82 protein-coding genes, 2 tRNA genes and 1 pseudogene are annotated in these 96,607 nt (G+C 71.1%); 20 read left to right on the top strand and 65 right to left on the bottom strand.

Going from position 1 to position 96,607, the window contains the following annotated elements; genetic code table 11:
- Window positions 1–168: 168 nt before the first annotated feature.
- Both ACFC0D_RS12010 and ACFC0D_RS12005 read right to left on the bottom strand, forming a co-directional pair.
- Window positions 169–1,146, bottom strand: coding sequence for a cytochrome d ubiquinol oxidase subunit II (locus ACFC0D_RS12010; protein WP_376433786.1), 978 nt, complete (start codon window positions 1,144–1,146; stop codon window positions 169–171).
- 12 nt (window positions 1,147–1,158) lie between these two features.
- On the bottom strand, window positions 1,159–2,502 hold the full coding sequence (locus ACFC0D_RS12005) for a cytochrome ubiquinol oxidase subunit I (protein ID WP_376433784.1): 1,344 nt from the start codon (window positions 2,500–2,502) through the stop codon (window positions 1,159–1,161).
- 989 nt (window positions 2,503–3,491) lie between these two features.
- Here ACFC0D_RS12005 and ACFC0D_RS12000 point away from each other — a divergent pair.
- Entirely contained in the window at window positions 3,492–4,865 is a 1,374-nt protein-coding gene (locus ACFC0D_RS12000) for an FAD-dependent oxidoreductase (RefSeq protein WP_376433782.1), read from the top strand.
- 128 nt (window positions 4,866–4,993) lie between these two features.
- Here the strand turns inward: ACFC0D_RS12000 and ACFC0D_RS11995 are convergent, their stop codons facing one another.
- The 3 genes from ACFC0D_RS11995 to ACFC0D_RS11985 all read right to left on the bottom strand — a co-directional run bounded on the left by ACFC0D_RS11995 (window position 4,994) and on the right by ACFC0D_RS11985 (window position 8,998).
- Window positions 4,994–5,650, bottom strand: coding sequence for a response regulator (locus ACFC0D_RS11995; protein ID WP_376433780.1), 657 nt, complete (start codon window positions 5,648–5,650; stop codon window positions 4,994–4,996).
- Window positions 5,647–6,837, bottom strand: a complete 1,191-nt coding sequence (locus ACFC0D_RS11990; protein WP_376433778.1) for a sensor histidine kinase — start codon at window positions 6,835–6,837, stop codon at window positions 5,647–5,649. The genes ACFC0D_RS11995 and ACFC0D_RS11990 overlap by 4 nt, the downstream gene beginning before the upstream one ends.
- Before the next feature lie 64 nt (window positions 6,838–6,901).
- Window positions 6,902–8,998 carry an MMPL family transporter gene (locus tag ACFC0D_RS11985; protein ID WP_376433776.1) on the bottom strand — a complete coding sequence of 699 codons (2,097 nt, stop codon included), beginning with the start codon at window positions 8,996–8,998 and terminating at the stop codon, window positions 6,902–6,904.
- Window positions 8,999–9,247: 249 nt separating this feature from the next.
- Here ACFC0D_RS11985 and ACFC0D_RS11980 point away from each other — a divergent pair, with 249 nt between their 5' ends.
- Together ACFC0D_RS11980 and ACFC0D_RS11975 are read left to right on the top strand one after the other, a co-directional pair.
- Window positions 9,248–10,981, top strand: coding sequence for a LuxR C-terminal-related transcriptional regulator (locus tag ACFC0D_RS11980; protein WP_376433774.1), 1,734 nt, complete (start codon window positions 9,248–9,250; stop codon window positions 10,979–10,981).
- Between the two features lie 133 nt (window positions 10,982–11,114).
- On the top strand, window positions 11,115–12,497 hold the full coding sequence (locus ACFC0D_RS11975; RefSeq protein WP_376433772.1) for an FAD-binding oxidoreductase: 1,383 nt from the start codon (window positions 11,115–11,117) through the stop codon (window positions 12,495–12,497).
- A gap of 46 nt (window positions 12,498–12,543) precedes the next feature.
- On the opposite strand, the gene ACFC0D_RS11970 is transcribed toward ACFC0D_RS11975, so the two are convergent.
- Together ACFC0D_RS11970 and leuA are read right to left on the bottom strand one after the other, a co-directional pair.
- The gene (locus ACFC0D_RS11970) at window positions 12,544–13,236 is read right to left on the bottom strand and encodes a TerB family tellurite resistance protein (protein WP_329120750.1); all 693 of its coding nucleotides are present in this window, start codon (window positions 13,234–13,236) and stop codon (window positions 12,544–12,546) included.
- A gap of 222 nt (window positions 13,237–13,458) precedes the next feature.
- A complete protein-coding gene (gene leuA / locus ACFC0D_RS11965) occupies window positions 13,459–15,216 on the bottom strand; it encodes a 2-isopropylmalate synthase (RefSeq protein ID WP_376433769.1) in 1,758 nt (585 codons plus the stop codon).
- A 330-nt stretch (window positions 15,217–15,546) separates the two neighbouring features.
- Here leuA and ACFC0D_RS11960 point away from each other — a divergent pair, with 330 nt between their 5' ends.
- On the top strand, window positions 15,547–16,614 hold the full coding sequence (locus ACFC0D_RS11960; protein ID WP_376433767.1) for a M4 family metallopeptidase: 1,068 nt from the start codon (window positions 15,547–15,549) through the stop codon (window positions 16,612–16,614).
- 12 nt (window positions 16,615–16,626) lie between these two features.
- The gene (locus tag ACFC0D_RS11955; protein WP_376433765.1) at window positions 16,627–16,890 is read left to right on the top strand and encodes a protealysin inhibitor emfourin; all 264 of its coding nucleotides are present in this window, start codon (window positions 16,627–16,629) and stop codon (window positions 16,888–16,890) included.
- Between the two features lie 79 nt (window positions 16,891–16,969).
- Here ACFC0D_RS11955 and ACFC0D_RS11950 read toward each other — a convergent pair whose 3' ends face one another.
- From ACFC0D_RS11950 to ACFC0D_RS11915, 8 genes are all read right to left on the bottom strand, one after another.
- The gene (locus ACFC0D_RS11950; protein ID WP_376433763.1) at window positions 16,970–18,073 is read right to left on the bottom strand and encodes an endonuclease/exonuclease/phosphatase family protein; all 1,104 of its coding nucleotides are present in this window, start codon (window positions 18,071–18,073) and stop codon (window positions 16,970–16,972) included.
- A gap of 229 nt (window positions 18,074–18,302) precedes the next feature.
- Entirely contained in the window at window positions 18,303–19,253 is a 951-nt protein-coding gene (era, locus tag ACFC0D_RS11945) for a GTPase Era (RefSeq protein WP_376433761.1), read from the bottom strand.
- A gap of 29 nt (window positions 19,254–19,282) precedes the next feature.
- Window positions 19,283–20,230: a WxL protein peptidoglycan domain-containing protein gene (locus ACFC0D_RS11940; protein WP_376433759.1), complete on the bottom strand. Its 948-nt coding sequence runs from the start codon at window positions 20,228–20,230 to the stop codon at window positions 19,283–19,285.
- A gap of 72 nt (window positions 20,231–20,302) precedes the next feature.
- Window positions 20,303–21,634 (bottom strand): beta-xylosidase, encoded by a 1,332-nt coding sequence (locus ACFC0D_RS11935; RefSeq protein WP_376433757.1) that lies wholly within the window; start codon window positions 21,632–21,634, stop codon window positions 20,303–20,305.
- Window positions 21,635–21,827: 193 nt separating this feature from the next.
- Window positions 21,828–22,301: a hypothetical protein gene (locus ACFC0D_RS11930; protein WP_376433755.1), complete on the bottom strand. Its 474-nt coding sequence runs from the start codon at window positions 22,299–22,301 to the stop codon at window positions 21,828–21,830.
- Window positions 22,302–22,500: 199 nt separating this feature from the next.
- Window positions 22,501–22,863: a cytidine deaminase gene (locus tag ACFC0D_RS11925; RefSeq protein ID WP_329120733.1), complete on the bottom strand. Its 363-nt coding sequence runs from the start codon at window positions 22,861–22,863 to the stop codon at window positions 22,501–22,503.
- Window positions 22,864–22,890: 27 nt separating this feature from the next.
- Complete coding sequence (locus ACFC0D_RS11920) at window positions 22,891–23,616, bottom strand: hypothetical protein (RefSeq protein ID WP_376433753.1); 726 nt, start codon at window positions 23,614–23,616, stop codon at window positions 22,891–22,893.
- A 119-nt stretch (window positions 23,617–23,735) separates the two neighbouring features.
- Window positions 23,736–24,623 carry a helix-turn-helix transcriptional regulator gene (locus tag ACFC0D_RS11915; protein WP_376433751.1) on the bottom strand — a complete coding sequence of 296 codons (888 nt, stop codon included), beginning with the start codon at window positions 24,621–24,623 and terminating at the stop codon, window positions 23,736–23,738.
- 92 nt (window positions 24,624–24,715) lie between these two features.
- Between ACFC0D_RS11915 and ACFC0D_RS11910 the strand changes: the two genes are divergently transcribed.
- Window positions 24,716–26,104, top strand: coding sequence for an MFS transporter (locus ACFC0D_RS11910; protein WP_376433749.1), 1,389 nt, complete (start codon window positions 24,716–24,718; stop codon window positions 26,102–26,104).
- A gap of 9 nt (window positions 26,105–26,113) precedes the next feature.
- On the opposite strand, the gene ACFC0D_RS11905 is transcribed toward ACFC0D_RS11910, so the two are convergent.
- The 5 genes from ACFC0D_RS11905 to ACFC0D_RS11885 all read right to left on the bottom strand — a co-directional run bounded on the left by ACFC0D_RS11905 (window position 26,114) and on the right by ACFC0D_RS11885 (window position 30,512).
- Complete coding sequence (locus ACFC0D_RS11905; protein WP_376433747.1) at window positions 26,114–26,467, bottom strand: MmcQ/YjbR family DNA-binding protein; 354 nt, start codon at window positions 26,465–26,467, stop codon at window positions 26,114–26,116.
- On the bottom strand, window positions 26,464–27,750 hold the full coding sequence (locus tag ACFC0D_RS11900) for a hemolysin family protein (protein WP_376433745.1): 1,287 nt from the start codon (window positions 27,748–27,750) through the stop codon (window positions 26,464–26,466). The genes ACFC0D_RS11905 and ACFC0D_RS11900 overlap by 4 nt, the downstream gene beginning before the upstream one ends.
- Before the next feature lie 7 nt (window positions 27,751–27,757).
- Window positions 27,758–28,255 carry an rRNA maturation RNase YbeY gene (gene ybeY, locus ACFC0D_RS11895; protein WP_329120722.1) on the bottom strand — a complete coding sequence of 166 codons (498 nt, stop codon included), beginning with the start codon at window positions 28,253–28,255 and terminating at the stop codon, window positions 27,758–27,760.
- A 12-nt stretch (window positions 28,256–28,267) separates the two neighbouring features.
- Entirely contained in the window at window positions 28,268–29,290 is a 1,023-nt protein-coding gene (locus ACFC0D_RS11890) for a PhoH family protein (RefSeq protein ID WP_376433743.1), read from the bottom strand.
- Between the two features lie 106 nt (window positions 29,291–29,396).
- Window positions 29,397–30,512, bottom strand: coding sequence for a PfkB family carbohydrate kinase (locus ACFC0D_RS11885; RefSeq protein ID WP_376433741.1), 1,116 nt, complete (start codon window positions 30,510–30,512; stop codon window positions 29,397–29,399).
- A gap of 261 nt (window positions 30,513–30,773) precedes the next feature.
- Here ACFC0D_RS11885 and ACFC0D_RS11880 point away from each other — a divergent pair, with 261 nt between their 5' ends.
- Window positions 30,774–32,108, top strand: a complete 1,335-nt coding sequence (locus tag ACFC0D_RS11880; protein WP_376433739.1) for a sugar MFS transporter — start codon at window positions 30,774–30,776, stop codon at window positions 32,106–32,108.
- 220 nt (window positions 32,109–32,328) lie between these two features.
- Here ACFC0D_RS11880 and ACFC0D_RS11875 read toward each other — a convergent pair whose 3' ends face one another.
- Genes ACFC0D_RS11875 through ACFC0D_RS11850 form a run of 6 tightly spaced genes read right to left on the bottom strand, consistent with a single transcriptional unit; the run spans window position 32,329 to window position 38,146 of the window.
- Entirely contained in the window at window positions 32,329–33,327 is a 999-nt protein-coding gene (locus tag ACFC0D_RS11875; protein WP_376433737.1) for an adenosine deaminase, read from the bottom strand.
- 4 nt (window positions 33,328–33,331) lie between these two features.
- On the bottom strand, window positions 33,332–34,234 hold the full coding sequence (locus ACFC0D_RS11870; protein ID WP_376433735.1) for a ribonuclease Z: 903 nt from the start codon (window positions 34,232–34,234) through the stop codon (window positions 33,332–33,334).
- A gap of 3 nt (window positions 34,235–34,237) precedes the next feature.
- Window positions 34,238–34,597 (bottom strand): histidine triad nucleotide-binding protein, encoded by a 360-nt coding sequence (locus ACFC0D_RS11865; RefSeq protein ID WP_376433733.1) that lies wholly within the window; start codon window positions 34,595–34,597, stop codon window positions 34,238–34,240.
- A gap of 53 nt (window positions 34,598–34,650) precedes the next feature.
- Complete coding sequence (locus ACFC0D_RS11860) at window positions 34,651–35,739, bottom strand: tetratricopeptide repeat protein (RefSeq protein WP_376433731.1); 1,089 nt, start codon at window positions 35,737–35,739, stop codon at window positions 34,651–34,653.
- The gene (locus tag ACFC0D_RS11855) at window positions 35,739–36,800 is read right to left on the bottom strand and encodes a tetratricopeptide repeat protein (protein ID WP_376433729.1); all 1,062 of its coding nucleotides are present in this window, start codon (window positions 36,798–36,800) and stop codon (window positions 35,739–35,741) included. The genes ACFC0D_RS11860 and ACFC0D_RS11855 overlap by 1 nt, the downstream gene beginning before the upstream one ends.
- Entirely contained in the window at window positions 36,797–38,146 is a 1,350-nt protein-coding gene (locus ACFC0D_RS11850) for an AAA family ATPase (protein ID WP_376433727.1), read from the bottom strand. Before ACFC0D_RS11850 ends, ACFC0D_RS11855 begins: the two co-directional genes overlap by 4 nt.
- Window positions 38,147–38,241: 95 nt before the next feature.
- Here ACFC0D_RS11850 and ACFC0D_RS11845 point away from each other — a divergent pair, with 95 nt between their 5' ends.
- Complete coding sequence (locus ACFC0D_RS11845; protein ID WP_376433725.1) at window positions 38,242–38,607, top strand: hypothetical protein; 366 nt, start codon at window positions 38,242–38,244, stop codon at window positions 38,605–38,607.
- Here ACFC0D_RS11845 and ACFC0D_RS11840 read toward each other — a convergent pair.
- From ACFC0D_RS11840 to hrcA, 4 genes are all read right to left on the bottom strand, one after another.
- Entirely contained in the window at window positions 38,604–39,347 is a 744-nt protein-coding gene (locus tag ACFC0D_RS11840) for a 16S rRNA (uracil(1498)-N(3))-methyltransferase (protein WP_376433723.1), read from the bottom strand. The genes ACFC0D_RS11845 and ACFC0D_RS11840 overlap by 4 nt on opposite strands.
- Entirely contained in the window at window positions 39,344–40,420 is a 1,077-nt protein-coding gene (locus ACFC0D_RS11835) for a nitronate monooxygenase (RefSeq protein WP_376433721.1), read from the bottom strand. The genes ACFC0D_RS11840 and ACFC0D_RS11835 overlap by 4 nt, the downstream gene beginning before the upstream one ends.
- Window positions 40,421–40,598: 178 nt before the next feature.
- On the bottom strand, window positions 40,599–41,738 hold the full coding sequence (dnaJ, locus tag ACFC0D_RS11830; RefSeq protein WP_376433719.1) for a molecular chaperone DnaJ: 1,140 nt from the start codon (window positions 41,736–41,738) through the stop codon (window positions 40,599–40,601).
- Window positions 41,739–42,758 (bottom strand): heat-inducible transcriptional repressor HrcA, encoded by a 1,020-nt coding sequence (gene hrcA / locus ACFC0D_RS11825; protein WP_376433717.1) that lies wholly within the window; start codon window positions 42,756–42,758, stop codon window positions 41,739–41,741. It lies immediately after the preceding gene.
- Between the two features lie 150 nt (window positions 42,759–42,908).
- Here hrcA and ACFC0D_RS11820 point away from each other — a divergent pair, with 150 nt between their 5' ends.
- Complete coding sequence (locus ACFC0D_RS11820; protein WP_376433715.1) at window positions 42,909–43,637, top strand: MBL fold metallo-hydrolase; 729 nt, start codon at window positions 42,909–42,911, stop codon at window positions 43,635–43,637.
- Between the two features lie 10 nt (window positions 43,638–43,647).
- Window positions 43,648–44,448: a DUF3097 domain-containing protein gene (locus ACFC0D_RS11815; protein WP_376433713.1), complete on the top strand. Its 801-nt coding sequence runs from the start codon at window positions 43,648–43,650 to the stop codon at window positions 44,446–44,448.
- Between the two features lie 288 nt (window positions 44,449–44,736).
- On the opposite strand, the gene hemW is transcribed toward ACFC0D_RS11815, so the two are convergent.
- From hemW to lepA, 3 genes are all read right to left on the bottom strand, one after another.
- Window positions 44,737–45,969 carry a radical SAM family heme chaperone HemW gene (hemW, locus tag ACFC0D_RS11810; protein ID WP_376433711.1) on the bottom strand — a complete coding sequence of 411 codons (1,233 nt, stop codon included), beginning with the start codon at window positions 45,967–45,969 and terminating at the stop codon, window positions 44,737–44,739.
- Window positions 45,970–46,118: 149 nt separating this feature from the next.
- Window positions 46,119–47,993: an AMP-dependent synthetase/ligase gene (locus tag ACFC0D_RS11805; RefSeq protein ID WP_376433709.1), complete on the bottom strand. Its 1,875-nt coding sequence runs from the start codon at window positions 47,991–47,993 to the stop codon at window positions 46,119–46,121.
- 218 nt (window positions 47,994–48,211) lie between these two features.
- A complete protein-coding gene (gene lepA / locus ACFC0D_RS11800) occupies window positions 48,212–50,083 on the bottom strand; it encodes a translation elongation factor 4 (RefSeq protein ID WP_376433707.1) in 1,872 nt (623 codons plus the stop codon).
- Between the two features lie 185 nt (window positions 50,084–50,268).
- Here lepA and rpsT point away from each other — a divergent pair, with 185 nt between their 5' ends.
- Window positions 50,269–50,535 (top strand): 30S ribosomal protein S20, encoded by a 267-nt coding sequence (gene rpsT / locus ACFC0D_RS11795; RefSeq protein WP_137989361.1) that lies wholly within the window; start codon window positions 50,269–50,271, stop codon window positions 50,533–50,535.
- A 731-nt stretch (window positions 50,536–51,266) separates the two neighbouring features.
- On the opposite strand, the gene holA is transcribed toward rpsT, so the two are convergent.
- On the bottom strand, window positions 51,267–52,253 hold the full coding sequence (gene holA, locus ACFC0D_RS11790; RefSeq protein WP_376433704.1) for a DNA polymerase III subunit delta: 987 nt from the start codon (window positions 52,251–52,253) through the stop codon (window positions 51,267–51,269).
- A 33-nt stretch (window positions 52,254–52,286) separates the two neighbouring features.
- Here holA and ACFC0D_RS11785 point away from each other — a divergent pair, with 33 nt between their 5' ends.
- The gene (locus ACFC0D_RS11785; RefSeq protein WP_376433702.1) at window positions 52,287–52,547 is read left to right on the top strand and encodes a hypothetical protein; all 261 of its coding nucleotides are present in this window, start codon (window positions 52,287–52,289) and stop codon (window positions 52,545–52,547) included.
- Between the two features lie 6 nt (window positions 52,548–52,553).
- On the opposite strand, the gene ACFC0D_RS11780 is transcribed toward ACFC0D_RS11785, so the two are convergent.
- A complete protein-coding gene (locus tag ACFC0D_RS11780; protein ID WP_376433700.1) occupies window positions 52,554–53,390 on the bottom strand; it encodes an arylamine N-acetyltransferase in 837 nt (278 codons plus the stop codon).
- A gap of 101 nt (window positions 53,391–53,491) precedes the next feature.
- Between ACFC0D_RS11780 and ACFC0D_RS11775 the strand changes: the two genes are divergently transcribed.
- On the top strand, window positions 53,492–53,968 hold the full coding sequence (locus ACFC0D_RS11775) for a pyridoxamine 5'-phosphate oxidase family protein (RefSeq protein ID WP_376433698.1): 477 nt from the start codon (window positions 53,492–53,494) through the stop codon (window positions 53,966–53,968).
- 23 nt (window positions 53,969–53,991) lie between these two features.
- On the opposite strand, the gene ACFC0D_RS11770 is transcribed toward ACFC0D_RS11775, so the two are convergent.
- From ACFC0D_RS11770 to leuS, 7 genes are all read right to left on the bottom strand, one after another.
- Entirely contained in the window at window positions 53,992–55,254 is a 1,263-nt protein-coding gene (locus tag ACFC0D_RS11770; RefSeq protein ID WP_376433696.1) for an MFS transporter, read from the bottom strand.
- 3 nt (window positions 55,255–55,257) lie between these two features.
- Window positions 55,258–55,884, bottom strand: a complete 627-nt coding sequence (locus tag ACFC0D_RS11765) for a winged helix-turn-helix domain-containing protein (RefSeq protein WP_376433694.1) — start codon at window positions 55,882–55,884, stop codon at window positions 55,258–55,260.
- Between the two features lie 64 nt (window positions 55,885–55,948).
- Window positions 55,949–58,405 carry a ComEC/Rec2 family competence protein gene (locus ACFC0D_RS11760; protein ID WP_376433692.1) on the bottom strand — a complete coding sequence of 819 codons (2,457 nt, stop codon included), beginning with the start codon at window positions 58,403–58,405 and terminating at the stop codon, window positions 55,949–55,951.
- Window positions 58,402–58,995 (bottom strand): helix-hairpin-helix domain-containing protein, encoded by a 594-nt coding sequence (locus tag ACFC0D_RS11755; RefSeq protein ID WP_376433790.1) that lies wholly within the window; start codon window positions 58,993–58,995, stop codon window positions 58,402–58,404. The genes ACFC0D_RS11760 and ACFC0D_RS11755 overlap by 4 nt, the downstream gene beginning before the upstream one ends.
- Before the next feature lie 591 nt (window positions 58,996–59,586).
- Entirely contained in the window at window positions 59,587–60,432 is an 846-nt protein-coding gene (locus ACFC0D_RS11750; RefSeq protein WP_376433690.1) for a DegV family protein, read from the bottom strand.
- Window positions 60,433–60,633: 201 nt separating this feature from the next.
- Window positions 60,634–61,419 (bottom strand): hypothetical protein, encoded by a 786-nt coding sequence (locus ACFC0D_RS11745; RefSeq protein WP_376433688.1) that lies wholly within the window; start codon window positions 61,417–61,419, stop codon window positions 60,634–60,636.
- A 160-nt stretch (window positions 61,420–61,579) separates the two neighbouring features.
- Window positions 61,580–64,447, bottom strand: a complete 2,868-nt coding sequence (gene leuS, locus ACFC0D_RS11740) for a leucine--tRNA ligase (protein WP_376433686.1) — start codon at window positions 64,445–64,447, stop codon at window positions 61,580–61,582.
- Between the two features lie 491 nt (window positions 64,448–64,938).
- Between leuS and ACFC0D_RS11735 the strand changes: the two genes are divergently transcribed.
- Window positions 64,939–66,195: a hypothetical protein gene (locus ACFC0D_RS11735; RefSeq protein ID WP_376433684.1), complete on the top strand. Its 1,257-nt coding sequence runs from the start codon at window positions 64,939–64,941 to the stop codon at window positions 66,193–66,195.
- The gene (locus tag ACFC0D_RS11730; RefSeq protein ID WP_376433682.1) at window positions 66,192–67,769 is read left to right on the top strand and encodes an NADH-ubiquinone oxidoreductase-F iron-sulfur binding region domain-containing protein; all 1,578 of its coding nucleotides are present in this window, start codon (window positions 66,192–66,194) and stop codon (window positions 67,767–67,769) included. The genes ACFC0D_RS11735 and ACFC0D_RS11730 overlap by 4 nt, the downstream gene beginning before the upstream one ends.
- Before the next feature lie 64 nt (window positions 67,770–67,833).
- Here ACFC0D_RS11730 and ACFC0D_RS11725 read toward each other — a convergent pair.
- A tRNA-Ala gene (locus tag ACFC0D_RS11725) sits at window positions 67,834–67,906 on the bottom strand.
- Between the two features lie 121 nt (window positions 67,907–68,027).
- Between ACFC0D_RS11725 and ACFC0D_RS11720 the strand changes: the two genes are divergently transcribed.
- A complete protein-coding gene (locus tag ACFC0D_RS11720; RefSeq protein WP_376433680.1) occupies window positions 68,028–69,254 on the top strand; it encodes a glycosyltransferase 87 family protein in 1,227 nt (408 codons plus the stop codon).
- On the opposite strand, the gene ACFC0D_RS11715 is transcribed toward ACFC0D_RS11720, so the two are convergent.
- The 3 genes from ACFC0D_RS11715 to ACFC0D_RS11705 all read right to left on the bottom strand — a co-directional run bounded on the left by ACFC0D_RS11715 (window position 69,233) and on the right by ACFC0D_RS11705 (window position 71,166).
- Window positions 69,233–69,466, bottom strand: coding sequence for a hypothetical protein (locus ACFC0D_RS11715; protein ID WP_137989347.1), 234 nt, complete (start codon window positions 69,464–69,466; stop codon window positions 69,233–69,235). The two genes, ACFC0D_RS11720 and ACFC0D_RS11715, sit on opposite strands and share 22 nt — an antisense overlap.
- A 3-nt stretch (window positions 69,467–69,469) precedes the next feature.
- A complete protein-coding gene (locus ACFC0D_RS11710; RefSeq protein ID WP_376433677.1) occupies window positions 69,470–69,661 on the bottom strand; it encodes a hypothetical protein in 192 nt (63 codons plus the stop codon).
- A gap of 71 nt (window positions 69,662–69,732) precedes the next feature.
- Window positions 69,733–71,166, bottom strand: a complete 1,434-nt coding sequence (locus tag ACFC0D_RS11705; protein ID WP_376433675.1) for an MFS transporter — start codon at window positions 71,164–71,166, stop codon at window positions 69,733–69,735.
- A 102-nt stretch (window positions 71,167–71,268) separates the two neighbouring features.
- Between ACFC0D_RS11705 and ACFC0D_RS11700 the strand changes: the two genes are divergently transcribed.
- Window positions 71,269–72,135 (top strand): helix-turn-helix transcriptional regulator, encoded by an 867-nt coding sequence (locus tag ACFC0D_RS11700; RefSeq protein ID WP_376433673.1) that lies wholly within the window; start codon window positions 71,269–71,271, stop codon window positions 72,133–72,135.
- Between the two features lie 48 nt (window positions 72,136–72,183).
- Here the strand turns inward: ACFC0D_RS11700 and ACFC0D_RS11695 are convergent.
- From ACFC0D_RS11695 to ACFC0D_RS11670, 6 genes are all read right to left on the bottom strand, one after another.
- A tRNA-Ala gene (locus tag ACFC0D_RS11695) sits at window positions 72,184–72,256 on the bottom strand.
- Between the two features lie 85 nt (window positions 72,257–72,341).
- Window positions 72,342–72,995 carry a histidine phosphatase family protein gene (locus tag ACFC0D_RS11690; protein ID WP_376433788.1) on the bottom strand — a complete coding sequence of 218 codons (654 nt, stop codon included), beginning with the start codon at window positions 72,993–72,995 and terminating at the stop codon, window positions 72,342–72,344.
- Window positions 72,992–73,432 (bottom strand): ribosome silencing factor, encoded by a 441-nt coding sequence (gene rsfS, locus ACFC0D_RS11685; RefSeq protein ID WP_376433671.1) that lies wholly within the window; start codon window positions 73,430–73,432, stop codon window positions 72,992–72,994. The genes ACFC0D_RS11690 and rsfS overlap by 4 nt, the downstream gene beginning before the upstream one ends.
- Before the next feature lie 80 nt (window positions 73,433–73,512).
- Window positions 73,513–75,222 carry an LCP family protein gene (locus ACFC0D_RS11680; RefSeq protein ID WP_376433669.1) on the bottom strand — a complete coding sequence of 570 codons (1,710 nt, stop codon included), beginning with the start codon at window positions 75,220–75,222 and terminating at the stop codon, window positions 73,513–73,515.
- Between the two features lie 19 nt (window positions 75,223–75,241).
- Window positions 75,242–75,862: a nicotinate-nucleotide adenylyltransferase gene (gene nadD / locus ACFC0D_RS11675; protein ID WP_376433667.1), complete on the bottom strand. Its 621-nt coding sequence runs from the start codon at window positions 75,860–75,862 to the stop codon at window positions 75,242–75,244.
- 52 nt (window positions 75,863–75,914) lie between these two features.
- Window positions 75,915–76,079 (bottom strand): hypothetical protein, encoded by a 165-nt coding sequence (locus tag ACFC0D_RS11670; protein ID WP_329120641.1) that lies wholly within the window; start codon window positions 76,077–76,079, stop codon window positions 75,915–75,917.
- A gap of 227 nt (window positions 76,080–76,306) precedes the next feature.
- Between ACFC0D_RS11670 and ACFC0D_RS11665 the strand changes: the two genes are divergently transcribed.
- A complete protein-coding gene (locus ACFC0D_RS11665) occupies window positions 76,307–77,407 on the top strand; it encodes a M48 family metallopeptidase (protein ID WP_376433665.1) in 1,101 nt (366 codons plus the stop codon).
- On the opposite strand, the gene ACFC0D_RS11660 is transcribed toward ACFC0D_RS11665, so the two are convergent.
- The 8 genes and pseudogenes from ACFC0D_RS11660 to ACFC0D_RS11625 form a co-directional block, all read right to left on the bottom strand.
- Window positions 77,392–78,471, bottom strand: coding sequence for a hypothetical protein (locus ACFC0D_RS11660; protein WP_376433663.1), 1,080 nt, complete (start codon window positions 78,469–78,471; stop codon window positions 77,392–77,394). The genes ACFC0D_RS11665 and ACFC0D_RS11660 overlap by 16 nt on opposite strands.
- A gap of 99 nt (window positions 78,472–78,570) precedes the next feature.
- Window positions 78,571–79,176 (bottom strand): hypothetical protein, encoded by a 606-nt coding sequence (locus ACFC0D_RS11655; protein ID WP_376433661.1) that lies wholly within the window; start codon window positions 79,174–79,176, stop codon window positions 78,571–78,573.
- 113 nt (window positions 79,177–79,289) lie between these two features.
- Window positions 79,290–80,573 (bottom strand): glutamate-5-semialdehyde dehydrogenase, encoded by a 1,284-nt coding sequence (locus ACFC0D_RS11650; protein ID WP_329120634.1) that lies wholly within the window; start codon window positions 80,571–80,573, stop codon window positions 79,290–79,292.
- Window positions 80,574–80,768: 195 nt separating this feature from the next.
- The gene (locus ACFC0D_RS11645; RefSeq protein ID WP_376433658.1) at window positions 80,769–81,248 is read right to left on the bottom strand and encodes a hypothetical protein; all 480 of its coding nucleotides are present in this window, start codon (window positions 81,246–81,248) and stop codon (window positions 80,769–80,771) included.
- A gap of 246 nt (window positions 81,249–81,494) precedes the next feature.
- On the bottom strand, window positions 81,495–82,622 hold the full coding sequence (proB, locus tag ACFC0D_RS11640; protein ID WP_376433656.1) for a glutamate 5-kinase: 1,128 nt from the start codon (window positions 82,620–82,622) through the stop codon (window positions 81,495–81,497).
- Between the two features lie 404 nt (window positions 82,623–83,026).
- A pseudogene (locus ACFC0D_RS11635) lies at window positions 83,027–83,389 on the bottom strand (GtrA family protein); the annotation flags it as partial.
- Window positions 83,389–84,390 carry a glycosyltransferase family 2 protein gene (locus ACFC0D_RS11630; protein WP_376433654.1) on the bottom strand — a complete coding sequence of 334 codons (1,002 nt, stop codon included), beginning with the start codon at window positions 84,388–84,390 and terminating at the stop codon, window positions 83,389–83,391. The gene ACFC0D_RS11630 and the pseudogene ACFC0D_RS11635, both read right to left, overlap by 1 nt.
- Entirely contained in the window at window positions 84,387–86,867 is a 2,481-nt protein-coding gene (locus ACFC0D_RS11625) for a YfhO family protein (RefSeq protein ID WP_376433652.1), read from the bottom strand. The genes ACFC0D_RS11630 and ACFC0D_RS11625 overlap by 4 nt, the downstream gene beginning before the upstream one ends.
- Before the next feature lie 461 nt (window positions 86,868–87,328).
- On the opposite strand from ACFC0D_RS11625, the gene ACFC0D_RS11620 reads away from it, so the two are divergent.
- Together ACFC0D_RS11620 and ACFC0D_RS11615 are read left to right on the top strand one after the other, a co-directional pair.
- The gene (locus tag ACFC0D_RS11620; protein ID WP_376433650.1) at window positions 87,329–90,175 is read left to right on the top strand and encodes a CDP-glycerol glycerophosphotransferase family protein; all 2,847 of its coding nucleotides are present in this window, start codon (window positions 87,329–87,331) and stop codon (window positions 90,173–90,175) included.
- Window positions 90,175–91,368 carry a glycosyltransferase family 4 protein gene (locus ACFC0D_RS11615; RefSeq protein ID WP_376433648.1) on the top strand — a complete coding sequence of 398 codons (1,194 nt, stop codon included), beginning with the start codon at window positions 90,175–90,177 and terminating at the stop codon, window positions 91,366–91,368. Before ACFC0D_RS11620 ends, ACFC0D_RS11615 begins: the two co-directional genes overlap by 1 nt.
- Window positions 91,369–91,453: 85 nt before the next feature.
- Here the strand turns inward: ACFC0D_RS11615 and galE are convergent, their stop codons facing one another.
- The 5 genes from galE to rplU form a co-directional block, all read right to left on the bottom strand.
- Complete coding sequence (gene galE / locus ACFC0D_RS11610) at window positions 91,454–92,440, bottom strand: UDP-glucose 4-epimerase GalE (RefSeq protein ID WP_376433646.1); 987 nt, start codon at window positions 92,438–92,440, stop codon at window positions 91,454–91,456.
- A gap of 20 nt (window positions 92,441–92,460) precedes the next feature.
- Window positions 92,461–94,086, bottom strand: coding sequence for a glycosyltransferase family 2 protein (locus tag ACFC0D_RS11605; protein ID WP_376433644.1), 1,626 nt, complete (start codon window positions 94,084–94,086; stop codon window positions 92,461–92,463).
- A 64-nt stretch (window positions 94,087–94,150) separates the two neighbouring features.
- The gene (gene obgE, locus ACFC0D_RS11600; RefSeq protein WP_376433642.1) at window positions 94,151–95,590 is read right to left on the bottom strand and encodes a GTPase ObgE; all 1,440 of its coding nucleotides are present in this window, start codon (window positions 95,588–95,590) and stop codon (window positions 94,151–94,153) included.
- A 115-nt stretch (window positions 95,591–95,705) separates the two neighbouring features.
- On the bottom strand, window positions 95,706–95,960 hold the full coding sequence (gene rpmA / locus ACFC0D_RS11595; RefSeq protein WP_260226291.1) for a 50S ribosomal protein L27: 255 nt from the start codon (window positions 95,958–95,960) through the stop codon (window positions 95,706–95,708).
- A gap of 14 nt (window positions 95,961–95,974) precedes the next feature.
- Complete coding sequence (rplU, locus tag ACFC0D_RS11590; RefSeq protein WP_015033583.1) at window positions 95,975–96,295, bottom strand: 50S ribosomal protein L21; 321 nt, start codon at window positions 96,293–96,295, stop codon at window positions 95,975–95,977.
- Window positions 96,296–96,607: the final 312 nt, after the last annotated feature.

Below are 96,607 nucleotides of genomic sequence, written 5' to 3'. Positions count from 1 at the left end.
CACCTGCCCACCCAGCTCCCCCAATCCCCCACCACGCGCGGTCTGGTGGGGTGGTTTTGTTTTATACGACCCCCCCGGTGGGGCGGGCGGGGGGGCGGGCCCGCCTCCGCGGTGGGCCCGCCCTCCGGCCGTAGGGCACGATCCCCTACGGCATCCGCGCGTACCGCATCAGCGGGCGCGGGCGCCCTGGCGGGCGAACACACGCCACATCCACACCTGGCCGTACGCGACAGCCGCCAGCGCCGGCAGGACCAGCACCGCCAGCAACCCGAGGGAGGCGGAGTCCGCGACGGCCTCGGACAGAGTGAGCGCGCCCTCGCCGGATCGGGTGGCCAGCACCGTCGTACCGTTCACCACGCCGACCGCGGCGGGCAGGGCGACCAGCGGGGCGCTGCCCAGCAGCAGCGCCGCACCGGGGCGGCCCGCCGTACGGAGGCGCTCGGACGCGTACGTGGCGAGCGCGGCGACGACGGCGACCAGCGCCACCGCCACCGAGGCGCCCGACACCCCGACCGCCGCGGCGAGGAGGACCAGCCCCACCAGGGGCCAGAGGAGCCGGCCGGCAAGCCGCGCCAGCCGTACCTGGTCGGGATCGTCCTCGGGCAGCCGACGGGCGGCGAAGAGCACGCCCTGGCGGAGGCTGGCCACGACGACCACGGCCGCGCAGGCGAGTGAGAAGGGATGAGCCAGGTCGGAGAACGCGGCCACCGCGTGCCCGTTGCCGTCTGTCGACAGCCCCCGGATCAGGGCCGCCAGCAACGTCCCCCACGCGACCGCGAGCACCAGGCTCGCAACCGGCAGGACGACATCCCACGTGCGTCGCCAGCCGCCGGACGGAAGCGCCGTGCGGAACCACAGGGCGGCGTCGCGCAGCATCCAGGCGCACAGCACGATCACCACGGGAATCCGCAGGACGGTCAGCAACTCGCCCTCCAGCAGCGGCAGGGCGCCGAGCAGCAGGCCGACCACGGCGACCAGCCACACCTCGTTGGCGAGGAAGAGGGGGACGACGGCACCGCGCGCCCGCTCGCGGTCCCGCTCCGTCCGGGCGAATGAGAAGAGCATGCCCATGCCGAAGTCGATGCTCCCCAGAGCCAGGTATCCGGCGAGGAGCAAACCCGTCAGGGCGTACCAGAAGACATCCACAGCGGCGTCCCGTCAGTAGGTGAAGTGAGCATCGGCACCGTCGGAGCCGCGGCCGGCCTCCGCACCCTTCCGGCCCTCGGGGTCGGCGGGGTCCATCGGCGATCTCGGCCCGGGGAACGGATCGGGCCCGCCGATGAACGCGTGGGCGGGGCCCAGCCGGGCGTAGTGGGAGATCAGTGCCCAGTCGACGAAGGCGAGGAGCGCGAGAACGGTCGTCAGGGCGACGAACGTGGCCAGCATGGCGCCGAAGGAGACGTCCGAGACGGCCTCCTCCACGGTGAGTTCGCCGGTCACCACCCACGGCAGGCGGCCGACCTCGCGCGTGAGCCATCCGCAGATCAGGGCGATGAACCCGAAGGGGAGCAGTGCCACGGCGAGCCACATCCGGACCCGTTTGCGGGACGGTGGCACGTCCGTCCTTCGGGCGGCGGTCGCCGGGATCCACGCGATGAGCAGCAGGACCAATCCAATGGCGATCATGACCAGGGAGGAGGTGGCCACCCAGTCCGGCGGCATCCAGTCGCCGGGGCCGTACTTTTCCACCTCGGCGGCACTCACCTCTTCCAGGGAGGGACCCTCCCCGGTCACCACGGCGTGCTTGGCGGGCTGGTAGCCCACCAACGCCTCCAGATGGACGATGCCCGACACGACGGTGACGAGCGCGCCGACGCCCGCGAGGATGCCGCCCTGCGCCAGAGTGGGCCGGAAGAACTCGACCTCCTGGTCACGGCGCAGGTGGAAGGCGCTGACGGCGGCGATGAACAGCCCGGCGAGCAGTGCGACGGCACCGACGATGTGGCCGATCGCGTACCAGGTCGCCTCGTTGGTGAGGATCGCTCCCCAGTCGGTGACGCGGGTGACGCCGTCGCTCGTCTCGTGGCCGACGGGCTTCTGCATGAAGCCGTTGACCACCATGATCCAGAACGTGGAGGCGTACGCGGTGAGCGCGACCAGCCAGATCAGCACCAGATGGGCGCGGGCGGGCAGGCGCTGAAAGCCGAAGGCCCACATGCCGAGGAAGGTGGACTCCAGGAAGAACGCGACGATGGTCTCGATGGCCATCGGGGCGCCGATGATGTTGCCCATCGTGTGGGAGAGGCCGGACCAGTTCAGCCCGAACTGGAACTCCTGCACGATGCCGCTGATGATGCCGAGCGCGTAGTTGATGACGTACAGGCCGCCCCAGAAGCGCACCCGACGCATGCCCGTTGCCCGCGCCTCGGGGTCGCGGCCCCAGGTGGCGCGGGTCTGCGTCACGGCGACGACGGTGACGAGACCCAGGGTCAGGGCTACGAAGAGGAAGTGCAGCCCGGCAGTGATCGCGAACTGGAGGCGGGCGAGTTCAGCTGCGTTCACGGTAGCGGTCCTCGCTGAGGTGGGCGGGGTGTCGAACCGTGGGGGCCGACCCGGCGCCGGTCATTCGCACCGTACGCCCGCCGCGACCGGGTGGTTGCTCCCCGACTCCCCATTCACCTGGGCTTGCCCGGACGCTCGCCCAGGGCGGGTCGACGGATAAGCGTGTATCGACTCGGGAAGACCTCGACGCCTCGGCGGCGCGGTGCTGTAACTGACATTCCATGAGCACACCGTATCCGTAGACATCTCAACTCGACATGTAAATAGGCCAGTTGCTTCCGCATAATTCACCTGCATCACCTCGGCCACCGGAGAAGCCCGCACGGCGACCGGCGCGCGCCCGTGCGTCCCGGATCGCGGCCCACTCGGAAACCCCCAGCTCACGGCGGTGACGGTAGTGGCGGCGGCCCGCCCCGGGCTCGACCGGACAAGCAGGCCGCAAGGGTCGAACCGACGGCACGCTCGACCCCGGCATCAGGCAAGGTCGCCGGTCGGAGCCATTCCCCGCGCCGCGGCATTCACGAACACCCGGCAATCGAATTGATGAGCCTCGGATCGGCGGGCCGGTGAGCCGCCTCCGGCAATGGCGTATGCGTTTCTCACGAACCGGGATTTATTTCACCATGAAGAATTGCCGCGACGACGCTCGCGCAGCACCTCGAACGGGCAGCCGTTCACCATCCGGCCGGGAGCGGTGCGCCACCGAGGTCGAACCGGTCGAGATCGTGGGCGAGGCCGCTGCTTGGTGAACCCGGCCACCCCCTCACCAAGGCCATCGCCCGGCGCTCCGCGACCACCTTGGGGCCCCTGCGCTTCCGGGCCCGTACCCTCACGGGGCGACCCATCCCCAGCCCTCCCTTTGGGAAGTCATAAGTTCAGCTTATGGGGCCATAGACGGGGGGCGGGTACCGCTCCGCGCAAGGCGTTATTTAGGGTGACCTAAGTGGCGACGGATATCGTCGCCACGTCGCTTGCGAAGGGAACCTGACATGCCCCGCCCTCTCCGGGTCGCGATCGTCGGCGCCGGCCCCGCCGGGATCTATGCCGCTGACGCGCTGCTGAAGTCCGAGGCCGCCGCCGAGCCGGGCGTGTCGATCGACATCTTCGAGCGGATGCCGGCTCCCTTCGGTCTCATCCGCTACGGCGTCGCCCCTGACCACCCGCGCATCAAGGGCATCATCACCGCGCTCCACCAGGTTCTCGACAAGCCGCAGGTCCGCCTCTTCGGCAATGTCGACTACGGCACCGACCTGCACCTCGACGACCTGCGCGCCTTCTACGACGCCGTGGTCTTCTCCACCGGCGCCATGGCCGACCGTGAGCTGAAGATCCCCGGCGTCGAGCTCGACGGCTCGTTCGGCGCCGCCGACTTCGCCTCCTGGTACGACGGCCACCCGGACGTCCCGCGCACCTGGGAGCTGAAGGCCGAGAAGGTCGCCGTCCTCGGCGTGGGCAACGTGGCCCTCGACATCGCCCGCATCCTCGCCAAGACGGCGGACGAGCTGCTGCCGACCGAGATCCCGGCGAACGTCTACGACGGTCTCAAGGCCAACAAGGCCGTGGAGATCCACGTCTTCGGCCGCCGTGGCCCGGCCCAGGCGAAGTTCAGCCCGATGGAGCTGCGCGAGCTGGACCACTCCCCCAACATCGAGGTCATCGTCAACCCCGAGGACATCGACTACGACGAGGGCTCGATCGCCGAGCGGCGCAAGAACAAGCAGACCGACATGGTCGCGAAGACCCTGGAGAACTGGGCGATACGCGACATCGGCGACCGCCCGCACAAGCTCTTCCTCCACTTCTTCGAGTCCCCGGTCGAGATCCTCGGCGAGGACGGCTCGGTCGTCGGCCTGCGTACCGAGCGCACCGAGCTGGACGGCACCGGCAATGTGAAGGGCACCGGCCGGACCACGGACTGGGACGTCCAGGCCGTCTACCGCGCCGTCGGCTACCTCTCCGACGAGCTGCCCAAGCTCCCCTGGGACACCGCCTCCGGCACCGTCCCGGACCAGGGCGGTCGCGTGATCGAGGAGGGCGGCGAGCACCTCGCCTCCACGTACGTCACCGGCTGGATCCGCCGCGGCCCGGTCGGCCTCATCGGCCACACCAAGGGCGACGCCAACGAGACGGTCGCGAACCTGCTCGACGACTTCGCCAACGGCCGGCTGCTCACCCCCGAGACCCCCGAGACGGACGCGGTCGTGTCCTTCCTGGAGGGCAAGGGCATCACGTACACGACGTGGGAGGGCTGGTACGCCCTCGACGCCGCCGAGAAGGCGCTGGGCGAGCCGCAGGGCCGCGAGCGCGTGAAGATCGTCGAGCGCGAGGACATGCTCCGCGCGAGCGGCGTCGACCTGGGCTGACCCCGGTCCTGTTCCTCCCGGGCCCCCACCGGTCATGTGCCGGTAGGGGCCCGGCCCGTTTCGGCAACCAGGCCGTTTCGGCAACCGGGCCCGTCCGGGAGCCCGCTCGTCTCGGCGCCCGCCTCGTCTCAGCGCCCCGGCGCGACCAGGCCCGACTCGTACGCGGCGATGACCAGCTGGGCCCGGTCCCGCGCCCCGAGCTTGCCCATGATCCTGCTGACATGGGTCTTCGCGGTGAGGGGCGAGAGCCCCAGCGTCTCCGCGATCTCCGTGTTGTTCATGCCCCGGGCCACCAGCGCCAGCACCTGGCGTTCACGGTCCGACAGCCCCTCCGGCCCGCCCGTCACCGGCGCGTCCGGGGTCGCGAGGACCCTGGCTATCAACCGGGCCGTCGGGCCCGGGGACAGCAGGGACTCCCCCGCCGCGACCGTGCGGATCGCCGCCAGGAGCTCGGCGGGGCGGATGTCCTTGACCACGAAGCCCGAGGCCCCCGCCCTCAGCGCCTCCACGATGTGCTCGTCCGTGTCGTACGTTGTCAGGACCAGCACCTTCACCCCGGCCAGGTCCTCGTCGGCGGCGATCAGCCGGGTCGCACCGATCCCGTCGAGCTCGGGCATCCTGACGTCCATCACCACCAGGTCCGCCCGCGCCGAACGGGCCAGCTCCACCGCCTCCTTGCCGTTGGCCGCCTGGCCCACGACCTCCATGTCGGGCGCCGAGTCGACGAGCATCGCGAACGATGCCCGGACGAGAGTCTGGTCGTCCGCCAGCAGCACCCGGATCACGCCGATACCCCCTCCCTCGCCGCGAGCGGCAGCGCCGCCGCGACCTCGAAGCCCCCGCCGGCGCGTGGACCCGCGCTCAGTGTGCCTCCCACGCTCTTCGCCCGCTCACGCATCCCGACGATCCCGTACCCCGAACCGCCCGGGCCCCGGGATCCGCCCGAACCGCCCGGAGCACCCAAGCCCCTCGAACCCCCCGCCACAGCCCCGCCGTTGGTAACCCGCACCGTCAACACCTCGTCCGCCAGGCCCACATCGACCCGCACCTCGGCGTCCGCACCCCCGTGCCGTACGGCATTGGTCAGGGACTCCTGCACAATCCGGTACGCCGCCGCCCCCACCGCCGCCGGGACCTTCGCCTCGCCCGTCCGTATCGTCAGGTCCGCGCCCGAGGACCGTACGAGATCGGGCAGCGAGGCGAGATCCGGCAGCGGGCCCTCCGGGGCCGCCCGCAGCACGTCCAGGGTCGTCCGCACCTCGGAGCGGGCCTCCCGGCACGTCTCGGCTATCCCGTCGAGCGCCCGGACGAGCGCCTCCCGGTCGAGCCGGTCCGGGTCGGCGACCAGGACATGCGCGGCGACCGACGTCTGCACGCCGATGAGGGTGATCGAGTGCGCGAGGAGGTCGTGCAGGTCCCGGGCTATCCGCAAACGCTCCTCGGCGACCTTCCGCTCCGCCTCGCGCTCCGCCCGCTCGACCACTCCCGCCACCAGTTGCCGGTAGAGCCGGATGCTCGTGCCGAAGACCAGCATGGCGATCACCCAGCCGGAGACCCTCAGCACCTCCACCATCTCGTGCGGGTTGACGAAGCGCTGCATGGTGAGCGTGAGGGACGTGACCGAGAGACCCACGATCACCGTGCGCTTCGGCGGGCCGGTGACCGCGACCGTGTACAGCGCGGTCATCGTGGCGGGCAGCGGCGCCAGATGCATGTAGTCCAGCCCGTGGTACGGGGCGACGCAGGCCGCCACGGCCAGCAGCACCGGCAGGGGCGCCTTGCGCCGCCAGGCCAGCGGGACGTACGTGGCGAGCAGCAGCGCCCAGCCGAGAGCGTCCGGCCGGCGGCCGTCCTCGACGGTGACCGCGATCACCGCCGCGATCACCGCGAAGACCGCGGCGGCCGCCGCGTCGCGCCGCACCGGGTGCCGCGCCGCCTGCGGGTCACGGGTGAAGGCCGCTGCGAAGTCCATGACGTTCATCCTCCCTGCGGGCGGGGGCTCCTGACAGTCCGGGGAGCCCCCCACCCGTCCCTGATCACACCCGTACGGGCTGCCGCTCGGATCCTGAGCCGCCCGTTGACGAATCACCCGTCGACGAACCGTCCGTCGCCGAACCACCCTTCGAGGCGGGCTTCTTGGACAGCGGTCCCGGCCACCACACCCTCCGGCCGAGCAGCACGCTCGCGCTGGTGACGAGGTACGTGCGGACCAGGAAGGTGTCGAGCAGGACGCCGACCGCGATCACGAAGCCCAGCTCGGCCAGTTGCACCATCGGCATGTTGACGAGGACCGCGAAGGTCGCGGCGAGGACGAGCCCCGCCGACGCGATCACCCCGCCGGTCGTGCGCAGCGCCGTCAGGGCCGCGGCGGCGGGCTCCGTACCGTTCAGGCACTCCTCGCGCATCCGGTGCATCAGGAAGATGCCGTAGTCGACGCCGAGGGCGACGAGGAAGACGAAGGAGAGCAGCGCCAGGCCCGGGTCGGTCCCCTCGAAGCCGAAGAGGGTCTCGAAGACGAGTCCGCCGATGCCGAGGGCAGCGCCCCAGACGGCGACGACGGCGGCGACCAGGATCAGCGGTGCGACAAGGCTGCGCAGCAGCACGATCAGGATGAGCAGGACGACGACGATGACGAGCGGGACGACGATGTTCCGGTCGCCGGCGTTGGTGTCGGTCATGTCGAGCTGCTCGGCGCTGGGCCCGCCGACGTACACACCGTCGCCGAGCGCGGTCCGCAACTCCTCGATGGTCGCGGTCTCCGCCGCCGACTGCGGCGGGTCGGAGGCGACGACGGAGATCTCCGTCCAGCCGTTGCCGCTGCGGCCGCTTTCGGCCTTCGCGACGCCGTCGGTCGCGAGGGCGGTCCGGAGCGCCCCTGGGGCCGAGGCGGTCGGGGCGACGACGGTGATGGGCTGGGTTCCCATCTCCGGGTACGCGACGGCGAGCGTCTTCATCGCGGCGACGGCCTCCGGGGTGGAGGTGAAGGAGTCCTCCTGCTTGAGGGCCCCTGGCAGGTTCAGCGCACCCAGCGCGAGCGCGGCCAGGGCGGCGCCGCCCGTGACGAGGACGGCGAGCGGACGGCGGCCCGCCGAGGAGCCCATGGCCGCGAAGAGGGAACGGCGTGCGGCCTTCGGCTCGCTCCCGTACGCCGGGATCAGCGGCCAGAACACCCGCCGGCCGAGGACCACGAGCAGAGCGGGGAGCAGCGTCATCATCGCGACGAGGGCGCACAGCACTCCGACGGCTGCCGTGGGGCCCATGCCCCGGCTGCTGTTCATGTCCGCGGCCAGCAGGCAGAGCATCCCGAGGGCGACGGTGCCGGAGGAGGCGAGGACGGCGGGGCCGCAGCCGCGCAGGGCGGTGACCATGGCGTCGTACGGGCGCGGGGTGCGACGGAGTTCCTCGCGGTAGCGGGAGACGAGGAGGAGGGCGTAGTCGGTGCCCGCGCCGAAGACCAGGATCGTCATGACGCCGGTGCTCTGACCGGAGACGCTGATGTCGAAGCCCTGGTGGAGGAGGTAGGTGACGGCCATGGAGAGGTAGTCGGCGACGCCGGCGACGACCAGGGGGACGAGCCAGAGGAAGGGGCTGCGGTAGATCACGATCAGGAGGACGGCGACGACGGCGACGGTCGTGTAGAGCAGCGGGCCGTCGAGGGAGTTGTAGACCTCGCTCGCGTCGGTGGCGAGGGCGCCGGGTCCGCCGACCTCGCCGCTGACCGTCTCGCGGATGTCGAGGACGAAGGCGTCCCTGGCCGTTTCGTCCGTACCGGGCTCGGTACTGGACACGGCGTACAAAAGGGTGGTGCCGTCCTCGGAGGGGACGGGCTGCGGGGGCGAGGTGAGCGGGTGCTCGGTGGCGACCTGCGCCACTTCCCGGGCGGCGGTGGCCTTGTCGGCGGGGGTCAGTCCGCCGTCACGGTGGTAGACGAGGACGAGGTCGGTGGAGTCTCCGCCGGGCATCTGCTCGGTGATCTTCGCGACCTGGGTCGAGTCGGCGCTCGCGGGCAGGTAGTCGACGGCGCGGTCGCGCTGTACGTCGCCGAGCTTTCCGGCGAGGGGTGCGGCGAGGGCGATCAGGATCACCCACAGGGCCAGCACCCCCCAGCCGATGGTCCTCTTACGGCCCTCCATGGCGGGGCTCCCTCCGGTCGGTGCGGTCATCTGGGTCGGTCGTTCGGGTCGATCCCAGATTCCCGCCGCCCGAACGCGGATTCGTCGCGCCGAAGGCCGAGTTGGGAGCTACTGCCGGGGGCGGTACGGCGGCCCGGTTACTCCCGCGGGAGTACGGGAGGCCGTACGCGCCACGCGCTCATATGCCGTACGCGCCACGCGCTCATACCCTGGAAGGACCGGCAGGGCCGGGAAGGGAAGTGAGCGGCGATGGCCGTCCCCGTCGAAGAGGCCCCGGTCGTCGAGCGGGCGCGGGACGCGGCGGCCCGGGAGTCGTGGGCCGAGGCGTACGTCCTGCTGCGCGAGGCCGACCGGCACCCCTCCGTCGCGCTGGGCCCCGACGACCTGGACCTCCTCGCGGACGCCGCCTGGTGGGCGGGGCACGTGGACGAGTCGGTCGCGGCGCGGCTGCGGGCCCATGCGGGGTACGTGGCCGCGGGCGACCACCGCGGGGCGGGGCAGGTGGCGTGGTGGCTGCACTTCGAGTACCGCTCCCTGGGCCGGCCGGCCACCGCCGCGGGCTGGCTGCACCGGTCCCGGCACCATCTGGAGGACGTACCGGACTGTCCCGAGCAGTGCTTCCTCGCCTGGACGGACGCGGAGGAGGCCCAGGAGCACCGCGACCCGGCCGCGGCGCTCGCCGCGGCTCGGCGCATGGAACTCCTCGCCCGCGACTCCGGCAGCCCGGACCTGATCGCCCTGAGCCGCCAGGCCCACGCGGCGGTTCTCCTGGCGAACGGCCGGCGGGCGGAGGGTCTGGCCCTCCTCGACGACGCGATGTGTTCGGTCACGGCGGGCGAGCTGAGCGGCATGTTCACGGGCTTCCTCTTCTGTCTGGCGCTGACGCAGTGCATGGAGGCGGCGGACTTCGGCCGCGCCGTGGAGTGGACGGACGCGGCGATGGACTGGTGCGAGGTCCCCTGGTCCCAGCACGTCCGCCCGGCGGGCCCGGGCGCGGGCGCCGTCGAGCCCGCCGCGCCCGAGCCGGCCACCGGCCCCCGGACGGCCCCCGACAACCCGTTCCGCGGACTGTGCCGAATCCACCACGTCGAGGTGCTCGATCTGCTCGGTGCCTGGACGCTCGCCGAGGCCGAGGCCGAGCGGGTGTGTTCCGAGGTCGCGGTGGACTCTCTCGACGTCGCCGCCGGGGCGTACTACGAGGCCGGGGAGATCCGGCGCCGGCAGGGGCGGCTCGACGCCGCAGCCGCCGCGTACGGGCACGCCCATGAGCTCGGCCGGATCCCGCAGCCGGGTCTCGCTCTGCTGCGGCTCGCCCAGGGCAAGGCCGATGCCGCCGTGACGGGCCTGAAACTGGCCCTGGCCTGTCAGAGCGACCCGAGTCACGACCTCCTCGGCCGCGCCCGGCTGCTCGCGGCGCAGACGGAGGTCGCACTGGCCGTCGGGGACCCGGACAGCGCCGCGGAGGCCGTAGGGGAACTGGAGGCGCTCGCCGCCGAGGCGCCGCTCCTCGGTGCCATGGCCGACACCGCCCGCGGCGCTCTCGCGCTGGCCCGGAACGAGCCGGCGCTGCGTCCGCTGCGCCGGGCGCTGGCCGGCTGGCTGGAGCTGCGCGTCCCGTACGAGGCCGGGCAGGTACGGATGCTGCTCGCGGCCGCAGACCGGGCCGCGGGAGACGAGGAGGCGGCCCGGCTGGAGCTGACGGCCGCCCGGGCGGCGTTCGAACGGCTCGGAGCCGTGCCCGACGCGCGGCGCGCCGCTGCCCTGCTGTCGGGGCGGCACCGCCCGCTGCCCGGCGGTCTGACGGGCCGGGAGGCGGAGGTGCTGCGGCTGGTCGCTGAGGGCGGCACCAACCGGGACATCGCGCAGGCCCTGGTGATCAGCGAGCACACGGTGGCCCGCCACCTGAACAACATCTTCGCCAAGCTGGGCGTGACCTCCCGTACCGCCGCCACGGCCTACGCGTACTCCCACCGCCTGGCATAGGCGGTCCCCCACCGCCTGGCGCGGGCGCTCTCCCACCGCCTGGCATAGGCCGTTCGACCCATGCCGGGCCGACGCCCCGATGTGGGTGGTTCGGGCGATGCCCGTGCGTGCGCCCGCGGCCTAGAACGGGTTCATGAACACCACGACACTCAGCACAGAGGCTTCCCTGGACATCCTGCGCGGCGCCGTCCGCGGCGATGTCGTCGTCCCCGGCGACCCGTCGTACGACGAGGCCCGCCGTGTCTACAACGCCATCCACGACCGCCACCCGGCCGTCGTGGTCCGCGCCGTGGACACCGGCGACGTGATCGCCGGCGTCCTGTTCGCCCGCGACAACGGGCTGCCGCTCGCGGTGCGCGGCGGCAGCCACGCCGTCGCCGGGTACGGCACCGTCGACGACGGTCTCGTCGTCGACCTGTCCCGGATGCGTTCGGTACGCGTGGACCCCGTGACGCGTACCGCCCGCGCCGAGGGCGGCTGCACCTGGGGCGACTTCGACCACGCCACGCACGCCTTCGGCCTGGCCACGACCGGCGGGGTCGTCTCCACCACCGGCATCGCCGGTCTCACCCTCGGCGGCGGGATGGGCAACCTGGCCCGGCGCTACGGTCTGAGCTGCGACAACCTCGTGCAGGCCGATGTCGTCACCGCCGAGGGCACCCTCGTCACCTGCGACGCCGAGCGCCATCCCGACCTGTTCTGGGCGCTGCGCGGCGGCGGAGGCAACTTCGGCGTGGTCACCTCGCTCGTCCACCGCCTGCACCCGGTCTCCGACGTCCTGGGGGGTGTGGTCTGCTTCCCGCTCGACGCGGAGGTGGCCCGGCGCTGGCGCGACATGATCACCGACGCGCCCGAGGAGCTCAACACGATCTTCGTCATGATGCTGGGCCCGGACATGCCGTTCCTGCCGGAGCGCTGGCACGGCCGTCCGATCTGCGGCCTGGTGACCTGCTTCAGCGGCCCCACGAGCGAGGACGAGAAGGTGCTCGGCCTCCTCGCCGAGCTGGGCCCTGTCCTTGGCAGGTTCGTGGAGCGGATGCCGTACCCGGTGGTCAACACGCTCTTCGACGAGGAGCTGCCGCCGGGGCTGTACCACTACTGGAAGGGGAACTTCAGCCGCGATCTCAGCGACGGCGCCATCGACGTCCACATGCGCTACGGAACGACGCTTCCCTCGATGGAGAGCGACACGGCCATCTTCCCGATCGACGGCGCGTGCCACCGCGTCGGCCCGGAGGACACCGCGTTCGCCTACCGCGACGCCTCCTTCTCGGCCGCGTTCGGCACGTCGCACACGGACCCCGCCGACAACGAGGCGAACATCGCCTGGACGCGGGAGTACGACCGCGACCTGCGCCCGCACACGGAGGAGGCCGGCTACATCAACTTCATGGACACGGACGACCAGGATCGGGTGCGCGCCAATTACCGGCAGAACTACGACCGCCTGCGGGCGGTGAAGCGCCGCTACGACCCCGACAATCTGTTCCGCCTGAACCACAACATCGCGCCGTGAGCGCCGCGAGGGGCGCGAGGGGCGCTGTACGAGGCCCTGCGAGCCCTTACAGCAGCGTCCTCGCGGTGGCAAGCAACCGGGCGGTGTCGTCGGCGCAGAGCGCCAGCGCGTTGCCGACCGTGTTGAGCACGTCCCGCTCCGCCGGGCTGTACGCCCCGTCCGCGAGGGCGATCCTTGCTCCCTGGAGCAGGATCGACTCGCGGCCGGATGCGGCGAGGTGCGGGGCGAGCGGCTCCAGGGCTTCATGGAGCTCGATGGCCAGGGCCGCGCCCCCGCTGCCCTCGTCGGGCAGGAAGCGGCCGGTGTCGGCCGCCAGTGCCTCGACGAGGTCGGTGAGCTGGATGGCGGTGCACTCGTCGAATCCGGCGGCGCGGACCGCCCCGACCGCGGTGTCCACGGCCGTACGCGAGGAGGTCCCGCCGGCCGCGAGGACGGCGAGGGCGACGGTGTGGACGGCGTCCCGCAGCATCGCGGAGAAACGGCTCGTCGTCGGGTGGTCGAGGACGTCGGTGCCGAAGTGGGTGTGGCAGGCGGCGCATTCGACGACCGGTCCCGCATGGCCGCGGGGCAGCACCGGGACACCTAGGACGGCGAAGCGCCGACGGCCGGTCCGGCGGCGGTAGTTACGGTCGCCGCCGCACTCCTCGCAGAAGAACTCGCCATCCCCTACGGTGTTCCAAGAAGTGCGAATGCCGCAGATGCCCACTTTTCGACTACGTGACTCCCGGGCAGACCGCATCCCGCACCTCCCTTAACGAACCGGCAACATTGCCGACGTGGGCGTGATGTTAACCACATCCGTGATGCGGCGTCAGCACCTCGTCCACAGAACGCCACGGACATGGCCGAGACGCGACACCCACCAGGAGCGGCGGAAGGGGGCTCGCCCGAACGGACGAGCCCCCTTCCGGCACCACCCCTCAAGTCGACCTGAAAGGGTGACGGGGACGAACGCGGCCGGTCAGCGCGCGGCGCGGTTGACCGCCGAGATGACGGCCTTCAGCGAGGCGCGAGTGGTGTTGGCGTCGATGCCGATACCCCACAGGACCTTGCCGTCGATCGCGCACTCGATGTACGAGGCGGCCTGCGCGGAGGCGCCCTCGCTCATCGTGTGCTCCTGGTAGTCCAGCAGGCGGGCGTCCACGCCGATCGCCTGCAGGGCGGCGAAGAAGGCCGAGATCGGACCGTTTCCGGAGCCGCTCAGGACGGTGTCGACGCCGTCCACGACCGCCTCGACGGTCAGGGTGTCCGTGCCGTCCGTGTCGGAGGTGGTCTGGCCGGAACGCAGCTGGATACGGCCCCAGGCGTTGTCCGGGTTCGGCAGGTACTCGTCCTGGAAGACGGACCAGATCGCGGCCGGGGTGACCTCGCCGCCCTCGGTGTCCGTCTTCTGCTGGATGATCTTCGAGAACTCGATCTGCATCCGGCGCGGCAGGTCCAGCTTGTGGTCGTTCTTCAGGACGTACGCGATACCGCCCTTGCCGGACTGCGAGTTGACCCGGATCACGGCCTCGTAGGAGCGGCCGACGTCCTTCGGGTCGATGGGCAGGTACGGCACCGCCCACTCGATGTCGTCCACGGTCTTGCCGGCGGCGGCCGCGTCGGCCTCCATGGCGTCGAAGCCCTTCTTGATGGCGTCCTGGTGGGAGCCGGAGAAGGCGGTGTAGACCAGGTCGCCCGCGTAGGGGTGGCGCGGGTGGACCTCCATCTGGTTGCAGTACTCGGAGGTGCGACGGATCTCGTCGATCTGCGAGAAGTCGATCTGCGGGTCGACGCCCTGCGAGAACAGGTTCATGCCCAGCGTCACCAGGTCGACGTTGCCGGTGCGCTCGCCCTGGCCGAACAGACAGCCCTCGATACGGTCGGCGCCGGCCATGATGGCCAGCTCGGCCGCCGCCACCGCAGTACCGCGGTCGTTGTGCGGGTGGACGGACAGGCAGACGTACGCGCGGCGGCTCAGGTTCCGGGACATCCACTCGAACCGGTCGGCGTGCGTGGACGGCGTCGAACGCTCCACGGTGGCGGGCAGGTTGAGGATGATCTCGCGACCCTCCTCGGGCTGCCAGACGTCGCAGACCGCCTCGCAGACCTCCAGGGCGAAGTCCAGCTCCGTGTCGGTGAAGATCTCCGGGCTGTACTGGTAGCCGAAGATCGTGTCGTCGCCCAGCAGCTTGTCCGCGTACTCCATGACCAGCCGCGTGCCGTCGACGGCGATCTGCTTGATGTCCTCCTTCGAGCCGCGGAAGACGACCCGGCGGAAGGTGGGCGCGGTGGCGTTGTACAGGTGGACGGTGGCGCGCTTGGCGCCGACCAGGGACTCCACGGTCCGCTCGATCAGGTCCTCGCGGGCCTGGGTCAGTACGGAGATGGTGACGTCGTCCGGAATCGCGCCCTCTTCGATGATGGAGCGCACGAAGTTGAAGTCGGTGTCACCGGAGGACGGGAAGCCGACCTCGATCTCCTTGTAGCCCATGCGCACCAGCAGGTCGAACATCTCGCGCTTGCGGGCGGGGCTCATCGGGTCGATCAGGGCCTGGTTGCCGTCGCGCAGGTCGGTCGACAGCCAGCGGGGAGCCTTGGTGATGCGTTGCTCGGGCCAGGTGCGATCGGGGATCTGCACGGCCTCGTACCGGCCGTACTTGTGGATCGGCATCCCGGACGGCTTCTGCATCTGGGTGGCGTTGGTGATGGGCGTCGGACGGCCAACGGGCTGAGACATTGCGTAGGGCTCCTCGGGTCCAGCGGGAGTGGGGGTCCCCCTGCTCGAGCGAAGTCGAGAGCTTGGGGGAGGCCGACTGGTCGAACGCAACACCAGGTCCCGCGGGGAGGGGGTCGGCCTACGACTACAGGCCCTCGCCGCGGCAGCTAAGGAGAAGCAGCCCGAAACGCATGATGTGCCGCAGCCTAGCTCAGGTCCGCCGAGGGCGGACGTCCGTTTCAGTATGCGGGACGACTGGTGCGTCAATACGAAAGGGTGACGAATCACTCCATTTCGCGGATCATGGTCGCCTCTAGTGACAGTGGCGTGACCCAGTGCCACATTGCTGGCATGACCTCCCACGCGTACGTACCCACCCACCCGGTCTTCTGCACGATCGTGCCGCCCCACCTTCTGGAGCACCTCGCCACCTCCACGAACCCGGCCGTGGCGGAAGTCGCCCGGCGCACGCTGGTCGCCGACGCCATGAACCGGACCAGCCGTGTCCACGCGCTGCCCGGCGCGGCCACGGCCGTGGCGCCCACGGAGCCGGCCCGCCCGCGGCGCACGGTGTACGACGCCCGGGGCGGCACGGAGCTGCCGGGTGTCGAGGTCCGCGGCGAGGGCCAGGAGGCCACCGGGGACGCCACGGTCAACCGCGCGTACGCCGGCCTCGGCGCCACCTTCGACCTCTTCCTCAAGGCCTTCGAGCGGGACTCGATCGACGGCGCGGGGCTGCCGCTCCTGGCGACCGTCCACTACGACCGGAACTACGGCAACGCGTTCTGGAACGGCGAGCAGATGGTGTTCGGCGACGGCGACGACGAGATCTTCCTCGACTTCACCCTTCCCGTGGACGTGATCGGCCACGAGCTCGCCCACGGCTTCACGCAGTACACGGCGAACCTGGAGTACTTCAGCCAGTCGGGCGCGCTCAACGAGTCGGTCTCGGACGTCTTCGGCTCCCTGGTGAAGCAGTACACGCTGGGCCAGAGCGCGCAGGAAGCCGACTGGCTGATCGGCGAGGGCCTCTTCCACCCGAACGTGGAGGGGACGGCGCTGCGCTCGATGAAGGCGCCGGGCACGGCGTACGACGACGACGTACTCGGCAAGGACCCGCAGCCGGGTCACATGGACGACTACGTCCGCACGAGCCGGGACAACGGCGGGGTGCACATCAACTCGGGCATTCCGAACCACGCGTTCTACCTGGCGGCGACCGAGCTGGGCGGCAAGGCGTGGGAGCGGGCCGGCCAGGTCTGGTACGACGTGATGACGGGTGGGGTGCTCACGCCCGAGACCCGGTTCTCCGAGTTCGCGGCGGCCACGGTGGCGGCGGCGAAGGCGCGGTACGGGGACGGGGCGGAGATCCAGGCCGTGCTGAAGGCGTGGGCGGCCGTCGGCGTACCGACGGACTGATAGACCTGCGGCATGCGTATTCGAGTGCGGCGCACCGGCGGTTTCGCCGGCATCGAGCGGTCGGCCGAGGTGGACACCTCCGGCCGGCCGGACGCCGGGGACTGGCACACGCTGGCCGTCGCCGTCCTCCGGGAGGGCGACGGCGACGTCCGGGGCGTGCCGGACGGCTTCTCGTACGAGATCACGGTCGACGGCGAGACGATCCGCTGCGGCGACCCCCGCCTGACGGAGTCGCAGCGCGCCCTGATCGCGAAGGTCCTGAAGGAAGGGGCCTAGGGGGCGTCCTGCCCGTGTCGCCTCGGCATCGCGGGCGGGAACGCCGTACGTTCCCGCCCGCGCGCCGGCGCCCGTTGGATCAGCTCCGGCGGCCGGTGGCCACCCGGAAGGTGCTGAGCACCGCCTTGTGGTCGGTCGGCCACGTCCAGGTCGGCTCCCAGAACGGGTCCCGCCCGCGCTCCTCGATCCGCTCGTTGCGCACGATGGTGGTCGACGGTCCGACGATCACGCTGTCGAGCAGGCGCAGACGCCGGTCCGGGTGGTAGAAGACGAAGTCGATGCGGTCCCGTTCGTCCGCCTTCGGTGCCCACGTCAGCTCGCCGGTCTCGGCACCGGGGTTGTCGCTGGGCCAGGTGAAGCCCGGCGTGCGCACCGGGTCGGGGTGGATCTCGCGATAGCTGTCCCGGAAGCCGGCGTCCTCGATCGCCTTGGTCGTCGACCACTCGACGACCGTTCCGTTGTGATCGAACAGGTTGCGCGTCCGGCGGGTCCAGTCCCGGTGCGACGGCTCGTTGAAGTCGCCGGCCAGCATGACGAGGCGCCCGCGGCGGCGCTCCTGCTCGGCGTCCTCCAGCATCGTCCGTGTCACGGCGGTACGGCCGGAGGCCTCGTTGAGTCGCGTGATCAGGTCGACGTCGGTGATCGGGCCGGTCGGGATCTCGTCCCAGCCGTACTCCGAGGTCTCCAGGGGTGCCGGCGTGCCGCCGCCGTAGCCGCGCGGGAGGTAGTTGACGTAGTAGCGGTACTCCAGATGCCCGGAGTAGGCGGCGACCTCGGTTCCGTCGACGTCGACGACCGCCTTCGACCAGGAGCGGAAGGACTTGTGCTCGACGATCGGGTAGCGCGATATCACCGCGGGATCGGTGGGGTTCCGGTTGTCGTGGAAGGTCAGGCCGCGGTCGGCGAGGTCGGAGAGCAGGTTGGCCACGCGCTCCGGATTCGACTCGCTGAGCATGACCACGTCCGGCTCGACCGCGGCGATGGTGTCGGCTATGCCCGCGCGGCCGCCCTCGACCCTGCTGCCACCGAGCCAGATGTTGAACTGCAGGACCCTGAGCGTGCGGTGCGAGGGCCGGTGGCGATGCTCGCCGCCCTGGGACGCGGCATGCGCGGTCCCCGCCCCCAGCACTCCCGCCCCGACCGTTGCGCCGACCATCCCGAGCAGTTCACGACGCCTGACCATGCACGACCTCCACGAATCAACGAACGAACGCGCCCGCGCACCGCCGTGACACGGACGGCACGAAGCCTGGACGCCCACTCCGAACGACGGGTGAATGTGGGGGAAAGTCTGCGCATTGATCGCGTAGCCGCACAAGAGGAAACAACAAACAACAACATGCGACCGCCTGCGGGGTGCCGGAAGTCAACGCCGTTCCCGAGGAACGGCGTTGCCGGCAGCGGCGCTGCCGCTAGAAGCCGAGCTTGCGGAGCTGCTTCGGGTCCCGCTGCCAGTCCTTCGCGACCTTGACGTGGAGGTCCAGGAAGACCGGCGTCCCCAGCAGCGCCTCGATGTGCTTGCGGGACTTCATCCCGACCTCCTTCAGGCGGCTGCCCTTCGGGCCGATGATGATCCCCTTCTGGCTGGGGCGCTCGATGTAGACGTTCGCGTGGATGTCGAGCAGCGGCTTGTCCGCCGGACGGTCCTCGCGCGGGATCATCTCCTCGACCACGACGGCGATCGAGTGCGGCAGCTCGTCCCGTACGCCTTCCAGCGCGGCCTCGCGGATCAGCTCCGCGACCATCACCTGCTCCGGCTCGTCCGTGAGGTCACCCTCCGGGTAGAGCGGCGGGGACTCCGGCAGGAGCGGGATCAGCAGGTCGGCGACCAGCTGGACCTGCTTGTCGCCCACCGCGGAGACGGGGACGATCTGCTGCCACTCGAAGCCCAGCTCCTTGCCGAGCTGGTCGATGGCGATGAGCTGCTCGGCGAGCGTCTTGGAGTCGACCAGGTCGGTCTTGGTGACGATCGCGACCTTCGGGGTCTTCTTGATCCCCGCGAGCTCCTTGGCGATGAAGCGGTCGCCGGGGCCGAGCTTCTGGTCGGCGGGCAGGCAGAAGCCGATCACGTCGACCTCGGCCCACGTCGTCCGCACGACGTCGTTGAGGCGCTCGCCCAGGAGGGTGCGCGGCTTGTGAAGGCCTGGCGTGTCCACCAGGATCAGCTGCGCTTCGGGGCGGTGCACGATGCCGCGGACGGTGTGCCGGGTGGTCTGCGGCCGGTTGGAGGTGATCGCCACCTTCTGGCCGACCAGAGCGTTCGTGAGGGTGGACTTGCCCGCGTTGGGGCGGCCGACGAAGCAGGCGAAGCCGGCCCGGTGGACGGCTTCGGATTCTTGATTACGAGCGCTCATGGGGGCCATTCTCCCCGATGCGGGACGTCGTCACGTACTCAGTGCCCGCCGGGGGCCCTGCGACGCCGGACCCGCAGCACGATCAGCGCCGCCGCTCCCCCTGCGAGGACGGCCGCGGCGGCGAGCCAGGGCAGCGCGAGGAAGGACGCGCGCCCGGACTCCCGTACGTCCTTCGCGGTGGCCGTGAGAGTCACCTCGCCCCAGTCGAACTGCGGCGATCCCGTCCAGCGCTCGGTGAGCCGGATCTTCTGGCGAGGCAGCAGCTCGGAGGGGATCTTCGCCAGATCCCGGGCGAGCAGGGTGCGACCGAAGACGCCCTCGGCGCGCAGGGCCACCTTGGGGTTGAGGGTCACGTTGCCGCGGTTGTGCAGGGTGTAGGAGATGAGGGCGGTGCTCGCGCCCGCACCGGGGACGAGCGGCCGGTCCTGGTCGAGGGTGACGTCCTCGACGGCGAGGGCCGGGACGGTGGGGCCGTTGACCCGGAGGTAGACCCTCGCCCCGACGGCGCGCTGCACGCCGACCGCGACGGAGCCCTTGCCGCCGGTCTCCACGCGCTCGTCGAGAGCCACGACGGCGCCGGGGTGGTCACCGGGCTCGGCGTCCTCGGGGACGGCGAGGGTGTAGGGCACGGTGACGGAGGAGCGGGGCGGGACCGTGACACGGGTCCGTTCGGGCGTGATCCAGGCGCCGGCGCCGGTCTGCTTCTCCTGGCTTGTGCGGACGGCGAAGCCGCCGTCGCGCTCGGTGTTGTAGGCGTCGGCCCCGTAGATGCGGAAGGTGAGCGGCGCGCCCGTCTTGTTGGTGACGGTGACCCGGTCGGTCAGGGTCGTGCCGGGGTCGGCCGCGAGATAGAAGTACGGCCGGCTGCCCAGCTGGGAGGCGGCCGGGTAGACCGCCCACTCGCCGTTCTCGGCGGCCGGAGCGGCGGGCGCGCCGAGCAGCACGAGCGCCGCCGCGACGAGGAGGACGTACAGCTTGGTGCGCACGGTGCGGAACCCCCCGGGGTCGGAGCGGGCCGACCGGGTGCGCGCCCGGCCCGCTGTGAGCGTTTCTGCGGATCAGCTGAGCGTGAGCGTCAGGACGCCCGCGTACGAGCCGGGCGCGGTGAACGCCGGGACGTCGAGGGAGACCTTGGCGTCGACGGTGAACTCACCGCCGGTGACCGTGCCGTTCGGGGTCGAGGCGAGGGTCGCCCCGCCACTCCCGACCGTGCCCGCGGAGCCGGGGACGCAGGTGCTGGGGCTGCCGGCCTTGGTGGTGCAGGCAGGGGTCCAGCTGAGCTTTCCGGCGCCGATGGAGCCGCCGGGTCCGGTGAAGTCGGTGACCTTGCCGGTCAGGGACCAGCCCGCGGGGCCGCCGCGGAAGTCCTTGACCGTCACCGTCTTCAGATCGCCGGTCGCCGCGCCGCCCTGACCGAAGTCGACGGACGACAGCTGGACCGTGTCACCGGCCTGGGTCATCGACAGTTCGCCCGCCGTGACGGCCGCCGTGAGCTTCTGGCTGTTGGGCGGTTGCGGGGTGTCGTCGATGACGGTGTACGCGGCCGGTCCGGCGCCCTTCTCCGGGTCCCACGCCGCCCCCTCGTACGCCACGACCCCGGTGGTCGCCTTGTCGTTGACCATCAGTCGGGCGGTGAACCCGCCCTGGCTGTCGGTCGTGACGGTCATCCGGTCGGCGGTCTCCGCCGCTCCGGAGCGGCCGACGACGGTGACCTCGGCGAGCGGGGTGAACTTGGCGCCGGTCACGGTGACCCGGACGCCCGGTGCGCCGGAGGGCGTGCCGAGCGAGATGTTGCGCTCGTTGGCACCCGGCTGCGCGCTCGCCGTGATCGTCTCGGAGACGGGGGCGGGCGGGTTGGTGACCGTACAGGGGGTGTCCAGCTCCATGATGTAGCTGGTGTGGATGTTGTAGTCGCCGGGCGAGAGGGTGATCGAGCCGGGCGCGGTGACCGTGAAGGTGCCGGTCATCGAGAACGGCGGGAACGCTCCCTTGCCGGGGACGGGGTCGTTCTTCTTGGGTCCGGTGACGGTGACCGCGCCGGACTGGGCGCCACCGAGGACGACCTTGCCGCTCGGGGTCATGATGTCGGCCGGAAGGGCCAGGTCGACCGGGTTGGACGCGGCCGGCTTGGTGACCTTGTAGGTGACCGTGACCGTGTCGCCGACCTTGGGCGTGGGCTTGTCCACGGTGATCTCGGCGGTCGTGGTGCCGTCGATGGGCGGGATGCCGGCGATCGGCGGCGGGACGCAGTGCGTGGGGAAGTCCACCGCTTGGGACGCGGCCGCCAGGGCGCCGGCCGGAGCGGCCAGCGCGCCGCTTGCGACCGCGAGTGCGGCGACGCCGAGGGCGGCGGTCCAACGCCGTCTTCGGGTCGGTGTTCTCAGAGCCATGTGTGCCCCCTCCTGAGGGATGAGAGGGCGCCATTGACGGCCGCGCGCGAGGAGAAGTCAATGGAATCGAAATGCACCGACTGATGGCCCATCAGATAATGTCAAGATCGATGTTTTACCTGGTCAGGCGGGTACGCAACACAGGTACCGGCGCCGCTTGAGGCGACGCCGGTGAGGGTGGAACAGGGGCCCGTCAGAAGACGAACGGCCCCGGCGACTGCGACGTGACCGCGTCGCAGTTCACGGTCACCCCGAAGATCGTCATGGTGAGGGCGGTGCCCGCGAAGTACGAGTCGAGACTGTCGCCGACGGCCACGGTCCCACTGAGCGGACCGATGGTGACGGACTGGTTCGCGGCGAGCGCGGGGTTCTTCTGACCACTGAACACGCGAGTGCCGCCACCGCCCTTGGCCATCGTCAGCCGGGCGTTGATGGTGTCGGCGCCGACGGCGACGGGCGTCTTGACGGCCGAGGTGAGGGTGATCGTCGCGGCCGTGCCGCTCTGCGTGGCCTGGAGGGTGGCGAGACCGCCGCCCCAGATCCCGCAGTCGTACGTGGCCGTGGCGGTCCCCGGAGCGACGGCGGCGGCCGCCGGGGCGAAGGCGAGTCCGGTCACGGCGAGCGCGCCCGCGAGGACCGCACCGATTCCTAAGTTGCTGCCTCTCATGAGGTCGTACCCCTTCCCGATGAAGCACGCAGGGGTGCGGACGCTGCGTGAAGGCATAGATCTGACGGTCCGTCGGGCGGACCGCTGTCATTGACGCGCAACGGATCGGGGAAGACAAGAGAAGGTTCGTTGATTCTTCACAAATGCGCAAAGGGGGCCCGGCGCATCGCCGGACCCCCTCGAAATCTCCCGTCGGACCTCAGCCCGCCGTGACCGCCGCACGCAGCTGCCCATCGGGGCCGGCGAGCAGCACCGGGGTCTCGGGGCCACCGAGGTCGCGCACCGCCGCGCGGTCCTCGTCGGAGGCGGCGTCGGCGGTCGAGACGACGGCCGCGGCCTCCAGGGACTGGGCTCCGCTGGCCACGGCCATCGCGACCGCGGTCCGGAGCGCGCTCAGCTTGAGCGACTCCAGGGCCACGGTCCCTGCCACGTACGTGCGGCCGGTCTCGTCCCGTACCGCCGCGCCCTCGGGCACACCGTTGCGGGCGCGGGCGCTGCGCGCCAGCGTGATGATCTTGAGGTCCTCGGCGCCGAGATCGCCGTGGTCGGGGTTGAGTGTCATGCCCCGAGCATAGGTCGGGGCACGGACTCAGCTCTGCGCGCCCTTGACGAACTTGTCGGTGGCGAGCTTGGCGAAGGTGTCGAAGTCCTTCTTGGCGGTGGCGGCGTCGGCGAGGTGCAGGAAACGCATCACACCGGTGCCCTGGCGGACGACGATGAGGTTCGGCTCGATCTTCATGCCGGGCGCGACCTCCAGCGACAGCTGGAAGGCGAGCGCCTCGTCGGCACCCTGCGGGGCGGTGATCTTCTTCACCGAGATCTTCATCTTGTTGCCGTCGGCCACGGTCGTGAAGTCGGGGCAGGCGTCCAGCGCGCTGCCGAGCTTCTTGATGTAGTCCGCGGCGCCGGTGCCGTCGAAGGTCACGACCTCCTGGGTGATCTCGGAGTCGTTGTTGCCCACGGCGAAGTCGCCGGTCGCACCCTTGGTGGCACCGGCGATGTCGCCGCCCAGCATCGGGGCGAGCGGCTCGCACGCGGGCTTGTCGACCTTGTAGACCGTCGAGCTCTCCTCGTGCTTGGTGGTCTTCCAGCCCTTCGGCAGGTCCTTCACCTCGAGGACGGCGGCCTTCATCTGAGCGGCCGTAAGCGGCGTGGCCGGCGCCTCGGAGGTGGGCGCCGCGGACGTGGTGGCCGCCGGCTTGTCGGCGTCCTTCTTCGCGTCGTCCTTGGCCTCGCCGCCGCCGCACGCGGCGGTGAGGGAGAGCGCGGAGACGGTGAGGGCCGCGGCCAGGCCGTGACGTATGCGAGTGCGCATGAGGAAGTGCCCCTTGAGGGTACGAGGGTGAGCGGAATGTCCCGTACCACCGCATCGCGATGATCGGATTGCGTGGAGGATATAGGGAAGGTGTGACATCCCTGTGTGCAGGCCCCGGCTCAGCCCGCGATCGGGAACATCGCCCCCCGCCGCCCCTCCGGGGAGACCAGCCACTCCAGCTTCGCCGCCGTGTCGCCCTGCGGCAGCGGGGTGTGCATGATGATCGTCAGGTCGGGCCGTGCGGGCACCCGCAACTGCGTGGATTCCACGTGCAGGACGCCGACGAGCGGGTGCTCGATCTCCTTGCGGATCTGGCCGCCCGGGGAGATGTCCTGCCGCTCCCACAGCTCGGCGAACTCCTCGCTCGCCGCCTTCGCCTCCTCCACCACCGCGCGGAAACCCTCGTCGTCGGGGCACTCCGAGCACGCGGCCCTGAACTGGGCGACGACCTGCGGGGCGAGCCGCCGCCAGTCGGTCGAACGGGAGCGGTAGATCGGATCGGTGAAGAACGACACGAGGCAGTTCTGCGAGATCTCGGGGCGCATCCCGAGGACCACGGACGCCGACTCGTTGTACATGATCGTGTTCCAGTACGCGTCCATGATGTGCGCCGGGAACGGCATCCAGGCGTCGATCAGCCGACGCAGCCCCGCGCACATGTCCCGCGCCTCCGGATCGACCTCCGGCGCGGGCGGATTGAGCCCTGCGAGGACGTACAGATGGCGCCGCTCCGCCCCGGTGAGCCGCAGCACGCGCGCCACCGAGTCGAGCACCTGAGGCGAGACCGTGATGTCCCTGCCCTGCTCCAGCCACTGGTACCAGGAGACCCCGACGCCCGCGAGAACGGCGACCTCCTCGCGGCGCAGGCCGGGCGTACGGCGACGGGCGCCGCCCTCCGGCAGACCGGCCTCGGCCGGCGTGACCCGGGCCCGACGGCTCATCAGGAACTCGCGCAGTTCGGCCAGTCGGTGCCCCTTGGCGTCCGTGCTCTCGACCGCTGTGGCCACGTGTGCTTCCTCCCCCGGGATGCCTGGTGGTGCGACCAACAGGATAAGTTCCCGCTCCCCACGCTTGTTCCCGTGCGCCGAGGGTGGATGCCATGGCAACCACCCTCACTCCCCCGACCCCGACCCAGCCGGCCCTGACCGGCCGCTCCCGGCTCATCCTCTTCGTGCTGTGCGCGGCCCAGTTCATGGTGGCCCTGGACTTCTCCGTACTGAACGTGGCGCTGCCCGTCCTCGGCGCCGATCTCGGTCTCGACGCGTCCGCGCTGCAGTGGGCGGTGACCGCGTTCGCCCTGCCGTCCGGCGGGTTCCTGCTCCTCTTCGGCCGCATCGGCGACCTGTACGGACGCAAGAAGCTGTTCCTCGCGGGACTCGCGCTCTTCGGCGCGGCCTCGCTCCTCGCCACCTTCGCCTGGGACCCGGCCTCGTTCCTCGCCGGGCGCGCCCTGCAGGGCCTGGGCGCGGCCGCGATCGTGCCGACCGGCATGTCCCTGCTGACCACGACCTTCCCGGAGGGCCCGCAGCGCGACCGGGCGCTCGGCATCTCGGGCACCCTGCTGTCGCTCGGCTTCACGATCGGCATGGTCCTCGGCGGTGTCATGACCGACACCCTCGGCTGGCGCTCGACGATGGGCCTGCTCGCCCTGTTCACGCTGATCGTGCTGCCGCTGGCACCGGGCCTGCTGCCCGAGTCGCGGACCCCCGACCGGCCCCGGCTCGACGTGCCGGGCGCGGTGACCGTGACGGGTGGGCTGCTCGCCGTGATCTACGCCCTGTCGACCGCGGCCGAGCGCGGCTTCGGCGGCGCGGACGTCCTGGTGACGCTGGTGGCCGGGGTGGCGCTGCTCGCCGCGTTCGTGGTCGTCGAGTCGCGGCACGCGGCCCCGCTGGTCTCGCTGCCGATGCTGCGCCGACGGACCGTGGCGTTCGGCAATCTGGGCGGTCTGATCACCTTCTCGATGATGTCCGTCGTCATCTTCGTGCTGACCCTGTACCTGCAGGAGACGCTGGGGCTCTCGGCCTTCGCCACGGGCCTGGTCTTCGGTGTGCAGGGCGCCGTGTCCGTGTTCGCCGGGACGATCGTCCCGAAGTTCATCGGCCGGTTCGGCGCCCGTCGCGTCCTGGTCCTCTCCCTCATGGGGCAGGGGCTGTTCGTGTCGACGCTGCTCGCGATCGGGACGGATTCGGGCGCGATCCTCGCGGGGGTCGGCGTCTCGCTGGCGTCCATGTGCCACCTGGGCGCGATCATCTCGTACGGGGTGACCGTCACCTCCGGCGTCCCGGACGAGGAGCAGGGCCTGGCGACCGGCCTGGTCACCACCACCCAGCAGGTCGGCCTCACCGTCGGGATCCCGCTGCTCGGGGTGCTCGCCACCACGGGCGGGGACCTGTACGGAGGGGTCCGCACGGTCCTCGCCCTGGACGCGGCGATCGTGCTCGGAACGGCGGTGCTGATCGCCCTGGGTCTGCGGCGGAAGGCCTGAACCGGATCTCTACGGCCGGTCGAGGCGGAGCCGTACCGCCTTCGGAAGACCGGCGACCACCAGGTCGTAGGAGTCCTCGATGAGCTCCCGGACCATCCGGTCCGGGAGCCCGCCGACCACCACGGTGTTCCAGTGGCGCTTGTTCATGTGATAGCCGGGTGCGACGGCCGGGTACTCCTCGCGGAGCCGTACGGCGTCCTCCGGCTCGCACTTGAGGTTGATGCTCAGGGGCCGGCCGTCCAGCGAGGACAGCGCGAACATCTTCCCGGCGACCTTGAAGACGGAGGTGTCGGGTCCGAAGGGGAACTCCTCCGTCGCGTCGTTGAAGTCCAGGCAGAAGGCGCGCAGCTGGGCGGGGGTCATTCCGGCTTCTCCTCCGGTTCCACGAGGACGGTGACGATCTTGTTCCGCCGGCCTGCCGGGGACTCGGCCGTCAGCCGCAGCGTGCGGCCGTCCGGCAGTTGCACCTTCGCCTTCGCACCCGCGATCGGCACCCGGCCCAGCGCCTTGGCCAGGAGTCCGCCGACGGTCTCCACGTCCTCGTCGTCGTACTCGTCCGGGCCGAAGCCGTACAGCTCGCCGAGGTCCCCGATGTCGAGGCGGGCGGTGACGCGGTAGCGGTCGTCGCCCAGTTCCTGGACCGGCGGGAGCTCGCGGTCGTACTCGTCGGTGATCTCGCCGACGATCTCCTCCAGGATGTCCTCGATCGTGACGATCCCGGCCGTGCCGCCGTACTCGTCGATGACGACGGCGACATGGTTGCGCTCCTGCTGCATCTCACGCAGCAGGTCGCCGGCGTTCTTGGTGTCCGGCACGAAGGCGGCGGCGCGCATCGCCGTGGACACGAGGTCGGCCTCGGCGTCGCGGTTGATGTGCGTCTTGCGGACCAGGTCCTTCAGATACACGATGCCGACTATGTCGTCCTCGTTCTCACCCGTGACGGGGATCCGCGAGAAGCCGGAGCGCAGCGCGAGCGTGAGCGCCTGACGGACGGTCTTGAACCGCTCGATGCAGATCAGGTCGGTGCGGGGCACCATGACCTCCCGTACGAGCGTGTCGCCGAGCTCGAAGACGGAGTGCACCATCCGACGCTCGTCGTCCTCGATCAGCGACTCCTGCTCGGCCAGGTCGACCATCGCCCGCAACTCGGCCTCGGAGGCGAAGGGGCCCTTGCGGAAGCCCTTCCCGGGGGTGAGCGCGTTGCCGATGAGGATCAGCAGCTGCGGGATCGGGCCCATGATCCGGGCGAGTGGCAGGAGGACGTACGCGGAGGCCGTCGCCGTGTTCAGCGGGTGCTGCCGGCCGATGGTGCGCGGCGAGACGCCGACGGCCACGTACGAGACCAGCACCATGACCGCGATGGCGACGAGCAGCGCCTCCCAGGTCTCGGCGAACTCCTCCAGGCAGGCGTACGTGACGAGGACGCCGGCCGCCATCTCGCAGGAGACACGCACCAGCAGCGCCACGTTGAGGTAGCGGGTGGGGTCGGCGGCGACCTGGGCGAGCTTCTCGGCGCCGCGCCGCCCGGACCGTACGGCCTCGGCGGCACGGAAGCTGGAGACGCGGGCGATTCCGGCCTCGGCACAGGCGGCCAGCCAGGCGACGATGACCAGGCCGACCGCGCCGAGGATGAGCGATGCGTTCATCGGAGGCTCAGGAGACGGTCGGCGCCGGGGACGGGCCGGTCAGGCCCTTCTCCGCGCGCCAGCCGTCGACGATGGCCGCCTGGAGGCCGAACATCTCGGCCTTCTCGTCGGGCTCCTCATGGTCGTAGCCGAGCAGGTGCAGCACTCCGTGGACGGTGAGGAGCTGGAGCTCCTCGTCCATGGAGTGCTGCGTCGGCGCGTCCTTGCCCTGCTGGGTGGCTACCTCAGGGCAGAGCACGATGTCGCCGAGGAGCCCCTGCGGGGGCTCCTCGTCGTCCTTCGCCGGCGGGCGCAGTTCGTCCATCGGGAAGGACATGACGTCCGTCGGGCCCGGCAGGTCCATCCACTGGATGTGGAGCTGCTCCATCGCCTCCGCGTCCACGACGATCACCGAGAGCTCGGAGAGCGGGTGGATGCGCATCCGCGCGAGGGCGTAGCGGGCGATGTCGAGGATCGACTGCTCGTCGACCTCGGTTCCGGACTCGTTGTTGACGTCGATCGACATGGTGCTTCTGCGCTACTTCCCGTTGCGGCTGTCGTACTGCTCGTACGCGTCGACGATACGGCCGACGAGCTTGTGCCGGACGACATCCTGCGACGTGAGCATCGAGAAGTGGACGTCCTGGACTCCGTCGAGGATGTCCCGGACCTGGCGCAGACCGCTCTTCGTACCGCCGGGGAGGTCCACCTGCGTGATGTCTCCGGTGATGACGATCTTGGATTCGAAGCCGAGGCGGGTGAGGAACATCTTCATCTGCTCGGGGTTCGTGTTCTGCGCCTCGTCGAGAATGATGAACGCGTCGTTGAGCGTCCGTCCTCGCATGTAGGCCAGCGGCGCGACCTCGATCGTGCCCGAGGCCATCAGCTTCGGGATCGAGTCGGGGTCGAGCATGTCGTGCAGCGCGTCGTACAGCGGCCGCAGATACGGGTCGATCTTCTCGTAGAGCGTGCCGGGCAGGAAGCCGAGCCGCTCGCCCGCCTCGACGGCCGGCCGGGTCAGGATGATCCGGGTGACCTGCTTGGACTGCAGGGCCTGGACCGCCTTGGCCATGGCCAGATACGTCTTGCCGGTGCCCGCGGGGCCGATGCCGAAGACGATCGTGTGCTTGTCGATCGCGTCGACGTACCGCTTCTGGTTGAGGGTCTTGGGGCGGATGGTGCGGCCACGGCTGGAGAGGATGTTCTGCGTGAGCACCTCGGCCGGAGTCTCCTGGCCTGCCTCCGCCTTGCCGTTCTCGCTCGCCCTGAGCATGGCGATCGAGCGTTCCACTGCGTCCTCCGTCATCGGCTGTCCGGTGCGGAGCACCAGCATCATCTCGTCGAACAGGCGCTGGATCAGAGCGACTTCCGCCGCCTCGCCCACCGCGCTGACCTGGTTGCCCCGGACATGGATGTCGGCCTTCGGGAACGCCTTCTCGATCACGCGCAACAGGGCGTCACCGGAGCCGAGAACGGTCACCATCGGATGCTTGGCGGGGACGGTGAAGTGGGCGCGGGTCTCGCCCGGCGCACCATTGGGGGCTGTGGGTGTCTGAGTCATGGGCCGGCACTGTGGCCTGCACATACCTCCCGTTGCAGGGTTCTCGCTGCTCGACAACCTCTGGGCTACCAAGCCTACGACTTGTCACTGACAAGGCCGAAGGCTTTTACGAGTGCGCTGCCCTGAACCCGATGGTCGGGACCGCACGGCGCAGGGGCCAGGGGCGGGAGCCCGCGGGGAGGAGGTGTTCCAGGAAGGCGTAGCGGCCGCGCAGGGCCTCCGGGTCCTGGCAGACGTGGTCCTGGACGTGCTCCCACCAGGCGGCGACCTCGCCCCAGCCGGGCGCGGAGAGCGAGCCGCCGAACTCCTGCACCGACAGCGCCGCGATGAGTCCGGCGAAGGCCAGCCGGTCGGCGAGCGGCCAGTCCGCGAGCGTCCCGGTCACGAACCCGGCCACGAAGACGTCCCCGGCGCCGGTCGGATCGAGGGCGGAGACCTCGATGGCCGGCACCTCGGCGGTCTCCCCCGTGGCCCCGTCGACGGCGTAGGCGCCCTCGGAACCCAGAGTGACCACGGCGTAACGGACCTTGTCCGCGAGCGCGCGGGCGGCGGCCCGCGGGCAGTCGGTGCGGGTGTACCGCATCGCCTCCTGCGCGTTGGGCAGGAACGCCTCGCAGTGCTCCAGGTCGCGCAGGCCGTTCAGGTCCCAGCGGCCGGTGTCGTCCCAGCCGACGTCGGCGAAGACCTTCGCGCCGCCGCGGGCGGCCTGCGCGACCCACTCCTCGGCGCGCCCCGGCACGAGCGAGGCGACCGCGGCGCGGGCGTGCGGCGGGTACGCGGGCAGGGCGCCGTCCAGCGGCGGGGCCTCGTGGCCGTGGGAGACCATCGTGCGCTCGCCCTCGTACGCCATGGAGACGGTGACCGGGGAGTGCCAGCCGGGCACGGTCCGGGAGAGCGAGAGGTCGATGCCCTCGCCCTGCTCCAGGGCGTCCCAGCAGTACTCGCCGTAGTGGTCGTCGCCGAAGGCGGCGGCGAGCGAGGTGCGCAGGCCGAGGCGGGCGAGCGCGGTGGCCATGTTGGCGACACCGCCGGGGCTGGAGCCCATGCCCCGGGCCCAGGACTCGGTGCCGCGCACGGGGGCGCTGTCGAGGCCGGTGAAGATGATGTCGAGGAAGACCGTGCCGGTGAGGAAGACGTCGCAGTCGGGGTCGGTGGGCTCGCGCAGGCTGACCAACGGGTCGACCCCTGCGTCGTGTTGCTGGTCTCCCCTTGCTGTGGTCACGGCGACCTCCCCGAACGTGGTGCGGATCAGGTCAGTGTGCCTGATGGGGGTCCGGCGACGGGGGTGACGCAGTCAGAAATGCGGCCGCATCTACCCGGAGAATCCGATCCCAAACCCATAGTGACCCAGATCACAGGAAGAAGGGGTTAAATTCGCCCTGTCCGGGCTTCTCCGGACCGTCGGTTGCTTGATACATATGTCCCGCGATCCCGTGCAACACCGGGCGCTCCTCCCCCCTCTCCTTTGTTCCCTGGAACGCCCATGTTGTCGCGCCCGCGTGCCCTGGGGCCCCTTGTCGCCCTGTTCACGGCCGGTTATCTCGCCCCGTACCTGCTGCCGACCGTCGTCGGCCGGCTCTCCGCCGGACTCGGTCTCACCCCGGCCCAGGCGGGCCTCGTCGGATCGGTCCTCCTCCTCTCCTCCGCCTCCGCGGGCTTCACCCTCGCCTCGCGCGTGGAGCGGTTCGGGCCGCGCCGGACGGCGCGGGCCGGGCTGCTCGCCATGTGCGTCGGCTACGGCGCGGCGGCGCTCACCGCGAGTGTTCCGCTGGTGATCGGCGGCGCGGTCGTCGGCGGCTTCGGCTCGGGTACGACGCTGGCGGTGGCCGCGGCGGGCATCGCGGCCCAGCAGGACCCGCACCGGGCCTCGACGCTCGGCCTGCTCTCGGTCTCGGCGACGGCCGGCGCGCTCTACCTCACGCTGCCGCACCTCGGCGGCGGCCACGCGCTGCCGTTCGCGTCGATCGCGCTGACGGCCGCGCTGGTGTGGCCACTGACGGGCGGCCTGGCGGAAGGGACGAGGCGGGCGGAAGCCGACCGCCTCGTCGAAACGCCGGGCAGGGGCTCGCCGCTCCCCCACCGGCGTTCCGGCCTCGTGCTCGCCGCCGCGATCCTGCTCTGGTCCATGGCGCAGAACGCCCTGTGGGGCGTGAGCGGCCGGATCGGCCTCACCCAGGCCGGGCTCGGCGAGGTCACCGTCGGCGCGGTCTTCGCCGTGGCGCTGGGGGCCGGGCTCGCGGGTGTCACGGCGGCCGGGGCACTCGGCTCACGGCTGGGCCGCGCGGTACCGATCGGCGCCGGTACGGCGATCATCGCCGCCTGTGTCCTGGTCAGTTCGAGCGCCGGGAGCCTGCCCGCCTTCGCGACCGGCGAGATCCTCTGGAACCTCTTCTACCCGGTCGTCCTGTCCTACCTGCTGGGCCTCGCCGCCTCCCTGGACCCGCGCGGCCGCTGGGCGGTGCTCGTCGGCTCGGCGTCCTCCCTGGGCGTGGCCTGCGGCCCGGTCGTCGGCAGCGTCCTGTCCGCGCGGGCGGGGTACCCGGGCATGGGCGTGGTCCTGTGCGTCCTGCTCCTGCTGGTCGCGGGCCCGATGACCGCGGTCGCCCTGCACACTTCGGGCCGCCCGCTGGTCCCGGGCTCCGTCCGGCGCCGCGGCGGCGCCCCGGCCGCCGTGCTCGCGGGCACGACGACCGCCGCCACGGGCCTCGTCCCGCAGATGGGCGCGCCGGAGCAGGAGGTCACCGAGATCCCGGTCCCGTCCCGCCGCCGCGCCGACCGCCGCGCCTTCCGCCTGGCGCGCCCGAGCGACCGCGGGTAGCTCTTCCTTCCCCACCCCGCCCCTTCCCGAACCGGGGGGCACGTCCCCGGAGCCCCGTACGGCCCGCGGCCGTGTCCGCGAACGCCGGACGGGCCGGTTCTTCGCCGGCGTGGGGGAGTTCGAGGCGCGGGGTCCTGGGCGGAGCCCCGGTTCGGGAAGGGGGAGGTGGGGGAAGGGCGGGGTGGGGAAAGCGCCCGTCGCAGGCGCCCTCGCCCGCCCTCTACTCCGCGTCGAAGTCGTACGCCTCGACCTCGGCGAGATACCGCGCCCTGCGCTCCTCCTCGTCGTCGAGGAACGACGCCTCGAAGGAGTTGCGGGCCAGCGTCCTCAGCTGCTCCCGGTCAAGACCCAGCGCACCCCGCACCGCGTCGAAGGTGTCGCCCACGTATCCGCCGAAGTACGCAGGGTCGTCGGAGTTGACCGTCGCCATCAGACCGGCGGCCAGCATCGACGCCAGCGGGTGGTCCTCCAGGATGTCGATCGCCCGCAGGCGCACGTTCGACAGCGGGCAGAGGGTGAGCGGCACCCGCTCGCGCACCAGGCGTGACACCAGCTCAGGGTCCTCCATGCAGCGCAGCCCGTGGTCGACCCGCTCCACGCCGAGGACGTCCAGGGCCTCGCGGATGTACGCCGGCGGACCCTCCTCGCCCGCGTGGGCGACCTTCCGCAGCCCGAGCGCCTCGGCCGCCGCGTACACCTCACGGAACTTCGACGGCGGGTGGCCGACCTCCGCCGAGTCCAGACCGACACCGGTGATCCGGTGCAGATACGGCTTCGCGGCCTCGAGCGTCGCCATCGCCGACTCTGCGGACTCGTCGCGCAGGAAGCACATGATCAGCCGCGTCGAGACGCCGTGCTTCTCCTCGGCCCCGTCGAGCGCGCGGCCCAGGCCCTCGATCACCGTCCCGATCGGCACGCCACGGGCCGTGTGCGCCTGCGGGTCGAAGAAGATCTCCGCGTGCCGCACGCCCTGCGCCGCCGCCCGCGCCAGGTACGCGTCAGCGAGTTCGGTGAAGTCCTCGGCCGTGTGCAGGACGGCCATCAGCCCGTAGTACAGGTCCAGGAAGGACTGCAGATCGCTGAAGAGGTACGCCTTGCGCAGCTCCTCGGTGTCCGCGTACGGCAGGGTGACGCCGTTGCGCGCGGCCAGCGCGAACGCCAGCTCGGGCTCGAGGGTGCCTTCGATGTGGAGGTGGAGTTCGGCCTTGGGGAGGGGCATCGATCTATCTTTTCGGTAGGGGGACCCGCATGAGGTCCTGGGCAATGCTCAGTTCGCCGTCGAACCCGGCCGCCCGCGCCTGCCGTTCGAACTCGGCGGGATCGCTGTATCGCTGCGAGAAGTGGGTCAGGACCAGGTGCCGCACTCCCGCGTCGCGGGCGACGGCGGCGGCCTGTCCGGCCGTCAGATGGCCGTGGTCGGCGGCGAGCCGGACGTCCTCGTCGAGGAAGGTCGACTCGATGACGAGCATGTCGGCACCCTCGGCGAGCGCGTGCACACCGTCGCAGAGCCGGGTGTCCATGACGAACGCGAACCGCTGCCCGCGCCGGACCTCGCTGACCTCCTCCAGCGTCACGCCGTTCAGGACGCCCTCGCGTTGGATCAGGCCGACGTCCGGGCCCTTGATGCCGTGCGCGGCGAGCCGTTCGGGCAGGATGCGGCGCCCGTCGGGCTCGGTGAGCCGGTAGCCGTACGACTCCACCGGGTGCGACAGCTTGTACGCGTCGAGGGTGTACGGCTCGGTGACGGCGAGGGGCCCGTCGGCGGCCACCGGGGCCTCCGTCAGCTTCACCGTCTCGCGGTAGGCCGTCGCGTACCTCAGCCGCTCGAAGAAGCGCTGCCCGCTCGCCGGGTAGTGCGCGGTCACCGGGTGCGGGACCTGGTCGAGGTTGATCCGCTGGATCACGCCCGCCAGACCCAGGGAGTGGTCGCCGTGGAAGTGCGTGACGCAGATCCGGTCGATGTCGTGGGCGGCCACCCCTGCGCGCAGCATCTGGCGCTGGGTGCCCTCGCCCGGGTCGAAGAGGATGCCCTGCCCGTCCCAGCGCAGCAGATAGCCGTTGTGGTTGCGGTGCCGGGTCGGGACCTGGCTGGCGGTCCCGAGCACGACGAGTTCACGTACGGACACGTCTTATCCGGGGGGCCAGTTGAGGCCACGGCCGCCGAGGACGTGCGCGTGGGCGTGGAAGACGGTCTGGCCCGCGCCGGCCCCGGTGTTGAAGACGATCCGGAAGCCGCTGCCGTCGACCTTCTCCTGGGCGGCGATCTCGCCGGCCTCGCGCAGCACGTCCGCGGCGATGGTCGGCGCGGCCGTGGCGAGCGTCGCGGCGTCGGGGTAGTGGACGCGCGGAATGACGAGCACGTGCGTGGGCGCCTGCGGGTTGATGTCCCGGAAGGCGACGGTCGTCTCGGTCTCGCGCACGATCGTCGCCGGGACCTCCCCGTCCGCGATCTTGCAGAACAGGCAGTCGCTCTGCGGCTCTCCGGCCATGGCCCGGGCCTCCTCGCCTTGGTGATCAGTACCCGGGCATCGTATCGGCCGTGTCACCGGCCGCGCTCGGCCGTGGGGGCGCGGCGCTGCAGGGCGGAGCGGCTCACCCAGTAGGTGATGATCACGATCCAGAAGAGCGGATAGCCGAGCGCCCCGACGACGGAGGCGTCCAGCGTCCACAGCGCCATCGAGACCATCGAGTGCAGACCCAGCAGTCCGACGGCGATCGCCATGGCGAGCACGGGGCGGCAGTTGCGTGCCACGAGGAGCATGGGGCGGCGCAGCCGCCGCGGTACGCGCCGGGTGATCCACACCGCCCAGCCGGCCCAGCCGCCGACGAGGACGAGCGCGCCGATCGCGTACGGGACGAGGGCCTCGGCGCCCGACGAGCCGGTCCGCAGCGACGCCGAGCCGATGGCGGCGGCGACGAAGCCGAGCAGGGCCACCCAGCGGGCTCCGGCGGCGGTGCCCCAGGCCATGGTCTCCAGGTTGTAGCGGGCCTGCCGGTCGTTCATGTCGAGGGCGGCGGACTCGACGAAGCCCTCGGCGGCCTTCGTCCACGCCCCGGGCCGGAGCCAGCGGCGGCGCAGGTGCAGCAGGGAGAGGTTGTTGTGTGCCTCGCTGCTCTGCGGGTCGAGCCGCAGAGCCGTCTCGTAGGCCTGCTTGGCGACGGCGTGGTTTCCGGTGCGCTGGGCGGTGAGTCCGACGAGGAAGTGCGCGTCGCTCTGCTCCGGTGCGAGAGCGACGGCGGTCCGGGCCGCCTCGTACGCCTCACGTCGGCGCTCCGTGCGGACGGACCGGTCGAGGACGGTGCCGAGGGCGTAGTGGCTGCCCCAGTACTGCGGGGCGAGTTGGACGGAGTGGCGGGCGGCCTGCTCCGCCTCCTCGTACCTCGTCAGCGCGAGCAGGATGTGCGTGCGCATCAGCCAGGCCGGCAGCGAGTCGGGTTCGGCGCGCAGGGCCGCTTCGATCGACTCGAACGCCTCCTCCTCGCGACCCAGACGGTGCCGGCAGCGGGCCAGCAGGACCAGTGCGGTGGCGTCCTGCGGGTCGGTGGCCAGATGCTGGGCGGCGAGGGCGGCGGCCTGCTCGTACCGCCCGACGTCGAAGAGCGCGTCGGCCTTGTCCAGGGTGTGGCTCATCAGACCTTGTTCCGGTCGTGGGTGATGCTGAGCAGGTTCGGTACGAGTCCGAGCCAGAACAGGACCTGGGGGATCGTCCGGTCGGTCCACGGCACGAGGACGATCAACAGGGCGCAGAGCGTGGCGAGGACGGCCTGGCCGAGAACCACACGGGGCCAGAACAGCCGCCGTACGAGGTCGCGTACGGTCATCTTCGCGCCGGTGCGCATCCGCAGATAGCGGCGCAGGGCGCCGAAGCCCCACACGGCCGCCATCAGGGCGAGCGCCCAGAGCCGGGTGCCGAGGTGGATGGGGAGTTCCTTCGGCTCCTCGCCGTCGGTCGGGAAGACGTCGAGGGTGACGCCCGCCATGACAAGGCAGAGCAGGGCGAGCCAGCGCGTGCCGCGCAGCAATCGGTAGACGGCCTTGTCGAGGTCCGTGCGCAGCGCGTCGGAATAGGGGGCGGCCGCGAGGCCGCTCGCGTACACCTCGGCGGCCCGGGCGGCGGACGTGCCCGGTCGGGTGGCCTCCCGCTCGGCGATCACGGTGACTGCGAGGGTGTGCGTGGGGTCGATGCGGATGATCTGCTCGACGGCCTCCTCGGCCAGCTCGGCCCGCTGATGGAACGTGGCGACCTTGTACATGGACTGCCATGTGTAGGTCACGTCCGGCCCGATCCGCACGGCCGCGTGGGCCTGCTCGAGCGCCTCCTCCGGGCGGTCCGGGGCCAGCTGGAGCAGCAGTTCGGCGAGCTGCCGGCGCGGGCCCCAGGCGTACGGATCGATACGGATCGCCTCGCGCTGCGCCGCCTCGGCCTCCTCCAGCCGGCCGAGGGAACGCAGGGCCACGCCGCGCACGAAGTGGGCTTCGAGGTACTCGGGTTCGAGCCGGAGCGACTCCAAGGCGGCGGCGAAGGCCTCGGAGGGCCGCCCGAGGCTGATGAGGCACTGGCCGAGCACGGACCACGCCCGGTGGTCCTCAGGGTCCTCGGCGAGGCGGCGGCCGATCAGCTCATGGGCCTCCTTGTCGCGCGCCATCTCGTACAGCAGGCTGGCCCGTTGGACCTGCGGGTGCACACTCACAGCTTCCGCTTCTTCTTCAGATAGGCGACGAGGTCGTCGTACATACCGCCGTCGTTGGCGAACATCGCCACGTTGCGGGCAGAGGCGAACCAGGACTCGCTCGACGGCTTGATCTGCTTCGCCGCGCCCAGCAGGTCCTTCATGTTGATCATGCGTACGGTGCCGGTGCGGGCGGAGTCGAGGAGCGCTGACTCGGCGGCCGTCTCGCAGAGATGGGCGAGGTCGGCGCCGGAGAAGTCCTCGGTGGCCTTGACGAGCTTGCCGAGGTCGACGGACTCGATGGGCCGCTCGCGCAGGTGGTAGCGGAGGATCGCCTCGCGGGCCGGGGCGTCGGGCGGCAGCACGAGCAGGGTGCGGTCGAGGCGGCCGGGGCGGCGCAGCGCGAGGTCCACGTCCCAGGGGACGTTGGTGGCGGCGAGCACGAAGACGCCTTCGTTCTCGGCACCGTCGACGCCGTCGAGCTCGGTGAGGAGCTGGTTGACGACGTTGCGCAGTCCGCTGTGGTGGGTACGGGAGCGCTTCGCGCCGAGGGCGTCGAGCTCGTCGAGGAAGACGACGCAGGGGGCCTGGGCGCGGGCGGTCTCGAAGATGTCGTGGACGTTCTTCTCGGACGAGCCGATGTACATGTCCAGGATGTCCGAGAGCGAGATCGACATGAAGCTCGCTCCGAGCTCGCCGGCGACGGCGCGGGCGATGAACGTCTTGCCGCAGCCGGGCGGGCCGTAGAGCAGCAGGCCGCCGCGGAGCGACTTGCCGTACAGCTTGCGGAGTTCGGGGTTGCGCATGGGGGCGAGGAAAGCGGCCTCCAGGCGGTCCTTCACCTCCTGCATCCCGCCGACGTCGGCGAGGCGTACGGAGCCGGGGGCGTCGATGTCCCAGGCTGAGGCGTCCCCGGGGTCGCCGCTGCCGTCGGCGGTCAGCGGCTGCTCCAGGTCGCCACCGGTGCCGCTGCCGCTCTCGACGAAACGGGGCCCGACGAGGTCTCCGACCTCCTGCTCGGCCTTGTCCCAGTCGAAGGTCGAGGACCGGGCGGGGGTCTCGGGGGCTGCCGGGGCTTGCGGGGCCGCGGGCACCTCGGGGGCCGGGGCTGCGGGAGCCTGCGGAGCTTCGGGAGCCTGTGGGGCTGCCGGGGCGACGGCGGGCAGCCCCATCGCGCGGACCATCAGCGCACGTGCCGCCTCGTCACCCGGCGCGTGCTGGAGCGCGACGGCAGCCTCGGTGACGGCCTCGTCGCCTCGGCCCTCGGCGAGGAGCAGTTCGGCGAAGTGGAGCCGCAGGGGCACGTCTTCGGGCGCGGCGGCGACCGCGGCGCGCAGACTACGGATCAGGGGAGACTCGTCGGACATGCGGCCAGCCTATGAAGGAACCCGGCGCCCACGTCCACCGGGTTCCCGAACAATCGGCTTCCCGAACCACCGGGCTCCCGAACTACTGTGGGTCGATGCGACGAAAACGCGCACCGCGTCGGCTGGTGGTGGACGACACGGTCTGGATCTGGACGGTCGGGCATCTGCATCCACCCTGTCGGGAACTGCTGACGCTGCGCAGCGCCGACACCCCGCACGACCTCCTGCGCCTGGTGTTCCAGGAGGGCCCGGGCCGTGTGACACAGGGCGGGACCATGGGCGCGGGCCAGGTCGCGGACACCGGAGACGGTTACCTCAACCTCAACAAGCCGGGGGTGGTGCGCCGTTTCGTGGACGAGGCGACGGCACGTGGCCTCCTCCCCACCGCCCCCGGCGTGCGTGAGATCGACGGCTGGCCGCTGTTCGACGCGCTGGTGGCGAAGGAGAAGCCGACGGACTAGCTCCAGCGGCCCGTACGGCCGAGGAGGAGCGCGGTGGCCGCCGTACCGGCCGTGGAGGTACGGAGCACGCTGCGGCCCAGCCGGTACGGCTTCGCGCCCGCCGCCTCGAAAACCGTCAACTCCTCCGGCGACACACCCCCTTCGGGCCCGACGATCAGCACGATCTCGCCCTCGGCGGGGAGTTGGGCGTCCGCGAGCGCGCCGCTGGGGTGGTCCCGGTCCTCGTGCAGAACGGCGGCGAAGTCGGCACCGGCGAGGAGCGCCGCCACCTGCTTGGTGGTCATCGCGTCGGCGACCTCGGGGAAACGGGTACGGCGCGACTGCTTGCCGGCCTCGCGCGCGGTCGCCCGCCACTTGGCGAGCGACTTCAGCCCGCGCTCGCCCTTCCACTGGGTGATGCAGCGGGACGCGGCCCACGGCACGATCGCGTCGACGCCCGTCTCCGTCATGATCTCGACGGCCAGTTCGCCCCGGTCGCCCTTGGGCAGCGCCTGGACGACGGTGATCCGGGGCACGGGCTCCGGCTCGACCACCGTCGCCGAGACCTGGACGGTCAGCTGGTCCTTGCCCTCCGCTGCGAGTACGACACAGTCGGCCGACGCGCCCCGCCCGTCAGTCAGGACGAGCTCCTCCCCCGCGCGCATCCGCTTCACGGAGACGGCGTGCCGGCCCTCGGGGCCGTCGAGGAGGAAGGAGCCGGGGCCGGGAACGGCCTCGACGACGAAGACGGGTGCGGTCATGAAGCGCTCCTGTGGGCCTGCGCGGTCAGTGCGGTGTCGAGTTCGGCGGCCAGCACCTCGACCAGTTGCCCCGCCGGGAGTTCACGGGCCAACCGGTGCCCCTGGCCGGCCCACAGGGCCATGCCCTGGGCGTCGCCCGCGGTGGCCGCGGCCTTGCGCAGGGGGGCGGTGAGGTGGTGGATCTCGGGGTAGGCGGCGGGGGCGTACGGCCCGTGCTCACGCATGAAGCGGTTGACGAGCCCGCGCGCCGGCCGCCCGGAGAAGGCGCGGGTGAGCTCGGTGCGCACGAAGAGGGGGTTCGTCATGGCCTGCTTGTGCAGGGCGTGCGCGCCGGATTCGGGGCACACGAGGAACGCGGTGCCGAGCTGGGCGGCGTCGGCCCCCGCGGCGAGGACGGCGGCGATCTGCGCCCCGCGCATGATCCCGCCGGTCGCGACGATCGGCAGCTGGACGGTCTCCCGGACCTGCGTGACGAGGGTGAGGAGCCCGGTGCCCGCGACGGCGGCGTCCGGGTCGTCGCGGTGCGTGCCCTGGTGCCCGCCGGCCTCGACGCCCTGCACGCAGACCGCGTCCGCCCCGGCCCACTGAGCGGCCTGGGCCTCCTCGGGCGAGGTGACGGTGACGATCGTGTACGTACCGGCGCGGGCGAAGGCGTCGATCGTGTCCCGCCCGGGGCAGCCGAAGGTGAACGAGACGACGGGGACCGGGTCCTCCAGGAGGATCGCGAGCTTCGCGTCGTACGCGTCGTCCCGGCCGCTGTCCGGGTCGCCGAGCTGGGTCTCGTACCAGGTGGCCTCGCCCGAGAGCTGGTGCCGGTACACCTCGACGGCGGCGGTGTCCCCGGGCTGTCCGCTCTGCGGCATGAAGAGGTTGACGCCGAAGGGCTGCCCGGTCAGCCCGCGCACCTGCTTGATCTCCTGGTACAGCCCGCCGGCGGTCTTGTACCCCCCGGCGAGGAACCCGAGCCCGCCGGCCTCGCACACGGCCCCGACGAGCTGCGGACCGGAGGCGCCACCCGCCATGGGGGCCTGCACGATCGGGTAACGGGAAAGATCGTTCAGTGCGGTGGACATGCAGGCATCGTGCCATACGGAAGGGCGGCACCCGCTCCCTGCGGATGCCGCCCTTCCAGGCACGATGTCCGGCCCACCGGCCGTTGATCGTGGCCTTCAGACGCGAGAACGGACCTTGCTGCCCCGGCCGACCGCGCCGGCCCGGGGGCAACCCCCGGACCCTCGGCGATCACGCCACCTACCGACCGTTGAACGCGTCCTTCAGCCGCGAGAACAGCCCCTGCTGCCCGGGCTGGAACTGACCCGTGGGCCGCTCCTCGCCACGCAGCTTCGCCAGTTCGCGCAGCAGCCGCTCCTGCTCGGGGTCGAGCTTCGACGGCGTCAGCACCTCGACGTGCACGATCAGGTCGCCGCGACCGCCACCGCGCAGGTGCGTGATGCCGCGCCCGTGCAGCGGGATCGACTGGCCGGACTGCGTGCCCGGGCGGATGTCGACCTCCTCGAGGCCGTCGAGCGTCTGCAGCGGCACCTTCGTACCGAGCGCGCCCGCCGTCATCGGGATGGTGACCGTGCAGTGCAGGTCGTCGCCCCGACGCTGGAAGACCTCGTGCGGGATCTCGTGGATCTCGACGTACAGGTCACCGGCCGGACCGCCGCCCGGACCGACCTCGCCCTCGCCCGCGAGCTGGATGCGCGTGCCGTTGTCGACACCGGCCGGGATCTTCACGGTCAGCGTCCGGCGCGAGCGGACCCGCCCGTCGCCCGCGCACTCGGGGCACGGGGTCGGGACGACGGTGCCGAAGCCCTGGCACTGGGGGCAGGGACGCGAGGTCATGACCTGGCCCAGGAAGGACCGCGTCACCTGCGAGACCTCGCCGCGACCGCGACACATGTCACAGGTCTGGGCGGAGGTGCCGGGCGCGGCGCCCTCACCGGAACACGTCGTACAGACGACCGCCGTGTCGACCTGGATGTCCTTGGTCGTGCCGAAGGCGGCCTCGTTGAGGTCGATCTCCAGCCGGATCATGGCGTCCTGGCCACGGCGCGTGCGCGAGCGTGGCCCGCGCTGCGACGCCGTCCCGAAGAACGCGTCCATGATGTCCGAGAAGTTCCCGAAGCCGCCCTGGCCGAAGCCACCGGCCCCACCGCCACCGCCGGACGCGGACAGCGGGTCACCGCCGAGGTCGTAGACCTGCTTCTTCTGCGGGTCCGACAACACCTCGTAGGCGGCGTTGATCTCCTTGAAGCGCTCCTGCGTCTTCGGATCGGGATTCACATCCGGGTGCAGCTCGCGCGCGAGCCGCCGGAATGCCTTCTTGATCTCGTCCTGGGACGCGTCGCGGCGTACGCCGAGTACGGCGTAGTAGTCCGTGGCCACTTACGACTCCGCCAGGATCTGTCCGACGTAACGTGCCACTGCGCGTACCGCTCCCATCGTTCCGGGGTAGTCCATGCGGGTCGGTCCGACCACGCCGAGTTTGGCGACTGCCTCGTCGCCCGAACCGTAGCCGACCGCGACGACGGACGTGGAGGTGAGCCCCTGATGGGCGTTCTCGTGCCCGATCCGTACGGTCATGCCCGAGTCCTTGGCCTCGCCGAGCAGCTTGAGGAGCACGACCTGCTCCTCCAGCGCCTCGAGCACAGGCCTGATCGTGAGGGGGAAGTCATGGCCGAAGCGGGTGAGATTGGCGGTGCCGCCGATCATCAGCCGCTCCTCGTGCTCCTCCACCAGGGTTTCGAGGAGGGTCGCGAGCACCGCCGACACCGTGCCGCGGTCCTCCATCTCCTCGAACGACTCCGGAAGATCCTGCACCAGCTGCGGCACGTCCGCGAAACGGCGGCCGACGACCCGGCTGTTGAGCCGGGCCCGCAGGTCCGCGAGCGAGGTCTCGCCGAACGGCGCGGGGCAGTCGATCATCCGCTGCTCGACCCGGCCGGTGTCCGTGATCAGCACGAGCATCAGACGGGCGGGGGCGAGCGAGAGCAGCTCCACGTGCCGGACCGTCGAACGGGTCAGCGACGGGTACTGCACGACGGCGACCTGGCGGGTCAGCTGCGCGAGCAGCCGGACCGTGCGCCCGACGACGTCGTCGAGGTCGACCGCGCCGTCGAGGAAGTTGTGGATGGCGCGCCGCTCGGGCGTCGACAGCGGCTTCACGCCGGCGAGCCTGTCGACGAAGAGGCGGTAGCCCTTGTCGGTCGGGATGCGTCCGGCACTGGTGTGAGGCTGGGCGATGTAGCCCTCGTCCTCCAGGACGGCCATGTCGTTGCGCACGGTGGCGGGCGAGACGCCGAGCTTGTGGCGCTCCGTGAGCGCCTTGGAGCCGACCGGCTCCTCCGTCCCGACGTAGTCCTGGACGATGGCGCGCAGCACCTCGAGTCTGCGTTCGCTGAGCATCGCGCACACCTCCAGCTGTCGTATCGGTTTGCTCCGCTTTTGGCACTCGCCCTGCTCGAGTGCCAGGAATCCCCTGGCCAGTGTACGGCGGCGGGCATCGCTCCTGGCAAGGAGGCCGGGTCGCCGGGTCGTAGCGGATAGCGTCGCCGTATGGATGTCGATTGGGAAGAGTACGGCTGGGAACGGCTCGGGGACGGGGTGGGCAGGCGGCGGCTGCCCGTCTGGGACGCCACGGTGGGCCTGGTGCTCGGCGAGAAGGCCGTGCTGCTGTACGACACGGGCTCGACGCTCCGGGAGGGGGCCGAGCTCCGGGCTCAGGTGGAGGCCCTCACGGGCGGCAGAAGAGTGACGCACATCGCACTGAGTCACCCCCACTTCGATCATGTGCTGGGCACGGCGGTCTTCGCGGGGGCGGAGGTGTACGGGGCGGTCGGCCTGGACGAGCTGCTGCTGCGGGAGCGGGAGTCGCTGCGGGTGTCCGCGGTGCGTCACGGGGTCGAGGAGCCGGCGGCGACGGAGGCCGTGGACGTCCTCGTCCTCCCGCGCCACACGGTGTCGGGCGAGTGGACGCTGGACCTGGGCGGCCGACAGGTGCTGCTGGCCAATGCCGGGCCCGGTCACTCGGGCCACGACCTGGCGCTCCTGGTCCCCGGCGCCGACGGGACGGAGGTCGTCTTCTGCGGCGACCTGGTCGAGGAGTCGGGCGAGCCGCAGGCGGGCCGGGACGCGATCGGCTCGCGCTGGCCGGCGGCCCTGGACCGGCTGCTCGCGCTGGGCGGGGAGGCCGCGGTGTACGTGCCGGGGCACGGGGCGGTGGTGGACGCGGCGTTCGTGCGGCGCCAGCGGGATGAGCTGGCACGACGCTTCTCCGTCGCATAACGTCGCCCAAATGCGCAGCTACAACCCGGACCTGACGCCCCCTTGGAAGCGCTCCGCGCCCGTGCCGGAGGTACCGGCGGAACCGGACCTCGTCGTCGAGGAGGTCTCGACGGGCTTCTGTGGGGCGGTGATCCGCTGCGAGGCGGGCACGGTGACCCTGGAGGACCGGTTCGGCAAGCACCGGGTCTTCCCGATGGAGCCTCGGGGCTTCCTCCTGGAGGGGAGGGTGGTGACCCTGACCCGCCCTTCAGCCGCTCCGACGCGCCCGAGTCGCACGGCCTCGGGCTCGATCGCGGTCCCGGGCGCACGGGCCCGGGTCGCGCGTGCGGGCCGGATCTACGTGGAGGGCCGCCACGACGCCGAGCTGGTGGAACGGGTCTGGGGCGACGACCTGCGCATCGAGGGCGTGGTGGTGGAGTACCTGGAGGGCATCGACGACCTCCCGGCCATCGTCGCGGACTTCGCCCCGGCGGCGGACGCGCGCCTGGGGATCCTGGTCGACCACCTGGTGCCGGGCTCGAAGGAGTCCCGCATCGCGGCGCAGGTCTCGTCCCCGGACGTCCTGATCGTCGGCCACCCGTACATCGACGTCTGGGAGGCGGTGAAGCCGTCGTCGGTGGGCATCCCGGCGTGGCCGACGATCCCCCGGGGCCAGGACTGGAAGACGGGCGTCTGCCAAGCCCTGGGCTGGCCGGCCAACACGGGCGCGGCCTGGCAGCACATCTTGTCGAAGGTCCACTCGTACAAGGACCTGGAACCGTCGCTGCTGGGCCGAGTGGAAGAACTGATCGACTTCGTGACGGCACCGTAGAGCGAGCCATCCGTTGTGGGCAACGGCTCAACCGGCCCCCACCCACCCGAACCCGTCGTTGGGCAACTGATCCACCGCCCCCCACCCACCCGAACCCGTTGTGGGCAACTGTTCCGCTGGGGCGGAACGGGTGGGCACAACCCACGGGGGCGGCGCCCTTGCAGGCCCCTCGCAGGAGGGCGGCACGCCCTCACGCCCCCTCGCCCGGGGGCGGCGCCCTTGCAGGCCCCTCGTCGGGGGCGGCGCCCAAGAAAAGACCCGGCCGCCCGCCCCCACGGACGCGGACGCCTAATCCACCAGGTCCCGAACGACCGCGTCGGCCAGCAGCCGCCCCCGCAGAGTCAGGACGGCCCGCCCGGCCGCGTACGGCTCCTCCGCCAGCAGCCCGTCCGCCAGCGCCTTGCGAGCCGCGGCCAGTCCGGCCGGACGCAGGAGCTCCAGCTCCACGCCCTCCCGCAGCCGAAGCTCGAGCAGCACACGCTCGACGCGCCGGTCCTCCTCGGAGAGGACCTCTCGGCCCGCACCAGGCGACCTTCCGGAGGTCAGCGCCGCCGCATACGCACCCGGGTGCTTCACGTTCCACCACCGCACACCCCCGACGTGCGAGTGCGCCCCCGGCCCCGCGCCCCACCAGTCGGCGCCGCGCCAGTACAGCTCGTTGTGCAGACACCGGCCGGCCTCCGAGGTCGCCCAGTTCGACACCTCGTACCACTCGAAGCCGGCCTCCGCGAAGACGGAGTCCGCGATCAGATACCGGTCCGCGTGCACGTCGTCGTCGGTCATCGGCACCTCGCCGCGCCGGATCCTCCGCGCCAGCTGCGTCCCCTCCTCCACGATCAGCGCGTACGCGCTGACGTGGTCGGGCCCGGCGCCGATCGCCGCGTCCAGCGACGCACGCCAGTCGTCGTCGGACTCCCCGGGCGTGCCATAGATCAGATCCAGGTTGACGTGGTCGAACCCCGCCGCGCGCGCCTCCGCGACACACGCCTCGGGCCGCCCGGGCGTGTGCGTACGGTCCAGGACCTTCAGGACGTGCTGGCGGGCGCTCTGCATACCGAACGAGATCCGGTTGAAGCCCCCGGCCCTCAGCTCGGCCAGATACGCCGGATCCACCGACTCCGGGTTCGCCTCGGTCGTCACCTCGGCGTCGTCCGCGAGCCCGAACTCGTCCCGGATGGCCCCCAGCATCCGTACGAGATCGCCGGCCGCGAGCAGCGTGGGCGTACCGCCGCCCACGAAGACCGTCCGCACCGGTCGTGGGTCGTCGCCGAGCACCTTCCGGGCGAGGCGTATCTCCTCGACGACCTGCCCGGCGTAGTTGTCCCGGGAGGCGAGCACGCCACCGGCACCGCGCAGCTCGCTCGCGGTGTACGTGTTGAAGTCGCAGTAGCCGCACCGCGTGGCGCAGTACGGCACGTGCAGATAGAACCCGAGCGGCCGGTCCCCGGCCCCTTCCAGGGCGTGGGCGGGCAGCGCCCCGTCCTCGGGCATGGGCTCACCATCGGGCAGTACGGAAGGCATGAGCCCATTGTCCCGTACTGCCCGAGGTAACCCTTCCGGCCTGTGGACAACCCGGTCGCACGGGGCGACGCAGGTCACCCCGACGACTCGGCCGGCAGGGGGCCGAAGGCCTTGTCAGGCCGTGTCAGGCCTTGTCGGCGCAGGCCGTATCAGGCCTCCCGCGACCCCGCGTACATCTCCTCGATCAGCTCCTTGTACGTCCGCTCCACGACCGGACGCTTGAGCTTCAGCGACGGCGTCAGCTCGCCGTGCTCGATGTCGAGGTCGCGCGGCAGCAGACGGAACTTCTTGATCGTCTGCCAGCGCTGGAGACCCTCGTTGAGGCGGTCGACGTAGCCCTGGACCATCGCCTCGGTCTGCGGGGCGGCGACGATCTCGGCGTAGGACTTGCCGCCGAGGCCGTTCTCGGCGGCCCAGCCGATGATCGTGGGCTCGTCGAGGGCGATCAGCGCCGTGCAGTAGTTCCGGTCGGCGCCGTGGACCAGGATGTTGGAGACGAACGGGCAGACGGCCTTGAACTGGCCCTCGACCTCGGCCGGGGCGATGTACTTGCCGCCGGACGTCTTGATCAGGTCCTTCTTGCGGTCGGTGATGCGGAGGTAGCCGTCGGCGGACAGCTCGCCGATGTCGCCGGTGTGGAACCAGCCGTCGGACTCCAGGACTTCCGCCGTCTTCTCGGGCAGGCCGTGGTAGCCCTCCATGACACCGGGGCCGCGCAGCAGGATCTCGCCGTCGTCGGCGATACGGACCTCGCAGCCGGGGAGCGGCTTGCCGACGGTGCCCGTGCGGTAGGCCTCGCCCGGGTTGACGAAGGAGGCCGCGCTGGTCTCCGTCAGGCCGTAGCCCTCCAGGATGTGGATGCCGGCGCCGGCGAAGAAGTAGCCGATCTCGGGCGAGAGGGCGGCCGAGCCGGAGACGGCGGCGCGCAGCCGGCCGCCGAAGGCCTCGCGGAGCTTGGAGTAGACGAGCACGTCGGCGACCTTGTGCTTGGCCGTGAGCCCGAAGGGGGCGGAGGCGGTGCCGGTGCGCCGGAAGTTGTCCTGGCTGACCTTGGCGTACTCGCGGGCCACGCCGGCCGCCCACTGGAAGATCTTGTACTTGGCGCCGCCACCGGCCCGGGCCTTGGCGGCGACTCCGTTGTAGACCTTCTCGAAGATGCGCGGAACGGCGGCCATGTAGGTCGGCTGCACGACCGGCAGGTTCTCGATGATCTTGTCGACGCGGCCGTCGACGGCCGTGACGTGCCCGACCTCGATCTGGCCGGAGGTCAGCACCTTGCCGAAGACGTGCGCGAGCGGCAGCCAGAGGTACTGGACGTCGTCCTTGGTGACCAGGCCGGTCGCCGCGATGGCCTTTGCCATGTACGACCAGTTGTCGTGCGGGAGGCGGACGCCCTTGGGGCGACCGGTGGTGCCCGAGGTGTAGATGACGGTGGCGAGCTGGTCCGCGGTGATCGCGGCGACCCGCTCCTTGACGGCCTCGGCGTGCTTCTCCAGGTACGCCTTGCCGCGCGTCTCGAGGTCGGCGAGGGTCAGGACCCAGTCGTCGGTCTCGACGCCGGTGGGGTCGACGACCACGACGTGGTGGAGGTTCGGCAGGTCGGCGCGGCGCTCGACGGCCTTGGCGACCTGGGCCGCGTCCTCCGCGATCAGCACCACGGACTCGGAGTCCGAGAGGATGAACGCCGACTCCTCGGCGTTCGTCTGCGGGTAGACGGTGGTGACGGCGGCACCCGCGCACATCACACCGAGGTCGGAGAGGATCCACTCCACCCGGGTGGAGGAGGCCAGCGCGACCCGCTCCTCGGCCTGGACGCCCAGGTCGATCAGACCGGCCGCGATGGCGTAGACGCGCTCGGCGGCCTGCTCCCAGCTCAGCGACTTCCAGTCGTCCGGGCCCTGGCCGGAAGCGGACGGGACCGGATAGCGATATGCCTCCGCGTCCGGAGTCCGCGCGACGCGCTCAAGGAAGAGGGTCGCCACGGAGGGCGGCCGGTTCTCGATCAGGGTCTGTGTGTCGCTCACGACGTCCTCCGGGCGGCGGCGGTGCGTTCTGGCGGTGCGTTCCTGCGTACTAACTGGCGAGTAACCTACGAGCCGCGATCAGAGTAAGGCGCCGAGGTCCGGCGCGTAAGAGGCTGCGGGCCGCCTCTTCATACCCGGTTCATAACGAACGGGCCCCGCGCTGAGCGCACGTGGGCCCGTTCGATGTATCTGTCAGCTGATTGGCTGATTACTGCCGATCACTTCTTGGACTTGCCGCCCGCGGAGTCGTCGCTCGACAGTACGGCGATGAAGGCCTCCTGCGGGACCTCCACGGAGCCGACCATCTTCATCCGCTTCTTGCCTTCCTTCTGCTTCTCCAGCAGCTTCCGCTTACGGGAGATGTCACCGCCGTAGCACTTGGCGAGGACGTCCTTGCGGATGGCGCGGATGGTCTCACGGGCGATCACCCGGGAGCCGATCGCGGCCTGGATCGGCACCTCGAAGGCCTGCCGCGGGATGAGCTCGCGCAGCTTGGCGACGAGCCGCACGCCGTACGCGTACGCGGCGTCCTTGTGGGTGACGGCGGAGAAGGCGTCGACCTTGTCGCCGTGCAGCAGGATGTCGACCTTGACCAGGCTGGACGCCTGCTCGCCGGTGGGCTCGTAGTCGAGGGAGGCGTAACCGCGCGTCTTGGACTTCAGCTGGTCGAAGAAGTCGAAGACGATCTCGGCGAGGGGCAGGGTGTAACGGATCTCGACGCGGTCCTCGGAGAGGTAGTCCATGCCGAGGAGCGTGCCGCGACGGGTCTGGCAGAGCTCCATGATCGCGCCGATGAACTCGCTCGGGGCGAGGATCGTGGCGCGCACGACGGGCTCGTACACGTCGTTGATCTTGCCCTCGGGGAACTCGCTCGGGTTCGTGACCGTGTGCTCGCTGCCGTCCTCCATCACCACGCGGTAGACCACGTTGGGGGCGGTGGCGATCAGGTCGAGACCGAACTCGCGCTCGAGCCGCTCCCGGATCACGTCCAGGTGCAGCAGGCCGAGGAAGCCGACGCGGAAGCCGAAGCCGAGGGCGGCGGAGGTCTCCGGCTCGTAGACCAGCGCGGCGTCGTTGAGCTGCAGCTTGTCGAGGGCCTCACGAAGGTCCGGGTACTCCGAGCCGTCCAGCGGGTAGAGGCCCGAGAACACCATCGGCTTGGGGTCCTTGTAGCCGCCGAGCGCCTCGGTGGCGCCCTTGCTCAGCGAGGTGATCGTGTCACCGACCTTGGACTGGCGGACGTCCTTCACACCGGTGATGAGGTAGCCGACCTCGCCGACGCCGAGACCGTCGGACGCCGTCATCTCCGGGGACGAGACGCCGATCTCCAGCAGCTCGTGGGTGGCGCCGGTCGACATCATCTTGATGCGCTCGCGCTTGTTGAGCTGGCCGTCGACGACTCGGACGTACGTCACGACACCGCGGTAGGAGTCGTAGACGGAGTCGAAGATCATCGCGCGGGCGGGGGCGTCGGCGACACCGACGGGGGCCGGCACGTTCTCGACGACCCGGTCCAGCAGCGCCTCGACACCGAGACCCGTCTTGGCGGAGACCTTGAGCACGTCCTCGGGCTGGCAGCCGATGAGGTTGGCGAGCTCCTCGGAGAACTTCTCCGGCTGCGCGGCGGGCAGGTCGATCTTGTTCAGTACGGGAACGATCGTGAGGTCGTTCTCCATCGCGAGGTACAGGTTCGCGAGGGTCTGCGCCTCGATGCCCTGGGCCGCGTCGACGAGCAGGATCGTGCCCTCGCAGGCCGCCAGGGAGCGCGAGACCTCGTAGGTGAAGTCGACGTGCCCGGGGGTGTCGATCATGTTGAGGATGTGGGTCTTCCCCTGGCCCGTACCCTCGGTGGGCGCCCAGGGAAGACGGACCGCCTGGGACTTGATCGTGATGCCGCGCTCGCGCTCGATGTCCATCCGGTCGAGGTACTGGGCGCGCATCTGCCGCTGGTCGACCACCCCGGTCAGCTGGAGCATCCGGTCGGCAAGCGTGGACTTGCCGTGGTCGATGTGCGCGATGATGCAGAAATTGCGGATCAACGCCGGGTCGGTACGGCTCGGCTCAGGCACGTGGGTAGGAGTCGCGGGCACGCAAGGTCTCGTCTCGGGGCGATGGTCGGATCGATACGTAGGCTCCATCGTCCCATGACTGGGGAGGTCCGCTCGGTTTGGGCGGAGGTTATGCCCCCTGATATCGTGGACAGCTGTGTCTCGTACGCCCTCTCAGCGATGAGGCACTCCTCAGAAACAACACCGAACCTGAAAAGGCTCTTTTCGTGGCGAACATCAAGTCCCAGATCAAGCGGAACAAGACGAACGAGAAGGCGCGCCTGCGCAACAAGGCCGTCAAGTCCTCGCTCAAGACCGCGATCCGCAAGGCCCGCGAGGCCGTCGCCGCGGGTGACGTCGAGAAGGCCGTCGTGGCTTCTCGCGCCGCCTCCCGCGCGCTCGACAAGGCTGTCTCGAAGGGCGTCATCCACAAGAACGCCGCCGCCAACAAGAAGTCGGCGCTGGCCACCAAGGTTGCCGCTCTGCAGGGCTGAGCTTCTCTGATGTAACGCCGGACGGGACCCAGCGGGCCCTCTCTCCCGCTCCCAACCGGCCCCCCGGACTCGTACGCGACACGCGTTCGCCACGCGTGTACGAGCCCACCAGCCGTACGACAAGGCCCCGCGCCCTCCTTCCCCAGGAGAACGCGGGGCCTTCGTCGTACGCGGGCCAGCGGCCGGGCCCCAGTTCCGGGCCGGGAGGTGCCGAAAGCTGTGCTCCAGACGGGTGTGGTGCCGCGCCGGACGGGGGAGGCTGGGGCGCTGCCGGCGGCGCGAAGCCGCCACGACTCCCACGGGAGCGGGACGCGCCAGACGGCGGGAGTACCGCAAGCCCACGGCCCGGGGCTGCCGGCGGCGCGAAGCCGCCACGACTCCGACGGGAGCGGGACGCGCCGCACGGCGCGAAGCTGCCGCGAACGCACGGGCCCGGGCACCCCCAGCGGCGCGAAGCCGCCGCGTCCCCGACGGGTAGCCCCTGTCCGACAGAGCGGGCACACCGCGGGCGGGAGGCCACCGCAACCCTCGGGGAGACGGCCCCGCCAACGCGGCAGCGAAGCCGCCGGGACTCCGGCGGGGCCGGGCGCTACCGGCGCAGCGCGAAGCCGCTGCTTCCCGGCCAGGGCCGGGGCGAAGCCCCGGGAAGGGGGTTGATTCCCACCAGCCCCGGCAGGGTTTCGGGAAGGGGTGGGGTGGGGGAATCAACCGCCCCCGGCACCACCCCGCCGCTACCGCCGCATCCGCGCCGCCCGCGCCACCGCCACAACCGCCTTCTCCAGCGCGTACTCCGGGTCGTCCCCCCCGCCCTTCACACCCGCGTCCGCCTCCGCCACAGCCCGCAGCGCCAGCGAGACCCCGTCCGGCGTCCAGCCCCGCATCTGCTGCCGTACACGGTCGATCTTCCACGGCGGCATCCCGAGCTCCCGAGCCAGATCGGCAGGCCGCCCGCCCCGCGCCGCCGACAGCTTGCCGATCGCCCGGACGCCCTGCGCCAGCGCGCTGGTGATCAGGACCGGCGGGACGCCGGTCGAGAGCGACCAGCGCAGCGCCTCCAGGGCCTCCGCCGCCCGCCCCTCCACCGCGCGGTCCGCGACGTTGAACGACGACGCCTCGGCCCGCCCCGTGTAGTACCGCCCGACGATCGCCTCGTCGATCGTCCCCTCGACGTCCGCCGTCAGCTGCGACACCGCCGACGCCAGCTCCCGCAGGTCGCTGCCGATCGAGTCGACCAGCGCCTGGCACGCCTCGGGCGTGGCCGAACGCCCCAGCGTCCGGAACTCCTGCCGTACGAACGTCAGCCGCTCCGCCGGCTTCGTCGTCTTCGGGCAGGCCACCTCCCGCGCGCCCGCCTTCCGCGCCGCGTCCAGGAGCCCCTTGCCCTTGGCGCCGCCCGCGTGGAGCAGCACGAGGGTGATCTCCTCGAAGGGCGCGTCGAGGTACGCCTTGACGTCCTTGATCGTGTCCGCGGACAGATCCTGCGCGTTCCGCACGACCAGGACCTTGCGCTCGGCGAAGAGCGAGGGGCTCGTCAGCTCCGCCAGCGTCCCGGGCTGGAGCTGGTCGGACGTGAGGTCCCGGACGTCCGTGTCAGCATCGACGGCCCGGGCGGCCGCCACCACCTCCTGGACGGCGCGGTCGAGGAGCAGGTCCTCCTGGCCCACGGCGAGCGTGACGGGGGCGAGGAGGTCGTCGGTCGAATTCTTCCTGGTGGCCATCGCTTCACAGCATCCCACGGGCCACTGACAGCCATGCCCGAGAATGGCGGGGTGAGCGAACGACACGTACTGGTACTGCCCGACCGCGACGCCGCCGAAGAGGTCGCCGAAGAACTGCCCGCCCGCTTCGGCGTCGCCGAGGAGCCTCAGCTCGTACGGGACGCGCTGGCGGGCGAGGACGACGCCGAGGACGCGCAGTGGCTGGTGGTCGTCGAGGACCCGCAGGGCCGGCTGGACTCGGCGGCGCTGGACGCGCTGGCCGCCGAGTACGAAGGCTGGCTGGAGGCCCCGTGACCGGGGTTACGCCTGCGAGGCGCCCTCGGCTTCAGCGCTCCGCGCGGACCGTGCCGGAGGCACGGGCAGCTCGCTGAGCTCGATGCCGAACCGGTCGCGGTACACCGCCCGCACCTCCTCCTCTCGCTCGAGCATCCTCTCGGTCCGCTCGCCGTTCACGTGCGTGACCAGCTTCAGGCCGCTGAGGGTGATCCGGCCCTCCTCGGTGAGCCGGGAGCAGATGAGGGAGCGGGTGAAGTGCGAGTCCGGGGAGGTGCGGTGGTACCAGGCGCCCGTCGTGAAGTCGCCGAGCACGCGCGGCCGCGTCTCCAACCGGAGGTGCGTTTCGCCGTTCCGCAGCACGTCCAGATCGCCGTCCTCGGTCTCGACGATGCGGAACGTACCGCCCGGATCCGTCTGATCGCCACGCTCGTCCAGCGCCAGCGGGAAGTGGCTGTGGTCACCGAACCCGACGTCCGCGAGCCACCGCTCTCCGTCCACCTCCACCACCACTGCCATGTGGTCGTACGGGATGCCCAGTCGGCCGCCCGGGCCGAAGCCGCGCCCCTGGAGAAGCGTGACGGTGAAGCCGAGTTCGCGCAGGAGGACGGCGAAGGTCGCGTTGATCTCGTAGCAGAACCCTCCTCTGCGGGCGCCGACCACCTTGTCGAGCAGCGCCTTCTCCTCCAGGACGATGTCCTCGCCGAGGTGGATCGACAGGTTCTCGAAGGGGACCGTTCTCAAGTGCCGCAGATGCAGATCGCGCAGGGCCGCCACGTCGGGGCGTTCGGGGCGCGCGGCTCCGATGCGGTGCAGATAGGCGTCGACGATCGTGCCCGGGACCGGCTGGGTGTCAGTACTCATGCCGAGAGTGTGCCGCGCCGCCGCCCGATACCCCATGAGGCTCTGGTCCTAGGCCCGTTGCCCGAGGTGCTCGTCCGGTCCGCGCCGCTACCGTGCGGGCCATGAGCGATCTTGAACCGCCCCGCCCCCGCGCCGAACGCAAGCAGGACGTCCTCACCCGACTCCGGCAGGACGTGGACCTCTGGGTCGCGACCGCGTCCGCCCATGACGAACCGTGTCTGGTGCCGCTGTCCTTCGTCTGGGACGTCCAGGACGGGCGGATCGACGAGGGAACGCTGCTGCTCTGCACGAAGCGCAACAACCCCACGGCCCGCAACCTCACCCCGAACGGTGAGGTCCGGATCAGCCTCGGCCACACCCGTGACGTGGTGCTGATCGAGGGAACGGCCGAGATGGTGGAGGGCTCCGACCTGCCGAAGGCCTCCGCCGACGCCTTCGCGACCAAGCTGGCCTGGGATCCCCGCGACCGATCCGCCTGGATCTACCTCCGGATCACCCTCAGGTCGGTGAAGGCCTGGCGCGAGGTGAACGAACTGCCCGAACGGGAGCTGATGCGCGACGGCGAGTGGCTGGTCTGACCTGCCCTCCTCCCACCTCGCCCTCAGGCAACGGGCACCGGATCCTCGGCCGGCGCGGGCAGTTCACGCGTCCGCGGCAACGGCGAGGGCAGCAGCCACAGCACGGCGAGTACGGCTCCGGCGGTGGCGATCCACAGCGTCGGCCGCAGCCCGACGGCCGTGCCGAGGAGGCCCCCGACGAGCGCACCGACGGGACGGAACCCGTGGTTGAGGGTGCGGTAAGCACCCATCACCCGCGCCCGGACGGCGTCGGGTATCAGCGCCATCTGGAACGACCCCGCCGCGATGTCGACGACCATGACGGCCGCGCACGAGAGGAACTCCGCCGCGAACAGCAGGCCCACGACCAGGGGTGTCGGACCCTCCGCGAGCGGTATCAGCAGCAGGGGCACGGTGAAGCCGAGGAAGCCGACGACGATGGACGGGCCGATCCCGAAGCGGCGCACGACCGCCCCGCTGCCCGCGGCCCCGATCAGCCCGCCGACGGCTCCCGCGCCGAGGACGGCACCGAGCACGCCCGCGCTCAGGCCGAGTTCGGTCGTGGCGTACAGCACGAACAGGGTGTGGAACATGTAGTTGAAGAACTGGATCGTCCCGGAGGCGGCGAACAGCGCCCGCATGGACGCGTTGCGGACGACCCAGCGCAGGCCCTCGGTGAAGTGGCCCTTGCCCACCGGTGAGGGTGGCGGTTCCACGGGCTTGATCCGGGCCAGGTAGCCGGCCGAGACCAGGTACGTGAGGGCGTCGGCGAGCAGGGCGAAGGGCGCGGTGAGGAACTGCACGAGCAGACCGCCCGCCCCTGGTCCCGCCAGCCACGACATCGAACGGCTGCCGTTGACCAGTGAGTTCGCCTGCACATAGCGCTCGGTCGGGACCAGCGCCACGAACAGCGTGACGTTGCACGCCTCGAAGAGCACCGTCAGCGCGCCCACCCCGAAGGCGACGATGTAGAGCTGGCCCAGGGTGAGCATGTCGAGCAGGTACGCGACCGGGAGGGTCAGCAGCAGGGCCGCCCGCCCGAGGTCGGCCGCGATCATGGCGCGCCGCCGGCGGGCCTGCCGGTCGGCCCAGGCTCCCAGCGGCAGGTTGAGCAGCAGCGCGGGCAGCAGCTCGGCCGTCTTGAGCCAGCCCATCTCCGCGGCGCCGGCTCCGAGCACGAGCACCGCGGCGAGCGGGATCGCGATCAGGGAGATCTGGTCCCCGACGAGTGAGATGGTCTGGCCGGCCCAGTAGCGCCGAAAGGACCGCTCACGCAGGAGCGCGGGTATGCGTTCCGCCACTCGCATCCTTCACTCCCCGCTCTCGTCGTCAAGGAGCTCAGGAATCTCGTCGGGGATCTCGCGGTCCAGGTACGCGATCCGCAGCACGCTGACCGGCCTGGCCGTCTCGGGGCGCAGCGACGGGTCGGACTCGCGGCCCTCGTACGGCAGCAGCAACTCGTCGATCCGTCGACCGAAGGCGGCCAGCTCGTCCGGCGTGAGGTAGAGCAGGGAGTCGCCGAACATCTCGGCCTCCCGCCACTCCTTCGGCAGCCGATGCCGGTCCTCCATGGCACGCAGGACCCGCTCGAAGTACCGCTCGGCCACCGCGCTGCTCAGCGCGTCCGCCGCCTCCGCGACCGTGGCGTCCTCACTGTCCCCCGGCCAGTCGGTGTACCGGGCCGTGGCCCTCCAGGGCTTCTCCCGCCCCCGCCCGCCGGGCGCCACCTCCACCAGCCCGTACTTCGCGAGTATCCGCAGGTGGTACGAGCAGCTGGCTACCGATTCCCCGGTGAGCTCGGCGGCCCGGGTGGCGGTGAAGGGACCGCTGCGCCGCAGCAGACCGACCAGCGTGATCCGTGTCGGGTGGGCGTAGGCCCGCAGCGCGCGGGGATCCGTGAGGCGAATGCTCCGGGGCTGCTCTTCGTCGTGATTCATCGGATTCGGTTCCTCCCGCATGTTGTAAAGGTAGCTTTAGAAAGGTTCCTTTACAAGGATCTCTTTACAAGCGTTTCCCTGTCGGCACGGCCACGAGATCCCGGCCCGTCCCCGTCACCGCGATCGCTCCGTCCCGGTCCGTCCGAAGCACCTCCGCTCCCCCGCCCCTTAGCGCCTCCACCGTCCGGGGCGACGGGTGCCCGTACGGGTTACCGCTCCCTGTCGACACCAGCGCCAGCCGCGGCCGGACGGCACGTATCAGCCCGGGATCCTGGTGGGCCGAGCCGTGGTGGGCGACCTTGAGCACGTCCACCGGCGCCAGTCCGGGGTACGCCCGCAACAGGCCTTGCTGGGCGGGCGGTTCGAGGTCACCGAGAAGAAGCAGGCTGAGCCCACCCGAGGTCCGCACGAGCAGGGTGACGCTCGCGTCGTTCGGCTCGGACGCCTCCGCCTCGACCGCCCCGGGAGCCCCGCGCGGCCACAGCACCTGCCACTCCAGCGCGCCCAGGCGCCGCCGCTCCCCCGGCCCGGCCAGAACCATCGGAACCCCGGCCGCCGCCGCGGTCCGCCGCACGAACGCCGCCTGCCCCTGCGGCTCTTCGAGCCCCGTCGTCTGGATCGCCCCCACCGACCGCCCGCGCAACACCCCTGGCAGCCCCGCGACATGGTCCGCGTGGAAGTGCGTGAGCACCACCAGCGGGATCCGGCGGACACCGAGATCACGGAGACAGCGGTCCACCAGAGCCGGATCCGGCCCGGCATCCACGACGACGGCCGCGTCCCCGCCCGCTGCGAGCACGGTCGCGTCGCCCTGCCCCACTTGGCACATCGCGAACGCCCAGCCCGGTGGTGGCCATCCGGTGACCACCCGGGTCAGCGGCGGCGGCCTGACCACAGCGAGGAGCAGCAGTGCCGCGCAGCCCACGGCGATTCTGCGTCGGTACGGCAGCCTCCACGCCCCCAGCACCACCAGCCCGAAGAGAGCGGCCAGCATCAGCCCGCCCCACCAGCCGCCCGGCCACTCCGTCTCCGCACCCGGCAGCGCCGCACCGGTGCGGGCCACGCCCGCGATCCACCCCGCGGGCCAGGCCGCGACCTGCGCGACCAGCTCCGCCGCCGGCAGCCAGACAGGGGCGAGGGCGAGCGCGACGAACCCCAGCACCGTCGCCGGGGCGACCGCCGGCTCCGCCAACAGATTGCTGGGGATCGCTACCAGGCTGACCCGCGCGGCGAAGACCGCCACGACGGGCACGCACACCACGTGCGCCGCCAGGGCGGCGGCCAGCGCCTCGGCGAACCTGCCCGGCACCCCGCGCCGCTGAAGCGCCTCGCTCCACCCCGGCGCGATGGTGAGCAGCGCCCCGGTGGCCAGGACCGAGAGCAGGAAGCCATAGCTCCGCGCCAGCCACGGGTCGTAGAGCACGAGCATCAGCACCGCCGCCGCCAGAGCGGGGATCAGCGATCTGCGGCGCCCCGTACCGATGGCGAGCAGGGCGACCAGCCCGCAGGCCGCGGCCCGCAGCACGCTCGGGTCCGGCCGGCAGACGATGACGAAGGCGAGTGTGAGGCCTCCTCCGATCAGGGCGGTGGACCGCAGCGGAATGCCGAGCCGTGGCGCGATCCCGCCACGCTCGACCCGCATCGCGGCACCCGGCCGACCGACCAGAAGCAGCAACACGACCGTGAGATTGGAACCGGACACTGCCAGAAGGTGCGTGAGGTCGGTCGCCTCGAAGGCGTCGCTCAGCTCCGGATCGATCCGGGACGTGTCTCCGACGACCAGTCCGGGCAGCAGCGCCCGGGCGTCCGGATCGAGGTCCTCCGTGGCGCGCCGCAGCCCCGCCCGCAGTTCCCCGGCCTTGCGCTGCACGGCGCTCGGCGTCCCCGTGATCCGGGGCGGCCCGGCCCCGTCGACCCGCAGCACCGCCGCGAACCGGTCTCCCGGCCGCGCCGGCGGCGCGAGCCGCCCCGTCAGCCGCAGCCCGGTCGACGGCAGCAGCCGCAGCCACTCCCGCTGGGCGTCGCCGGCGGGCACGATCACCAGGAGCGGTGTCCGGGTCCGGTGGACCGCTCCGCCGGGCGCCTCGACCCGGTTCACCTCGCCGTTCACAACGACGGAGACCGGCGCCGCCCGATCTCCGCGGACGCGGGGCCCGGTCAGTCTCGGATCGGAGGTGACCGTCACCTCCACGCCCACCCGGGCGTACTCCCCCGCGAGGCCCGGCAGTGGCCCGCGTCTCAGGTCCGCCGCATGAAGCCCGCCCGACGCGGCCCCGGCCGCCGCACAGAGCAGCACCGCCGCGACCGCGGTGGCACTCAGCCGCCCACCGTCCCGTCCTCGAACCGCCGCCGGCAGCATCGCCGCCCCCGCCAGGCAGGCGAGCACTCCCGTGACCACCCACCACCCCGTGGCGCCCACCGCCAGCGCAGCCGCTCCCCAGGCCGCCAACGCCGGTGGCACGAGCCGAAGATCCGCAGGGCCCTCCCCACCCGCACCGCGCGGTGCGGGGTCCTCGCTCATGGCCGAACCAGGGGAGCGAGTTCGGCGAACCGCCGCTCACCGATCCCGGTGACCTCTCGCAGCTCGGCGACCGACCGGAACCCGCCGTGCTCCAGACGGTGGTCGACGATGTGCTGCGCGAGTACGGGCCCGACCCCGGGCAGGGTGTCCAACTGCTCCACGGTCGCGGCGTTCAGGCTCAGCGGCCCCGCCCGGACACCAGTCGTGCCCACGCCACCGGCACCTACGCCCGCGGCGTTCGGCATCACGGGCAGGCCGACCACGACCTGCTCACCGTCCATGAGAACCCGTGCCCGGTTGAGTCCTGTGACGTCCGTGCCCGGCTTGACACCTCCGGCCGCGCGCAGCGCGTCGGCGACCCTCGACCCGCCGGGCAGGGTCAGCACCCCGGGCCGTCGTACCTTGCCGCTCACATCGACCACGACCGCCGGTGGTGACGGGGCTCCGGCCGTCGGCTCCGCCGACACCACCGGAGACGCCCCGCTCTCGGACAGCGGCGCCGCGCGCACGATCTCCGGCGCCCGAACGGCCTCCGGCCGCCCGGCCCAGAAGTAGCGTCCGGCAAAGCCCGCCGCCACGACCAGGACCACGGCCAACGCGGCCAGCGTCCTCGGTTCGAGGCCACATCTGGACCGCACCCATACCGGCAGCCGATCGCTCAGCGCGAGCCGCAGCCGTTCCCACCTCCCGGGCGGGGCATCCTCCTCCCGCACCCCGGGTACGGCATCCTCCTCCCCCGCCCCGGGCGGGGCCACGACCTCCGGCGCGCCCCACCCCACGGTCGGTGCGGACTTGACGGGCGTCGCCGCGGAGGGGAAGAGTGCTTCTCCTCGTCGTCGTACGGCGGCACGGCTCGCCGCGACCGCATGTCTCCCGCGCGCCCGCCCTCGTACCCGCCCGGGAGGCGAACCCCGTCCGCCGACACGGGTCCGCCCGTCCGAACCGGGCCCACGGCCGGGACCGCTGGACGCACCCGCCCTCCTCACCGAGGACGTGGCCGCCGTCGTCGCGCTCCGTGCCGCCTCATCCGTACCTGTGGTGTCGCTTGCTGCGGTGTCTGTGTGAAGAGCCATGGACAGGACGGTAGGCACATCTGTCCGAACCCGCTGAGATGGATCAATTTCCGTGGATGAGCGCCCAGTTGTGGAAAAACCCGTCACTCACACGAGGGATCGCGCGGGTCAGCGGGGCGAGACCACGACGGCCAGCAGCCCGGGGCCCGTGTGCGCTCCAATCACCGCACCCACCTCGCTGACCTGCAACTCCGCAATGCCGGGCACCCGTTCCCGCAGCCGGTCGGCCAGGACGGCGGCCCGCTCGGGCGCGGAGAGATGGTGCACCGCGATGTCCACGTCGCCGGAACCCGCCCGCTCCACGGCGATCTCCTCGAGGCGGGCGATCGCCTTCGACGCCGTCCGCACCTTCTCGCGCAGCTCGATCCGACCCCCGTCGAGCTGGAGCAGCGGCTTCACCGCGAGCGCGGAGCCGAGCAGCGCCTGCGCGGCCCCGATCCGCCCGCCCCTGCGGAGGTAGTCCAGGGTGTCGACGTAGAAGAACGCGGAGGTTCCGGCCGCCCTCTTCTCCGCGGCGGCGACCGCCTCGTCGAGGGAGCCGCCCGCGTCCACGGCCTCGGCGGCCGCGAGCGCGCAGAAGCCGAGCGCCATCCCCACCATCCGGGTGTCGACCACCCGGACCGGTACGGGGGCGTCCTTGGCCGCCAGCACGGCGGCATCGTACGTACCGGAGAACTCGGCGGAGAGATGGAGCGAGACGACGCCCCGCGCGCCGGCCTCGGCGGCCGCGCGATAGGTCTCCGCGAAGACTTCGGGGCTCGGCCGTGAGGTGGTCACCGGCCGCCGTTTCTGGAGCGCCTGGGCCAGTGAGCGGGCCGAGATCTCGGTCCCCTCCTCAAGGGCCTGGTCGCCGATGACGACGGTGAGCGGGACCGCGGTGATGCTGTGCCGCTCCATCGCCTGGGGTGGCAGGTAGGCCGTGGAATCGGTGACGATCGCGACATGCCGGGACATGAGCGGGAGGTTACCTGCCGAGGCCGTCGCATGGCAGCCCGGCCCTCGTTCGGCGATCGTCCGCGCCGCCATCATCGGTGCCACGTCCGCCACGTCCGCCCCGCCCGCCCCACAGACACCCCAGACCATCCTCGGCCGCCCGGCCAGGCCGACCGGAGCCGCCAGGGCGGCCAACCGGGCCGCCGGGGCGGATCGGCGGTGTCAGTTGGTGGTCTCGGGCCGTGCCGACTTCTCCCACGGATAGGCGGCCTGGCGCGGATCGCGCGCCGTGATCGCCGGCGGCGGTTCCTGCTGCCCCTGCGCCTGGGCACCGGCGGCCTTCGTATCCGGGCGCGGGCCGGCCTCCGCCTCGGCGGGCCACACCTGCTCCCGCTCGGCTCCCGCGGCGGCGGCGCCGGCGGCGGGCCATGAGAAGTCGCCCGACGCGGGGCCCTGTGCGGCAGGCTCCGACCAGTGCCGCAGCGCGCCCGCCTCCATGTCGATCTGCTGGCTCAACGAGGACAGGTCGTCCTCCGCGAACTTCCGCGCCCGGTCCCTGGCCGCCCAGCGGAGCGAGTCCGCGGACTGCGTGATCTGCTCGGTCCGTGCCCGCAGGTCGGAGAGCTGTCCGGCCACGCGCGAGCGGTCCGGCTCCCGCTCCAGGCGCTTGAGGTCCTCGTCCAGCTCCTGGCCGTGGGCGCTCAGCCGGCGGAAGAGGTCGAGGGACTCCTTCAGCGAGGCGTCCTCGGCGACGCCCGCCTGCAGGGCGTCCTGGGTCGCGCGCATCGACGTGCGCAGCGAGAGCCGCAGCTGGGCCAGCTCACCGGCGACCCCGCCCTGGCCGTAGCTCTTGGCGCGCAGCGTCGTGTCCTCGACCGTGCGCCGGGCCTGGTTGATGGTGCGGTCGACCCCACGCTTGGCGGCCTTGACCACCTTCACGGTCGCGTAGACCCCCAGCGCCACGAAGGCGAAGAAGAGCAGCGCCATGATCACAATCGCGGCTTCCATGTCCGCCCCTCCGGCGTGGGTCGAGTTTCTTCGGTTGTCGTTCTTCCACGGTAAACGGAACGGGCAGGCCGAGGGTTCCATCGGAACCCTCAACCTGCCCGTAGGGGATGCCCCCTATACCTCCGTGGCCGCCGAGACCGGCGGCGACGTCAGGCAACCGTCAGGCAACGATGTTGACCAGCTTCGGGGCGCGCACGATCACCTTGCGGATCTCCGCGCCGCCCAGCGCCGCGACCACGTTCGCGTCGCCGAGCGCCAGCGCCTCCAGCTCCGCGTCCGTGATGGACGGGGAGACCTCCAGACGCGCCTTGACCTTGCCCTTGATCTGCACGACGCACGTCACGGTCTCGTCCACGACGTACGCGGGGTCGGCGACCGGGAAGTCCTGGTGGACGACCGAGTCGGTGCGGCCCAGCTTGCGCCACAGCTCCTCCGCGATGTGCGGGGCCAGCGGGGCGACCAGCAGCACCAGCCGCTCGGCGACCGAGCGGGAGACCGGGCCGCCCACCTTGGTCAGGTGGTTGTTCAGCTCGGTCACCTTGGCGATGGCGGTGTTGAAGCGCATGGCCGCCATGTCCTGCGACACTCCGTCGATCGCCTTGTGCAGGGCGCGCAGGGCGTCCTCGTCGGGCTCGGTGTCCACGACGGTGACCTCGCCCGTCGACTCGTCGACGATGTTGCGCCACAGGCGCTGCAGCAGCCGGTACTGGCCGACGACCGCGCGCGTGTCCCACGGGCGGGAGACGTCCAGCGGGCCCATCGCCATCTCGTACAGGCGCAGGGTGTCGGCACCGAACTCGGCGCAGATCTCGTCCGGGGTGACCGCGTTCTTCAGGGACTTGCCCATCTTGCCCAGGACGCGGCCGACCTTCTCGCCCTGGTACCAGTAGCCGCCGTCCCGCTCCTCGACCTCGGTCGCCGGCACGGCGATGCCGCGCGCGTCGCGGTAGACGAAGGCCTGGATCATGCCCTGGTTGTACAGCTTGTGGAACGGCTCGGCCGAGGAGACGTGGCCCAGGTCGAACAGCACCTTGGACCAGAACCGCGCGTACAGCAGGTGCAGTACGGCGTGCTCGGCACCGCCCACGTACAGGTCGACGCCGCCGGTGGGCATGCCTTCGCGCGGACCCATCCAGTACTGCTCGATCGCCGGGTCGACCAGCTTCTCGGAGTTGGTCGGGTCCAGGTAGCGCAGCTCGTACCAGCAGGAACCGGCCCAGTTGGGCATGGTGTTGGTCTCGCGGCGGTACTTCTTCGGGCCGTCGCCCAGGTCCAGGGTGACGTCGACCCAGTCCTCGTTGCGGGACAGCGGCGTCTCGGGCTGGGTGTCGGCGTCGTCCGGGTCGAAGGTGCGCGGCGAGTAGTCGTCGACCTCCGGCAGTTCCAGCGGCAGCATCGACTCGGGCAGCGCGTGTGCGACGCCGTCCTCGTCGTAGACGATCGGGAAGGGCTCGCCCCAGTAGCGCTGACGGCTGAACAGCCAGTCGCGCAGCCGGAAGTTGACGGTGCCCTCGCCGATGCCGCGGTCGGCCATCCAGGCGGTGATCTTCGCCTTGGCGTCGACGACGCCCAGGCCGTCCAGGGAGATCTCGTCGTTGGCGGAGTTGACCAGCTTCGCCTCGTACGAGGCGAAGGCGTCGTCCCACGTGGACGTGTCGGTGCCGCGGTCGTCGCTCGGCTCGACGACGCAGCGCATCGGCAGCTCGAAGGCGCGCGCGAAGGCGAAGTCGCGGGTGTCGTGGGCGGGGACGGCCATGATCGCGCCGGTGCCGTAGCCCATCAGGACGTAGTCGGCGATGAAGACCGGGACCTGCTCGCCGCTGACCGGGTTGGTCGCGTACGTGCCGGTGAAGACGCCGGTCTTGTCCTTGGCCTCGGCCTGCCGCTCGACGTCGGACTTGGAGGCGGCCTGCTTGCGGTACGCGGCGACGGCGTCGGCCGGGGTGGCGTGTCCGCCCGTCCACACGTCGTGGGTGCCGGCGGGCCAGGCGTCCGGGACGATCTTCTCGACCAGGTCGTGCTCCGGGGCCAGCACCATGTAGGTGGCGCCGAACAGGGTGTCCTGGCGGGTGGTGAAGACGGTGATGGCGCCGGCCTCGCCGACCTGGAAGTCGACGCGGGCGCCCTCGGAGCGGCCGATCCAGTTCCGCTGCTGCAGCTTGATGGCCTCGGGCCAGTCCAGCGCGTCCAGGTCGTCCAGCAGGCGGTCCGCGTAGGCGGTGATGCGCATGTTCCACTGGCGCAGCTTGGACTTGAAGACGGGGAAGTTGCCGCGCTCGGAACGGCCGTCGGCGGTGACCTCCTCGTTGGCCAGGACCGTGCCCAGACCAGGGCACCAGTTGACCGGCGCGTCGGAGGCGTACGCCAGGCGGTACTCGCCCAGGACGTCGGCGCGCTCGGCCGCGGTCAGCTCGCTCCACGCGCGCGTGGAGCCCGGAACGTCACGGGTGCCGTTCTCGAACTGCTCGACCAGCTCGGCGATCGGACGGGCCTTCTTGGCCTCGTCGTCGTACCAGGAGTTGTAGATCTGCAGGAAGATCCACTGGGTCCACTTGTAGTAGTCCGGGTCGATCGTGGCGAAGGACCGGCGCTTGTCGTGGCCCAGGCCCAGCCGGCGCAGCTGGACCTTCATGTTCTCCATGTTGGCCTCGGTGGACACGCGCGGGTGCGTGCCCGTCTGCACGGCGTACTGCTCGGCCGGCAGGCCGAAGGCGTCGAAGCCCAGGGTGTGCAGCACGTTGTGGCCGGTCATGCGCTGGTGACGGGCGAAGACATCCGTGGCGATGTAGCCCAGCGGGTGGCCGACGTGCAGACCCGCGCCCGAGGGGTACGGGAACATGTCCATGATGAACTTCTTGGGCCGGGCGGCGATCGCCGGATCGCCCGCCAGGTCACCGGTCGGGTTCGGCGCCTCGTAGGTGCCCTCGGCGTCCCAGAAATCCTGCCAGCGTGCCTCGATGTCGGCGGCCATGGCCGCCGTATAACGATGCGGGGCCGCCGTCTCGGCAGCCGAATTCATCTCGCTCATGATCCTTGAAGCTCCATCGATCGTCTCTGCCCACTGCCCGCGAACTGCACTGCCACGAAATGAAAAAACCCCTCGCACAGGAGGGGACGCCGCGCCGATTCCGACCGGATCTTTCATCCGTCGGGACTGATCAGCGCGGCTCGCTAAGCAGAAGGCGTACGGCACGCATGGCGCCAGGGTACCGCAGGGCCCGAGGGGGCCGCACCGACGTTCCAACCGGTGGCCGAACGACCTTCGGGTGGCTGCGGCGCCGTGAGCACCCACGCTTCCCGGCCGCCCGGGGCGCCCAGGTTACTCCGCGTATCGCCCCTATCCGGGGCAACCCCAAAGTCAGTAGGCCGTTGAGAGTCCCGTAAACACGCAAACCACCTACCGGCCGGTATGGGGCGACCTAACATGCGGCCCAACGGGACTGCTTATCCGCACCATTCGGAGTCGCCCCTATGAACCCTCATCGCAAGAAACGCTCCACCCCCGCCGAGCGAACCGGTATGAGCCGGCCGGTTCAGGGCGGGCTTTCGGTCGCGGCGCTCGTGATCATTCCGCTGCTCGCCGTCGGAGGCAGCGACAGCTTCCGGGCCGCGCTCGACTTCACCACCGGCGTGCTGTCGCTGGTGTCCCTCACCGCATCGGTCGCCTGGGGCCTGATCGCCACCGACCGACTGCTGCTCTCCCCACGCCACCGGTTGCTCGCCCAGGGCATCCACCGGGGCACCGCGGTCGCCTCTCTCGGCTTTCTGCTGCTGCACGCCACGGTCAAGGTGTCCCTCGGCCATGTCGCGCCGATCGGCGCCCTGATTCCCTTCGGCCTCGGCATCACGGGCACGTCGGCCCTCATCGGCTTCGGTTCGCTCGCCGGGCTGCTGATGGTCGTCGCCGCCTCCACGGGCGCCCTGCGCAGCACTCTGGCGGGCCGCAGCCGTTTCGCCGCCCGCTGGCGACCGCTGCACATGCTGGCGTACCCGGCCTGGTGCTTCGCCCTGGTCCACGGTCTGTACACCGGCCGGCCCGCCGCCACGTGGGTCGTCGTCATGTACTGCCTGGCCCTGACCTTCGTCGCCGCGACGGTCTCGCTCCGGATGCTCCCCGCTCAGACGCAGCGGGAGCTCGCCGAACGGTTCGTCGGGCTCCTGGCGTCGCTGGAAGGCCGCAGCAGGCCCGAGGCGGCCAACCGGGCGGCCGACCCGGCCGAGGGCCCCACCGGAGCCGAGAACGAGGGCGAGCGCGGCGGCTACGAGCCGCCGCCCACCATGTCCGCCGAGTGGCTGGACCGGCCCACCGGCCGCCCCTCCCTGCCGTCCTCGCCCGAGCCGCTCGCACCCCCCGTAGCGAGCAGCCGGCTGTACGAGTCCCCTCCCCCGCTCTACGAGTCCACCTCACCGCTCTACGAGACGCCTCCTCCGCTCTACGAGCCGACCTCACCGCTGTACGAGTCCCCTCCCTCGCTCTACGAGACGGCTCCCCCGATCCCGACCTCGGCCCCGACCGTCGGTCCCGGCACCTCCGCCGGCTTCTCGGCCGCCTACCGCGCGGTGTCCCGTGCCGCGCCGGCGTCCGATCCCACCCCGTACACCTCCGGCGACGCCCCGCTCGCCGAGCGCATACCCATGACCGAGGAGCTCCCCGTCGTCCCCGATCCCTCCCTCCGACCCGGCTTCTGGCCCACGCCCTCGCCCCCGATGCCGACCTACTCCAGCCCGCCCCCCGCGGGTGAGCCCTGGACCGCACCCGCAGGAGACCGCCCGTGAACGCCCCGCTCCCCGACGTCCCCGAGGTCCGCGTGGTCGGTCTGCCTCAGCTCACCCAGGGCTTCGACCTGGTGGAGCGGCTCGGTCTGGAGATGCATCTGAAGGTGCACGGGCCGCTGGATCCGATGAGCGGCGAACGGCTCGCCCAGCTCGCGGACGAGATATCCCTCCACGGGCGCGGTGGCGCCGGTTTTCCCTTCGGCCGCAAGCTGAGGGCGGTCGGCAAGGCGGCCATCCGCCGTGGGATACGTCCTGTGGTGGTGGTGAACGGCAGTGAGGGCGAGCCTGCCTGCCGGAAGGACACGGTGCTGCTCAACCGCGCCCCGCACCTGATTCTGGACGGGGCCCTGCTGGCGGCCGAGGCGCTCGGCGCCCGGACGCTGATCGTGGCCGTGACCCGTAACTCCACGGAGATCTCCATCCGCTCGGCACTCGCCGAACGGGGCCTCTCGGACCGCCGTGGACAGCCTCTACGCGCGCGTGTCGTCCGAACTCCCGAACGCATGGTCTCCGGGGAGGCATCGGCCGTGATCCGCGCGATCGGCGGTGGCCCGGCGCTGCCCCCCGGACGCCGGGAGCGCGCGGCCGAGTCCGGGGTGGGGGGAGCGCCCACGCTGCTCTCCAACGCCGAGACGTTCGCGCAGCTGGCCGTGGCCGCCCGGATCGGTCCGCGCCGCTACGGCCACACCGGTCTGGAAGCGGAGCCCGGCACGGTCATGCTGACGATCTCCGGGGCTGTCGCTCGCCCCATGGTGGTCGAGGTGCCGACGGGCGTCCCGCTGCGGTACGTGCTCCAGCTGGCCGGGGCCCCGCTGCTCCCCCAGGGCGTCCTCACGGGCGGGTACCACGGCAACTGGATCGACTCGATGGCGGTCGACAACGCGGTCGTCTCACGGGCATCCCTGTCGGCCGTCGGCGGCTCGCTCGGCGCCGGGGCGATCCTGCCGATCGGCCCCGAGACCTGCCCGATCGGCGAATCGCTAAGGGTCGCGAACTGGCTCGCCGCCGAGACCGCGGGCCAGTGCGGGCCGTGCCGGCTCGGTCTGCCCGCGGCCGCCGGTGGCCTCTCCGACGTGCTCAACGGCGGCGGTCCCGCCGCGCTGGAGGCGCTGCGGGAGGTCACCCAGGCCGTGAAGGGCCGCGGTGCGTGCAAGCACCCCGACGGCTCGGCCCGCTTCTTCGCCTCGACGCTCTCGGCCTTCACGGACGATCTCGCGGCCCACGTCCTCGACGGCGGCTGCGGTCGCCCGACCGTCGGGGTGCTGCCGCTCCCCGCCGCCGGCTACCAGGACGCGGAGGAGTCGATCCCGAGCGGCGAGAAGCTGGCCGTGGACTGGACGCTGTGCAAGGGACACGGGCTCTGCGCGGACATCGTCCCGGAGCTCATCAGACTGGGCCCGGACGGCTACCCGGCGCTCGCCGACGCCTCCGTGCCGATGCATCTCCGGGGACGGGCGCAGCGGGCCGTACGTCGCTGCCCCGCGCTGGCACTCCGGATCGAGCAGGGTCCCCAGGAGCGGCCGGCCCTGCCGCCGGGCGGCGGCCGTAAGGCACTGGGCAGCGGCCGGGGTTGACGCCCGGCCCTTTGAACACGAAGAAGCGGATCATCCGATTCGGATGATCCGCTTCTTCTTTCTGTGGAGCTAAGGAGAATTGAACTCCTGACCTCCTGCATGCCATGCAGGCGCTCTACCAACTGAGCTATAGCCCCTTACTGTCCGCCCCGTTCCGGGTTTCCCCCGCGGCGACAGACAGAACATTAACCGGCCCCCCTGGGGATCACCAAATCGATTTCCCTGGTGGTCCGAGCGTGACGGGTAAGGTCCCCCTCTGTGACCGTGTCCGTGCTCGCCAGAACCCGTGCCGACCGGTGGCCCCTCGCCACCGCCGCGGCAGCCTGTCTCGTGTCGTTCATAGCCTTCTGGGTGGCCCAACGGGTCGCCCACGTGAACATGCTCGACGTGATGGTCTACCGGGCGGAGGGGGAGACCGTCCGGGCCGGCGGCGACCTCTACGCGATGCGCGCCACCTCGGCGAACCTCGCCATGACCTATCCGCCCTTCGCGGGGCTGCTGTTCGTCCCCTTGACGTTCGTCGGTGTTCCGCTGATGCGGACGCTCGCGACGGCCGGGAACCTGCTGCTCGTGGTCGCGCTGGTCCAGCTCTCCCTCCAGCTCGTCCGCCCTTCCCTCTCCCGGGAGCGGCTCTGGCGCGCCACGTTCCTGGTGGCGGCGGTCGTGGTCTGGTGCGAGCCGGTGTGGACGACGCTGCGGTACGGGCAGATCAATCTGCTCGTCGCGGTGGCGGTGCTGTGGGACTTCACACGCCGTGAGGGCAACCGCTGGGCGGGCCTCGGCATCGGTCTCGCGACTGCGGTGAAGCTCACACCCGGCCTGTTCGTCGTGTTCCTGCTGGCCGCCGGCCTGCTCCTGTGGCGGCGCGAGAAGGGCTGGAACCAGTGGCTGCGCACGGCGGCCACGGCGACCGCGGTGTTCCTCGGGGCGACCCTGATGAGCGCGCTCATCCTGCCGTACGACTCCAAGCGCTTCTGGACCGGGACACTCTTCGAGACCGGCCGGGTCGGCTTCGCCGAGGAGACCGCGAACCAGTCGCTGCGCGGGGTTCTCGCGCGGCTGATGCACACCGACGACCCGGGCATGTGGTGGGCGTTGGTCGCGGCCGTGCTCGGTTGTGCAGCCATGGTCCTCGCGGTGCGGGCCGCCCTGCGCGGGGACAAGGCCCTGGCCGTGATCGTCTGTGCGGTGACGGCGCTGATGATCAGCCCGATCTCCTGGTCCCACCACTGGGTGTGGTGCGTCCCGCTGCTCGTCGTGCTGGTGGACCGCCGCGACCGCGTGCGGCCCGGGTGGGCGGTGGCCGCGGTGGCCCTGGCCTTCGCGTCGTTCGCGCTGTGGTGGGTGCCTCACGACCCGGGGCGTCCGGAACTCGACCAGAACCCGGGTCAGATGCTGCTCTCGGCGATCTATCCGCTGACCGCGACCGCCCTGTTCCTGGGGTACGGCCTCACCCGGTGGCGTCAGGCCGTGGCGAAGGAGTAGAAGCGTTTGAGGGTGCAGTGCTCGTCGAGCAGCCGTCCGTAGATCGGCTCCCCCTCGAGCTCGCGGTAGGTCTCGATCGGGTCGCCCTTTATGATCAGCGCCCGCGCGCACTCCTCGCACCAGTACTGGTACTCGGTGTTGACCGGGTCCATGTCCCGGACAATGGGCGTACCGCTGCCGCACCAGTCGCACTTCCGCCTGTGTGCACCCATCAATCAGCTCCAGCTGTGGCCGCAGGACGTGCACACAAAGGACACTCCGCCGTTGTCGCCGAGCACTTGGACAACCCGGGCGGAACCGCACGAGGGGCAGTCGAGCGAGGCTCCTGCCCCCTGGACCGCGGCGCGGTCCTCGACGGGCTCGGCGACGGCATCGGTCTCGGCACCCTCGGCACCGCTCGCGGCCATCGCACACTCCCTCCCGTCCGGACCCTCGTTCCCCTCCGGCCGTCCGATTCTGCCATGGCCCCGCAAGAGGGTCAGCGAGCTCTGTGCGCCAGGGCGGCCGACGCGCCCAAGATCGATGCGGCGGCCAGCGCGAGGGCGCACGCCCACAGCGCGTCCGCGGAGTCATGCGCCCCCGGCGTATGCAGTCGGGCAAGGAAGAGTGTGCCGAAGCTCGCGACACCGATCAGCTGGCCGAGCTGGGTGACGGTGGCGAGCAGACCACTGGCGTCGGCGGCCTCCTCGGGTCGTACGCGGGACAGCGCGCCGGTCAGGGCCGGGCTGAAGGCCAGCGCGAGCCCCACGCCCATGGCGGCGAGTGCCGGGTAGAGCCCCCAGCCGCCCGCGTCGCCGTCCCTGAGAAGGCCACCCATGGTCGCCGCGGCGATCGCGGCCAGCAGGAAGCCGCCCGGGATCAGGAAGCGCTGAAGGCGCGCGGGCCAGCGTCGCCAGGTCAGGCCGACCACGCCGAAGAACGCGGCGGCCGGCGCGAAGGTCAGCCCGGCGCGCAGGGCGCTGTGCCCGAGCCCTCCCTGCAGATGCAGGGTGATGGTGAAGAGGAAGCCGGCGTTGACGGCCATCGCCACGGCGATCTGGAACGCGGCCCGCCCGATGCCGGGGATGCGCAGGACTCGCGGGGCGATGAGCGGAGCGCCGCCCCGGCGCGCGAGCCGGGACTCGTACGTGCCGAAAGCCATGAAGACCGCCGCGGAGCACGCGAGCGAGATCCAGGCCCACGCCGGCCAGTCCTGCTCCTGCCCGAGGACGAGAGGGACCGTGAGCAGCGAGACGGCGACGGCGAGCAGGACGAGTCCGGGCAGGTCGAGGGAGCGGTCGCGTTCGGGCTCGGTGAGCGCGTCACGCGGCAGCACTCGGGCGCCCAGGGCCAGCAGGACCAGACCGATGGGCACGTTGACGAGGAAGACCGGCCGCCAGCTGCTGCCGAACAGGTCCGCGCTGACGAGGATGCCGCCGACGACCTGGCCGGCCGCGGCGCCGGTGGCGAGCACCGCGGAGTACGCGCCGAGTGCGCGGACGCGGCCCTCCCCGGTGAAGTTCCGTTGGATGAGGCTCAGCACCTGAGGGATCATCAGGGCCGCGCCGGCACCCTGGACGAGCCGGAAGGCGATGAGCGGGCCCGTTCCCGCGGCCAGCCCGCAGGCGAGCGAGGCCGCCGTGAAGACGGCGAGTCCGACGAGGTACGTCCGCCGGTGTCCGAGCCGGTCGCCGAGCCGTGCGCCGGTGATCAGCAGGACCGCGTAGGCGATGGTGTATCCGGCGATGACGAGCTGAAGTCCCGCCCCGGAGGCGGACAGTTCGGTGCGGATGGTGGGGGCGGCGACATTGACGATGAAGACGTCGAGCAGTGCCATGAACTGGGCCGCGAGCACCACTCCGAGGAGCAGACCGGGCCGGTTGTCGGTGCCACCGTCTTTACTGAGTACGGGCCGTGTTGTGGTCGTCGTCATACGAGGCAGCGTGACGAGGATTCGATACGGGTAACGAGAGCCCGCCGATGCTGGTACTGACAACACCTGGCAACGGCGGCAAGGGGACTCGACCATGGGGGTGTGACGACTTTGGCAGCACCGACACAGCGGCGCCGCCGACCGGAGCTGGCGGCGTTCCTGCGCAGCCGCCGGGCGCGGGTGACTCCGGAGGACGTGGGCATGCCGCCCGGCCTGCGCCGCCGTACGCCCGGGCTGCGCCGCGAGGAGGTCGCCCAGCTCTCCGGCGTAGGCGTCACCTGGTACACCTGGCTGGAGCAGGGCCGGCCGATCAACGCCTCCGCCCAGGTGCTCGACGCGGTCGCCCGCACGCTGCGGCTGGACCGGCCCGAGCGCGAGCACCTGTACCACCTGGCGGAGGTGCCGTTCGCGCCGGACCGGGGCGCCGAGGCCGTCGAGACGGTCGGTCCCGAGCTCCAGGGGATTCTGGACGCGCTGGTCCCACGTCCGGCGGTGGTCTACAACAGCCGGTACGACGTGCTGGCGACCAACTCGATGTACCGGACGCTGTTCTCGGATCCTCAGAGCACCCCCTTCGGATTCCGCAACGTGCTGTGGACGCTCTTCACGATGGACGAGGACCGCTGTCCGCTCGTCGACAAGGATCGGGAGCTTCCGCTGATGGTCGCCCAGATGCGGGGCGCGTACGGCCGGCACGTGGGCGAGCCGGCCTGGGAGTCGTTCGTGCGGCGGCTCTCGGAGGCCAGCCCCCGGTTCTCCCGGCTGTGGCGGAGCGGCGATGTCGTACCGCCGGGAAGCCACATCAAGACCTTCCGTCACGACACCGTGGGAGAGCTGCGGATGACGTCGCTGTCGCTCTCCATCAACGGGATGCCGGAGTGCCGAATAGTGACCTACACGCCGAACGACGAGGAGAGCAGTCGCGCGATGGCGACGCTGCACGCCGACGGGGTGGACGAGTGGCAGTGACGGAAACGACGAATCCCGCCCCCTGGTGGGGACGGGATTCGGTGACTGTGGAGCTAAGGAGAATTGAACTCCTGACCTCCTGCATGCCATGCAGGCGCTCTACCAACTGAGCTATAGCCCCTCGTGTTCTTCGCGCTCCGCGCTGCGAACAAGAAGAACTCTAGCTTGTGACCAGCCGGAAAGTGAAATCCGGGTCTGCGGGCGACTCAGTCGTCGTCGCCGAGGACCGGCTCGGGCAGCGTGCCGGCGTTGTGCTCCAGGAGCCGCCAGCCTCGTGCACCCTCGCCGAGGACGGACCAGCAGCAGTTGGAGAGCCCGCCGAGGCTCTCCCAGTGATGCGCCTCCATGCCGAGCAGCCGGCCGATGGTGGTGCGGATCGTGCCGCCGTGGCTCACCACGACGAGCGTGCCGTCCTCGGGCAGCTTGTCGGCGTGCTCCAGGACCACCGGAGCGGCCCGGTCCGCGACCTCGGTCTCCAGTTCGCCGCCGCCCCTGCGCACGGGCTCGCCGCGCTTCCAGGCGGCGTACTGCTCGCCGTAGCGCGCCACGATCTCGTCGTGGGTCAGCCCCTGCCACTCCCCCGCGTACGTCTCGCGCAGGGCGGAGTCGTGCGCGACGGTGTGGCCGGTGAGCGCGGCGAGCTCGCCGGCGGTGGCCGCCGCCCGCTTCAGGTCGGAGGCGATGATCGCGTCCGGCTTCAGCGAGGCGAGCAGCCGGGCGGACCGGCGGGCCTGGGCCACGCCGGTCTCGGTCAGCTCGATGTCCGTGGAGCCCTGGAAACGGCGCTCCAGGTTCCACGAGGTCTGACCGTGACGCCAGAGGACGATACGGCGGCCGCTGCCGCCCTTGGTGGTGCTCAGCGCAGCTCACCGTCCGTCTCGTCGGCGGCACCCGTCAGCGCGGCGTGCTCGGCGGCCTTGCCGCGGGTCTTCAGGGCGTCGTCGGGCAGCGGCAGCTCGGGGCAGTCCTTCCAGAGCCGCTCCAGGGCGTAGAAGACCCGCTCCTCACTGTGCTGGACGTGGACGACGATGTCGACGTAGTCCAGGAGGATCCAGCGGGCGTCGCGGTCGCCCTCGCGGCGCACCGGCTTGGCGCCGAGCTCCTTGTTGAGCTTCTCCTCGATCTCGTCGACGATCGACTTGACCTGGCGGTCGTTGGGCGCGGAGGCGAGCAGGAATGCGTCGGTGATCGACAGCACATCGCTGACGTCGTACGCGATGATGTCGTGCGCGAGCCGGTCGGCCGCCGCCTGGGCGGCGGCGTTGACGAGCTCGATGGAGCGATCCGTGGCGGTCACAAGCAGGCTTTCGTCGGCGGTCAGAGACACATCAAGGGTCTCACGTACCGCCGACCGCCCCGCAAACCATTACGAGCAGGTCACTTCTTGCTCCCAGGGATCTTGTAATCCTCGCCCAGGACCACCGTGACAGCGCCGTTCCCGGCGGTCTCGCCCTTCTTGACCGCGCTCTCCGGCAGCCCCAGCGTCTTGGCCACCTCGCCCGCCGTCGCCTTCTGGGCGTCGTCACCGTAGAGGACCTGCGACTTCTCCTGGGTCTCGGCCTTGGCACCGCCCACGAAGGCGAAGCCTCCGTTGATCAGGACGACCCTGGCGGCCTCGGTCGCGTCCTTGCCGGTGGCGTCCCGGATCGCGACACGGACCGCACTGCCCTGGTCGGGCGCGCTGACCTTGCCGCCGAGGATGTCCTTGACCACACTGTCGGCCGCGCTCCGGCCCAGCGAGCCGTCCTGCTCCACCGGGAGCACAGCCGTCTTGTAGTCGCCGCCCTTGGCGTGCTCGGCGAGCTTGGCGAGCGAGGCTCCGAGGTCCTTCTCCGGCAGGGACGGGTCGAGGATCTGGGCGAGGGTCTCGACGGTGATCGTGGCGGCCTTGGGGTCGTCGGACATCTTCCGCAGCACCCCGTAGACGACCTGGCCGAAGCGCTGGAGTTGCTTGGCCTCTGCTTCGCCGGGCCCGCGGTAGGTGGCGTAGGCGACGGCCGCCCGGCCGTTGAGCGTCTGGTTCTCGCCCTTGGCGACGAGCGGGTCCTCGCCCTTCTTGTCGCTCGGCACCTCGGTGTCGGTGGTGATGTCGATGTTGCTGACCAGCTCGACCAGGTTCTCCAGGTACGGGGTGTCGAGCCGCCAGGTGCCGGTGATCTTCGTACCGAGGAGGTTGCCGATGGCCTCGCGGGTGCCGGCGGAGCCGTCGTCCTCGACGGACTTGGCGAGCGTGGTCGCGGAGCCCTCGTCGTTGGCGACGGACAGCGCGTTGGGGAGCAGGACGGTGGTGCCCTGCTTGGTCGTGGTGTTGTCCACGAGCAGGGCGGTGCTGGTGCCGCCGCCCTTGGTGTCGTGGAGATGGACGACGATCGTGTCCCGCTTCTGGGGTCCGGTCGCGGTGTTCTGCTTCTGCTCCTCGCCGGACATGCCGGGAAGGAGGCCCGCGTTCCAGAGGTAGCCGACGCCGCCGACCGCGGCGACGACCAGGGCCACGACCAGGGCGACGACCCGGTTGCGGCCGCGCCGCCTGGCCTCCTCGCGCCGCTCGGAGCGGCTCTCGGTGAACTTCAGCCAGTCGATGACGTCTTCGGAGTCCTCGTCGGGCTCCTCGATGAACGAGAACTGCTCGGTGCGATAGGCCCGGTCGTCCCCGCTGTCGTCCGGCGCGGGGCGCTGTCCGGGCACGCCCGCGGGAGCGGCCACCGGGGCGCGCGGCGGGGCCGCTGGGGCGGGTGCGGGAGCAGAGGCCTGGGTCGCTTCGCCCTGCACGGCCCACTGCTGCCCGGTGTCGTACGAGGCGTACGGGTCGTATCCGCGCTGCTGCCCGTACGAGTCGTACTGCGGCTGCTGAGGCTGCTGCTGGGGACGCTGCGGCTGGACCGGCTGCCCGTAGGGGTCGTAGCCGTAGCCCTGCTGCTGGACGGGCTGCTGCTGCACGGGCTGCTGGACATGCTGCTGCTGCGCGTACGGGTCGTACTGCTGCTGTGCCTGCGGTGGGACCTGCTGGTACACCGGCTGCCCGTACTCGTCGTAGCCGATGATCTGCGGCTGCGGGTAGTACGGGTCGTACGGGTTCTGTTCGTTCACCGGTGCCCCTCTCCGAGGCTCACTCGCCGCGGTACAACTGGCGCTTGTCGATGTAGCGCACCACGCCGTCCGGCACCAGGTACCAGACGGGGTCGCCCTGGGCGACCCTAGCCCGACAATCGGTGGAGGAGATCGCCAGCGCGGGAACCTCCACGAGCGAGACCCCGCCCTTGGGCAGTCCGTCGTCCGTGAGGTCATGGCCCGGTCGGGTGACGCCGATGAAGTGGGCGAGCGAGAAGAGCTCCTCCGCGTCGCGCCACGTGAGGATCTGCGACAGCGCGTCGGCCCCGGTGATGAAGAAGAGGTCCGAGTCGCTGTTGAGGGAGCGCAGGTCCCGCAGGGTGTCGATGGTGTACGTCGCCCCGCCGCGGTCGATGTCGATGCGGCTGACCGAGAACTGCGGGTTGGACGCGGTGGCGATGACCGTCATCAGATAGCGGTCCTCGGCCGCCGACACGGCCTTGTGGCTCTTCTGCCACGGCTGCCCGGTCGGCACGAACACCACCTCGTCGAGATGGAACAGGGCGGCCACCTCGCTGGCGGCCACCAGGTGTCCGTGGTGGATCGGGTCGAACGTTCCGCCCATCACGCCGAGTCGGCGCTTGGCGCGGCCGCCAGTAGGCACTTCCTGCTCTCCCATGCGTGCAGAGCCTACTGGCACCGCTTCGAACGTCCGATCCGCGGTCGCCGACTCAGCGGTCGCGGTTGAAGCGAGTGGTGATCCACAGCAGCAGAAGCAGCGCACCGAGCGCGCCGAAACCGGTGAGGTACGGGTTGAGGCTGTCGTGGTTGCCACCGTGCTCGGCGGCACCCTCGGCGAGCGAGACCAGGTTGGCGGCGGTGCTGTGGAGGCTCATCGTCAGCAGGACCTATCGATCGGGGATGGGAGCGGAGACTTCGCGCACATCGTATGCGGGCGGTCCGGGCACGCTCACGCCGACTCAGTCGTTGTCAGGGCGGTCGTACTCCGCGGTTGTCCGCTGTGCCCGAGTTATCCACAGGCTCCGGCGCCCGGTGGGCCCCAGCACCTAGTCTGGGATTCGTCAGGGGGACGAGCAAGGTCTCGTACGAACAGGGGGCATCCATGACCGAGAAGACCGACAACGGCAACGGGAACGTGCCGAGCAGGCAGCGCAAGCGCTTCCCCGGCATTTCCTCACGGGCCTACGAACATCCGGCCGACCGCTCCGCGCTCGTCGCGCTGCGCAAGCTCACCGGTTTCGACACGGTCTTCAAGGCGCTCAGCGGGCTGTTGCCCGAGCGCAGTCTTCGACTGCTGTTCCTCTCCGACTCCGTGCGGGTGAGCGACGCGCAGTTCACGCACCTCAACGACATGCTGAGGGACGCTTGTTACATCCTGGACCTGGAGAAGGTCCCGCCGATGTACGTCACCCAGGACCCGAAGCCGAACGCGATGTGCATCGGCCTGGACGAGCCGATCATCGTGGTCACCACCGGCCTCGTGGAGCTGCTCGACGAGGAGGAGATGCGGGCGGTCGTCGGCCACGAGGTGGGCCACGCCCTCTCGGGTCACTCCGTGTACCGCACGATCCTGCTGTTCCTCACCAGCCTGGCGGTGAAGATCGCCTGGATCCCGTTGGGCAACGTCGCGATCATGGCGATCGTGACGGCGCTGCGGGAGTGGTTCCGCAAGTCCGAGCTCTCGGCGGACCGGGCGGGACTCCTCGTCGGCCAGGACGTCCAGGCCTCGATGCGCGGTCTGATGAAGATCGCCGGCGGCAACCATCTGCACGAGATGAACGTGGACGCGTTCCTCGCGCAGGCCGACGAGTACGAGAAGGGCGGCGACCTGCGGGACTCCGTCCTGAAGATCCTCAATGTGCTGCCGCGCACGCACCCGTTCACCACCGTCCGGGCGGCCGAGCTGAAGAAGTGGTCCGAGACCCGCGACTACCAGCGGATCATGGACGGGCACTACCCACGGCGGTCGGAGGACAAGGACACCTCGGTGACCGACTCCTTCCGGGAATCCGCCGGGCATTACGCCGAATCGGTGCGCACCAGCAAGGATCCGCTGATGAAGCTCGTCGGCGACATAGCCGGTGGCGCGGGCGATCTCGCGGGCGACCTGAGCGGAAAGCTGCGGGACCGGTTCGGCGGCGGGGCCTCGCGGGGCGACGCCGACGGAGCGGCTGAGACCGGCACCGCTCAGAGCGAGGGCTGAGCGCTCGGGTCCAGGGTTCCGCAGAGCGAGGAGGCGGCGGGCCGGCCCGTGGCATACGGGTCGGTGACCGCCGGGTCGCCGGAGGCCGAGGTCCGCTCGCCCGCCAGGAGCGGGCGGAGGGAGCCGCTGGTGTCGGCGCCGCAGGCCTGCGGGCCTGCCTGGACGGTGCTGGTCACCAGTTCGGCGCGGTGCATCCGCAGGTCCTCACGGTCGAAGCGGAAATGCATCTCGCGGTGGACGGTGAAGAGCGATGCCTGGCCCACCGGACCGGCGCCCGAGGTCGCGGGTCGCAGGGCGTAGGTGAACGTGTGGTCGGCGGTGACCTCCAGCATGTCGGTGGCCGTCTCCGCGAAGCGGAGGGTGCCCTGGACCCGGATGGCGGGGTCGGCCAGGACGGCCTTGGCCGGGTCGAAGCGCACCAGCCAGCCGGACACCGCGTGGCGGCCGTCGTCGAGCGAGGACTCGACGCTCCGGTCGAACTGCGCCAGCTGGTCCGGGTCGAGCAGCAACCGCGGGGTACGGGCGGTCACGCCGGCCAGCACATCGGGATCCAGGGAAGAGGCCACGAGGTAGTCCTTGGCGATCGTCAGGGCGGCCACCACCTGGCTCTCCGCGAAGTGGGTGGTCCGTCCGGCGACCGGGAGGTTGATGCCGGCGGCTCCGGTGCGGTACTCGGCCACGGGACTGTGGGCGAACAGCTGGGCGGGCTGACCGCCGGCCACCCGGCCCTGGGGGGCCAGTGGGACCAGGGTGATCCGCAGCGGTTCGGCGCGCTGGTCCAGCGGGGGCTGGTAGGGGTTGCGAACGCCGAGATAGATGGCCGTACCGAAGGCGAGGAGGATCAGCAGGACCAGCATCACGGCCTGACGGGAGCCGCTTCTGGCCTCCCAGTGGGGGCGGGAGCGCACGGCCTGGGAGTGCTCCCCCATCCGCTCCTCGGCGGAGAACTCCTGAAGCCGGGCAGCGCGGACGAACGACTCGTCGAAGACGACGGATCGGTACTCGTCCTCACCACCGCCGGGGTCGGGTGCCGGCCCCTCAGGCGGGTCGCCACGCCCTGCCATACCTTCAGAGTAGGTCTGCGGAAGCCCTGGTAAACGCCCAGGTACACGACAAGTTCGGAAGATTTCCGACGCATGGCGCCCGCCTCGGGCCCGGAGGGCTCAGGGAGTGCGGGGAACGGCGGGGACCGGGGGTGCGGAGTACTCGGCGGAGGCCGAGGGCGCGGTGACCGCGGGAGGGACGGCGCGCGGCTTGTCGATGCCGGTGGTGGCGGGGGCCGGGACCTGGTCCTGGCGGTTGGCGGAGGCGCCGCGGTAGACCGCGGTGAAGGCGAGGGCGACCATGCCGACGCCCATCACGAGGGCCAGCACCCAGGCGACCGGCCGGTGCCAGCGGGCGCTGCCCCGGTAGGGGCGCAGGGCGCCGCCGTGGCGTCCGTACGGCCCGGAGTCGTCGTCGGGGTCGTACGGGTCGTAGCCGTCGGCGTAGGGGCTGCTGAAGGGGTCCGAGGGGTCGTAGCCGTCCTCGTAGAGCTCGTCGTCACCCGCTCCCCCACCGGCCCTGGCGCGGGCGGCCTCGGCCTCCGCGCGGGCCTGTGCGGCCGCCAGCAGTCGCTCCACGGCTGTCGGCTCATGGACCTCGGCTGCCCGTACGAAGTCCTCGTCGAACACCACGGTGGCGAAGTCTTCGTCCGCGCCCCCGCGGTCGTCAGAGTCCTCAGGGTCCCTGCCGTCCTGGAACGGCCCGCCCCCCACGTCGTCCGGCACGAATTCAGAGTAGACCGGGGAGGTGGTTTTGGGCAGGGAGAGTGCGAACTATCCCTGCCCGTCCGGCTCCCCCGGGGCCCCGCGCGAGCGGGGCCGAACGAGGGAATCGGGGGTTACCGCGTGTGACCGTCGCCGGTGACGATGTACTTCGTGGAGGTCAGCTCGGGCAGGCCCATGGGCCCGCGGGCATGCAGTTTCTGCGTCGAGATGCCGATCTCGGCCCCGAAGCCGAACTGGCCGCCGTCGGTGAAACGGGTGGACGCGTTGACGGCGACCGTCGTGGAGTCGACCAGCTGGGTGAAGCGGCGGGCGGCGGCCTGCGAGGTGGTGACGATCGCCTCGGTGTGGCCGGAGGACCAGAGCCGGATGTGCTCGACGGCCTTGTCGAGCGAGTCGACGACGGCGGCGGCGATGTCGTAGGAGAGGTACTCGGTCTCCCAGTCCTCCGGGGTCGCGGGGACGACGGTGGCCTTGGAGCCCTCGGCGTGGGCGAGGATCCGCTCGTCGGCGTGGACGGTGACGCCGGCGTCGGCGAGGGCCACGAGCGCGCGGGGCAGGAAGGCCTCGGCGATGTCCTTGTGGACGAGGAGGGTCTCGGCGGCGTTGCAGACGCTGGGCCGCTGCGCCTTGGAGTTGATCAGGATGTCGACGGCCATGTCGAGGTCGGCCTGGGCGTCGACGTAGACGTGGCAGTTGCCCGTGCCGGTCTCGATGACCGGGACGGTGGACTCCTCGACGACCGTGCGGATGAGGGAGGCGCCGCCGCGCGGGATGAGGACGTCGACCAGGCCGCGGGCGCGCATCAGCTCGCGTACCGACTCGCGGGACTCGCCGGGGACGAGCTGGATGGCGTCGGCGGGCAGGCCTGCGCCGCCGATGGCGTCGCGCAGGACCTTCACCAGGGCGGTGTTGGAGGCGTACGCGGAGGACGAGCCGCGCAGCAGGACGGCGTTGCCGGACTTGAGGCAGAGGGCGGCCGCGTCCACGGTCACGTTCGGCCGGGCCTCGTAGATGATGCCGACGACGCCGAGCGGGACGCGGACCTGGCGGAGGTCGATGCCGTTCGGGAGGGTCGAGCCACGGACGACCTCGCCCACCGGGTCGGGCAGTGCGGCCACGTCACGGACGTCGGCGGCGATGGCCCGGACCCGCTCCGGGGTGAGGGTGAGCCGGTCGATGATCGACTCGCTGGTGCCGGCCTCGCGGGCGCGGGCGACGTCCTCGGCGTTGGCCTCGACGATCTCGGCGGCACGAACCTCGAGGGCGTCCGCGATGGCGAGCAGGGCGTCGTCCTTCGCCGCGCGCGGAAGTGGCGCGATTTCGGCGGCGGCCCCACGGGCCTGGTAGGCGGCCCGGGTGACCGGGGACAGATTGTCGAGGGGCGTGAGCGAGGTCATGTCCGCAGGGTACTGGCACCCCTGCGGACATCCCGCACGTATCCCGTACGTATCCCGCACTGCGAGACGCCTCCGGGGGCGAGGCGCCCGTCAGCCCGTTTCGGCCCGTGAGCCCTTGAGCCCGTGAACCCGTCGGCTCGGCCCGTGAGCCCGTCAGGTCAGCCCTCAGCCCGTCGACTCACCCGTTTCGGCCCGTCAGTACGGGTGGACCCCCACCGGGGCGGCCGGCGGCGGGCCGTAGCCCTCGGCGATGCGCTGGTGGTAGGTCTCGCGGTCGATGACCTCCAGGCCGACGATCTCCCAGGGCGGCAGCTTGGCGGTCTGCCGGTGCTCGCCCCACAGCCGCAGCGCGACGGCCGCGGCATCGTGCAGGTCACGGGCCTCTTCCCAGTAGCGGATCTCCGCGTGATCATTGGCGTAGCGACTGGTCAGCAGGAAGGGATGGTCGTGGGCCAGTTGCTCCAGGGCGCGCCTGACCTCCTTCAGTGGGGCCTCGGCCCCCGAGACGCTGAGGGTGATGTGCCAGAGCTTCGAGGCGACCACCGCCCGTTCCTCAACGCGTGCCTCAGCTGTCTCGGTGTCCTGCCCCTCGTCGAAGTCGGCTCCGGCCTCGACACTGGTCAGGGCGCGTTCGGCAGTCCCGCGGGGCGGTGCCCCTGGGCGCGCTCGTCTCACCGGCGGCCTCCTGTTTGATGCGTGTGGTGCTGTACCCCGCCTTGTCTTGCCCCCGAGACAAAGTTGACCAGCCCGAGCGGGCACGTGGGGCGGTTTTGGTAAAGGTCTCTACCGGATGGCCGGACTTTCAGCCGTTTCCCCACACCCCGGACCCCACCCCGGCACACGCCCTTTACGCCACCCCACCGCCACCCCGCCGAAGTCCGACGATCGGACCGGTTTCAGCGGCGAGCCGGGCGGCCCGGATCAGCCCCGGACGACCACCAGGTCGTCCCGGTGGACGACCTCCCGCTCGTACTCCGGCCCCAGCGCCTTGGCGAGCTCGGGCGTGGAGCGGCCGAGCATCCGGGGGATCTCCTTGGCGTCGAAGTTGACGAGGCCGCGGGCGACGGCGCGGCCCTTCGTGTCACGGAGTTCGACCGGGTCACCGGCCACGAACTCCCCCTCGACCGCGGCGATCCCGGCCGCGAGCAGCGACTTCTTGCCCTCGACGACGGCCCGTACGGCCCCTTCGTCGAGCGTCAGCGAGCCCTGCGGGGTCGAGGCGTGGGCGAGCCAGAGCAGCCGGTCGGCGGAGCGGCGGCCGGTGCGGTGGAAGTACGTGCCGGTGTCGCGACCGGTCAGGGCGTCGGCGGCGCGGCTGGCGGAGGTGAGGACCACGGGGATCCCCGCGGCGGCGGCGATCCGGGCGGCCTCGACCTTGGTGACCATGCCGCCGGTGCCGACCCCGGCCTTGCCCGCGGAGCCGATCTCGACATGGGCGATGTCCTCGGGGCCGGCCACCTCGGCGATCCGCGAGGTGCCCGGCTTGGACGGGTCCCCGTCGTAGAGCCCGTCGACGTCCGAGAGCAGCACCAGCAGGTCGGCGCGGACGAGATGGGCGACGAGGGCGGCGAGCCGGTCGTTGTCGCCGAAGCGGATCTCGTCCGTGGCGACCGTGTCGTTCTCGTTGACGACCGGCAGCGCGCCCATGGCGAGGAGCTGGTCGAGGGTCCGGTAGGCGTTGCGGTAGTGCGCGCGGCGGCTGGTGTCGTCGGTGGTGAGGAGCACCTGCCCGACGCGTACGCCGTACCGCGCGAAGGAGGCGGTGTAGCGGGCGACCAGGAGGCCCTGGCCGACGCTGGCGGCGGCCTGCTGGCGGGCGAGGTCCTTGGGGCGCCGGGTAAGGCCGAGCGGGGCGAGGCCGGCGGCGATGGCTCCGGAGGAGACCAGGACGATCTCCTTCTCCCCGCCGCTGCGGACCTTGGCGAGAACGTCGACGAGGGCGTCGACCCGGTCGGCGTCGAGGCCGCCGGAGGCGGTGGTCAGTGAGGACGAGCCGACCTTGACGACGATCCTGCGGGCTTCCGTCACGTACTGCCTTGCCACTGTCACCTGTACCGCCGTCACCTGCGTCGCCTCACTCGGATGTCACGCGCCGCGCTCTCCCCGCCGCGACTGCCAGGCAATCTACGCGAGGCGGGGCGGCCGCCGCCCGTCCATTCCGGTGGATGGAACGGGTGGGCGGTGCCGGGAGGCGCGCCGGTGCACGTCTCCTGTCAGCGTGTCCTGACGGGCTTCGACGCGGCCCCGGTCCCGTCGGCTGGACCGGTCCCCCGAGCGTCCGTACCGACGTCCGCACCGGCAGCCGTACCGCCATCCGCTCTGGCGGTCGCACCGCCATCCGCACCGGCGGACGCTCCGCCACCCGCACCGGCGTCCACGCCACCATCGGCACCGGCGGTCACTCCGCCGTCCGCAGCGGCCTCCCCGTCCTTCTTCCCCTTCTTCCCGCCCGTCACGAGGATCTTCCGCGACAGCAGATAGGTGAACGGGATGGCCACGACCGCCGCGACGAGCGGCGCGATCCGGTCGTCCATCCCGGCCCAGGTCACCAGGGCGTAGAGGCCGACGCTCTGCACCAGATAGTTGGTGACGTTGGTGAGCGGGAAGAGCGCGAACTTCTTCCAGGTGGGCCTGGTGCGGTAGGTGAAATAGGTGTTCAGGAAGAACGAGCCGATCATGCTGAGCACGAAGGCGATGGAGTAGGCGGCGAAGTACGGCATCCACGGGTGCAGCAGCAGATAGCAGCCGTAGAACGTGCCGGTGTTTATCCCGCCCACCAGGCCGAATCGGACGATCTGGCCGAGCTGACCACGCATCACATCTCCCGGTCGGTCGAGACGAGGCGGACGCGATCGCCGCCGGCCTTGCGACGGTCGCGGTCACCGCCCGTGAAGGAGCGGTGGGTCTCCCTCACGAGGAAGTGCGGCCGGCGCTTGGTCTCGTAGTAGATACGGCCGATGTACTCGCCGATGAGGCCCAGCATGACCATCTGGACGCCCCCGAGACCCACGATGATCGCCACGAGAGTCACATATCCAGGGGCGCTGACGCCCTGGGTGAGGGCGGTCACGGTGATCCAGACCGCGTACAGCGCGGCCACCCCGACGAGCGTGAGGCCGAGCCAGATCGCGATGCGCAGCGGCCTGTTGTTGAACGAGATCAGCCCGTCCATGCCGTAGTTGAGCAGGGAGCCGAGCTTCCACTTCGTCTCGCCCGCCTCGCGTGCGGCGTTCTGGTAGTCGAAGGTGGCGGTGTCGAAGCCGATCCAGGAGAAGAGACCCTTGGAGAATCGGTTGTACTCGGGCAGCGACAGCAGCGCGTCGACGGCCGGGCGCGAGAGCATACGGAAGTCTCCCACGCCGTCGGCGAGTTCCACGTCGACCCACTTGTTGACCGCGCGGTAGTAGAGCCTGCTGAGCGCGCTGCGGACCTTCTTGTCGCCCTCGCGGGTGCGGCGGGCGATGATCTGGTCGTGGCCTCGCTCGTACAGGTCGAGCATCCGCGCGATGAGCTCCGGCGGGTGCTGGAGATCCGCGTCCATGATCACGACGGCGTCGCCGGAGGCCTCACGGAGCCCGGCGAGCATCGCGGCCTCCTTGCCGAAGTTCCGGCTGAAGGAGACATAGCGGGTCTCCTTCGCGAACTCGGCGGCGATGGCGCGCAGCCGGAGGGCCGTGCCGTCGCTGCTGCCGTCGTCGACGTAGCAGAGCTCGTACTCGACGCGCAGGTCGGCGAGGACCTCACGGATCCGGGTGTCGAACCGGTCGATCACCGCTTCTTCGTTGAAGCAGGGCACAACCACGGAGATCTTGGTCATGAGCGTCGGCTCCTGGACGATGAACGAGAGGTACGGGTCCGGAGGGCGTGCGCCACGGCGACGGCGAGGAGCAGCGCGGCGGCGGCTCCGCTCGCCGCGAGTCCGAGCCGCAGCCCGGGGGTGTGGAAGGAACACGACAGCCGCGAGGCGCCTTCTCCCAGATCCACGGCCATCAGTCCGCCGAGCGTCCGGGGCGCGCCGGCCCGGCCGCCGTCGACGGAACAGAGCCAGCCGGTGGTGGCCGGCACGGAGACGATCGCGGCGCCCCTGGTCCCGGGCGCGAACGTGGCACTGATGCCGTGCCCGGAGGCCTCGACGCGCTCGGGCCCGGTGGCGCGCAGATGCCGTACGGCCCGGTCGAGGGCGACCCGGTCGAGGCAGCCGAGGGGGTTCCTCGGGATGAACTGTCCCCGGCTCGAGTGGATCGTGACGGTGACCCTGCCGTCGGCCGGCACGGCCCCGAGGGGGAACAGCTGGATGCTGGTCATCGGGTACTTGCCGCCGGTCTTGACGGTCTTCCCGAACGCCTGGACCCGCCCGGCCAGCCATGGCACGTGCAGGTAGGCCTCCGTGCCCGGGGTGCAGGTCGCGGTGAACGTCGCGCCGGCGCTACGCGGACGGTCGGCCTTGAGCGGCCAGCCGCGGCCGGGAACGAACCCGGTGTCCGGGCCGCCCGACGTTATGGCGCCGGCCCGGACGAACGCGGGCACCTCGTAGACCTTGGCGCCCAGCACCCGCTCCTGACGGGCGAAGACGGTGGCGTCGCGGGTGGCCCCGTCCAGAGGCGTACCGGGCGGACGCACGGTGACGACGGGCGGCGCGTCGGCGGTCCGCTGGACGAATCCGTTCGGCCCGGGCGTCCGTTCGAGGTAGCTGCTCACGCCCATGATCGCGCGGCCGACCGGGTCGTTGAAGCTGTTCGTGTGGCGGCCCTGGATGAACCAGCCGGCGCCGAGCCCTTGCAGGGTTTCGGCTGTGACCGCCGGCAGATAGCTGCTGTAGTAGCGGCCGCCCTGGCCGGCCAGCAGCATGGGGTCGTTGGCGGCGAACCCGTTCGGTCCTGGCTCGGTGCGGCTCGCGGGCCACGCGTCGGCGGCCTTCAGCTGGTCGTACGCGGCGCGCGTCGCGGCGTCGTAGGTGCGCTTGGGCTTCCACCAGTTGTCGGCGTCGCGGATCCGGGTCGTCGACAGGACGGTGTACGTCGAGGAGAGGAAGACGGCCCCGGCCAGGGCGACGGTCAGCCACGCGCGTACCCGGCGGTCCGCCCGGTACCGGTGCAGCGCGATGAGCAGGGCGAGGTAGACGAGGCCGCCGGCGACGGTGAGGATCCAGGGTCCGCCGGTCATGTACTTCGCGGTGCTCGCGCAGGCGGCCAGGATCAGGACAACGGCGGCGCCGCGGAGGAGCTCCTTGGGGCGGGGCCGGCGGGCGAGGGCCAGCCAGGCGACGCACACGAAGACGGCGGTGAGGGCGATCGAGGCGCGGTAGGGGTTGCCGTTGGGCATGGCCAGTCCGTGCCAGAGCAGGATCGTGGGCTGCCAGACCAGCGAGGTGGCCACGGCCACTGTCAGGCCCAGCCACACGAACCGCTCCTTGAGCGGCACCCGGCCGATGAACGGGTAGGTGGCGACCAGGAGCAGCGCGAGCATCCCGACGCAGACACGGGGCGCTCCGCCGGCCAGTCCGCCGGGGAACAGGTGCGCCGTGTAGTCGGCGACGGTCGGCCACCCCTTGTAGGCGACCCCGGGCGCGGGCTGGGCCAGCTTGCTCGCCTTGAGGCTCACCGTGAGCACGGGGGCGGCCAGCAGTACTCCGGTGACGGTCATGGAGGCGCCTCGCGCGAGGACGCGGACGCGCTCCGCGGTGGGCCGCTGGTCCAGCAGCACCCGGACCAGCAGCACCAGCGCCATTCCGATGGTGGCCATGGCGGCGGTGTAGAAGTTGCCGGCCCAGCAGACGGTCACGACCAGGGCGCCGAGCACCCAGCGGCGGCGGCCCAGGCACCAGTCGTAGGCGATGCCCAGGAGGGGGAAGGCGACCAGGCCCCACATCCACATGGGGTCGGAGAAGCCGTCCGAGATCATCCAGGCGCTCAGTCCGAAGCCGACGGAGAGCAGCGCGCGCAGCCAGGGGCTGCCCGGGTGGAGGCGTCCCAGGAAGACGGTCATCAACCCGGCGGCCAGCCCGACACTGAAAAGGGTGACCAGAAACACGGGGAACTCGACGCTGTCCCGGGGGAAGACCCCGACCAGCCACGAGAACGGGTTCATCAAATAGGTGAAGAAGTCCGCAAGAAACGGTGTGCCGAACCCGCTCGCCCAGTTGAAGAGGAGATCCCCGCTGGTGTCCCCGTGCATCAGGTCACGAAGGCGGGCGTGGAACGGCACGAACTGATTGCCGAGGTCGTTCACCGCGCGCGAGCGGCCACCGAAGGGATAGGTGCCCTGAAGGGCCATGGCCAGGCAGTACGCGCCCATGGACACCAGGGCGGCGAACCACGACGCGACGAGCTGGGATCTTCGGTTCCGACGGGGTTCCCGGGCTGCCGGCGTCGCCGGCGAGGAGGGGTCGGTCTCCTGGCGTCGAGCGACTTTCGGAGGCGGGGGAATCAGCATGGGGGCCTTCCATGGGTTCCTTGATCCTGGGCGCCCCCCGCACCCCGGATGTCCCACTTGATTCCCATATGCTCTTTCCGTCACCCTCTGTCCGTAAATGGCTACAGAATGAGGCTAAGGCCTTATCTGCACGCATCTGCTAGACGGGGACGGAGCCGAACGGGTTGCCCTTAAAATCGACGAATCCGATCGAGGAGAGTGTGTTCCCGATCGCCCAGGCCCGGGCTTCCCGCCCGGACGCCTCCCAGACCATCGGACCGTCGGAAAGTGAACGCGAGGTACCGTTGAGGCAGCCTGTGCAAGACAAGTGGATCGAGGTGCCAGTGCCTGACGTCTCAGTGATCGTCATCGCCTACAACGACGCAGAGCGTCTTCCCACGGCCGTGCGATCGGTGTTGGACCAGACACTGCAGAGCGTCGAAGTCGTGATCGTCGACGACTGCAGCAAGGACCGCACCTTCGAAGTCGCCCAGGAACTGGCAGCCGCGAACCCGGAGCAGGTCCGGGCCTACCAGCTGCCCGAGAACAGCGGCGCGGGCGGCGAGCCCCGTAACGTCGGCATCGGCCACGCGCGGGGCAAGTACGTCATGTTCCTCGACAGTGACGACGTCCTGGAGCTCAACGCCTGCCGCAACATGGTCTCGGCCGCCGAGGAGACCCAGGCCGACCTGGTGTCGGGCCTCTGCGTGCGCCTCACCAAGGACAGCCGCAACGAGAAGCGCAACGAGTGGTACCCGTGGCTCTACGCGACGACCCGCACACTGGACTCGGTCGCCGAGCTGCCCGACCTGTTCGTCTGGGACACGCTCTCCACGAACAAGTGCTACCGCCGCGACTTCCTCGTCGACAACGCGCTCCGCTTTCCCAAGGGGATGTTCTACGAGGACCTGATGTTCATCGCCGAGGCGTATCTCGCGGCGAAGAAGATCACCCTCATCCCCAACCAGGTCTACTTCTGGCACGTCTACGAGCAGGCCAAGGTGAAGTCGGTCACCAACAGCCGGCACGAGATGCGGAACTACCAGCACCGGCTGGAGATCCACCGCCGTATCGACGCGCTCCTCGACCAGCACGGCATGGAGGAGATGCGGGCGGCCAAGGACGTCAAGTTCCTCAAGCACGACCTTGTCCTCCATCTGCGTGATCTTCCCTTCCGGGACGAGGAGTACCGCCGCGAGTTCGCCGAGCTCTCCCTCTCCTACCTCCAGGGGCTGGACCGTGAGGCGTACGGCAAGGCCGCCAAGATCCAGGCGATCTGCGCCTACCTCCTGGAGAAGGGCGACTGGGACAACCTGCTGCCCGCCGTCGACAGCCTGATCCACCGCGACAAGCTCTCCTCGCCGCTCACGCAGCGCGACGGCCGCATCTACTGGTGCGACGAGCACCTGGACGACGCGTTCGGCCGCGAGGTGCTCGACGTCACGGACCTCGGCTACCACCAGAAGCCGCTCAACAAGCTGTTCCTGCGCAACGAGCTCACCACGTACGCGGAGTCGGACGGCACCGCCAAGCTCGCCGGCCGGATCACCAACCCGCTGGGGCTGGTCACGGCGGAGGACACCCTCACGGCCGAGCTGGAGTTCCAGGCGCGCCGCCGCAGCCTGCAGACGTTCCGCTTCCCCGTCAGGTCGCTGCGCCACGACGGCGAGACGATCCACTGGGAGACCGACGCCGACATCAGCTCCAAGCTGCGGCCCCTCGGCATCATCGACTCGGTGTGGGACGTCCGCCTCAACCTCAAGGCGAACGGCGTACGCACCCAGACCCGCCTCACCGTCGACCAGAACGAGCTGGGCAGCGGTGCGCTCCCCGTCAAGCCTCGGCTGACGCGTCTGGTGGGCGACCGCATAGAGCCTCACCCCACCGCCAAGGGCCACCTCGCCTTCCGTCTCGTCTCCGGCAAGGACGACGGCGACCGGATCGAGGAGCTGCTCCAGAAGGGTCTGCAGGGCAAGCCCGGGCAGCTCGTGAAGTCCGGGTACCGCCGCGCCAAGGAGCTGCGCAAGACGCTCACCTCCGGCGAGACCAAGCTGCGGCTCTACCACGACGTCTACAGCCGGCTGCCCGTCAAGAAGCGGACGGTCGTCTTCGAGAGCCAGCTGGGCAAGCAGTACAGCGACAGCCCGCGGGCGATCTACGAGGAGATGCGCAGGCAGGGTCTGGACTTCCAGGCCGTCTGGGCGTACGCGGGGAGCCCGAAGGACTTCCCCAAGGACGCCACTCTGGTGCGCCGTTGGTCACTGCCGTATCTGAAGGCTTTGGCGCGCGCCGAGTTCTGGGTGGACAACCAGAGCTATCCGCTGCGGCTGGCCAAGCGTCCCGAAACGACGTACATCCAGACCTGGCACGGCTCCGCGCTCAAGAGGATGGGCTTCGACCAGCCCAACCTCAAGGCGAAGACGCGGCAGCAGCAGGAGGCCCAGCAGAAGCACCTCGACCGCTTCGACCACTTCCTGGTGCGTTCGGAGCACGACGTACGGACGCTGGCCAAGGCCTTCCGGCTGAAGGACCGGACGCTGCTGCGGTCCGGCTACCCGCGCAACGACGTGCTGGTGGAGGCCAGGCAGCGTGAGGAGGAGGCGGGCTCGCGCGTGCGCGGACCGCTCGCCGAGCGCCTCGGGATCCCGGCGGACAAGACCGTGCTGCTCTACGCGCCGACGTTCCGCACGTCGGGCAAGGAGAGCCAGTTCGCCCTGCCCTTCGACGTGGAGCGCTTCGCCGAGGAGTTCGGCGACCGCTTCGTCCTGCTGGTGCGCGCGCACTACTTCAACCACGTGGTGCTCCCGCCCAACGTGGCGGGCAAGATCATCGACGTCTCCTCGGAGCACGACGTGATGCCGCTGATGGAGCTGGCCGACGCGCTGATCACGGACTACTCCTCCGTGATGTTCGACTACGCGCTGCTCGACCGGCCGATGCTGTTCTTCACGTACGACTACGAGGCCTACGTCCACGAGGACCGGGGCACGTACTTCGACCTGCTGGAGCACGCACCCGGCCCGGTCTTCCGGACGGAGGACGAGCTGTACGCCGCCGTGCGGAACCTCGAATCGGAGGGCCGCGAGTACTGCGACGCCCGCAAGCGTTTCGTCGCCGAGTTCGGCGAGTTCGACCAGGGCAACGCCGCGCGCTCCATCGTCCAGCAGTTCTTCTCCCGGTGGAGCCGTTGATGACCGAAGTGATGACCACGACGATGACCGAGCAGCAGACCACCGGGTCGCGCGACATCATCCTCGTCTCCAACAGCGTCGACGAGCTCGGCGGAATCACCAGCTGGTCGCACCAGATGGCCCGGCTCTTCAGCGAGCAGGGTCACGCGGTGCACGTGGTCGGCATCGTTCCCGCCCCCGAGGGACGGCGCGCCGACCTCGGTGACGACCTGCCCTACCGGACCACGACGCTGTACGACGTCCACCCGCCGTCCTTGAAGCCGCTGCGCGGCATCAAGGGCAAGCTCGACCTCGTCGAGCGCCGGCGCAGGGCCTCGCGCGCGGCCGGTATGCGCCGGCAGGCGGCCAAGCTCACCACGCTCTTCCGCTCCGCCCGGCCGGGAGCCGTCGTCATCGTGACGCAGGTCTGGGCCATGGAGTGGGTCGCCCTCGCGGACACCGCGGGGCTGCGTGTGGTCGGCATGAGCCACGAGTCCTTCGAGACGTGCCGCAACTCGTCCCGCTTCCAGCGGGTCAAGCAGTACTACAAGGACGTCGACCGGATGCTCGCGCTGACCCGCGAGGACGCGGACCTCTGGATCCGGCAGCGCTTCGACCATGTCGGGGCCATGCCGAACCCGCTTCCGTTCTTCCCCGACGAGCCGTCGCCGCGCTCGGCCAAGGTCGTCGTCAGCATCGGCCGGCTGCACGAGGAGAAGGGCGTCGACCTGCTCCTCGAGGCCTGGTCCGAGGTGGCGCCCAAGCACCCCGACTGGACCCTGCGCCTCTACGGCTCCGGCGAGGAGGAGGCGGCGCTCAAGAAGCAGAGCGAGCAGCTGGGACTGACGTCCTCGGTCGAGTGGATGGGGCGTACCAGTGACGTCCCCGGCGTGCTGAAGGACAGCTCGCTCTTCGCTCTGTCGTCGCGGGGCGAGGGCTTCCCGCTGGCCCTCATGGAGGCCATGGCCACGGCCGTGCCGTGTGTCGCCTTCGATGTCGCCCCCGGCGTCCGCGAGATCATCACGGACGGCGAGAACGGCCTGGTCGTGCCTCCCGGCAACACCGCCGAGTTCGCCCGCAAGCTCGACAAGCTGATCTCGGACCAGGAGCTGCGCGACCGCATGGGCGAGGCGGCCCGGGTCGACATCCAGCGCTACTCGACGGACGAGATCGTGGCCCGCTGGGAGAACCTCTTCACGCTGCTGGACCGCTAGCGCGGAGACAGACGCTCGGAGAAGCGAAAGGGAGGACCGCCCTCACGGGCGGTCCTCCCTTTTCGTGTGCTCGGGCGGCGGCGGGTCAGGCGGACACGCCTCGGCGGGCGACCCAGCCGGCCCACGCGGAGCTGATCATGTCGCGGACGTCGTGGCGGGCCTTCCAGCCCAGCTCCGTCGCGATACGGTCCGCGGCGGCGACGACCCTGGCCGGGTCGCCGGGGCGGCGCGGGGTGACGGCGGGGGCGACCGAGTGGCCGGTGATCTCGTTGATCAGGTCGATCATCTCGCGGACGGAGACGCCCTCGCCGCGGCCGATGTTGACGGTGAGATCGCGCGGCTCGCCGGCGGCCGCCCACTCCGCGAGCTTGCGTGCGGCGACGAGGTGGGCGTCGGCGAGGTCCTCGACGTGGATGTAGTCGCGGACGCAGGTGCCGTCGGCGGTGTCGTAGTCGTCACCGAAGATCCGCGGGGCCTCGTCGGCGTCGAGCCGCTCGAAGACCATCGGGACCAGGTTGAAGACACCGGTGTCGGCCAGCTCGGGGGTGGCGGCGCCGGCCACGTTGAAGTAGCGCAGGCAGGCCGTGGAGATGCCGTGGGCCTTGCCGGCGGCGCGGACCACCCACTCGCCGGCGAGCTTCGTCTCGCCGTAGGGGCTCATGGGCAGGCACGGCGTGTCCTCGGTGACGAGGTCCACGTCCGGCATGCCGTAGACGGCGGCCGAGGAGGAGAAGAGGAAGTTGCGCACGCCCGCGGCGGCCACGGCCTCCAGGAGCACGGTCAGGCCCTGGACGTTCTCGCGGTAGTAGTGCAGCGGCTGCTCGACGGACTCGCCGACCTGCTTCTTCGCCGCCAGGTGGACCACGCCCGTGACACCGTGCTCGGCGATGGTCCGGTCCAGTACCTCACGGTCCAGGGTCGAGCCGACCACCAGGGGCACGCCCTCCGGGAGCCGCTCCGCGTACCCGGTGGACAGATCGTCGAGGACGACGACCCGCTCCCCCGCCTGCGTCATGGCGCGGACCACGTGCGAGCCGATGTAGCCGGCGCCTCCGGTGATCAGAAAAGTCATATCGCCCCATATCCCTTTCGCTAAGAACTGCGGGAGAGCCGACGGAGCCTGGCCCTGACCGCCCGGAGCCCGTCACGGGCGCCCGGTGCGAGCCGCACCGCGAGCGAGCCGCTTGCCGTCGTGTACTGCTGCACCAGCAATACACCGTACCGGCTGCTCGGCACGACCGAGCGCCGCTCGCGGCCGTCCGGCAGCCGGAGCGCCGTCGAGAAGGAGTCGCCGTCCGCGCATGTCACCGTGATCCGGATGTCCCACAGCTGGGTGCCCCGGTTCCCCCGGCGGCGGCCCGCGCCGGCCAGAGCGGTGAGCCCGGCGGGAACCCGGGCGGTCCAGCCGCCCTCGCCCTCGGCGAGCTCGCCCTCGGCGGTGCGGGCGGGCTCCTCCGAGCCCCTGGGTAGGAACGCGACCTGGACAGTACGGGGTCCGGCCGCGCGCAGCCTGCCGTACAGATCGCGGACCGTGAGCCGCAGCTCGCCGCCCCCGCCCGTCTGCAGGACCGCGTCGACGACCACCGGGAGCTCGTCGAGGGGCAGCGTCTCCACGCCGTCCAGTTCCACGTCGGGAAGGTCCAGGGACCAGACGGCGACGTCCTCGCTCCGCACGTACGGCTGGAGCAGACGGGCCGGCTCGGCGGCGAGCCGGGACAGCCGGAGCAGGTCCCGCGGCTCCTTGGAGGCCAGAATGAACCGGGCGGCCCAGCGGGCGGGCGCGACGGCCGCGGCGATCTCGGTCTCCTCGAACGCCCCGAGGTGGTCGCGCGTCGCCACCCACCAGTCGGCCTGGTAGGTCTCGTCGCGCAGCCTCAACTCACGGGCGTACAGGCGCAGATCGTGTTCGATGAACTTGGTGCGGCAGGCGGCGGCGAGCTCGGTGCGGCCGGCCTCCGTGAAGGTCTCCACGGCCCTGCGATGGGCGGCGATACGGGCCTGCCAGTTGCCGACGCCCTCCCGGTCCAGGGAGATCGACAGCTGCGCGGCGGCGCGGCGCACGTGCCACACGTACACCGTGTCGGGAATCACCGCGACACGCGGCGCGGCGGCCAGGACGCGGGCGGTGAAGAGGAAGTCCTCGTAGACGAAACGGCCGTCGGGGAACCGGATGCCGTGGTCGAGGAGGAAGGACCGGGCGTAGACCTTGTTGACGCAGAGCGTGTCGTGCACCAGCGGGATCAGGTCCGCGGCGGTCTCCAGAAGGGCGGGCTCCCGGTAGAGCCCGGGCTGCCAGCGCACCTCCCGGCCGCCGGGCAGTTCGCGCCGTACGCAGACACCGACCGCGACGGGGGTCCGGTGCCGCTCGGCCGCCGTCACCAGGGCCTCGGCCGCGCCCTCGGGCAGGATGTCGTCACTGTCGAGGAACATCACGTACGGCGCGGTGGCCGCCTGGATGCCGTCGTTGCGGGGGGAGCCGCAGCCGCCGCTGTTCTCCGTACGGTGGACGACACGCACCCGGGGGTGGAGCGCCGCCAGCTCGTCCAGGACCTTCGCGGTGCCGTCGCTCGACGCGTCGTTGACGGCGACGACCTCCGCGACCACGGGGCCCTGGTCGAGTGCGGACCGGATGGCGTCGCCGACCAGCGCCTCGTCGTTGTAGGCGATGACCACGACACCGAGGGTGCCTTCTACCGTGGGTGGGGGGGTGCTGCTCACACCGAGGATCCTACGGGAGCGGCCGGCGTCGCCGACCGGCCGCTCCCGGGGCCCGGGGCCCGTCCTAGAACGGGTTGAACTCGTCGAACTCGCGCTGCGCTTCGTCCCGCTCCGCGTCGCGATCGCGGCGGCGCTGCGCGGCGGGGCGCGGGGCCTCCAGGCGGTGGTCCTCGCCACGACGGCCGAGCATCTCGGCGCCGGCCATCATCGTCGGCTCCCAGTCGAAGACGACCGCGTTGTCCTCGGAGCCGATCGCGACACCGTCGCCCGCGCGGGCACCCGCCTTCATCAGCGCGTCCTCGACGCCCAGGCGGTTGAGACGGTCGGCGAGGTAGCCGACGGCCTCGTCGTTGTTGAAGTCGGTCTGGCGGACCCAGCGCTCCGGCTTCTCGCCGCGCACCCGGTACACGTCCTCGGCCTCGTCGTACGTGACGGTGAAGCCGGCGTCGTCGACCGCCTTCGGACGGAGGACGATCCGCGTCGACTCCTCCTTCGGCTTGGCCGCGCGCGCCTTGGCGACGATGTCGGCCAGCGCGAAGGAGAGCTCCTTCAGACCCGTACGGGCCACGGCCGAGGCCTCGTAGACCTGGTAGCCGCGCTCCTCCAGGTCCGGGCGGATCATGTCCGCCAGGTCCTGGCCGTCCGGGATGTCGATCTTGTTGAGGACGACGATGCGCGGGCGGTCCTCGAGACCGCCGTACTGCTTCAGCTCTTCCTCGATGATGTCGAGGTCGGTGACGGGGTCGCGGTCGGACTCCAGCGTCGCCGTGTCCAGGACGTGTACGAGGACGGAGCAGCGCTCCACATGGCGAAGGAACTCCAGGCCCAGGCCGCGGCCCTGGCTGGCGCCCGGGATCAGGCCCGGCACGTCGGCGATCGTGTAGACGGTCGAGCCGGCGGTGACGACGCCCAGGTTCGGGACCAGGGTGGTGAAGGGGTAGTCCGCGATCTTCGGCTTGGCGGCCGACAGGACGGAGATGAGCGAGGACTTGCCCGCGCTCGGGTAGCCGACCAGCGCCACGTCGGCGACGGTCTTCAGCTCCAGGACGATGTCGCGCGCCTCGCCGGGCTCGCCGAGGAGCGCGAAGCCGGGGGCCTTGCGGCGGGCGGAGGACAGCGCGGCGTTGCCGAGGCCGCCGCGGCCGCCCTGGCCCGCGACGAAGGTGGTGCCCTGGCCGACCAGGTCGGCGAGGACGTTGCCCTGCTTGTCGAGGACGACGGTGCCGTCGGGCACGGTCAGGACGAGGTCCTGACCGTCCTTGCCGGAGCGGTTGTCGCCGGCGCCGGGCTGACCGTTGGTCGCCTTGCGGTGGGGCGAGTGGTGGTACTCGAGGAGCGTGGTGATCGCCTGGTCGACGACCAGGATCACATCGCCGCCACGGCCGCCGTTGCCGCCGTCGGGGCCGCCGAGCGGCTTGAACTTCTCCCGGTGAACGGAGGCGCAGCCGTGGCCTCCGTTACCCGCGGCGACATGCAGCTCGACGCGGTCCACGAAGGTGGTCATGGTTGTGCCTCCATTGCAAAGGGGTGCTACGAGGTGGAATGTCTATCTAGTAACACGCGAAAGGCGGACCCGCTTCCCTGCCGGGAAGTGAGGTCCGCCTCCGCAAAAGAACCGATCAGGCGACCGGAACGATGTTCACGACCTTGCGGCCACGGTGGGTGCCGAACTGCACCGAACCGGCCTGCAGGGCGAACAGCGTGTCGTCGCCGCCACGGCCGACGCCCGCGCCCGGGTGGAAGTGGGTGCCGCGCTGACGGATCAGGATCTCACCGGCGCTGACGACCTGACCGCCGAAGCGCTTCACGCCGAGCCGCTGAGCATTGGAATCGCGACCGTTCCGGGTGGACGATGCGCCCTTCTTGTGTGCCATCTCTCCTCAGTCCCTTACTTCGCAGCCGCGGGGATGCCGGTGACCTTGATCGCCGTGTACTGCTGGCGGTGGCCCTGGCGACGGCGGTAACCGGTCTTGTTCTTGTAGCGAAGGATGTCGATCTTCGCGCCCTTGTGGTGGTCCACGACCTCGGCCGTGACCTTGATACCGGCCAGCACCCACGGGTCGCTGGTCACGGCGTCGCCGTCGACAACGAGCAGCGTAGAGAGCTCTACGGTGTCGCCAACCTTGGCAGTGGAAATCTTGTCAACCTCAACGATGTCGCCGACAGCAACCTTGTGCTGGCGACCACCGCTGCGCACGATGGCGTACACGCGGATCTCTCTCTCACTCGGGAACGGTCCCCTGATGCCAGCCGCTCACGCGGGCCGAGGCCCGCGGTGATCCGGAAGTGGACGAGCGGCCTCTCCCGGAACCGGGAGGAGGGTGCTCAGGGGGGTGGCGCGCCATACGACACGCCGACGGTCAAGGTTACGGGCCGGTGCCTCAAGGGGTCAAATTCGGTGACTTCGACCTCTGGGGCGGTGGGGGGGGGGCGCCCAGGGGGGGGCCCCCCCCCCCGGGGGGGTGGGTCGCGGGGGGGGGGGGGGTTGTTGTTGGCGCCCGGAGAGGCGGGGGGGTGGTTG

Origin of the sequence: Streptomyces sp. NPDC056222 (assembly GCF_042264065.1) — a bacterium.
GTDB lineage: Bacteria > Actinomycetota > Actinomycetes > Streptomycetales > Streptomycetaceae > Streptomyces.
Note: the sequence above shows the minus strand (reverse complement) of the source record. Positions and strands in the feature narration are given on the sequence as shown.

What these genes read in the sequence shown, in the direction of transcription:
- ACFC0D_RS12000 (WP_376433782.1), top strand. Translation starts at nt 3,492, where the DNA reads ATGCCCCGCCCTCTCCGGGTCGCGATCGTCGGCGCCGGCCCCGCCGGG.
- ACFC0D_RS11990 (WP_376433778.1), bottom strand. Translation starts at nt 6,837, where the DNA reads ATGGACTTCGCAGCGGCCTTCACCCGTGACCCGCAGGCGGCGCGGCAC.
- ACFC0D_RS11985 (WP_376433776.1), bottom strand. Translation starts at nt 8,998, where the DNA reads ATGGAGGGCCGTAAGAGGACCATCGGCTGGGGGGTGCTGGCCCTGTGG.
- ACFC0D_RS11980 (WP_376433774.1), top strand. Translation starts at nt 9,248, where the DNA reads ATGGCCGTCCCCGTCGAAGAGGCCCCGGTCGTCGAGCGGGCGCGGGAC.
- ACFC0D_RS11975 (WP_376433772.1), top strand. Translation starts at nt 11,115, where the DNA reads ATGAACACCACGACACTCAGCACAGAGGCTTCCCTGGACATCCTGCGC.
- ACFC0D_RS11970 (WP_329120750.1), bottom strand. Translation starts at nt 13,236, where the DNA reads ATGCGGTCTGCCCGGGAGTCACGTAGTCGAAAAGTGGGCATCTGCGGC.
- leuA (WP_376433769.1), bottom strand. Translation starts at nt 15,216, where the DNA reads ATGTCTCAGCCCGTTGGCCGTCCGACGCCCATCACCAACGCCACCCAG.
- ACFC0D_RS11960 (WP_376433767.1), top strand. Translation starts at nt 15,547, where the DNA reads ATGACCTCCCACGCGTACGTACCCACCCACCCGGTCTTCTGCACGATC.
- ACFC0D_RS11955 (WP_376433765.1), top strand. Translation starts at nt 16,627, where the DNA reads ATGCGTATTCGAGTGCGGCGCACCGGCGGTTTCGCCGGCATCGAGCGG.
- ACFC0D_RS11950 (WP_376433763.1), bottom strand. Translation starts at nt 18,073, where the DNA reads ATGGTCAGGCGTCGTGAACTGCTCGGGATGGTCGGCGCAACGGTCGGG.
- era (WP_376433761.1), bottom strand. Translation starts at nt 19,253, where the DNA reads ATGGCCCCCATGAGCGCTCGTAATCAAGAATCCGAAGCCGTCCACCGG.
- ACFC0D_RS11935 (WP_376433757.1), bottom strand. Translation starts at nt 21,634, where the DNA reads ATGGCTCTGAGAACACCGACCCGAAGACGGCGTTGGACCGCCGCCCTC.
- ACFC0D_RS11930 (WP_376433755.1), bottom strand. Translation starts at nt 22,301, where the DNA reads ATGAGAGGCAGCAACTTAGGAATCGGTGCGGTCCTCGCGGGCGCGCTC.
- ACFC0D_RS11925 (WP_329120733.1), bottom strand. Translation starts at nt 22,863, where the DNA reads ATGACACTCAACCCCGACCACGGCGATCTCGGCGCCGAGGACCTCAAG.
- ACFC0D_RS11920 (WP_376433753.1), bottom strand. Translation starts at nt 23,616, where the DNA reads ATGCGCACTCGCATACGTCACGGCCTGGCCGCGGCCCTCACCGTCTCC.
- ACFC0D_RS11910 (WP_376433749.1), top strand. Translation starts at nt 24,716, where the DNA reads ATGGCAACCACCCTCACTCCCCCGACCCCGACCCAGCCGGCCCTGACC.
- ACFC0D_RS11905 (WP_376433747.1), bottom strand. Translation starts at nt 26,467, where the DNA reads ATGACCCCCGCCCAGCTGCGCGCCTTCTGCCTGGACTTCAACGACGCG.
- ACFC0D_RS11900 (WP_376433745.1), bottom strand. Translation starts at nt 27,750, where the DNA reads ATGAACGCATCGCTCATCCTCGGCGCGGTCGGCCTGGTCATCGTCGCC.
- ybeY (WP_329120722.1), bottom strand. Translation starts at nt 28,255, where the DNA reads ATGTCGATCGACGTCAACAACGAGTCCGGAACCGAGGTCGACGAGCAG.
- ACFC0D_RS11890 (WP_376433743.1), bottom strand. Translation starts at nt 29,290, where the DNA reads ATGACTCAGACACCCACAGCCCCCAATGGTGCGCCGGGCGAGACCCGC.
- ACFC0D_RS11880 (WP_376433739.1), top strand. Translation starts at nt 30,774, where the DNA reads ATGTTGTCGCGCCCGCGTGCCCTGGGGCCCCTTGTCGCCCTGTTCACG.
- ACFC0D_RS11875 (WP_376433737.1), bottom strand. Translation starts at nt 33,327, where the DNA reads ATGCCCCTCCCCAAGGCCGAACTCCACCTCCACATCGAAGGCACCCTC.
- ACFC0D_RS11865 (WP_376433733.1), bottom strand. Translation starts at nt 34,597, where the DNA reads ATGGCCGGAGAGCCGCAGAGCGACTGCCTGTTCTGCAAGATCGCGGAC.
- ACFC0D_RS11860 (WP_376433731.1), bottom strand. Translation starts at nt 35,739, where the DNA reads ATGAGCCACACCCTGGACAAGGCCGACGCGCTCTTCGACGTCGGGCGG.
- ACFC0D_RS11850 (WP_376433727.1), bottom strand. Translation starts at nt 38,146, where the DNA reads ATGTCCGACGAGTCTCCCCTGATCCGTAGTCTGCGCGCCGCGGTCGCC.
- ACFC0D_RS11845 (WP_376433725.1), top strand. Translation starts at nt 38,242, where the DNA reads ATGCGACGAAAACGCGCACCGCGTCGGCTGGTGGTGGACGACACGGTC.
- ACFC0D_RS11840 (WP_376433723.1), bottom strand. Translation starts at nt 39,347, where the DNA reads ATGACCGCACCCGTCTTCGTCGTCGAGGCCGTTCCCGGCCCCGGCTCC.
- ACFC0D_RS11835 (WP_376433721.1), bottom strand. Translation starts at nt 40,420, where the DNA reads ATGTCCACCGCACTGAACGATCTTTCCCGTTACCCGATCGTGCAGGCC.
- hrcA (WP_376433717.1), bottom strand. Translation starts at nt 42,758, where the DNA reads ATGCTCAGCGAACGCAGACTCGAGGTGCTGCGCGCCATCGTCCAGGAC.
- ACFC0D_RS11820 (WP_376433715.1), top strand. Translation starts at nt 42,909, where the DNA reads ATGGATGTCGATTGGGAAGAGTACGGCTGGGAACGGCTCGGGGACGGG.
- ACFC0D_RS11815 (WP_376433713.1), top strand. Translation starts at nt 43,648, where the DNA reads ATGCGCAGCTACAACCCGGACCTGACGCCCCCTTGGAAGCGCTCCGCG.
- hemW (WP_376433711.1), bottom strand. Translation starts at nt 45,969, where the DNA reads ATGCCTTCCGTACTGCCCGATGGTGAGCCCATGCCCGAGGACGGGGCG.
- holA (WP_376433704.1), bottom strand. Translation starts at nt 52,253, where the DNA reads ATGGCCACCAGGAAGAATTCGACCGACGACCTCCTCGCCCCCGTCACG.
- ACFC0D_RS11785 (WP_376433702.1), top strand. Translation starts at nt 52,287, where the DNA reads ATGCCCGAGAATGGCGGGGTGAGCGAACGACACGTACTGGTACTGCCC.
- ACFC0D_RS11780 (WP_376433700.1), bottom strand. Translation starts at nt 53,390, where the DNA reads ATGAGTACTGACACCCAGCCGGTCCCGGGCACGATCGTCGACGCCTAT.
- ACFC0D_RS11775 (WP_376433698.1), top strand. Translation starts at nt 53,492, where the DNA reads ATGAGCGATCTTGAACCGCCCCGCCCCCGCGCCGAACGCAAGCAGGAC.
- ACFC0D_RS11770 (WP_376433696.1), bottom strand. Translation starts at nt 55,254, where the DNA reads ATGCGAGTGGCGGAACGCATACCCGCGCTCCTGCGTGAGCGGTCCTTT.
- ACFC0D_RS11765 (WP_376433694.1), bottom strand. Translation starts at nt 55,884, where the DNA reads ATGAATCACGACGAAGAGCAGCCCCGGAGCATTCGCCTCACGGATCCC.
- ACFC0D_RS11760 (WP_376433692.1), bottom strand. Translation starts at nt 58,405, where the DNA reads ATGAGCGAGGACCCCGCACCGCGCGGTGCGGGTGGGGAGGGCCCTGCG.
- ACFC0D_RS11750 (WP_376433690.1), bottom strand. Translation starts at nt 60,432, where the DNA reads ATGTCCCGGCATGTCGCGATCGTCACCGATTCCACGGCCTACCTGCCA.
- ACFC0D_RS11745 (WP_376433688.1), bottom strand. Translation starts at nt 61,419, where the DNA reads ATGGAAGCCGCGATTGTGATCATGGCGCTGCTCTTCTTCGCCTTCGTG.
- leuS (WP_376433686.1), bottom strand. Translation starts at nt 64,447, where the DNA reads ATGAGCGAGATGAATTCGGCTGCCGAGACGGCGGCCCCGCATCGTTAT.
- ACFC0D_RS11735 (WP_376433684.1), top strand. Translation starts at nt 64,939, where the DNA reads ATGAGCCGGCCGGTTCAGGGCGGGCTTTCGGTCGCGGCGCTCGTGATC.
- ACFC0D_RS11715 (WP_137989347.1), bottom strand. Translation starts at nt 69,466, where the DNA reads ATGGGTGCACACAGGCGGAAGTGCGACTGGTGCGGCAGCGGTACGCCC.
- ACFC0D_RS11710 (WP_376433677.1), bottom strand. Translation starts at nt 69,661, where the DNA reads ATGGCCGCGAGCGGTGCCGAGGGTGCCGAGACCGATGCCGTCGCCGAG.
- ACFC0D_RS11705 (WP_376433675.1), bottom strand. Translation starts at nt 71,166, where the DNA reads ATGACGACGACCACAACACGGCCCGTACTCAGTAAAGACGGTGGCACC.
- nadD (WP_376433667.1), bottom strand. Translation starts at nt 75,862, where the DNA reads ATGGGAGAGCAGGAAGTGCCTACTGGCGGCCGCGCCAAGCGCCGACTC.
- ACFC0D_RS11670 (WP_329120641.1), bottom strand. Translation starts at nt 76,079, where the DNA reads ATGAGCCTCCACAGCACCGCCGCCAACCTGGTCTCGCTCGCCGAGGGT.
- ACFC0D_RS11665 (WP_376433665.1), top strand. Translation starts at nt 76,307, where the DNA reads ATGACCGAGAAGACCGACAACGGCAACGGGAACGTGCCGAGCAGGCAG.
- ACFC0D_RS11660 (WP_376433663.1), bottom strand. Translation starts at nt 78,471, where the DNA reads ATGGCAGGGCGTGGCGACCCGCCTGAGGGGCCGGCACCCGACCCCGGC.
- ACFC0D_RS11650 (WP_329120634.1), bottom strand. Translation starts at nt 80,573, where the DNA reads ATGACCTCGCTCACGCCCCTCGACAATCTGTCCCCGGTCACCCGGGCC.
- ACFC0D_RS11630 (WP_376433654.1), bottom strand. Translation starts at nt 84,390, where the DNA reads ATGACCAAGATCTCCGTGGTTGTGCCCTGCTTCAACGAAGAAGCGGTG.
- ACFC0D_RS11625 (WP_376433652.1), bottom strand. Translation starts at nt 86,867, where the DNA reads ATGGGCGCGTACTGCCTGGCCATGGCCCTTCAGGGCACCTATCCCTTC.
- ACFC0D_RS11615 (WP_376433648.1), top strand. Translation starts at nt 90,175, where the DNA reads ATGACCGAAGTGATGACCACGACGATGACCGAGCAGCAGACCACCGGG.
- galE (WP_376433646.1), bottom strand. Translation starts at nt 92,440, where the DNA reads ATGACTTTTCTGATCACCGGAGGCGCCGGCTACATCGGCTCGCACGTG.
- obgE (WP_376433642.1), bottom strand. Translation starts at nt 95,590, where the DNA reads ATGACCACCTTCGTGGACCGCGTCGAGCTGCATGTCGCCGCGGGTAAC.
- rpmA (WP_260226291.1), bottom strand. Translation starts at nt 95,960, where the DNA reads ATGGCACACAAGAAGGGCGCATCGTCCACCCGGAACGGTCGCGATTCC.